General features: G+C 62.6%; 90 protein-coding genes (2 of these 90 running past the window's edge). 45 read left to right on the top strand and 45 right to left on the bottom strand.

Going from position 1 to position 99,459, the window contains the following annotated elements; translation table 11 throughout:
* The 3 genes from hrpB to BHMPCIPO_RS17845 form a co-directional block, all read left to right on the top strand.
* Window positions 1-911 carry the end of an ATP-dependent helicase HrpB gene (gene hrpB / locus BHMPCIPO_RS17855; RefSeq protein ID WP_312033035.1) on the top strand. It extends 1,549 nt beyond the left edge of the window, so the window shows 911 of its 2,460 coding nt (coding positions 1,550-2,460); the start codon falls outside the window, past its left edge; its stop codon occupies window positions 909-911.
* A gap of 34 nt (window positions 912-945) precedes the next feature.
* On the top strand, window positions 946-2,253 hold the full coding sequence (locus BHMPCIPO_RS17850) for an ActS/PrrB/RegB family redox-sensitive histidine kinase (protein ID WP_173518009.1): 1,308 nt from the start codon (window positions 946-948) through the stop codon (window positions 2,251-2,253).
* Between the two features lie 182 nt (window positions 2,254-2,435).
* Complete coding sequence (locus BHMPCIPO_RS17845; RefSeq protein WP_057252080.1) at window positions 2,436-3,020, top strand: ActR/PrrA/RegA family redox response regulator transcription factor; 585 nt, start codon at window positions 2,436-2,438, stop codon at window positions 3,018-3,020.
* Between the two features lie 62 nt (window positions 3,021-3,082).
* Here BHMPCIPO_RS17845 and BHMPCIPO_RS17840 read toward each other — a convergent pair whose 3' ends face one another.
* Complete coding sequence (locus tag BHMPCIPO_RS17840; RefSeq protein ID WP_173518008.1) at window positions 3,083-3,613, bottom strand: MmcB family DNA repair protein; 531 nt, start codon at window positions 3,611-3,613, stop codon at window positions 3,083-3,085.
* 182 nt (window positions 3,614-3,795) lie between these two features.
* Between BHMPCIPO_RS17840 and BHMPCIPO_RS17835 the strand changes: the two genes are divergently transcribed.
* Together BHMPCIPO_RS17835 and BHMPCIPO_RS17830 are read left to right on the top strand one after the other, a co-directional pair.
* Window positions 3,796-4,485, top strand: coding sequence for a L,D-transpeptidase (locus BHMPCIPO_RS17835; RefSeq protein ID WP_173518007.1), 690 nt, complete (start codon window positions 3,796-3,798; stop codon window positions 4,483-4,485).
* A gap of 275 nt (window positions 4,486-4,760) precedes the next feature.
* Window positions 4,761-6,695: a HAMP domain-containing methyl-accepting chemotaxis protein gene (locus BHMPCIPO_RS17830; protein ID WP_173518006.1), complete on the top strand. Its 1,935-nt coding sequence runs from the start codon at window positions 4,761-4,763 to the stop codon at window positions 6,693-6,695.
* A 124-nt stretch (window positions 6,696-6,819) separates the two neighbouring features.
* On the opposite strand, the gene BHMPCIPO_RS17825 is transcribed toward BHMPCIPO_RS17830, so the two are convergent.
* Together BHMPCIPO_RS17825 and BHMPCIPO_RS17820 are read right to left on the bottom strand one after the other, a co-directional pair.
* Window positions 6,820-8,991, bottom strand: a complete 2,172-nt coding sequence (locus BHMPCIPO_RS17825) for a malate synthase G (protein ID WP_173518005.1) — start codon at window positions 8,989-8,991, stop codon at window positions 6,820-6,822.
* 205 nt (window positions 8,992-9,196) lie between these two features.
* Window positions 9,197-11,200, bottom strand: coding sequence for a hydantoinase/oxoprolinase N-terminal domain-containing protein (locus BHMPCIPO_RS17820; protein WP_173518004.1), 2,004 nt, complete (start codon window positions 11,198-11,200; stop codon window positions 9,197-9,199).
* A 146-nt stretch (window positions 11,201-11,346) separates the two neighbouring features.
* On the opposite strand from BHMPCIPO_RS17820, the gene BHMPCIPO_RS17815 reads away from it, so the two are divergent.
* Window positions 11,347-11,976, top strand: coding sequence for a hypothetical protein (locus BHMPCIPO_RS17815; RefSeq protein WP_173518003.1), 630 nt, complete (start codon window positions 11,347-11,349; stop codon window positions 11,974-11,976).
* Here BHMPCIPO_RS17815 and BHMPCIPO_RS17810 read toward each other — a convergent pair.
* The 5 genes from BHMPCIPO_RS17810 to hslV all read right to left on the bottom strand — a co-directional run bounded on the left by BHMPCIPO_RS17810 (window position 11,930) and on the right by hslV (window position 16,907).
* Window positions 11,930-13,324 (bottom strand): cytochrome P450, encoded by a 1,395-nt coding sequence (locus BHMPCIPO_RS17810; protein WP_173518002.1) that lies wholly within the window; start codon window positions 13,322-13,324, stop codon window positions 11,930-11,932. The genes BHMPCIPO_RS17815 and BHMPCIPO_RS17810 overlap by 47 nt on opposite strands.
* 74 nt (window positions 13,325-13,398) lie before the next feature.
* On the bottom strand, window positions 13,399-14,343 hold the full coding sequence (locus BHMPCIPO_RS17805) for a DUF1402 family protein (RefSeq protein ID WP_173518001.1): 945 nt from the start codon (window positions 14,341-14,343) through the stop codon (window positions 13,399-13,401).
* Window positions 14,344-14,537: 194 nt separating this feature from the next.
* Window positions 14,538-15,842 (bottom strand): ATP-dependent protease ATPase subunit HslU, encoded by a 1,305-nt coding sequence (gene hslU / locus BHMPCIPO_RS17800; RefSeq protein ID WP_173518000.1) that lies wholly within the window; start codon window positions 15,840-15,842, stop codon window positions 14,538-14,540.
* Window positions 15,839-16,360, bottom strand: coding sequence for a GNAT family N-acetyltransferase (locus tag BHMPCIPO_RS17795; protein WP_173517999.1), 522 nt, complete (start codon window positions 16,358-16,360; stop codon window positions 15,839-15,841). The genes hslU and BHMPCIPO_RS17795 overlap by 4 nt, the downstream gene beginning before the upstream one ends.
* Window positions 16,350-16,907, bottom strand: coding sequence for an ATP-dependent protease subunit HslV (gene hslV / locus BHMPCIPO_RS17790; RefSeq protein ID WP_173517998.1), 558 nt, complete (start codon window positions 16,905-16,907; stop codon window positions 16,350-16,352). The genes BHMPCIPO_RS17795 and hslV overlap by 11 nt, the downstream gene beginning before the upstream one ends.
* A gap of 293 nt (window positions 16,908-17,200) precedes the next feature.
* Between hslV and hisB the strand changes: the two genes are divergently transcribed.
* Genes hisB through coaA form a run of 7 tightly spaced genes read left to right on the top strand, consistent with a single transcriptional unit; the run spans window position 17,201 to window position 21,832 of the window.
* Entirely contained in the window at window positions 17,201-17,809 is a 609-nt protein-coding gene (gene hisB / locus BHMPCIPO_RS17785) for an imidazoleglycerol-phosphate dehydratase HisB (RefSeq protein WP_173517997.1), read from the top strand.
* Window positions 17,810-17,833: 24 nt separating this feature from the next.
* Window positions 17,834-18,304 carry a DUF2628 domain-containing protein gene (locus BHMPCIPO_RS17780; RefSeq protein WP_173517996.1) on the top strand — a complete coding sequence of 157 codons (471 nt, stop codon included), beginning with the start codon at window positions 17,834-17,836 and terminating at the stop codon, window positions 18,302-18,304.
* Window positions 18,304-18,954, top strand: a complete 651-nt coding sequence (gene hisH, locus BHMPCIPO_RS17775) for an imidazole glycerol phosphate synthase subunit HisH (RefSeq protein WP_173517995.1) — start codon at window positions 18,304-18,306, stop codon at window positions 18,952-18,954. The genes BHMPCIPO_RS17780 and hisH overlap by 1 nt, the downstream gene beginning before the upstream one ends.
* Before the next feature lie 28 nt (window positions 18,955-18,982).
* Window positions 18,983-19,720, top strand: coding sequence for a 1-(5-phosphoribosyl)-5-[(5-phosphoribosylamino)methylideneamino]imidazole-4-carboxamide isomerase (hisA, locus tag BHMPCIPO_RS17770; RefSeq protein WP_173517994.1), 738 nt, complete (start codon window positions 18,983-18,985; stop codon window positions 19,718-19,720).
* A 4-nt stretch (window positions 19,721-19,724) separates the two neighbouring features.
* Window positions 19,725-20,501, top strand: a complete 777-nt coding sequence (hisF, locus tag BHMPCIPO_RS17765) for an imidazole glycerol phosphate synthase subunit HisF (RefSeq protein ID WP_173517993.1) — start codon at window positions 19,725-19,727, stop codon at window positions 20,499-20,501.
* A 15-nt stretch (window positions 20,502-20,516) separates the two neighbouring features.
* Complete coding sequence (locus BHMPCIPO_RS17760; RefSeq protein WP_173517992.1) at window positions 20,517-20,840, top strand: phosphoribosyl-ATP diphosphatase; 324 nt, start codon at window positions 20,517-20,519, stop codon at window positions 20,838-20,840.
* Window positions 20,837-21,832, top strand: coding sequence for a type I pantothenate kinase (coaA, locus tag BHMPCIPO_RS17755; protein ID WP_173517991.1), 996 nt, complete (start codon window positions 20,837-20,839; stop codon window positions 21,830-21,832). The genes BHMPCIPO_RS17760 and coaA overlap by 4 nt, the downstream gene beginning before the upstream one ends.
* 75 nt (window positions 21,833-21,907) lie before the next feature.
* On the opposite strand, the gene BHMPCIPO_RS17750 is transcribed toward coaA, so the two are convergent.
* The 5 genes from BHMPCIPO_RS17750 to BHMPCIPO_RS17730 form a co-directional block, all read right to left on the bottom strand.
* Complete coding sequence (locus tag BHMPCIPO_RS17750; protein WP_173517990.1) at window positions 21,908-22,519, bottom strand: alpha-ketoglutarate-dependent dioxygenase AlkB; 612 nt, start codon at window positions 22,517-22,519, stop codon at window positions 21,908-21,910.
* Between the two features lie 188 nt (window positions 22,520-22,707).
* Window positions 22,708-23,079: a hypothetical protein gene (locus BHMPCIPO_RS17745; RefSeq protein ID WP_312033047.1), complete on the bottom strand. Its 372-nt coding sequence runs from the start codon at window positions 23,077-23,079 to the stop codon at window positions 22,708-22,710.
* Window positions 23,080-23,081: 2 nt separating this feature from the next.
* Window positions 23,082-23,555 carry a peptidoglycan-binding protein LysM gene (lysM, locus tag BHMPCIPO_RS17740; RefSeq protein ID WP_173517988.1) on the bottom strand — a complete coding sequence of 158 codons (474 nt, stop codon included), beginning with the start codon at window positions 23,553-23,555 and terminating at the stop codon, window positions 23,082-23,084.
* A gap of 78 nt (window positions 23,556-23,633) precedes the next feature.
* Window positions 23,634-24,068 carry an alternative ribosome rescue aminoacyl-tRNA hydrolase ArfB gene (gene arfB, locus BHMPCIPO_RS17735; RefSeq protein WP_173517987.1) on the bottom strand — a complete coding sequence of 145 codons (435 nt, stop codon included), beginning with the start codon at window positions 24,066-24,068 and terminating at the stop codon, window positions 23,634-23,636.
* A gap of 115 nt (window positions 24,069-24,183) precedes the next feature.
* The gene (locus BHMPCIPO_RS17730) at window positions 24,184-25,794 is read right to left on the bottom strand and encodes a phosphoenolpyruvate carboxykinase (protein WP_173517986.1); all 1,611 of its coding nucleotides are present in this window, start codon (window positions 25,792-25,794) and stop codon (window positions 24,184-24,186) included.
* 324 nt (window positions 25,795-26,118) lie between these two features.
* Between BHMPCIPO_RS17730 and chvI the strand changes: the two genes are divergently transcribed.
* From chvI to trxA, 12 genes are all read left to right on the top strand, one after another.
* Window positions 26,119-26,844, top strand: coding sequence for a two-component system response regulator ChvI (chvI, locus tag BHMPCIPO_RS17725; protein ID WP_173517985.1), 726 nt, complete (start codon window positions 26,119-26,121; stop codon window positions 26,842-26,844).
* 205 nt (window positions 26,845-27,049) lie between these two features.
* Window positions 27,050-28,837 carry a sensor histidine kinase gene (locus BHMPCIPO_RS17720; RefSeq protein WP_173517984.1) on the top strand — a complete coding sequence of 596 codons (1,788 nt, stop codon included), beginning with the start codon at window positions 27,050-27,052 and terminating at the stop codon, window positions 28,835-28,837.
* The gene (locus BHMPCIPO_RS17715; protein WP_173517983.1) at window positions 28,834-29,292 is read left to right on the top strand and encodes an HPr kinase/phosphorylase; all 459 of its coding nucleotides are present in this window, start codon (window positions 28,834-28,836) and stop codon (window positions 29,290-29,292) included. The genes BHMPCIPO_RS17720 and BHMPCIPO_RS17715 overlap by 4 nt, the downstream gene beginning before the upstream one ends.
* Before the next feature lie 156 nt (window positions 29,293-29,448).
* On the top strand, window positions 29,449-29,850 hold the full coding sequence (locus BHMPCIPO_RS17710; protein WP_173517982.1) for a PTS sugar transporter subunit IIA: 402 nt from the start codon (window positions 29,449-29,451) through the stop codon (window positions 29,848-29,850).
* Window positions 29,850-30,140, top strand: a complete 291-nt coding sequence (locus BHMPCIPO_RS17705; RefSeq protein ID WP_043624332.1) for an HPr family phosphocarrier protein — start codon at window positions 29,850-29,852, stop codon at window positions 30,138-30,140. The genes BHMPCIPO_RS17710 and BHMPCIPO_RS17705 overlap by 1 nt, the downstream gene beginning before the upstream one ends.
* Before the next feature lie 166 nt (window positions 30,141-30,306).
* Window positions 30,307-31,707 carry an adenosylhomocysteinase gene (gene ahcY, locus BHMPCIPO_RS17700; protein WP_173517981.1) on the top strand — a complete coding sequence of 467 codons (1,401 nt, stop codon included), beginning with the start codon at window positions 30,307-30,309 and terminating at the stop codon, window positions 31,705-31,707.
* 305 nt (window positions 31,708-32,012) lie between these two features.
* The gene (locus BHMPCIPO_RS17695) at window positions 32,013-34,493 is read left to right on the top strand and encodes a sensor histidine kinase (RefSeq protein WP_173517980.1); all 2,481 of its coding nucleotides are present in this window, start codon (window positions 32,013-32,015) and stop codon (window positions 34,491-34,493) included.
* On the top strand, window positions 34,493-36,004 hold the full coding sequence (gene tsaE, locus BHMPCIPO_RS17690; protein WP_173518211.1) for a tRNA (adenosine(37)-N6)-threonylcarbamoyltransferase complex ATPase subunit type 1 TsaE: 1,512 nt from the start codon (window positions 34,493-34,495) through the stop codon (window positions 36,002-36,004). Before BHMPCIPO_RS17695 ends, tsaE begins: the two co-directional genes overlap by 1 nt.
* Before the next feature lie 10 nt (window positions 36,005-36,014).
* The gene (locus BHMPCIPO_RS17685; RefSeq protein WP_173517979.1) at window positions 36,015-36,746 is read left to right on the top strand and encodes a nucleotidyltransferase family protein; all 732 of its coding nucleotides are present in this window, start codon (window positions 36,015-36,017) and stop codon (window positions 36,744-36,746) included.
* 2 nt (window positions 36,747-36,748) lie between these two features.
* Window positions 36,749-39,931 (top strand): double-strand break repair protein AddB, encoded by a 3,183-nt coding sequence (gene addB, locus BHMPCIPO_RS17680; protein WP_312033034.1) that lies wholly within the window; start codon window positions 36,749-36,751, stop codon window positions 39,929-39,931.
* Window positions 39,921-43,487 carry a double-strand break repair helicase AddA gene (addA, locus tag BHMPCIPO_RS17675; protein WP_173517977.1) on the top strand — a complete coding sequence of 1,189 codons (3,567 nt, stop codon included), beginning with the start codon at window positions 39,921-39,923 and terminating at the stop codon, window positions 43,485-43,487. Before addB ends, addA begins: the two co-directional genes overlap by 11 nt.
* A gap of 86 nt (window positions 43,488-43,573) precedes the next feature.
* Entirely contained in the window at window positions 43,574-43,897 is a 324-nt protein-coding gene (trxA, locus tag BHMPCIPO_RS17670; protein WP_173517976.1) for a thioredoxin, read from the top strand.
* Between the two features lie 97 nt (window positions 43,898-43,994).
* On the opposite strand, the gene BHMPCIPO_RS17665 is transcribed toward trxA, so the two are convergent.
* From BHMPCIPO_RS17665 to BHMPCIPO_RS17645, 5 genes are all read right to left on the bottom strand, one after another.
* Window positions 43,995-45,338, bottom strand: coding sequence for a bifunctional folylpolyglutamate synthase/dihydrofolate synthase (locus tag BHMPCIPO_RS17665; protein WP_173517975.1), 1,344 nt, complete (start codon window positions 45,336-45,338; stop codon window positions 43,995-43,997).
* 91 nt (window positions 45,339-45,429) lie between these two features.
* Window positions 45,430-46,344 (bottom strand): acetyl-CoA carboxylase, carboxyltransferase subunit beta, encoded by a 915-nt coding sequence (gene accD, locus BHMPCIPO_RS17660; protein ID WP_173517974.1) that lies wholly within the window; start codon window positions 46,342-46,344, stop codon window positions 45,430-45,432.
* Between the two features lie 50 nt (window positions 46,345-46,394).
* Window positions 46,395-47,234: a tryptophan synthase subunit alpha gene (trpA, locus tag BHMPCIPO_RS17655; protein WP_173517973.1), complete on the bottom strand. Its 840-nt coding sequence runs from the start codon at window positions 47,232-47,234 to the stop codon at window positions 46,395-46,397.
* A gap of 4 nt (window positions 47,235-47,238) precedes the next feature.
* Window positions 47,239-48,459, bottom strand: a complete 1,221-nt coding sequence (gene trpB / locus BHMPCIPO_RS17650; RefSeq protein ID WP_173517972.1) for a tryptophan synthase subunit beta — start codon at window positions 48,457-48,459, stop codon at window positions 47,239-47,241.
* Window positions 48,456-49,130 (bottom strand): phosphoribosylanthranilate isomerase, encoded by a 675-nt coding sequence (locus tag BHMPCIPO_RS17645; RefSeq protein WP_173517971.1) that lies wholly within the window; start codon window positions 49,128-49,130, stop codon window positions 48,456-48,458. Before BHMPCIPO_RS17645 ends, trpB begins: the two co-directional genes overlap by 4 nt.
* A gap of 157 nt (window positions 49,131-49,287) precedes the next feature.
* Between BHMPCIPO_RS17645 and BHMPCIPO_RS17640 the strand changes: the two genes are divergently transcribed.
* Window positions 49,288-49,482 (top strand): YqaE/Pmp3 family membrane protein, encoded by a 195-nt coding sequence (locus tag BHMPCIPO_RS17640; RefSeq protein ID WP_034801662.1) that lies wholly within the window; start codon window positions 49,288-49,290, stop codon window positions 49,480-49,482.
* Between the two features lie 16 nt (window positions 49,483-49,498).
* Here BHMPCIPO_RS17640 and BHMPCIPO_RS17635 read toward each other — a convergent pair whose 3' ends face one another.
* The 9 genes from BHMPCIPO_RS17635 to BHMPCIPO_RS17595 form a co-directional block, all read right to left on the bottom strand.
* Window positions 49,499-50,251 (bottom strand): M48 family metallopeptidase, encoded by a 753-nt coding sequence (locus tag BHMPCIPO_RS17635; protein WP_173517970.1) that lies wholly within the window; start codon window positions 50,249-50,251, stop codon window positions 49,499-49,501.
* A gap of 99 nt (window positions 50,252-50,350) precedes the next feature.
* A complete protein-coding gene (locus BHMPCIPO_RS17630; protein ID WP_173517969.1) occupies window positions 50,351-50,770 on the bottom strand; it encodes a DUF2852 domain-containing protein in 420 nt (139 codons plus the stop codon).
* A gap of 145 nt (window positions 50,771-50,915) precedes the next feature.
* Window positions 50,916-52,190 carry a polyhydroxyalkanoate depolymerase gene (gene phaZ / locus BHMPCIPO_RS17625; RefSeq protein WP_173517968.1) on the bottom strand — a complete coding sequence of 425 codons (1,275 nt, stop codon included), beginning with the start codon at window positions 52,188-52,190 and terminating at the stop codon, window positions 50,916-50,918.
* A 320-nt stretch (window positions 52,191-52,510) separates the two neighbouring features.
* Window positions 52,511-53,533: a zinc-binding alcohol dehydrogenase family protein gene (locus tag BHMPCIPO_RS17620; RefSeq protein WP_173517967.1), complete on the bottom strand. Its 1,023-nt coding sequence runs from the start codon at window positions 53,531-53,533 to the stop codon at window positions 52,511-52,513.
* Between the two features lie 32 nt (window positions 53,534-53,565).
* Window positions 53,566-54,543: an ABC transporter permease gene (locus BHMPCIPO_RS17615; RefSeq protein WP_173517966.1), complete on the bottom strand. Its 978-nt coding sequence runs from the start codon at window positions 54,541-54,543 to the stop codon at window positions 53,566-53,568.
* A 136-nt stretch (window positions 54,544-54,679) separates the two neighbouring features.
* The gene (locus BHMPCIPO_RS17610) at window positions 54,680-56,233 is read right to left on the bottom strand and encodes a sugar ABC transporter ATP-binding protein (protein WP_173517965.1); all 1,554 of its coding nucleotides are present in this window, start codon (window positions 56,231-56,233) and stop codon (window positions 54,680-54,682) included.
* A 95-nt stretch (window positions 56,234-56,328) separates the two neighbouring features.
* Complete coding sequence (locus BHMPCIPO_RS17605; protein ID WP_173517964.1) at window positions 56,329-57,318, bottom strand: ABC transporter substrate-binding protein; 990 nt, start codon at window positions 57,316-57,318, stop codon at window positions 56,329-56,331.
* A gap of 166 nt (window positions 57,319-57,484) precedes the next feature.
* Window positions 57,485-58,504, bottom strand: coding sequence for an aldo/keto reductase (locus BHMPCIPO_RS17600; protein WP_173517963.1), 1,020 nt, complete (start codon window positions 58,502-58,504; stop codon window positions 57,485-57,487).
* A 39-nt stretch (window positions 58,505-58,543) separates the two neighbouring features.
* Window positions 58,544-60,049 carry a UxaA family hydrolase gene (locus BHMPCIPO_RS17595; protein WP_173517962.1) on the bottom strand — a complete coding sequence of 502 codons (1,506 nt, stop codon included), beginning with the start codon at window positions 60,047-60,049 and terminating at the stop codon, window positions 58,544-58,546.
* 223 nt (window positions 60,050-60,272) lie between these two features.
* On the opposite strand from BHMPCIPO_RS17595, the gene BHMPCIPO_RS17590 reads away from it, so the two are divergent.
* Both BHMPCIPO_RS17590 and BHMPCIPO_RS17585 read left to right on the top strand, forming a co-directional pair.
* Complete coding sequence (locus tag BHMPCIPO_RS17590; RefSeq protein WP_173517961.1) at window positions 60,273-61,151, top strand: GntR family transcriptional regulator; 879 nt, start codon at window positions 60,273-60,275, stop codon at window positions 61,149-61,151.
* Between the two features lie 20 nt (window positions 61,152-61,171).
* Window positions 61,172-62,257 (top strand): mannitol dehydrogenase family protein, encoded by a 1,086-nt coding sequence (locus BHMPCIPO_RS17585; RefSeq protein ID WP_173517960.1) that lies wholly within the window; start codon window positions 61,172-61,174, stop codon window positions 62,255-62,257.
* On the opposite strand, the gene hpaI is transcribed toward BHMPCIPO_RS17585, so the two are convergent.
* Together hpaI and gabD are read right to left on the bottom strand one after the other, a co-directional pair.
* Window positions 62,251-63,057: a 4-hydroxy-2-oxoheptanedioate aldolase gene (gene hpaI / locus BHMPCIPO_RS17580; protein ID WP_173517959.1), complete on the bottom strand. Its 807-nt coding sequence runs from the start codon at window positions 63,055-63,057 to the stop codon at window positions 62,251-62,253. The two genes, BHMPCIPO_RS17585 and hpaI, sit on opposite strands and share 7 nt — an antisense overlap.
* Window positions 63,058-63,307: 250 nt before the next feature.
* Window positions 63,308-64,762: an NADP-dependent succinate-semialdehyde dehydrogenase gene (gene gabD / locus BHMPCIPO_RS17575; protein ID WP_173517958.1), complete on the bottom strand. Its 1,455-nt coding sequence runs from the start codon at window positions 64,760-64,762 to the stop codon at window positions 63,308-63,310.
* 256 nt (window positions 64,763-65,018) lie between these two features.
* Between gabD and BHMPCIPO_RS17570 the strand changes: the two genes are divergently transcribed.
* Window positions 65,019-65,615, top strand: coding sequence for a nitroreductase family protein (locus BHMPCIPO_RS17570; RefSeq protein ID WP_173517957.1), 597 nt, complete (start codon window positions 65,019-65,021; stop codon window positions 65,613-65,615).
* Between the two features lie 60 nt (window positions 65,616-65,675).
* Here BHMPCIPO_RS17570 and gyrB read toward each other — a convergent pair whose 3' ends face one another.
* The 5 genes from gyrB to BHMPCIPO_RS17545 all read right to left on the bottom strand — a co-directional run bounded on the left by gyrB (window position 65,676) and on the right by BHMPCIPO_RS17545 (window position 71,003).
* Window positions 65,676-68,111 carry a DNA topoisomerase (ATP-hydrolyzing) subunit B gene (gyrB, locus tag BHMPCIPO_RS17565; protein WP_173517956.1) on the bottom strand — a complete coding sequence of 812 codons (2,436 nt, stop codon included), beginning with the start codon at window positions 68,109-68,111 and terminating at the stop codon, window positions 65,676-65,678.
* 135 nt (window positions 68,112-68,246) lie between these two features.
* A complete protein-coding gene (locus tag BHMPCIPO_RS17560; protein ID WP_173517955.1) occupies window positions 68,247-68,624 on the bottom strand; it encodes a helix-turn-helix domain-containing protein in 378 nt (125 codons plus the stop codon).
* Window positions 68,621-69,187: a Smr/MutS family protein gene (locus BHMPCIPO_RS17555; protein WP_173517954.1), complete on the bottom strand. Its 567-nt coding sequence runs from the start codon at window positions 69,185-69,187 to the stop codon at window positions 68,621-68,623. Before BHMPCIPO_RS17555 ends, BHMPCIPO_RS17560 begins: the two co-directional genes overlap by 4 nt.
* A complete protein-coding gene (gene mltA / locus BHMPCIPO_RS17550) occupies window positions 69,180-70,283 on the bottom strand; it encodes a murein transglycosylase A (protein ID WP_173517953.1) in 1,104 nt (367 codons plus the stop codon). The genes BHMPCIPO_RS17555 and mltA overlap by 8 nt, the downstream gene beginning before the upstream one ends.
* A gap of 15 nt (window positions 70,284-70,298) precedes the next feature.
* A complete protein-coding gene (locus BHMPCIPO_RS17545; RefSeq protein ID WP_173518210.1) occupies window positions 70,299-71,003 on the bottom strand; it encodes a Tim44/TimA family putative adaptor protein in 705 nt (234 codons plus the stop codon).
* 236 nt (window positions 71,004-71,239) lie between these two features.
* Between BHMPCIPO_RS17545 and BHMPCIPO_RS17540 the strand changes: the two genes are divergently transcribed.
* A complete protein-coding gene (locus BHMPCIPO_RS17540; RefSeq protein WP_173517952.1) occupies window positions 71,240-71,746 on the top strand; it encodes an FxsA family protein in 507 nt (168 codons plus the stop codon).
* 171 nt (window positions 71,747-71,917) lie between these two features.
* Window positions 71,918-72,421 carry a protein-export chaperone SecB gene (gene secB, locus BHMPCIPO_RS17535; RefSeq protein WP_173517951.1) on the top strand — a complete coding sequence of 168 codons (504 nt, stop codon included), beginning with the start codon at window positions 71,918-71,920 and terminating at the stop codon, window positions 72,419-72,421.
* A 60-nt stretch (window positions 72,422-72,481) separates the two neighbouring features.
* Here the strand turns inward: secB and dnaQ are convergent, their stop codons facing one another.
* Genes dnaQ through BHMPCIPO_RS17510 form a run of 5 tightly spaced genes read right to left on the bottom strand, consistent with a single transcriptional unit; the run spans window position 72,482 to window position 76,077 of the window.
* The gene (gene dnaQ, locus BHMPCIPO_RS17530) at window positions 72,482-73,186 is read right to left on the bottom strand and encodes a DNA polymerase III subunit epsilon (protein WP_173517950.1); all 705 of its coding nucleotides are present in this window, start codon (window positions 73,184-73,186) and stop codon (window positions 72,482-72,484) included.
* Window positions 73,179-73,775 carry a dephospho-CoA kinase gene (coaE, locus tag BHMPCIPO_RS17525; protein ID WP_173517949.1) on the bottom strand — a complete coding sequence of 199 codons (597 nt, stop codon included), beginning with the start codon at window positions 73,773-73,775 and terminating at the stop codon, window positions 73,179-73,181. Before coaE ends, dnaQ begins: the two co-directional genes overlap by 8 nt.
* Window positions 73,775-74,632, bottom strand: coding sequence for a shikimate dehydrogenase (locus BHMPCIPO_RS17520; RefSeq protein WP_173517948.1), 858 nt, complete (start codon window positions 74,630-74,632; stop codon window positions 73,775-73,777). Before BHMPCIPO_RS17520 ends, coaE begins: the two co-directional genes overlap by 1 nt.
* A complete protein-coding gene (locus BHMPCIPO_RS17515; RefSeq protein WP_173517947.1) occupies window positions 74,625-75,224 on the bottom strand; it encodes a Maf-like protein in 600 nt (199 codons plus the stop codon). Before BHMPCIPO_RS17515 ends, BHMPCIPO_RS17520 begins: the two co-directional genes overlap by 8 nt.
* Before the next feature lie 31 nt (window positions 75,225-75,255).
* The gene (locus BHMPCIPO_RS17510) at window positions 75,256-76,077 is read right to left on the bottom strand and encodes a pyruvate, water dikinase regulatory protein (protein WP_173517946.1); all 822 of its coding nucleotides are present in this window, start codon (window positions 76,075-76,077) and stop codon (window positions 75,256-75,258) included.
* Between the two features lie 407 nt (window positions 76,078-76,484).
* Between BHMPCIPO_RS17510 and hemE the strand changes: the two genes are divergently transcribed.
* From hemE to BHMPCIPO_RS17470, 8 genes are all read left to right on the top strand, one after another.
* Window positions 76,485-77,516 (top strand): uroporphyrinogen decarboxylase, encoded by a 1,032-nt coding sequence (hemE, locus tag BHMPCIPO_RS17505; protein ID WP_173517945.1) that lies wholly within the window; start codon window positions 76,485-76,487, stop codon window positions 77,514-77,516.
* Window positions 77,513-78,055 carry a protoporphyrinogen oxidase HemJ gene (gene hemJ / locus BHMPCIPO_RS17500; RefSeq protein ID WP_173518209.1) on the top strand — a complete coding sequence of 181 codons (543 nt, stop codon included), beginning with the start codon at window positions 77,513-77,515 and terminating at the stop codon, window positions 78,053-78,055. The genes hemE and hemJ overlap by 4 nt, the downstream gene beginning before the upstream one ends.
* Before the next feature lie 194 nt (window positions 78,056-78,249).
* A complete protein-coding gene (gene rho, locus BHMPCIPO_RS17495; RefSeq protein WP_089044254.1) occupies window positions 78,250-79,515 on the top strand; it encodes a transcription termination factor Rho in 1,266 nt (421 codons plus the stop codon).
* A 370-nt stretch (window positions 79,516-79,885) separates the two neighbouring features.
* Complete coding sequence (gene mnmE, locus BHMPCIPO_RS17490; RefSeq protein ID WP_173517944.1) at window positions 79,886-81,214, top strand: tRNA uridine-5-carboxymethylaminomethyl(34) synthesis GTPase MnmE; 1,329 nt, start codon at window positions 79,886-79,888, stop codon at window positions 81,212-81,214.
* A 100-nt stretch (window positions 81,215-81,314) separates the two neighbouring features.
* Complete coding sequence (gene mnmG, locus BHMPCIPO_RS17485) at window positions 81,315-83,198, top strand: tRNA uridine-5-carboxymethylaminomethyl(34) synthesis enzyme MnmG (RefSeq protein WP_173517943.1); 1,884 nt, start codon at window positions 81,315-81,317, stop codon at window positions 83,196-83,198.
* Complete coding sequence (gene rsmG, locus BHMPCIPO_RS17480; protein ID WP_173517942.1) at window positions 83,195-83,836, top strand: 16S rRNA (guanine(527)-N(7))-methyltransferase RsmG; 642 nt, start codon at window positions 83,195-83,197, stop codon at window positions 83,834-83,836. The genes mnmG and rsmG overlap by 4 nt, the downstream gene beginning before the upstream one ends.
* Window positions 83,837-83,851: 15 nt before the next feature.
* The gene (locus BHMPCIPO_RS17475) at window positions 83,852-84,646 is read left to right on the top strand and encodes a ParA family protein (RefSeq protein ID WP_173517941.1); all 795 of its coding nucleotides are present in this window, start codon (window positions 83,852-83,854) and stop codon (window positions 84,644-84,646) included.
* Between the two features lie 35 nt (window positions 84,647-84,681).
* Window positions 84,682-85,572, top strand: a complete 891-nt coding sequence (locus tag BHMPCIPO_RS17470) for a ParB/RepB/Spo0J family partition protein (protein ID WP_173517940.1) — start codon at window positions 84,682-84,684, stop codon at window positions 85,570-85,572.
* A 200-nt stretch (window positions 85,573-85,772) separates the two neighbouring features.
* Here the strand turns inward: BHMPCIPO_RS17470 and holA are convergent, their stop codons facing one another.
* The 3 genes from holA to leuS are packed head-to-tail and all read right to left on the bottom strand — an operon-like array spanning window position 85,773 to window position 89,966.
* Window positions 85,773-86,807, bottom strand: a complete 1,035-nt coding sequence (holA, locus tag BHMPCIPO_RS17465; RefSeq protein ID WP_173517939.1) for a DNA polymerase III subunit delta — start codon at window positions 86,805-86,807, stop codon at window positions 85,773-85,775.
* Between the two features lie 11 nt (window positions 86,808-86,818).
* A complete protein-coding gene (gene lptE, locus BHMPCIPO_RS17460) occupies window positions 86,819-87,352 on the bottom strand; it encodes an LPS assembly lipoprotein LptE (protein WP_173517938.1) in 534 nt (177 codons plus the stop codon).
* Window positions 87,339-89,966: a leucine--tRNA ligase gene (gene leuS / locus BHMPCIPO_RS17455; protein ID WP_173517937.1), complete on the bottom strand. Its 2,628-nt coding sequence runs from the start codon at window positions 89,964-89,966 to the stop codon at window positions 87,339-87,341. The genes lptE and leuS overlap by 14 nt, the downstream gene beginning before the upstream one ends.
* 223 nt (window positions 89,967-90,189) lie before the next feature.
* On the opposite strand from leuS, the gene BHMPCIPO_RS17450 reads away from it, so the two are divergent.
* Both BHMPCIPO_RS17450 and BHMPCIPO_RS17445 read left to right on the top strand, forming a co-directional pair.
* Window positions 90,190-90,849: a YggS family pyridoxal phosphate-dependent enzyme gene (locus BHMPCIPO_RS17450; RefSeq protein WP_173517936.1), complete on the top strand. Its 660-nt coding sequence runs from the start codon at window positions 90,190-90,192 to the stop codon at window positions 90,847-90,849.
* A gap of 170 nt (window positions 90,850-91,019) precedes the next feature.
* A complete protein-coding gene (locus BHMPCIPO_RS17445; protein WP_173517935.1) occupies window positions 91,020-92,927 on the top strand; it encodes an AMP-binding protein in 1,908 nt (635 codons plus the stop codon).
* 45 nt (window positions 92,928-92,972) lie between these two features.
* Here BHMPCIPO_RS17445 and BHMPCIPO_RS17440 read toward each other — a convergent pair whose 3' ends face one another.
* Window positions 92,973-93,842 (bottom strand): LysR substrate-binding domain-containing protein, encoded by an 870-nt coding sequence (locus BHMPCIPO_RS17440; RefSeq protein ID WP_173517934.1) that lies wholly within the window; start codon window positions 93,840-93,842, stop codon window positions 92,973-92,975.
* A 137-nt stretch (window positions 93,843-93,979) separates the two neighbouring features.
* Here BHMPCIPO_RS17440 and BHMPCIPO_RS17435 point away from each other — a divergent pair, with 137 nt between their 5' ends.
* On the top strand, window positions 93,980-94,366 hold the full coding sequence (locus tag BHMPCIPO_RS17435) for an ectoine synthase (RefSeq protein ID WP_173517933.1): 387 nt from the start codon (window positions 93,980-93,982) through the stop codon (window positions 94,364-94,366).
* A 72-nt stretch (window positions 94,367-94,438) separates the two neighbouring features.
* On the opposite strand, the gene BHMPCIPO_RS17430 is transcribed toward BHMPCIPO_RS17435, so the two are convergent.
* A complete protein-coding gene (locus BHMPCIPO_RS17430; RefSeq protein ID WP_173517932.1) occupies window positions 94,439-95,140 on the bottom strand; it encodes a DUF1013 domain-containing protein in 702 nt (233 codons plus the stop codon).
* A gap of 225 nt (window positions 95,141-95,365) precedes the next feature.
* Between BHMPCIPO_RS17430 and acs the strand changes: the two genes are divergently transcribed.
* The gene (gene acs, locus BHMPCIPO_RS17425; RefSeq protein WP_173517931.1) at window positions 95,366-97,315 is read left to right on the top strand and encodes an acetate--CoA ligase; all 1,950 of its coding nucleotides are present in this window, start codon (window positions 95,366-95,368) and stop codon (window positions 97,313-97,315) included.
* A gap of 137 nt (window positions 97,316-97,452) precedes the next feature.
* Here the strand turns inward: acs and BHMPCIPO_RS17420 are convergent, their stop codons facing one another.
* The gene (locus BHMPCIPO_RS17420; RefSeq protein ID WP_173517930.1) at window positions 97,453-97,653 is read right to left on the bottom strand and encodes a DUF1674 domain-containing protein; all 201 of its coding nucleotides are present in this window, start codon (window positions 97,651-97,653) and stop codon (window positions 97,453-97,455) included.
* Between the two features lie 123 nt (window positions 97,654-97,776).
* On the opposite strand from BHMPCIPO_RS17420, the gene htpX reads away from it, so the two are divergent.
* Complete coding sequence (htpX, locus tag BHMPCIPO_RS17415; protein WP_173517929.1) at window positions 97,777-98,736, top strand: zinc metalloprotease HtpX; 960 nt, start codon at window positions 97,777-97,779, stop codon at window positions 98,734-98,736.
* On the top strand, window positions 98,736-99,459 hold the 5' portion of the coding sequence (locus BHMPCIPO_RS17410) for an RsmB/NOP family class I SAM-dependent RNA methyltransferase (protein ID WP_173517928.1). It continues 686 nt past the right edge of the window; only the first 724 of its 1,410 coding nucleotides appear in the window; the start codon lies at window positions 98,736-98,738; its stop codon lies off the right edge, out of view. Before htpX ends, BHMPCIPO_RS17410 begins: the two co-directional genes overlap by 1 nt.

Raw genomic sequence — 99,459 nt, 5'->3', positions numbered from 1 at the left:
GCAGCGGACGCGGCCGATACGTGATGGCGAATGGACGCGGTGCGGAGATCCCGGAGACGGAACGGCTGGCGGCCGCGCCGATGCTGGTCATCGCCGACTTGACCGGCCGCGCCGGTGGCCAGCGGGTGCTGGCGGCCGCCGAACTGACACGTGCCGAGGTCGAGGCTCATATGCCCGAGGCGATCACCCGCGAAGACCAGAGCTTCTTTGACCGGCAGAGCCGGCAGGTGCGCGCACGCCGCGTGACGCGGCTCGGCGCGATTATCTTCGAGGAGGCGCCACTCGCCAGGCCGACCGGCGAAGCCGCCGCGCGCGCACTTGCCGATGGCGTGCGCCAGCTCGGCCTTGCGGTTCTGCCCTTCTCAAAGGAGGCGATGCAGATGCGCGACCGCATCGGCTTCCTCAACCGCTCGATCGGCGAGCCCTGGCCGGATGTCTCCGATCAGGCCTTGCTCGACCGCCTCGACGATTGGTTCGTGCCCTTCCAGCATGGCGTCACCGCCATCGCCGACATCAAGGCGTCCAACCTGTCGGACGGCCTGCTCTCCCTCATTCCGCACGAGCGGCAGCGGGAACTCGCCAAGCTTGCGCCGACGCATTTCGAGGCGCCAACCGGGCAAAGGCACCCGATCCACTATGATGGCGACGAGCCGCTTCTGTCGATTCGCGTGCAGGAGCTCTTCGGCCTCAAGACCCACCCGGCGATCGGCGACGGCCGCCTGCCGCTGCTGCTCGAACTGATTTCGCCCGGACATCGCCCAATCCAGACAACGCGCGACCTGCCCGGTTTCTGGGCGGGCTCCTGGCGCGACGTGCGCGCGGACATGCGCGGACGCTATCCGAAACATCCATGGCCCGAAGATCCGGCCAATGCGACGCCGACGACACGGGCAAAGCCGCGTGGTACATGAAACAGCACAATCGACGACCGGGATGCAGGCACGAATGACCACAGTTGCGCTCGAACACAACAACGACCAGACCAGCAACCGAAGCCTGCGCCTGCAGACGCTCGTTCGCTTGCGCTGGCTTGCCGTCGGCGGCCAGTCGATCGCCGTCCTCATCACGGCTTTCTGGCTGCAGTTTCCGCTGCCGCTGATTTCCTGCCTGGTGCTGATCGCGAGCCTCGCACTGGTCAATGCCTATGTGACACTGCGCTATCCGCCGACGCATCGGCTGCAGCCCCCGGCCGCCTTCGCGCTGCTGGGCCTCGACCTCGCGCAGATCACCGGGCTGTTGTTCATAACCGGCGGGCTGACCAATCCCTTCGCGCCGCTTCTCTGCGTTCCCGTCATCATCTCCTCGGCATCGCAGCCGAAATCACACAGCATCATCCTCGCCGGCCTCGCAGTGATCGCGATCACCGCGCTTGCCTTCTCGCCCTTCCCACTGCCCTGGTATCCCGGCACGGTTCTCCTGATGCCGCGGGTTTTGACCGCCGGCATCTGGTTCGCAATCGTCTCGATGACCGCCTTTGCGGCCTTCTATACCTACCGCGTCTCGCTGGAAGCGAGCGAACTTTCGGAAGCCCTGACGGCAACCGAACTGGTGCTGCAGCGGGAAAAGCACCTGTCGCAGCTCGACGGGCTTGCGGCGGCGGCGGCACATGAGCTCGGCACGCCGCTGGCGACGATCAGCGTCGTCGCCAAGGAAATGGAGCGCGAACTCGGCAACGACCCACGTTTCGGCGAGGACGTGCATCTGCTGCGCAGCCAGAGCGAACGCTGCCGCGATATTCTCAAAAGGCTGACGACGCTCTCCTCCGAGAGCGAGGAGCACATGCGGCTGCTGCCTCTGTCCTCGCTGATCGAAGAGGTGATGGCGCCGCATCGCGAGTTCGGCATCCACATCAACCTCATCGAGAAGGGCGACCGCACCACCGAGCCGGTCGGCAATCGCAATGCCGGCATTCTCTACGGGCTCGGCAACCTGCTCGAAAACGCGGTCGACTATGCCAAGAAGGAAGTGACGGTGTCCGTGGAGCATACGGCCGACCGCGTGAAAGTGACGATCGAGGACGATGGCGACGGCTTCGCCCCGGATATCCTGCAACGCATCGGCGAACCCTATGTGACGCGCCGGCAAAAGGACGACAGCGCCGGCGGCCTCGGGCTCGGCCTCTTCATCGCGAAGACGCTGCTCGAACGTTCGGGTGCGCGCCTGCGCTTCGAAAACGGCGGACCGGACAGGCCGGGCGCCCGGGTCAGCGTCGAATGGCCGCGCGCCCTGATGGATACGAAACTGGCGAAATGACATTTCGCAGTTTATTGAACGAGGCTGCCGCATAATTTTGGATCGGAATCGATTTAGAGCCAAGATTATGCAGTAATTCAAAGTGCTACAGTGGCCTTTGCGCGTCTTCTAAGACGCGCGGTGCTGTAGAAGAAACCTATAATCTCGGCGAAAGCGCAGGTTTTCGCTCAAGGATTGCCAGAATGACTGACAAATCGACAGCTTCGCCCAGCACACCCGCACAGGACGCCGAACTGATCGGACCGGACCGCACCCTGCTGCTCGTCGACGACGACGCGCCCTTCCTCAGGCGCCTGGCCCGCGCCATGGAAGCCCGCGGCTTTTCGGTCGACATTGCCGAATCGGTCGCGGAAGGCATCGCCAAGGCCAAGGGCAACCCGCCGAAATACGCCGTCATCGACCTGAGGCTCGGCGATGGCAGCGGCCTCGACGTGATCGAAGCGATCCGCGGGCGACGCGACGACACGCGCATGATCATGCTGACCGGCTACGGCAACATTGCCACCGCCGTAAACGCCGTGAAGCTCGGCGCTGTCGACTATCTCGCCAAACCGGCCGATGCCGACGACATCTTCGCGGCCCTCGTTCAGCGCCAGGGCGAGCGCGTCGAGCCACCGGAGAACCCGATGTCGGCCGACCGGGTGCGTTGGGAGCACATCCAGCGCGTCTACGAGATGTGCGAGCGCAACGTCTCGGAGACGGCACGCCGGCTCAACATGCATCGCCGCACGCTGCAGCGCATTCTCGCCAAGCGCGCGCCGAAATAGGTAAAGCGCCTCAACCGATTCGGGGCGGAGAACCGCTTCGCACTACTGGGATTGCTCGGGGATCAGCCACCGTCGCGGCCGCCGGAGAGAATGTCGCCGATCGAATCACCGAGCTCGCCATTGCGCTCGGCCGCCCATTCGGCCAGCATCAGCCGTTGCGCCGCCGTGCGGGCAAAGAGCTGCAAGACGGATTTGCGCGTGGCCGGCGGCAGCTTGTGCTCGGGCGCCTCGCGAACGAGGTGTCCGTCGTAACCGTCGGAAAGCAATAGGCCACACTCCTCCGGGAAGATGTCCAGCGGCACCCCGGCATGGGTTGCGAAGAACAGCCGGTCGCAATGCTGCCGGTACTCCGGCCATTTGCGGTCGATTCGAAAATCCTCGATCGAGGTCTTGATCTCGACAATCCAGATCTCGCCCTTGGCCGACAGCGAGATCAGATCGGCGCGCCTTCCGCTCGCGAGCGTCAACTCGGGCAGCACCGAATGGCGCAGTTCGGCAAAAAGCCGCTGTACACCGCGGCGCACCATCATCGCGCGATTCGACTGACGACCGTCAATCAGAGGGTTGTCGCCATGGATGGAGAGGATTGTCATCTGTCCGGGCTCCCTTTGAGCCGGCGATTTTGTTGCAAAAAAGCAAGCGTCATGGAATTTGCACTTTCTAGCCAAATTGTGGCCGCGCAATCTCTTGCATAGCACAAACTAATCGAAAATAACCGGTCTCACTGTTGGTCGCGGCGACCCAGTTTTACTTCGCTTCTTTTTAAGAGACCCCCATGCGCTTCCGCAATGCCTTCCTCATGTGCAGCCTCGCGGCGACACTGGCCGTTGCCGGCTGCTCGACGACGTCGTCCAAGCCCGAGACTGCTGCCAACGAACCTGCTCCCGTAGCGGAAAAGATCGCTACGAATCAGATCTTTAACGGCGAATATGGCGCAGTTGAGGATCACGGCTATGCGCTGCCGGCCATTCCGATCAACAAGGTCGACAGCCGTTACCATCGCCAGATCGTCGACTACACCACCAGCGAACGCCCCGGTACGATCGTCGTCAACACGCCGAATCGCTTCCTGTACTACGTACTGCCCGGCGGCAAGGCCGTGCGCTACGGCATCGGCGTCGGCAAGGCCGGCTTTGCATGGGAAGGCGAAGCCTACATCGCCTGGAAGCAGGAATGGCCGATGTGGCATCCGCCGAAGGAAATGGCCGAGCGCAAGCCGGAAGTCGCGAAATATGTCGAGGAAGGCATGGGTCCCGGCCTCAAGAACCCGCTCGGCGCCCGCGCGCTCTACCTCTTCAACGACGAAGGCAAGGATACGCTGTTCCGTCTGCACGGCACGCCGGAATGGTCCTCGATCGGCACCGCCGCATCGTCGGGCTGCATCCGCCTGATCAACCAGGACATCATCGATCTTTATTCGCGCGTTCGCCCCGGCAAGAACGCCCGGGTCGTCGTCCAGCAGTAACCGAATCACACCAGCGCATCCGAAGCCGCCGACACCCGTCGGCGGCTTTTTTGCGTCGACACTCAACCACCATTTGCCGGCGTTACGATACTGCAACGCAGCTTGCCAGCCACGCACAGTTGCTGTTCGAAAACACCCTCAAATCAGGGTCGCGAAAACCGACCAATGTGACGCGAAAAAGTTCTATTTCGACTTAAATTCAGCCGCTTATTAAGTAAGCGTTATCTAAACAAAAGAAACAGTGTGCCCAAGAAATTCCGCTCGGGGGGACTGGCATGCTGATCAAGACCAAGCTTATCGGCGCGATTGCGCTTCTATCATCCATTGCCATCGGCATCGCCACTTACAGCCAGAGCACGCTGTTGAAAACCAGCGACATGATGGATGCGGTCTATGCCGATCGCATCGTGCCGCTAAAGAACCTCAAGGCGACTTCCGACGCCTTTGCAGTCTCGATCGTCGACGCCGCCCATAAGGTTCGCAACGGCAACGAATCGATGGAGAGCGGGCTTGCCTCGGTCAATGCCGCACGGGAGACGATCAAGACCAACTGGGATGCCTATGCGGCGACTTCGATGACCGACGAGGAACGGAGACTCGTCGACAACGCCCGGAACCAGATGGTCGTTGCAATGGATTCGATCACGGCGCTCACCCAAATTCTGTCCAGCAAGGACCAGAAGGCACTCGACACGTTCGTGCGCGACAAGCTCTACGCGACGATCGATCCGTTGACGGCGACGATCTCCGAGATCTCGGACCTGCAGGTCGAACTTTCCGGCACGGCCTTTGAAGCCAAGCATCGCGAGTTCGAGACGGTGCAGACGCTCAACATTGCCATCATCGTTCTCGTCATGGCGCTTGCCGCCGGCACCTTCCTTGTCGTGCTGCGCGGCGTCGTCGGACCGCTCGGCCGCCAGATCGCCGCCATGCGCCGGCTGATCGACGGCCACGTCGAAGATGCCGACGAGCCGGTGAACGGCAAGGACGAAATCGCCGACATGGCCCGCGCCATCCAGTCCTTCCGCGAGGCCGCGCGATCGAATCTGCGGCTACAGGCGGAGGCGGAAGAGACTCGCCGCACCAGCGAAGCCGAGCGCATTCGCGTACAAAGACAGGCGGAACAGGACGCGCAGCAGCGGCTGACGCAAGCGACCGCCGGTCTCGCCGGCGGGCTGCAGCGGCTTGCCAATGGCGATCTCGCCGTCCGGCTGCATGAGCCTTTCGCCGCCGAATTCGAGCAGTTGCGGCATGACCTCAACAAGGCAGCCGAACAGTTGAACGACGCGTTGCTGGCTGTCGCCGACAGCGCCGGGAACATCGGCATGGGTACGCGTGAGATCAGCCAAAGTGCCGACGATCTATCCAAACGGACCGAACAGCAGGCCGCGTCGCTCGAAGAGACGGCTGCGGCACTCGACGAGATCACCGCCAATGTCAGCAACTCCTCCAGACGGACGGAGGAGGCGCGCGATGTCGCCGGCGAAGCGAAGACCAGCGCGGCCCAGTCCGCCGTCGTTGTCGCCAATGCCGTCGAGGCGATGCGGCGGATCGAAGAATCGTCGAGCCAGATCTCCAGCATCATAGGCGTGATCGACGAGATCGCCTTCCAGACGAACCTCTTGGCGCTGAACGCCGGCGTCGAAGCGGCGCGGGCCGGCGAAGCGGGCAAGGGCTTTGCCGTTGTTGCCCAGGAAGTGCGCGAACTCGCCCAACGCTCGGCCAAGGCCGCTAAGGAAATCAAGGATCTCATCCGCACATCGAGCCAGGAGGTCGAAAACGGCGTGCGTCTGGTGCGCGACACCGGCGAGGCGCTCCAGACGATCGAGGCGCATGTGATCACCATCAACGAACATATGGCCGCGATTGCCACGTCCGCCCGGGAACAATCTGTGGGCTTGAGCGAGGTCAACACTGCCGTCAACCAGATGGATCAGGTGACGCAGCGGAACGCGGCGATGGTCGAGGAAGCCAATGCCGCCTCCGCCACCCTGGCGCAGGAGGGCACCAATCTGCGCAACCTGATCGGACGCTTCATCCTCACCGGCGAGACGCAGGCAAAGGCCGGATCGAGGCCCCCTACCCCGGTAGCCGCTCCAGCCGCAATCCGCGATCAGGCTCGGCCCGTTGCCCAGGCAACGCGGCGGCCAGCCGCCTACGCGACACAGGGCAACGCCGCGCTCGCCACAGACGGCTGGGCCGAATTTTAGACCTCGTCGGGCGGAGACGACTAGACGAGGCGTATATCTAAGCCGGGACCGCGCATGAAAAAACAGAGCCGTGCGTCCGGACGAACACACGGCTCTGCATCGATATTGAGACGTCAGCGGCCAATCAGGCGGCGTTGCGCGCCTTCAGCTCCAGCCGGCGGCGATGCAGGACCGGTTCGGTGTAGCCGTTCGGCTGCTCGCGCCCCTTGAGAACGAGGTCGAGCGCCGCCTGGAAGGCGATCGAGCCGTCGAAGTTGCCAGCCATCGCCACATATTGCGGGTCGTCGGCATTCTGACCATCGACGACGGCGGCCATGCGCTTCATCGTATCGACGACCTGGCCCTCGGTGACGACGCCATGATGCAGCCAGTTGGCCATGTGCTGGGCGGAAATACGTAACGTCGCGCGGTCTTCCATCAGGCCGACATTGTTGATGTCGGGAACCTTCGAGCAGCCGACGCCCTGGTCGACCCAGCGCACGACATAACCGAGGATGCCTTGAGCGTTGTTGTCGAGTTCGCGCTGGATTTCCTCCGGCGTCCAGTTCGGCCGGGTCGCGACCGGCACCGACAGGATGTCGGAGAGCTTGGCGCGGCTCCGGTTCTTCAGGCCTGCCTGAACTTCGGCGACATTGACGCGGTGGTAGTGGGTCGCGTGCAGTGTCGCGGCGGTCGGCGACGGAACCCAGGCGGTATTGGCGCCGGCCCTCGGGTGGGCGATCTTCTGCTCGAGCATCGCCGCCATCAGGTCAGGCATGGCCCACATGCCCTTGCCGATCTGGGCATGGCCGGAGAGGCCGCATTCCAGGCCGATATCGACGTTCCAGTTTTCGTAAGCCGCGATCCAGGCGGCCTGCTTCATGTCGCCCTTGCGGATCATCGGGCCTGCTTCCATCGAGGTGTGGATCTCGTCGCCGGTGCGGTCGAGGAAGCCGGTATTGATGAAGACGACGCGCTCACGGGCGGCGCGGATGCATTCCTTGAGGTTGACCGTCGTGCGGCGCTCCTCGTCCATGATGCCCATCTTCATGGTGTTGGCGGGCATGCCGAGCGCTTTTTCGACGCGCGCGAAGATCTCGCAGGCGAAGGCGACTTCTTCCGGCCCATGCATCTTCGGCTTGACGACATACATGGACCCTTCGCGGGAGTTCATGCCCCGGCCGTCCTGACCGATATCATGCAGGGCGATCAGGGCCGTGACCATGGCATCCATGATGCCCTCGGGTACTTCCTTGCCGTCACGATCAAGGATAGCCGGATTCGTCATGAGGTGGCCGACATTGCGGACCAGCATCAGCGAGCGGCCGGGGAGCGACAGCGTACCGCCGCTTGCTGCCTCATAGGTGCGGTCGGCGTTGAGGCGGCGGATGAAGGTCTTGCCGCCCTTGGCAACTTCCTCCTCGAGGTCGCCCTTCATGAGGCCGAGCCAATTGCGGTAGACGACGACCTTGTCTTCGGCGTCAACGGCGGCGATCGAGTCTTCGCAGTCCATGATCGTGGTGATCGCCGATTCGAGAATGACATCGGAGATGCCGGCCGGATCCTCCTTTCCGATCGGCGTGGAGGTGTCGATAACGACGATCGCATGCAGATTGTTGTGCCGGAGAACGATCTCCGACCGCGCGCCTTCCGAACCGGAATGACCCGCGAACTGTGCCGCATTGCGCAGCACCGTGTTCGAGCCGTCCTTGAGCCCGATCGTCAGCGCGCCGCCCGCAACCTTGAGCGAGCTGACGTCGGCCCAGTTTCCCTTTGCCAGCGGTGCGCTGGCATCGAGGAAATCGCGCGCCCAGGCGATGACCTTGGCGCCGCGCTTGGGATTGTAGCCGCGGCCCTTTTCCGCGCCATCGGCGTCCGAAATCGCGTCCGTGCCGTAAAGCGCATCATAGAGCGAGCCCCAGCGCGCATTGGCGGCATTGAGCGCATAGCGCGCGTTCATGACGGGAACGACGAGCTGCGGGCCGGCGATCGTCGCGATCTCCGGATCGACATTGGCGGTCGAAACGCTGAAATCGCCGCCTTCCGGCAGCAGATAGCCGATATCTCGAAGGAAGGCCTGATAGGTTTCGATGTCGCTGGGTGCGCCGTTCTGCTTGTACCAGGCATCGAGCTTGGCCTGGAGATCGTCGCGCTTGGCGAGCAGCGCCCGGTTCGTCGGCGCCAGGTCGTGCACGAGGGCGGAGAACTGCTCGAAGAAGTGCTCGGCATCGATGCCGGTGCCCGGCATCGCCTCTTCCACCAGAAAGCGATGGAGACCCGCATCTATCTTCAACCCAAACTTCTCAATGCGGTCCATCTGCCAGCTCCTTGAAATAGACGAGAGGAGCGCTACCGCTCCCAAGGGATGCGATGAACGCCCCGACATGTGTTGATCTTGCGCCTGAAGCCGATCGCGGACCAGCCCATACGCAATGCGCGCGTGAAACGGCGGCAGTTTCTCACCAATTCATTCCCTGTCAATTCTGCAAGGATGCGAAGAATTGTTTCCGGAATGGAAAAGATCAGCCGTGGGCGATGCGGGGTCGGCCGCTGGCGGACGCAATGAACCGGGCCTCGATCAGCTTGCGGCTGCCCTCGACTTCCGGTGCGTCGATTTCCTCGCGCAGCAGCGATGCGGGATCGTCCGCTCCATTGGTGCGCGCCGTTTCCAGCGCCACCGCCTCGGCCCGCCGACGGGCGACATCGAAGGCCTGTTCCTGATCGATAAAGCGTTCGCTGGTCCCGGCGCCGTTGACGACGAAGATGCCTTCCTCCGGCATCGTCACAAAGACCGTGACCGTAGCGCTGACCTGGCCGACCACGGCACCAACGGCATTGGCGACGCCGGCCTCCTCGGGAATGGCGGCTTCCGTCCCGAGCATCTTAGCGATATCAGGGTAATAGACCGGCGCCGAAGCACCGAGGCCGACGAGCGGACGGTCGAGACCGAGCGAGAAGCGCACGATGCCCGGCGTGCGGGTGAGCGCGCGGTCGACGGCCTGCGAGACGGCGGGATCGATGGCACCGGCGCCATCTTCGCCAAGGCAGGCCTGCAGGATGACTTCGGAGGATTGCCGCGTCAGGCGGTCGACGATCATCTGCGCCATCGCTTCCGGCGAGGACGCGATCGGTTGGCCGGAGCCGTCGCGGGTGCGCGCCGCAAGCTGAATGCCAAGCTCCGCCGCCTCGAGGTTCCATTGCGATTGCCTGCCAAGCACATGCATGGCGTCCGACGGCGTAAGACCACAGATATGGACGAGGCCACGCCCCACCAGGCGATCGAGCGTTGCCTTCTGCGGGGTCGAAACCAGCAGCGTCTCCAGCGCAACGGGTACGGCGCCGATTCGCTCGTAAAGTGCCTGCTCCTGCGGCTGCAGGCCGCTCGCGAGATAGTCCGGCAGACCGGTGCGGACTGCAAATCGGCCATTGTGGCGCCCGCTGTGCTGGGCGCGCATCTGTTTTTCGAGCACCGAGATGACAGCATCGCCATGCAGGGCGGCCGCCAGGCTGAGCGGCATCAGCCGGCGCGGGCCGAGGTCGATCTTCGCCTTCAGGCCGCGGTCGTTGATGCGCACTTCCGAATCGCCGCCGAGGCCATAGGTTCGCATCGCCACCGCCTCGACCATGGTGCGGAAGCCGCCGACGACGGCGCCTTCGGCGTCAAGCCGAGGCCGACCGCCTTCGAGAACCGCGACGTCGGTCGTCGTGCCGCCGATATCGGAAACCACGGCGTTGTCGAGGCCGGTCAGGTGCCTTGCGCCGACGAGGCTCGCCGCCGGGCCGGAAAGGATCGTCTCGATCGGGCGCAGGCGCGCTTCTTCCGCCGAGATCAGGGCGCCGTCACCGCGCACCACCATCATTGGCACGTCGATGCCGCGCGCCTTCAGGAAACCTTCGCAGGAGCCGATTAGCCGGTCGATCATCGACACCAGCCGGGCATTGAGCAGCGTCGTTAAGGCGCGGCGCGGGCCCCCGAGCTTCGAGGACAGTTCATGGCTGCAGGTTACCGGCAGATGCGAGACTTCGCGAATACGGTCGCGGACGCGCTTTTCGTGATCCGGATTCCGGACGGCGAAATAGCCGGCAATGGCGAAGGAAGAAACCTGTCCCGCGAGCACCGGCAGGGCAGCGTCGAGCTCGCTCATGTCGAGCGGGGTTTCGCCGCCGTGCACATTGTGCCCTCCGGGCAGGAAGATCACCGGATCGGAGCCGAGCGCCTCCAGCAAACCGTCGCGCTTCAGATCGTCAGGGCCGAAGCCGATCATCACCAAGCCGGCGCGACCGCCCTGCCCTTCGACGAGCGCATTGGTGGCAAGAGTCGTCGACAGCGAGACCATGCTGATCGCCGAAACCGGCACTTTCGCCTGATCGAGTACCGCCTCGACCGCGCCGGAAATACCGACCGCGAGGTCATGGCGCGTCGTCAATGCCTTGGCCTTGGCGACGACCCCTTGCGTTTCCGAGAAGAGAGCGGCGTCGGTATAGGTGCCGCCGGTGTCGATGCCGAGAAGAAAATGAGAGGTCAATTGGCGCAGTCCGGAATTCGCGCGGGGCGCAAGGCCCCGGGTTCAATGGGGATCGATGCGGTGATATGACATATTTCAAGAGAAAACCATCGTGCCGCGGACATCGATGATCAACTGGGCGACACGGATCAAAAGATCGGGACACCATGTTCGAAAGCCGCCGTCCGTCTGTTCTCGTCCGGCTCCTGTCGGTCGCCTTCATCTGGCTTCCGCTGAACCTCGCCCAGGCGCAAGACGCGGAGGAAGAAGAATACAAGCCGCAACTTCCCGACGTCGCGATCTACAAGGCGATGCTCGACGCCAACAAGCAGACCGGGTGCGTGCAGTTCCGCAACTATGATGACCGGCAGCTTATCTATTTCACCGCATTGCAGACGATGCATTGCCGGCTATCGGAAATCCGCTATTCGATCAATTCGGACGCGCTCGACCGGCGTTTCCCGCTGGCGAAGTGCAATCCGCAGATCCCCTTCAACCTGCCGGCCGACGAGACGGCGGAGTATGTCTATATCTCGTTGCCGGCGGACACCGCAAAGTCGCTGACGATCCAGGCGGTCTGGGATGATGGCGCTGGAAGCGAGATCGTCGTCTACAAGCCGTGCGACAATGTCGGCGACGCCACCTGCGCCCAGATCAAGACGATCAAGAAGCCGTCGAAACAACTGCAGCAACCGAAACCGGCCGATTCGCCGGTGCGCTCGGTCCAGTCGCCGATCCCGGGCAAGACCTTCAGCGAGCCGACACCCTCATCGGCAACCCGCCCCGCGGTTGAGTAGTGAGCCGCTGCACCGGCCAGGGTTTCGTCTCCTCGGTCGGGTCGAAGCGATAGCGGTGCATCAGCACTGCGAGCGCGATCACTGCCTCCTGCAGGGCGAAGGTGGCGCCGATGCAGACGCGCGGGCCGGCGCCGAAGGGCAGATATTGGTAACGATGAAGCTTCTCACGGTTTTCCGGCAGGAAACGCTCGGGCATGAAGGCGCGGGGCTTGTCCCAGTAGAGCACGTGGCGGTGCAAGGTCCAGGGCATGATCAGCACCGCGATGCCCTTGCGTATGCGCACCCGCTCGCCTGTCGGAGAGGTCCACTCGTCTTCCTCGATCGCAGCGCGGTTGATCGACGGCGCCGGCGGATAGAGTCGCATCGCCTCCTCGAAGGCGGCAAGCACATGCGGCATCAGGCCGAGCCATTCGACCGGCTCGGCCCCGCTCGCGATCGCGGCATCGATTTCGGCCTCCATCGTCTCGCGATAGGCGGGCGTGTTGGCGATGCAATAGAGCGTCCAAGCGAGCGCGCGGGCGGTCGTCTCGTGCCCGGCGCCGATGAAGGTCAGGATATTGTCCTCGATCTCGGAGGTCGAAAGGCCCTGGCTGCCCTCGATCTCCAGAAGCAGGGTCAGAAAATCCTTCGGCGTGCCTTCGGGGTCCTCCACCATCTTGCGGCGCCGAAGCGCCATGGTCTCGGATACGATCGAGCGGAAGCGGTTCATCACCCGCTTGCCGCCGATCCGCGTCGGGCGTGGCACCCATTCCGGCGCCAGCAGGATATCCATCGGATCGACGCGCCCCATACGGTGCAGGAGTTCCTCGACGCTCTGGACAAACCCGTCCCGCTCGACGGCGACCTCCCCCGAGAACAGCGTCTCGGCGAGGATGTCGAAAGTGAGCTCCGTCATGTCATTGGCGATGTTGGTCATGAACGGGGCCGCCTTGGCGCCGGCGTAACGCTCAGCGAAATCCTCGGATCTGCGCAACATCTGGCCGGCGAAGCCCTTGGCATGGCGCGGCGTAAACACCGGCGCCATGGCCTTGCGCGAACGCTTCCAGACCTCACCCTCGGCCGTCAACAGGCCATCGCGCAGGATGGGTCTCAGGATCAGCCGGCGAACCTTCGACATCTCGTAGTTGCCGACATTGTCGACGAGGATGTGGCGGATGAGGCCGGGATCGTTGACGATCAGCGTGCGCTGGGTGACGAACTTCGTCTCGATCCAGGGCAAGGTGTAGGACGGCTCGCCCCACAGTTCGAGTGGATTGCGTAGGACTGTCCTGATGATCTTCAGATAGGAAGGGATGCCCACTCGAGGAACGGGAGCCGGCGGTTCGAAGGGCTCCGGACGCATGTCCATGGTGATTGCCTTTCTCGATTGCGCCAATGATTTCAGGTTTTTACGGCGCAATCAAGGAAAGTGCTTCACGTGAATCACAGCAGCTTTTCGAGCTCCGCAAGCTTGTCGTTGACGAGCCAGCCGTAATAGTTTTCCTCTGGCCATTGCGCCTGGCCGCTCTGGATCTTGGCGGCGAGGGCCGCAGCGCGGCCGTCAGGATCACCAACATTGTAGAGCGTCGCGGTGATGCCGGGATTGTCGGAAATATCGAGGCCGGCGATCGACTTGTAGGCGTCGATCGAATGGCGGATCGAGGCCGCCATATAGGCGAGCGAGACGTCCGGATCCATGATCGCCTCATAGACGCCGGCGGCATTGTTCTCGTCGAGACGGTCGTAGCCAGAGGTCTTCGCGACCATGTCGGTCAGCATCAGCGCCGTCAGCGGGTTGATCTGGCCGAGCCCGAAGGTCTGGCCGGCGAAGAACGGCTGGAAGAAAACGGCGCTGAAGCGGTTGTTCGGGAAGGATTTGGCGCCGACCGACTTGCCGCGGAAGTCATTGTCCCAGACGCGCTCGCGGCAGCTCCAGAGCGCATAGGCGCCCTTCTTGGCGCCGCATTCGGCAAATTGCGGGCGGGTTACGAATTCCGCGACCGTTTCGCCGTCATAGCCGAACTGGAAGCTGTTGCCGGCGTAAGCGGCCGCCTTGACGTAATAGGACTGCAGCCGGTCATAGGCATCGACATTATAGGTGTGCTCGCCGACGATGGCGCCAACCATGTGGATCGGCGCGATGCCATAGGCGCGCGAGACGGACTTGATCTTGCTGATCAGCTGCTTGTCGGTCGCCAAGAGATCGCGGACTTTCTCGAACTTGGCGTCGAAGGAGGTGCGGCCGGCCTTGGTGCGGCGCACGGAAGCGCCGGGAATACCGGGCTGCTCGACGTTGCGGTTGCCCGGCGGAACGGCGGTCGCCGCGATTGACTGGCTTGCGGTCAGGCAAAACGTGGCAATAGCGAGCATGCAGGCGGCAAAACGCACGATCTCTTCTTCCTGTGAATGGTGGAGGCGGCCTCGGTCGGCGGCGCGGCTCCTACGCCAAGATCATGTCGGAAAAATGCCCGGACCACGATCAATTCCCGCGTCCGTGTTAGAAAATATGCAGGCGCCTGTCGAGAGACAGGCGCCTGCATATTCAGGGTTGCGGGCGTTTGCCCGCGCCTTCGACCGAAATGTCACAGGATGTAGCGCGACAGATCGGTGTTGGCGGCGAGATCGCCGACATGCTTGCGCACATACTCGGCGTCGATCGTCACTTCCTGGCCGCCGCGATCGGGCGCATTGAACGAAATCTCGTCCAGCACGCGCTCCATCACCGTCTGCAATCGGCGGGCGCCGATGTTCTCGACTGTGGCGTTCAACTGCACGGCCACGTCGGCGAGCGCGTCGATCGCGTCGTCGGTGAAGTCTAGCTTGACCTCTTCCGTGTCCAGGAGCGCCTTGTACTGGCGGATGAGGCTGGCTTCCGTTTCCGTCAGGATGCGGCGGAAGTCTTCCTTGGTCAGTGCACGAAGCTCGACGCGGATCGGCAGGCGGCCCTGCAATTCCGGCAGGAGATCCGAGGGCTTGGCCACGTGGAAGGCGCCGGAGGCGATGAAGAGGATGTGGTCGGTCTTGACCGGCCCGTACTTCGTCGCAACCGTCGTGCCTTCGACGAGCGGCAGCAAGTCCCGTTGCACGCCTTCGCGTGACACGCCCGCCCCCATGCCGCCTTCCCGCGAGGCGATCTTATCGATCTCGTCCAGGAAGACGATGCCATCGTCTTCGACCGCCTTCACTGCCTCGCGCTGGATCTGCTCATTGTCGAGCAACTTGTCGGATTCGTCATTGATCAGCAGGTCATAGGATGCCTTGACCGTCGTCTTGACCTTTTTCGTGCGCCCGCCGAGTGCCTTGCCGAACATTTCCGAGAGATTCAGCACGCCGATATTGGCGCCCGGCATGCCCGGGATTTCGAAACCGCCAGGCGTACCGGTGTCGGCGAGGTCGACCTCGATCTCCTTGTCGTCGAGCTCGTTGGCGCGCAGCTTCTTGCGGAAGGAATCGCGCGTCGCCGGCGACGCGGTTGCGCCGACCAGCGCGTCGAGCACGCGCTCTTCGGCGTTCTGATGGGCCTTGGCCTTGACTTCGGCGCGGCGCTTCTCGCGCACGAGACCGATGCCGACCTCGACGAGGTCACGCACGATCTGCTCGACGTCGCGACCGACATAGCCGACCTCGGTGAACTTGGTCGCCTCGACCTTGACGAAGGGCGCGCCGGCGAGTTTGGCCAGGCGCCTTGAAATCTCGGTCTTGCCGACGCCGGTCGGGCCGATCATCAGGATGTTCTTCGGCATCACCTCGTCGCGCAGTTCGTCGCCGAGCTGCTGGCGGCGCCAGCGGTTGCGAAGCGCGATGGCCACGGCGCGCTTGGCATCCTTCTGGCCGATGATGTAGCGATCGAGCTCGGACACGATCTCTCTGGGTGAAAACGTACTCATCTAGTCCTCTCAAACTCGGTCCGTGTCAGCTCCATCAGGAGCGTGCGACCGGACGCATCTATCCATTCTGCGTAGGGCACGAAGCCGGCCTTGGTGTAGGCACTGACGGCTCTGCGGTTGCCTGCATCGGGGTCGATCACGATTCGCGAAGCGCCAGCGGCAAAGAGCCTTCCGGCGAAGGCTTTCAGGACGAGCGACGCGACGCCCCTGCCCGTCATCTCCGGCGGGCCAATGAAGATGTCGACGCCGGGCACATCAGCCGGCAGATCCCTTGCCCAGGGCTCCTCGTCATATTGCGAGGGGGTCCAGGACTGGATGTAACCGGCCGGCTTGTCGGCCAGGTGGAAGATGAAGCCTTCCACTTCTCCGGTCGCACAGCCTTCGCGGATCAGCTCCACTTCCTTGTCCGGGTCGCCCCACCATTGCCGCACATGCGGTTCGCTCAGCCAGGCATGCAGCATCGAGAGGTGACCATCGGCCACCGGCACGAAGCTGACATGCGGCCGGTCATTCGGCATCCAGCGTCTCCACCACGATATTGTGGTTGGTATAGACGCAGATGTCACCGGCGATCTGCAGCGCCCGCCGGGCGATGTCCTCGGCCGACTTGTCGCTGTCCATCAGGGCGCGCGCCGCAGCCAAGGCGTAGTTGCCGCCGGAACCGATGGCGATCGTGCCATGCTCGGGTTCGAGAACGTCACCGTTGCCGGTGATCGCCAACGTTATCGACCTGTCGGCAACCAGCATCATCGCTTCGAGGTTGCGCAGATACTTGTTGGTGCGCCAGTCCTTGGCAAGCTCGACGGCCGCGCGCATGAGCTGGTCCGGATATTGCTCAAGTTTGGCCTCGAGCCTTTCCAGAAGCGTGAAGGCATCGGCGGTCGCGCCGGCAAAGCCGGCAATGACGTCGCCCTTGGAGAGGCGCCGCACCTTGCGGGCATTGCCCTTCATCACGGTCTGGCCGAGGCTCACCTGGCCGTCACCGGCCATCACCACCTTGCCATCCTTGCGTACCGTGATGATGGTCGTCGCATGCATCGTTCCGTAGGGATTGTGTTCACTCATGAAGATACCTGTCAGCCCCTGATACTTAGGGCGTTTACTTGGGGGCGTTGCGGCTCGTGACACGAGCCTGGTTGCTTGAGGCCTATGTAAGTACGGCAGACACATTTGCAAATGGCAACTGCCCGCAGGCACAATCCTCATTCGGGGCCCGGTGTCGGATGACTCGAATCGAGCGCTCAAGTTCTGGATATTTGGGCATTTGCCTGATAAGGAGCGGCCAGATCGCAAGCGAGCGCGAGACGAGGAGACCGCACGGACTTTCCTCATCGCACTGGCGCATACAGGAGAGCCCGATGGCAGAAGCCACGTCCAGCCGCACCGCACAGGTTTCGCGAAAGACCAACGAAACCGCGGTATCCGTATCGGTCAACGTCGACGGCACCGGAATCGCCAAGATTTCGACCGGCGTCGGCTTCTTCGACCATATGCTGGACCAGCTCGCCCGCCATTCCCTCATCGACATGGAGATCAAGACGGATGGCGACCTGCATGTCGACGACCACCATACGGTCGAAGATACCGGCATCGCCATCGGCCAGGCCATTGCCAAGGCGCTCGGAGACCGGCGCGGCATCACCCGCTACGCCTCGCTCGACCTCGCCATGGACGAGACGATGACGCGCGCGGCGGTCGACGTTTCCGGCCGGCCGTTCCTCGTCTGGAACGTGACCTTTACCTCGCCGAAGATCGGCACCTTCGACACGGAACTCGTGCGCGAATTCTTCCAGGCGCTCGCCCAGCACGCCGGGATTACGCTGCATATTCAGAACATGTACGGCGCCAACAACCATCATATCGCCGAGACCTGCTTCAAGTCCGTCGCCCGCGTGCTTCGCACCGCAACCGAAATCGACCCGCGCCAGGCCGGCCGCGTTCCCTCAACCAAGGGGACCCTTGCCTAAGCGGCCAGTCACTGGCTGAGATCCATGGCTTCTTACATGATCCTGACCCCACCGGGTGCGCACGCAGACGATGAGCGTGCGCGCTTTGTTGCCGATGGCTTCTCCTGGACGGCCTTTCTCTTCCCGGCGCTCTGGCTTCTCGCCAAGCGGCAATGGGTAATCGGAATCGCAGTTGCCATTCTGCAAATTTCGTTAATCTCGCTCTCGAGTGTCGCAGGCGGTTTCCTCGCATCGGTGCTGGTACAGTTCGCTCTGCGGCTGCTCGTCGCGCTCGAAGGACCGGTTCTGGTGGCGCGCAGCCTGACGGCCCGCGACTGGACGCTGCGTTCGATCGTTCCGGCACCCAATCTGGCGGCGGCCGAAGAGATCTACTTCACGAGCGTGGCTTCGAGCGAGACGAAGCCGACCCCACCCTCCCCGGCCGACTGGACCGCGCGCAAGCCCTCGAACGGCGGTCCCGGTCTCGGCCTTTTTGATTCCTACGGAGAACGCTGATGCGCGTCGCCATCATCGATTACGGCTCGGGCAACCTGCGCTCGGCCACCAAAGCCTTCGAACGAGCCGCTCGCGAAGCCGGCATTTCGGCCGAGATCGACCTTACCGACAGGCCGGAACGGGTGGCGAGCGCCGACCGCGTCGTGCTTCCGGGTGTCGGCGCCTATGCCGATTGCCGCCGCGGCCTTGCCGCAGTCGACGGCATGGAGCAGGCGCTGACTGAAGCGGTGGAGCAGGCGGGGCGGCCGTTCCTCGGCATCTGCGTCGGCATGCAGCTGATGTCCTCGCGCGGGCTCGAAAAGACCATCACCCATGGCTTCGGCTGGATCCCGGGCGACGTCGTCGAAATGACGCCTTCCGACGCGTCGCTGAAGATCCCGCAGATCGGCTGGAACACGCTGAAGCTCAAGCGCGAACATCCGCTGTTTGACGGCATCCGGGTTGGCGAAACCGGTCTGCATGCCTATTTCGTGCATTCGTACCACCTGGCGGCCGAGAACGCCGAGGACGTGGTGGCCGAGGCGGATTACGGCGGTCCGGTCACGGCCTTCGTCGCCAACGGCAACAAGGCCGGCTCGCAGTTCCACCCGGAAAAGAGCCAGGCACTCGGCCTTGCCCTCATCTCGAATTTCCTGCGCTGGAAGCCCTGAGCTTTCGCACGACTGATTGGACAGACCCATGATCCTTTTTCCCGCGATCGACCTGAAAGACGGGCAATGCGTGCGCCTGAAGCTCGGCGACATGGACCAGGCGACGGTTTACAACCCCGATCCGGCGGCCCAGGCCCTTGCCTTTGAAGAACAAGGCTTCGAATGGCTGCACGTGGTGGACCTGAACGGCGCCTTTGCCGGCGAGACGGTCAACGGCGCGGCCGTCGACGCCATCCTCAAGGCGACCAAGAACCCTGTGCAGCTCGGCGGCGGCATCCGCACGCTCGAGCATATCGAAAACTGGCTCACGCGCGGGCTCGCCCGCGTCATCCTCGGCACGGTCGCCGTGCGCGATCCGGCGCTCGTCATCGAGGCCTGCCACAAATTCCCCGGCAAGGTCGCCGTCGGCATCGACGCCAAGGGCGGCAAGGTCGCCGTCGAGGGCTGGGCGGAGGCCTCCGAGCTCGGCGTCATCGAGCTTGCGAAGAAATTCGAGGGCGCCGGCGTCTCCGCAATCATCTATACCGACATCGACCGCGACGGCATCCTGACCGGCATCAACTGGGCCTCGACCTTGGAACTCGCGGACGCGGTCTCCATTCCGGTGATCGCTTCCGGCGGCCTCGCCTCGATGGACGACATCCGCCGCATGGTCGCACCGGACGCACGCAAGCTCGAAGGTGCCATTTCCGGCCGCGCGCTCTATGACGGCCGCATCGACCCGCAGGAGGCGCTGGACCTGATCCGCGCCGCGAGAAAGGCGTGAAACCATGACCCTCAAAGCCCGTGTCATTCCCTGCCTCGACGTCAAGGACGGCCGTGTGGTCAAGGGCGTCAACTTCGTCGACCTGATCGACGCCGGCGATCCGGTGGAAGCGGCACGCGCTTATGACGCCGCCGGCGCCGACGAGCTCTGCTTCCTCGACATCACGGCCTCCTCGGACAATCGCGAGACGATCTTCGACGTGGTCGCCCGCACGGCCGAGCAGTGCTTCATGCCGCTGACTGTCGGTGGCGGCGTGCGCCAGGTGGCCGATATCCGCAAGCTGCTGCTCGCCGGCGCCGACAAGGTGTCGATCAACACCGCCGCCGTGAAGAACCCGGAGTTCGTCGCGGAAGCGGCCGACAAGTTCGGCAACCAGTGCATCGTCGTTGCGATCGACGCCAAGAAGGTATCGAAGGACGGCGAAGCGGACCGCTGGGAAATCTTCACCCATGGCGGACGGCAGCCGACCGGCATCGACGCGATCGAGTTTGCCCGCCGCGTCGTCGACCTCGGCGCTGGCGAGATCCTGTTGACCTCGATGGATCGCGACGGCACGAAAAGTGGCTACGACATCGCGCTCACCCGCGCGGTCGCCGACGCCATTCGTGCACCGGTCATCGCGTCCGGCGGCGTCGGGACGCTCGACCACATGGTCGCTGGCATCCGCGACGGCCACGCAACCGCCGTGCTCGCCGCCTCCATCTTCCACTTCGGCACCTATAGCATTGGCGAAACCAAGCGCTATATGGCGGAGCATGGCATCGCCATGCGCCTCGACTGAGCTTCAGGATCCTCCATGGCTGATTTCACACTTTCCGATCTCGAGGCCATCGTCGCGACACGCGCGAAGGCAGCGCCGGACGAATCCTGGACGGCAAAACTGGTGGCGAGCGGCCAGCCGAAGGCGGCCAAGAAACTCGGGGAAGAGGCGGTCGAGACGGTGATCGCGGCCGTCGGCAACGACCGCGCGAATCTCGTCGCCGAGAGCGCCGATCTGCTCTATCATCTGATGGTCGTATTGAACATCGCCGACATTCCGTTACAGGATGTGCTGAACGAACTTGCGCGGCGAACGAAACAATCCGGCCTGCAGGAAAAGGCAAATCGGCAGAATCCATGACGATAGCGGCGAAAGACATCGAAGCGGCCGACTTGCCGGACAATCCGCAGAAGCGAGACTATTCGCCCTATCATTTCTTCACCGCCGAGGAATGGTCGCGCTTTCGCGCCGACACGCCGCTGACGCTGACTGCCGACGAAGTGCAGCGGCTGCGCTCGCTGAACGACCCGGTCGACCTCCGCGAGGTCCGGCAGATCTATCTGTCGCTGTCGCGCCTGCTTTCCACCCATGTGGAATCGTCGCAGATGCTCTTCGAGCAGCGCAAGCGCTTCCTCAGCATGTCGGACGAAACCAAGACGCCCTTCGTCATCGGCATCGCCGGGTCGGTTGCCGTTGGCAAGTCGACCACGGCGCGTATCCTCGCGCAGCTCCTGTCGCGCTGGCCGTCGAGCCCGAAGGTCGATCTGGTGACGACCGACGGCTTCCTCTATCCGAATGCCGTGCTTCAGCGCGAAAACATGATGGATCGCAAAGGCTTTCCGGAGAGCTACGACGTCGGGGCGCTGCTGCGCTTCCTGTCGGCGATCAAGGCGGGACAACCCAACGTCAAGGCGCCCAGCTATTCGCACCTGACCTATGACGTGCTGCCGGATCAGTTCACGGTCATCGACCGTCCGGATATCCTGATCTTCGAAGGCATCAACGTCCTGCAGTCACGCAACCTTCCGGCCGACGGCAAGATCGTGCCGATGGTCTCGGATTTCTTCGACTTCTCGATCTACATCGATGCCGAGGAAAGCCTGATCCATAGCTGGTACGTCAACCGCTTCATGCGGCTGCGCGAAACGGCCTTCAAGAACCCGGAATCCTACTTCCATCGCTACGCCACGATCAGCGAGGATGCCGCCCGCGCGATTGCCGAGGGCCTGTGGCACAACATCAACCTGAAGAACCTGCACCAGAACATCCTGCCGACGCGCCCGCGCGCCGACCTGATCCTGCAGAAGGGTCCGAACCACCTGACGGAAAAGGTGGCTCTCAGGAAGCTGTAGGTCATCATTACGCAATTCCGAATGGAAAACCGCTACGCGCTTTTCCTGGACTTTCTCCGAGCGTTCGACCGGCGGTCAGGGATTGACGCGGCGAAGCGTCAGATTGACCCGGCCGCCATGCTTCAGGAGCGTCGACGTGTTCGGGTAGATCCGGTCGACGCCATGGAAGGCAAGCCGGCCTTCCCCGCCCAGCACGACGACGTCGCCGCTTTCGAGCCGGAAAGACATGGTCTGGCCGCCGCGCGTGTTGCCGCCGACGCGAAAGAGGCAGCTATCGCCGAGCGAGATCGATACGACGGCCGTTTCGAGGTCGCGCTCGTCGCGGTCCTGGTGCAGACCCATGCGGGCCTCCTCGGAATAGAAGTTCACCAGGCAGGCCTCCGGCGTCTTGTTGCTGGCGGAAACCGCATTCCAGATTTCGAGCAGCACATCCGGCATCGCCGGCCAGGGGTGGCCGGTCACCGGATGCTGAGCCTGGTAGCGATAGCCGCGATCGCGATCCGTGACCCAGCCGAGCGAACCGCAATTGGTCATGCGCACCGACATGGGTTTGCCCGTTTTCGGCATTTCCGGCACGAACAATGGCGCTTCGGCCACGACGAGGCGGATCGCCTCGACAAGCTGCTCCTGCCGGGTTCGGTCGAGAAAGCCCGGAATGTGTCTGACCCCTTTCGGGAGCACCTGCATGGGTGACAGTCCTCTTATTCGAGGCCGAGAAGCGCTGCCGGTTCGCCATAGCGAAGCCGCCAGCCGGCATAAGCGACATCCGTCGGCCCGACGACGTGGTCGATCAGGTTCCAACGGCCGTTCTGGAAGCTGACCAGAGCGGGATAAGGAAAAGTGTGCGCGGTTTTCCGCCCGTATCCCGCTCTAACTTAAAAGAACCGATCACGTTTATGATTTGGGTCGCTCCGACCCAAATCATCGTGATCTTGTGCGAACACCGTCCGACCATCCATCATCTCGGCCTCGTCGCGCAACCCGGTTTGCGCAAGATCGATCGCGCCGCCGCCGGGAAGCTGCGACTCCACCTGCATGAAGGCCCAGTTGGGCGAGGCGCGCATCGTCGTGACGACGAATTCGACAGGGCCACGCATCTCCGCCTCGACCGCCGGGCGGATCGCGTCGAGGATCGCGGCACGTTCGGCATTACCCTTGGCGGGCTCACGGAAGGGCTGCGCCAGTGAAGCGCCGGCAAGCCAGAGGCTCGCCAGCGCGGCGATTGACAGAGAGCGCCCGACCGACACGCTCAAGCGGCGTCCAGATCCGGAATGCGCAGAACCTGGCCGGGGTAGATCTTGTCCGGATGCGTCAGCATCGGCTTGTTGGCTTCGAAGATGGCCGTGTGCTTCGCACCCTTGCCCTTGCCGTATTGCGCTTCGGCGATCTTCCAGAGGTTGTCGCCCTTCTTGACGGTATAGAAAACCGGCTCCTTGGCCGGAGCAGGCTCAGCGCCGGCATCAGCGACCTTGAGCTCGGACGCCTCGACCGCCGAGACACCGAGCGTGTTGCCGACGGCAACGACGGCCTTTTCGAAGACGCTCTGGTCCCTCACGACACCTTTCAGCACGACCTTGTCACCGGCCACTTCGACCTGCACGTCCTTGGTGCCGAGATCGTGGGATGCAAGCTCCTTCTGAACGCTTTCGGCATCCGGAGCGTCATCGTCGCCGCCGATGCCGAGCTTCTTGCCCGCGTTCTTGATAAAGCTGAAAAGACCCATGAAATATCTCCTTTTGCCAAAACACTGCCGATAAGAGAGGGCGCCGCCTGCCAAAGGCAAGGAGCGGCAAAAAAGAAATCAGTCTCCGGCCGGCCGCCCCCGAAGCTTCTTGATCTCACCGCGCCCGGACTTCTCCTTGAGGCGCCGCTCGACGGAGCCACGGGTCGGTTTCGTCTTCTTGCGCGGCGGCGGTGGCGGCTCCGCGGCTTTGAGAATCAGTTCCTTCAGCCGCTCGCGCGCATCCTCGCGGTTGCGCTCCTGGCTGCGAAAACGGCTGGCCTCGATCATCAGCACGCCCTCTTTCGAGGCGCGGCGACCGGCGATCTTCAGCGCGTTGGCCTTGATGCGATCGGAGAGAGCCGGCGAGGCCAACACGTTGAAGAAAAGCTGCACGGCCGTCGACACCTTGTTGACGTTCTGTCCGCCCGGCCCGCCGGCCAGCACGAATTGCTCCGTCAGCTCCCAGCCGGCAATCACGATGTTGTCGTTTATGTAGAGCGGGTCGCTGGCCATGGTTCACCTCGCCCCGATCTATGGCACAGAGCGAACCTCTTGAAAATATTCACCGCGAAAACGAAAAACCCGGCCGTGGGCGGCCGGGTTTCACGTGAATCATAGCCGACGATATTTATTCGGCGGCGATTTTCGTGCCGGGAGCTGCGTCGCGAACGCTGCCATCCACATGGCTCTCGAACTTGGCGAAGTTCGCGATGAACATGTCGACGAGACGGCGTGCCTGCGCATCGTAGGCTGCACCGTCGGCCCAGGTCGAGCGCGGATCGAGAATGCCGTCTTCGACACCGGGGACCGAGACGGGAACGGCGAAGCCGAAGTTGGCGTCGGTGCGGAATTCGGCAGCGTTCAGCGAGCCGTCGAGGGCGGCGGCGAGCAGAGCGCGCGTCACCTTGATCGGCATGCGGCTGCCGGTGCCGTAGGCGCCGCCGGTCCAACCGGTATTGACCAGCCAGCAGGTGACGCCGTTCTTGGCGATCAGGTCCTTCAGGAGGTTACCGTATTCCGACGGATGACGCGGCATGAACGGCGCGCCGAAGCAGGTCGAGAACGTGGCTTCCGGCTCGGTGACACCTTTTTCCGTGCCGGCGACCTTGGCGGTGTAGCCGGAGAGGAAGTGATACATCGCCTGTTCCGGCGTCAGCTTGGCGATCGGCGGCATCACGCCGAAGGCGTCGGCCGTCAGCATGATGATCGTGCGCGGCTGCGGCGCGGTGCCGGTGGCGCTGGCGTTCGGGATATAGTCGAGCGGATAGGCGATGCGGGTGTTTTCCGTCAGCGAGCCATCGTCGAAGTCCGGAACGCGGCGCTCATCGAGCACGACGTTTTCCATCACCGTGCCGAAGCGGCGGGTCGTCGCGTAGATTTCCGGCTCGGCAGCTTCCGACAGACGGATCGCCTTGGCGTAGCAGCCGCCTTCGAAGTTGAACACGCCCTGTTCGCCCCAGCCGTGCTCGTCGTCGCCAATCAGCGTGCGGGTCGGGTCGGCCGAAAGCGTCGTCTTGCCGGTGCCGGAGAGGCCGAAAAAGATTGCCGTGTCACCGGCCGAGCCGACATTGGCCGAGCAGTGCATCGGCATGACGCCCTTCTTGGGCAGCAGGTAGTTGAGAACGGTGAAGACCGACTTTTTCATTTCACCGGCATAGGAGGTGCCGCCGATGAGGATCAGGCCGTTGGTGAAGTCGCAGGCAATGACGGTCTCCGTGCGGCAACCGTGGCGCTCCGGATCAGCCTTGAAGCTCGGCAGATCGATGATCGTCAGCTTCGGCAGGAAGGAGGCGAGCGCCTCGCGGGCCGGACGGATCAAGAGATTGCGGATGAACAGCGAGTGCCAGGCATATTCGGTGACGACGCGGGTCGGAAGGGCGTTGGCGGCATCGGCGCCACCGACGAGGTCCTGCACATAGAGCGACATGCCCTTGGCGTGATCGAGCATGTCCTGGCGCAGCAGGGCAAAATGCTCGGGAGACATCGGCTTGTTGTTGTCCCACCAGATCTGATCGTCGGTGTTCGCATCGCGAACGACGAACTTGTCCTTCGGCGAGCGGCCGGTGTGCTGCCCGGTACGGGCGACGAGGGCGCCGTGTGCCGTCAGCTCAGCCTCGCCGCGGCGAAGAGCTTCCTCATAAAGCTCTGCGGCTTCGAGGTTGTACCGAACCTTTCCCAGGTCGATAAAGCCGAGTTTTTCCAAGCCGTTCGCGAGATTGCGAGTGCCGAGTTGCTCCATGGTCAACCTTCCTTCGTGTTTGGCCATTGGCGTTGAATTTCGCCGGACCATACTTGCATGCTCGCTCAAAAACAAGGCGGCGTCAAAAAAAGAATAATGATTTCAGTATATTAATCGATTTAAAGAAAATTATCGTTTTTTTAATCGGTTGAATTCGACCTGCCAAACACCGATCTGACAGGGCCTATCCTATCGTCACGACAGGTGCTTTTTGCGCTTCGCCACAATTTGTTCCACCTTTATACTCACTAACGCACCCGTAACTCGCGAATGCCGGAGTTTTCGGGGACGAGACCGGCACCTCAAAAGACGGAGTTGAACACGATGCAGACCATCGCGCTTGTCGATGATGACCGGAATATTCTGACGTCCGTATCCATCGCCCTCGAGGCAGAGGGCTACAAGGTCGAGACCTATACCGACGGTGCTTCCGCGCTGGAGGGCCTGCTCGCCCGGCCGCCACAACTTGCGATCTTCGACATCAAGATGCCACGCATGGACGGCATGGAGCTGCTGCGCCGCCTGAGGCAGAAGTCCGACCTGCCGGTGATCTTCCTGACCTCGAAGGACGAAGAAATCGATGAACTCTTCGGTCTGAAGATGGGTGCCGACGACTTCATTACCAAGCCGTTCTCGCAGCGCCTGCTGGTTGAACGCGTCAAGGCGATCCTGCGTCGCGCCGCTAACCGCGAGGCCGCGGCCGGCAACTCGACGACCACCGTCAAGGCATCCGACACGCCGTCGCGCTCGCTCGAGCGCGGTCAGTTGGTGATGGACCAGGAGCGCCACACCTGCACATGGAAAAGCGAGCCGGTCACGCTGACGGTGACGGAGTTCCTCATCCTGCATTCGCTTGCCCAGCGCCCGGGCGTGGTGAAGAGCCGCGATGCACTGATGGACGCGGCCTATGACGAGCAGGTCTATGTCGACGACCGCACCATCGACAGCCACATCAAGCGGCTGCGCAAGAAGTTCAAGATGGTCGACAACGACTTTGATATGATCGAGACGCTTTACGGTGTCGGTTACCGTTTTCGGGAGACCGCCTGAGCCACGGGGCTTGCCATCGCTCCCAGAGTGGCGCATTCAAGGCGGCGCTGTGGGAGCATGGCCGACGGCCTCCTTTGAAGCTCGCAGCGATCTCCGCCGTCTTTGGACCGGACCATGGAAGACAGCGACGACGCGACTGGCTCCGGCTGGCAGCGACGTCGTCATCGAACGAACGTGAAGGACAGTCCGCGCGGGAGCGGGACATTTGGTAGAAGTCTTGCAAGGCGACATCGAAGACAGTGACGGGCGTGCGCAGGCACAGAACGGCCAACGCCGCTGGGCACATCCCTTCACGCTGATTCGTCGGCTGTTCGGCAACGCCGTCTTCTCGAGCCTCACCCGCCGCATCGTCTTCTTCAACCTCGTGGCACTCGTCGTCCTCGTCGGCGGCATCATGTATCTCAACCAGTTCCGCGAGGGACTGATCGACGCACGTGTAGAAAGCCTGCTGACCCAGGGTGAAATCATCGCCGGGGCGATCTCGGCCTCGGCCTCGGTCGACACCAACTCGATCACCATCGATCCCGAAAAGCTGCTGGAACTGCAGGCGGGCCAGAGCATTACGCCGCTTCCGAGCGACGAGGATCTCGACTTCCCGATCATCCAGGAACGCGTAGCGCCGGTTCTGCGCCGCCTGATCTCGCCGACGCGCACCCGCGCGCGCCTGTTCGATGCCGATGCCGATCTGCTGCTCGATTCCCGACATCTCTACAGCGGCGGCCAAGTGCTGCGCTTCGACCTGCCGCCGATCGAACCGGAATCGACTGGCATCGGCGAAAAACTCAACAGCTGGCTGAACAAGCTGCTGCAGCCGGGCAATCTGCCGCTCTACAAGGAGCCGCCGGGTGGCAACGGCTCGATCTATCCTGAGGTCACCAACGCGCTGACCGGCGTGCGCGGCTATGTCGAGCGCGTGACCGAGAAGGGCGAACTCATCGTGTCGGTGGCCGTTCCCGTCCAGCGTTTCCGCGCCGTGCTCGGCGTGCTGCTCTTGTCGACGCAGGCCGGCGACATCGACAAGATCGTCCAGGCGGAGCGCCTGGCCATCATCCGCGTCTTCGGCGTCGCTGCCCTCGTCAACATCATCCTGTCGCTGCTTCTGTCCTCGACGATCGCAAACCCGCTCCGGCGCCTGGCGGCGGCGGCCGTGCGCGTGCGCCGCGGCGGGGCCAAGGAGCGCGAGGAAATCCCCGATTTCTCCTCGCGCCAGGACGAGATCGGCAACCTTTCCGTCGCGCTCCGCGAGATGACGACCGCGCTCTACGATCGGATCGCGGCGATCGAGAATTTCGCGGCCGACGTCAGCCACGAGCTGAAGAACCCCCTCACCTCGCTGCGCAGCGCCGTCGAAACCCTGCCGCTGGCGCGCACCGACGAATCGAAAAAGCGCTTGATGGACGTCATCCAGCATGACGTCCGCCGCCTCGATCGCCTGATCAGCGACATTTCGGACGCCTCGCGGCTCGACGCCGAACTCGCCCGCAGCGATGCCAAGATCATCGACCTCGAAAAACTTCTGGGCGACCTCGTGGACATTTCCCGTCAGGTCCGCAGCAAGAAAAAGACGGTGCTGCTCGACTTCGTGATCGACCGCAAGGACAGCCCGAAGGCCCGCTTCGCCGTCAGCGGCTATGAGCTGCGCATCGGCCAGATCATCACCAACCTGATCGAGAACGCCCGGTCCTTCGTTCCCGAAGACGGCGGGCGGATCGTCGTGGGCCTCACACGGTCGCGATCGCGCTGCCTCGTCTATGTCGAGGACAACGGCCCCGGCATCCAGGCGGAAGACATCGATCGCATCTTCGAGCGCTTCTACACCGACCGGCCCGAAGGCGAGGATTTCGGCCAGAACTCCGGCCTCGGCCTGTCGATCTCCAGGCAGATCGCCGAAGCACATGGCGGTACGCTGAAGGCGGAAAACATCGTCGCGCAGGATGGCCACGTCAGTGGCGCGCGCTTCATCCTGTCGCTTCCCGCCGAGCCGCACGCGTGACGGCCGCCCGCGCCAATGTCCACGGCACTGCCATCGTGCTCGGGACGCGCGGCTTCCTGATCACGGGCCCGTCCGGCATCGGCAAATCCAGGCTGGCGCTTGCGTGCATCACGGCCGCCCAACAGGCCGGCCACTTTGCGGCTCTCGTTGCCGACGATCGGGTGGATCTGAGGCTGGAACACGACAGGATCGTCGCACGCTGTCCGCCTTCCATTCACGGCCTGATCGAAATCCGTGGCGCCGGTATCGGCAAGATCGAAACCGTGCCTGCCGCGGTGATGGACTGGGCCCTGCTGCCGGTCAGTGCGCCTTTCGACCCGCGCCTGGCTCCGGAAGACGAGAGGCTGCCCTTGCCATTCGGGCGAGCGCTGCCGATTGTTCGCGTTCCCGTTGAAGAGGGGGCGCAGACTCTCGATATTCTGCGCATGCTGATCGCCGAAAAATTGGGTTTCTAGCTCGATTTACGGTCAGCGCGGCTGGTTTTTCGGCATTTTTGGCTTGCACTTCCCCTTTTCCTTGCCAAGATGGCCGCCCCAACAGGTGGACGAAATTGCTGCATTGCGATATCTGGCCATCAGTGAATTGCGTGTGCAGTTGGAGCGAAGATACCCATGATCGGACTTGTGCTTGTCACCCATGGCAAGCTGGCTGAGGAATTTCGACTTGCGCTCGAGCATGTCGTCGGTCCGCAAAAAGCTATAGAGACCGTCTGCATCGGCCCCGAGGACGACATGGACCAGCGTCGACAGGATATCCTCGATGCGGTTACCACTGTCGACGAAGGCAACGGCGTCATCATCCTGACCGACATGTTCGGCGGAACCCCCTCCAACCTCGCCATCTCGGTGATGCGCAGCGGTACGGTCGAAGTGATTGCCGGCGTCAACCTGCCGATGCTGATCAAGCTCGCCGGCGTACGCGGCGAGAGCGACATGGACAAGGCGCTGGTCGAAGCGTCGGAAGCCGGACGGAAATACATCAACGTCGCCAGCCGCGTCCTGAGTGGTAAGTAATGGATCATCGCCCCGACATGTCGCTGACGCGCGAACTGCTGATCATCAACAAGCGAGGCCTGCATGCGCGGGCATCGGCGAAGTTCGTGCAGACGGTCGAGGCCTATGACGCCGAGATCACCGTGTCGAAGGACGGCATGACGGTCGGCGGAACGTCGATCATGGGATTGATGATGCTGGCTGCCAGTACCGGCTGCAGTGTGTGCGTGACCGCGAGCGGCGCGCAGGCCGAAGAGGCGTTGAACGCGCTCGACGCGCTGGTTGCCGACAAGTTCGGCGAAGAGATCTGACTGACAATATAAAGATATAAAGACTTCTTTATATCGATATTGCCCTCTCCCCTGATTCCTGATAGATCGGTCGCACTCTCACCGCGTCGCGCAGGCGCGGGAGGCATAATCGCGCCGCAGTTCGGTTGAAGCCATGCGGCTTGAAGAGATCAGCCCGGAGAATTCCATGACCACCACTCAGGACTATATCGTCGCCGACATCGGTCTCGCCGATTTCGGGCGCAAGGAAATTGCGATCGCCGAAACGGAAATGCCGGGCCTGATGGCCTGCCGCGAAGAGTTCGGCGCTGCGAAGCCGCTGAAGGGCGCGCGCATCACCGGCTCGCTGCACATGACCATCCAGACCGCCGTCCTGATCGAGACGCTGGTTGCCCTCGGCGCCGACGTGCGCTGGGCGTCCTGCAACATCTTCTCGACCCAGGATCATGCAGCCGCTGCGATCGCCGCAAGCGGCGTTCCGGTCTTTGCCGTCAAGGGTGAAACGCTCGAAGAATACTGGACCTACACGGACAAGATCTTCCAGTGGGCCGACGGCGGCGTCTCGAACATGATCCTCGACGACGGCGGCGACGCCACCATGTACATCCTGCTCGGCGCCCGCGCCGAAGCCGGCGAAAACGTGCTCTCGAACCCCGGTTCCGAGGAAGAGGAAATCCTCTTCGCACAGATCAAGAAGCGCCTTGAGGCTTCGCCGGGCTGGTTCACCAAGCAGCGTGACGCCATCAAGGGCGTGACCGAAGAAACCACCACCGGCGTCAACCGCCTGTACCAGCTCCAGGCCAAGGGCCTGCTGCCGTTCCCGGCAATCAACGTCAACGACTCGGTCACCAAGTCGAAGTTCGACAACAAGTACGGCTGCAAGGAATCGCTGGTCGACGGCATCCGCCGCGGCACCGACGTGATGATGGCCGGCAAGGTCGCCGTCGTCTGCGGTTACGGCGACGTCGGCAAGGGCTCCGCAGCATCGCTCGCCGGCGCCGGCGCCCGTGTCAAGGTCACCGAAGTCGACCCGATCTGCGCGCTGCAGGCCGCCATGGACGGCTATGAAGTCGTTCAGCTCGAAGACGTCGTCTCGACCGCCGACATCTTCATCACGACGACCGGCAACAAGGACGTCATCCGCATGGACCACATGCGCGAGATGAAAGACATGGCGATCGTCGGCAACATCGGCCACTTCGACAACGAGATCCAGGTCTCGGCGCTGCGTAACCTGAAGTGGACGAACATCAAGCCGCAGGTCGACATGATCGAGTTCCCGAAGGGCAACCGCATGATCCTGCTGTCGGAAGGCCGCCTCCTGAACCTCGGCAACGCCACCGGCCACCCGTCCTTCGTCATGTCGGCCTCGTTCTCCAACCAGGTCCTGGCGCAGATCGAGCTCTTCACCAAGGGTGAGAAGTACAAGAACGAAGTCTACGTCCTGCCGAAGCAGCTCGACGAGAAGGTCGCTCGCCTGCATCTGAAGAAGCTCGGCGCCAAGCTCACCGAGCTTTCCGAAGAGCAGGCCAGCTACATCGGCGTGAAGAAGCAGGGCCCGTTCAAGGCCGAGCACTACCGGTACTAATCCTTACCCGGGCAATCCACAACATCTTGTGGCCGCGTTCTTGACAAGAGAGCGCGGCCGCTTTTTTGGGCCTCTCCCTTCCCGACGATTCGACTAGGAAGTATGCTCTAACCCATTGATTCGTGATGCCGGTGCGGACCTTGGGCATCGCGGATGGGATGTCTTGTCGATAAGCGGCAAACAGACGGAGACAGACCGGGGATGCAATCGGAACTGACGCAGGCCCTTGACCAGGGCCTCGGTGGAACTGTGCAAGGCGCAACAAGGCCGGCAGCACCCTTCGGGCAGACGGGGATGGCAGCGCCATGAACAGAGACCAAACAGCTATTCCGGGCAGCCGCCGCAAAGGCCCGAAGTTCCTGCGCCACCTTTTGGCCGGCACCGCTCTTTTTGCAGCAACGGATGCCCTCGCCCAGGTCGCGCCGCAGAAGGCCAACATCTTCGGCTCCTCGGAAGTCGTCACTTTCTCCGTGCTCATCGGCGTCATTTCCGCAGCGATGATCTCGGCCATCTGGCTGATCCGCCAACGCGGCAATATCGAAGCGGAAAACCGCGAATTGCGCACCGATCTGTCGGACGCGAACCAGCGCCTTTCACGCTATCAGGCGCTCGTGGCCGACAAGAACCGCCGGATCGTCGTCTGGGACGGACTGCTCGAGCGGGCCGAACTGCTCGGCCAGCTGCCGCCCGAAACCGGCGCGCCGGCAGACGACCGCGAGTTCATGGCCTTCGGCCGCTGGATCAAGGCGCAATCTGCTGGAGAACTGGAAAAGGCGATCGATGCGCTGCGTACCGAGGCGCGCAGCTTCGACCTGGTGCTCGAAACGCAGCGCAACGAAGTCCTGGAGGCCCAGGGACGGGTTTCGGGCGGGCGGGCTTTCGTGCGCTTCATCGCGCTCAACAACATGCGCGCGGAACTCGCCGAGCTGAAACTTGAGCACGACCGGCTCAATTCAGCGCTTGTCTCTTTCCACACCCTTCTCGACGCCATCGATCTGCCGGTCTGGCAGCGCGGCACGGATGGCGCGCTCACCTGGGTCAACGAAGCCTATGCCGACGCGGTCGAGGCTCCCGACGTCGCGACTGCGGTCGCCGAGGGACGCGAGCTGCTCGCGACCGTCGCGCGCGAAAAGATCCGCGCCGTCTCCACGTTCGACACGCCGTTCCGCGACAAGGTTTCGACCGTCGTCAAGGGCAACCGCACCTTCTTCGACGTCGTCGATGCCCGCAGTCCGGCCGGCTCGGCCGGCGTCGCCATCGACGTCTCCGCCATCGAGGCCGTACGCGAGGAACTCAACCGCACGCTCAAGAGCCATGCCGAAACGCTCGATCATCTTGCGACCCCCGTCGCGATCTTCGATGGCAATCAGCGCCTGCAGTTCTACAATCAAGCTTTCCAGCGTCTGTGGAACCTCGACATCGGCTTCCTGGAGCGCAAGCCTGACAATGGCGAGGTGCTCGACCGGCTGCGGGCCGGCGGCCAGCTGCCGGAACAGCTCAACTGGAAACAATGGAAGGTGAATGCGCTTTCCGTCTATCAGGCGCTCGATACGCAGAGCGACCTCTGGCACCTGCCGAACGGCCAGACGCTGCGTGTCTTCGCCACCGCCCGCCCGCAGGGCGGCGCCACCTGGGTGTTCGAGAACCTGACCGAGAAGGTCGATCTCGAAACGCGCTACAACACGCTGGTTCAGGTCCAGGGCGAGACCATCGACCACCTCGCCGAAGGCGTGGCGGTGTTCGGCCCCGACGGTCGCATTCGCCTTTCGAACCCGGCCTTCCGTGCGATCTGGGGCATCAGCGAGGCGGAAGCCAAACCCGGCACCCATATCCGGGCGATCGAGCAGGCCTGCCTCATCTCCTACGACCAGCCGGACGGGTGGAAGCGTTTCACTCACATCATCACCAGCTTCGACGATGAACGGCCCTCGAGCCGCGGCATTCTCGAGCTTCGGACCGGGTTGATCCTCGACTACGCCGTCATCCCGCTGCCGAACGCGCAGACGATGCTGACCTTCGTCAACATCACCGACAGCGTCCGGGTCGAGCGGGCGCTCACCGAAAAGAACGAGGCGCTGCGCAAGGCGGATGCGCTGAAGAACGATTTCGTGCACCACGTTTCCTACGAGCTGCGCTCGCCGCTCACCAACATCATCGGCTTCGCCGATCTGTTGAAGACGCCGGCCTTCGGCGACCTCAACGAGCGGCAGGCGGAATATGTCGACCACATCGCCACGTCCTCGTCGCTGCTGCTGACGATCGTCAACGACATCCTGGATCTGGCGACCGTCGATGCCGGCATCGTCCAGCTCGACATGTCCGATATCAGTCTCACCGACTTCCTCGATGACATCGCCCATCAGATGGCCGACCGGCTGCTCGAAAGTGGCGTGACGCTCAGGATCACCGCCCCTGACAATCTCGGCCGCATGGTTGCAGACCAGCAGCGGCTGAAGCAGATTTTCGTGAAGCTGCTCACCAATGCCGCAAACTTCGCGCCGGATGGCAGCGCCATCGAGCTGAAGTGCCGTCGCGAGGGCAGCGACTTCATCTTCTCGGTCTCGGACAGCGGCCCCGGAATCCCGCAGGACGTGCTCGACACCGTGTTCAATCGCTTCGAAAGCTACGGCCAGCGCGGCGGCGCAGGTCTCGGGCTTTCGATCGTCGAGAGCTTCGTCAGCCTGCACCACGGCACCGTCTCGATCCGCAGCAAGGAAGGTGAAGGCACGGAAGTGACCTGCCGCATTCCCTCGGCCGAAGTGCCGACGATCGTCGCGGCCGAATGATGTCGACGATCGAGCGCTTCCTGACGGGCGAGGCGGCAACGATCGAGCTCGGCGAAGATCTGGCGCTGGCCCTGAAGCCCGGCGACTGCGTCGCGCTCTCGGGCGATCTCGGGGCGGGCAAGTCGACCTTGGCGCGCGCGCTCCTTCGGGCGCTTGCCGATGACGACGGCCTGGAGGTCCCGAGCCCGACGTTCACCCTGGTCCAGACCTATGACCTTCGCATTCCGGTCGCGCATTTCGATCTCTACCGGCTGGCTGATTCCAGCGAACTGGACGAGCTCGGCTTCGACGAGGCGCTATCGCAAGGCATCTGTCTCGTCGAATGGCCGGAGCGGGCGGACGACGCCCTCCCCGCCAGCCGCATCACGCTGACGATCGCCCATGATGGCGATGGGCGCCGCGTCAAAATCTCCGGTCCGGACGAAAAGCTGCAGCGCATCGCCCGTACGCTCGCAATCCGTGACTTTCTCGATCACAACGGTCACCCGAACGCACGGCGCCGGCACCTGAGCGGTGACGCCTCGATCCGGGCCTATGAGCGCATTTACCCGGCGGATGGCTCCGTTAGCCGGATTCTGATGGACTCGCCGCGGCACAAGCCCGGCCCCATCCTGCAGGACGGCAAATACTACCAGCAGCTCGCGCATATCGCCGAAGACGTCGTTCCCTTCGTCGCCATCGACCAGCTGCTCATTGCACGCGGCTTTGCGGCGCCGGCGATCTACGCCCGCGATTTCGACCAGGGCATTCTGCTGATCGAGGACCTGGGGTCGGAAGGCGTGCTCGATGCGGCGGGGGAACCGATCGCCGAGCGCTATATCGAAAGCGCGCGACTGCTCGCCCGCCTCCATGCCAAACAGACCGACAAGGAGATCGTGGTCGATCCGACGGTCAGCCACCGCATTCCCGATTTCGACCGGACGGCGATGAAGATCGAGACCCGGCTCCTGATCGACTGGTACCTGCCCTGGAAACGCGGCGAACCGGCAAGCGACGACGAGAAGCGCGAATATTCCGACATATGGGACGGCTTGATCGATCTCCTGCAGACGTCCGAGACCAACCTGCTCTTGCGCGACTTCCACTCGCCGAACATCATCTGGCGCGGCGACCGCCAGGGCCTTGACCGAATCGGCCTCATCGATTTCCAGGACGCGATGATCGGTCCGACCGCCTATGACGTGGCATCGCTGGTGCAGGACGCGCGCGTGACCATCGCGCCTCCGCTTGCCAGCCGGATGATGGAAACCTATCTCGCGGAACGGCGCGCAAGCGGCAGCTTCGACGAGGCGACTTTCCTGCGCGACTGGCACCTGATGTCGGCACAGCGCAATTGCAAGCTCGTCGGCATCTGGGTGCGGCTGATGCAGCGAGACGGCAAGCCCGGCTATATGAAACACATGCCGCGCACTTTCGCCTATCTTCAGGCGGCGCTCACACATGAATCGCTGAAACCCTTGTATGACTGGTGTATGAAGACCGGAATCCTCGTTTCCGAATCAGCGAACTGACAGAGAAGCAATGTCGATCAGCAATGCGATGGTGCTCGCCGCGGGCCTCGGCACCCGGCTCCGCCCGATCACCGACACCATGCCGAAGCCCCTCGTGGAAATCGCGGGCAAGCCGATGATCGACTACGTGCTGGACCTGCTGGTGGAGGCCGGCATTACTAGGGCCGCGGTCAACGTTCACCATTTCGCCGACCAGATGGAAGGGCATCTCAGCCGGCGGAGCGCGCCCGAGATCCTGATTTCCGACGAGCGCGACGCGCTGATGAATTCCGGCGGCGGCCTCGTCAAGGGGCTGAAACTGCTGCCGGATGGCCCGGTTCTGGTGATGAATGCCGATCTCTTCTGGGTCGGAGAGGACACCAGCAGACCGAGCAATCTTACGCGGCTTGCTGCGGCCTTCGATCCCGACCGCATGGACATGCTGCTGCTCTGCGTACGCGACGAGAACACGACCGGGCATAACGGCAAAAAGGACTTTTCGCTCGGCGCCGACGGGAAGCTGACGCGTTACAAGGAAGGTCTGCCGAACCCGGTGGTCTATGCCGGCGCGATCGCGCTTCACTCCCGGCTTTTTGCCGATGCGCCGGATGACGCTTTCAACCTCAACATCTACTTCGACCGTGCGGCCGAGAAGGGACGCCTCCACGGCATCCTGCTCGAGGGTCACTGGATGACTGTCGGCACGCCCGAAGCGATCGGCGAAGCGGAAGCGGCGATCCGCCGCCATCAGCCGGGAGGATGAGCGTGAGCGGCCGCCGGTCCAACGTCTTCACGATCCCGCCCGGCCTCCCGTTCCTGAAGACACTCGCCGAAAGGCTTTGCGACGGTAGCCTGACCCCGGACTTCCGCTACGATCCGGCCGATCCCCTGCCGCTTGCGGGCGTGACGATCTTCGTGCCGACACGGCGCTCGGCCCGTGTGCTCAGATCCGAATTCGTCGATCTGCTCGGCGGCCGCTCCACCATCCTGCCTACCATCAAGGCGCTCGGCGAGACCGACGACGACAGCGGCTTCTTCGATGCCGAGGTACCGGCGATCCTCGATCTGGCCCCGCCCCTGCCCGGCACGGCGCGCCTGATCGAGCTTGGGCGGCTGATCCTTGCCTGGCGCAACCGGCTGCCGAAGGTGGTGCTCGACATTCATGCGGAGAGCCCGCTGATCGCGCCGGCAAGCCCGGCGGATGCGATCTGGCTCGCGCGCAATCTCGCCGAACTCATCGATGCGATGGAGACGGAAGAACTGGATTGGGACGAGCTCGACCGGCTCGATGCCGGCGAGCATGCGCTGTGGTGGCAGCTGACGCTCGAATTCCTGAAGATTGCCCGCAGCTACTGGCCGGAGCGGCTGGAGGAGCTCAAGCAATCCTCCCCTGCCCGCCACCGCAACGCCATCCTTCAGGCCGAAACGCAGCGCATCGCCGCCGGCAAGATCGAGGGCCCGATCATCATAGCTGGTTCGACCGGCTCGATTCCTGCGACCGCCGCGCTGATTGCCGCCGTGCAGAAGCTTCCAAACGGCACGATCGTGCTGCCCGGTCTCGACCAGACGATGAGCGATGCCGAATGGGACATGATCGTCGCCGACGCAGCCCTTGACGGCAGGCCGGACCCAGCAAGCCGCAGCCATCCGCAATACGGCTTCTACCGGCTGCTGAAGCGCATGGGCGTCATCCGGTCGGACGTGACCACCCTGGCCGACGCCGAAACGGACCTCGACGTCCGCGCCGAGATTCTCTCGTATGCCCTTCTGCCGACCAAGGCGACCAGTGCCTGGACCGAAAGGCGCAGCGAACTCGATGGCGAATCGCTGCACGCCGCCTTCAGGGATGCAGCCCTCATCGAAACCGCCAACGAACGCGAGGAGGCGGCCGTCATTGCCGTTGCGTTGCGGCTGGCGCTCGAAGGCAGCGAGGATAGCCAGGCGGCACTGATCACGCCGGACCGAAATCTCGCACGACGGGTCGGCGCCGAGCTTGCCCGCTTCGGTATCGAGGCCGACGATTCCGCCGGCACGCCGCTGTCCTCAACGCCTCAGGGCAGCTTCATGCGCCTGCTTCTGGAGGCTAGTCTGCGCCCCGGCGATCTCGTGCCCTTGGTGGCACTGCTCAAGCACCCGCTGGCGCGCTTCGGGCTATCGTGTGAGACGATGCGTCAGGGCGCCGACGCGCTCGAACGCATGGCGCTGCGCGGCAGCACCGCAACCGTCGATATCCTCGCCCTGGAACCCCTGCTCGATGCGGCCATTGCCGGGCACGGGGCCGATCGCCACCCGCCGGAGTGGCGCGTCGGCATCGGCGCCGAGGAGCTTCAGGCAGCCCGCGATCTGGCGATGAAGATCGGCCACGCAGTGGCACCGCTCGCTTCGGCACTGAGCCGCAGCAAGGACGGCAGCCGTGTTTTCTCGGAGGAATTCACCTTCGCCGACTGGGCGACGCGTACCGGCCAGGCGCTGGAAGCGGCCTCGGCCGACGAGCGCGGCGATCTCGGTGGGCTCTGGTCCGGCGAGGCGGCGGATACGCTGGCGACCCTGCTTCGCGGCATCATCGAAACCGATGGCCAGATGACGGCGGATGGACCGCAATGGTGCGATGTCATGGAAGCGCTCGCCGCCGGCGCAGCGGTCAAGCCGCGTTCCATGCGCCATCCGCGGGTCTTCATCTTCGGCGCGCTGGAATCACGCCTGCAGAGCATGGATCTGGTGGTGCTCGGCGCCATGAACGAGGGCAATTGGCCGGGCCAGACTGCCAACGATCCGTTCCTGTCGCGCACGATGAAGACGGGCATCGGTCTCGAACCGCCGGAGCGACGCATCGGCCAGCTGGCGCATGATTTCCAGATGGCCTGCGGCGCACGGCGACTGATCTTCACCCGCTCGATGCGCCAGGGCGCGGCACCCACCGTCGCCTCGCGCTGGCTACAGCGCCTGCTGGCGCTTGGCGGCAACCGGCTAGTTGAGGCCTTGCAGGCCAATGGTGCGGACTATCTGACCTGGGCCCGAATGCTCGACGATGGGGGGCGGCAGCCGCTTGCCGAACGCCCGGCACCCAAGCCGCCGGCGGACCTGCAGCCGCGCAAGTATTCCTTCAGCGAGGTCTCGCGCCTGAGGCGCGACCCCTATGCGGTCTACGCCCGGCGCATCCTACGCCTGCATCCGCTGCTGCCGTTCAACAGCGACCCCGGCCCGGCCGAGCGTGGCACGCTTTATCACCAGATCGTCGAGCGTTTCGTGCGCTCCGGCGTCGATCTGATGTCGCCCGCGGCCGAAGAGGAAATGCATCGGCTGCTGAACGAGGTCTTCGATGAGGCGCGGCTGCCGACGCATATCGACACGATCTGGCGGCCACGCTTCGCCGCCGTCGGCGCGGCTTTCATCAAGTGGGAGCGGGAACGCGCACGCTTCATCCGCCGCTCGCGCACCGAGGTTCCGGCATCGATGGAACTGGGCATCGCCGACATGCGGTTGACCGGCATCGCCGACCGGCTCGATACGATGACCGACGGCAGCGTCGAGATCATCGACTACAAGACCGGTTCCAGCCCATCGGCGACGGAAGCCCGCGTGCTGCTTGATCCCCAGCTCGCCCTGGAGGCGGCGGCGCTCAAGGCCGGCGCCTTCAAGGACGTGCCACCGAGCCATCCGCAGTCGCTGCTCTATGTCCGGCTCAAGCCCGGCTCACGCTTCAAGTCGGATGCGGTCAACAACGAAGGCAGCAGGTCGAAGGAGACCAGATCCGCGGACCAGCTTGCCGACGAGTCCCTGGCCGAGCTCAGAAAACTGCTCAGCGCCCTTCTTTCGGGAAAACACGGTTTTGCTTCCCGGCTGATTGTTCAGAAAGAGCGCGACTACGGTGGCGAATACGACCATTTGGCACGTGTGGCCGAATGGTCGACGGCCGATAGCGAGGAGGAGAACGGCGATGAGGGATGACAGCCCCGGCCCCGAGCAGGCGACGCCGCAAGCCTGGCTCGACTGGACCTCGCGCCGGCAGTCGCTTGCCTCCGACCCCGCGCGTTCCGCCTGGGTTTCGGCCAATGCCGGATCCGGCAAGACGCACGTGCTGACCCAGCGGGTGATCCGGCTGCTGCTCGCCGGCTGCCGGCCGTCGGCCATCCTCTGCCTGACCTATACCAAGGCGGCCGCATCCGAAATGTCGAACCGCGTCTTCGAGCGTCTGGCGGAATGGGTCACGCTCGACGACGCGACGCTCGAAAAGCGGATCGAGGCGATCGAGGGCGAGCGGCCTGGTCTCCTGAAGCTGCAGGAAGCGCGCCGCCTCTTCGCCCGCGCGTTGGAGACGCCGGGCGGCCTGAAGATCCAGACGATTCACGCTTTCTGCGAAGCACTGCTGCATCAGTTTCCACTGGAAGCCAACGTCGCCGGACATTTCTCGGTCCTCGACGACCGCGCTGCCGCCGTACTGCTTGCCGATGCGCGCCGTATGCTACTGACGGCGACGGCAGCCAAGGACGATCCGGAACTGGCGCGCGCCTTTGCCACCGTGCTGAACCTCGCCGACGACACCGGGCTGGAAAGGCTACTCGCGGCGATCGTCGAGAACCGGACCTCGATCCAGATCTTTCTCGAACATGCCGGCGCGTATGGCGGCACCGAGGCCGAGCTGCGCAGGGCCCTGAAGCTGGCGCCGGATGAAAGCGTCGACAGCGCCATGGCCGCGATCTGGCCGTTGGCGGGACTGAACGGCGCGGCCCTGAAACGATATTTCTCGCTTGCCGCGAGTGTCGGCGGAACAAAAGTGCTCGACTTCGCCGGGGGACTCCGAAACGTTTCCAAGCTCACGGACGTGAGTGCGCGCTACGACGGTCTCCGGCACCTGTTCTTCACCGGAACTGGTAAGGCCCGGGCACAATCCACCTTCCTCAACAAGGCGATGCAGCAGGCGGCCCCCGATCTCGTGGACCTCGTGGACGAAGCCTACCGCCATGTGGTCGCCTGCATCGATCACATCAGCATTCTCAAGATGTTCGAGGCGACGCTTGCGGCGCTGACGCTCGCCGAAAGGCTCAACGTCGACTACGAGGAGCTCAAGCGGCGCCGCAGCCAGCTCGATTTCGAGGACCTGATCAACCGCACCGCGGCGCTCTTTGCCCGCGGCGACGTCAGCGCCTGGGTGCATTACAAGCTCGACCAGGGTATCGACCACATCCTCGTCGACGAGGCGCAGGATACCAGCCCGGCGCAATGGACCATCATCCAGGCGCTGGCCGCCGACTTCTTTTCCGGCGAAAGCGCCCGCGGCGCCAACCGCACGATGTTTGCCGTCGGCGACGAGAAACAGTCGATCTATTCCTTCCAGGGTGCGCGGCCAGAGCGGTTTTCGCATGAGAGCCAGGAAACCGAACGGCGCGTGCGCGACGGCGGCAAGGCCTTCGAGCCCATCCGCCTACAACTCTCCTTCCGCTCGACTGTCGACGTGCTTTCCGCCGTCGATACCGTCTTCGCCAATCCGGCGCATGCACGGGGCCTCAGCGCCCGCAGCGAACCGGTCGTTCATGCTTCGAACCGCATCGGCCATCCCGGTGCGGTCGATATCTGGGACGTGGTTGCCGCCGAACCGATGGATACGGACGAGGAATGGACCGCGGCCTTCGATGCGACGCCTGAGAGTGCGCCGGTCAACATCCTCGCACGTCGGATCGCCGGCGTGTTGGAGAGCTGGATCGGCAAGGAGACCATCGTCGAGAAGGGTGTTCGCCGGCCGATGCGTCCGGGCGACGTGATCGTGCTGGTCCGCAAACGCGACGCCTTCGTCAATGCGCTGACCCGGGCGCTCAAGCGCCGCAACAACATTCCGGTCGCCGGCGCCGACCGGCTGGTGCTCACCAAACATATTGCGGTCCAGGATCTGCTTGCTCTCGGGCGGTTCGTCCTCTTGCCGCAGGACGATCTCTCGCTCGCCGCGCTGCTGAAAAGCCCCTTGTTCAATCTCGGGGAAGACGCGCTGTTCGAACTCGCGGCGCGCCGCAAAGTAGGCGAAAGCCTGTGGCAACGTCTGCAGGCGGAGGCGGCCGATGGTATCCTGTTCCACCAGGCAGCAAGGGTACTGAAAGGCTATGTGGCGCTCGCAACCCAGCTTGCACCGCACGATTTCTATGCCCGCATTCTTGGCGTGCATGGCGGCCGGGCGGCCTTCCTGGCGCGGCTCGGCACCGAGGTCAGCGACATTCTCGACGAGTTCCTCACCTTCGCGCTCGACCAGGAAAGAAGCGGCCTCCCCGGACTGCAGGCCTTCGTTTCGACACTGGAAATGGAAGCGCCGACGGTCAAGCGCGAACAGGACAAGGAACGCGACGAAGTCCGGATCATGACCGTGCATGCCGCCAAGGGTCTCGAAGCGCCCGTCGTCTTCCTCGTCGACGGCGGCGGCGCACCCTTCAGCAACCAGCATGTCCCTTCGCTCCGCTTCCTCGAGCTTCCTCGAGCAGATGGCGCGATCCTGTCACTGCCGGTGTGGCGCGCACCGGGCTCGGAGTCGAACTCGCTGATCACCGCCGACAGCGATCGTCTGAAAACGCTCGCCGAGGAAGAATATCGGCGCCTGCTCTATGTCGGCATGACCCGCGCCGCCGACCGTCTGGTCGTCTGCGGCTACCGCGGACAGCGGGCCGTAGCCGAAACATGGCATGCTATGGTTCAGGCGAGCCTGGCCGGGGACGAAAGCGGCCGCGGCCATCCGACAACCTTCCATGCCGGCGGCGAGGAATGGTCCGGCCATGCCTGGCGTGAACGACAGCTTGAGCGCGACCTTCCCTCCAAGGAAGCGCTCTCGCCGGATGCCAGCCGTCCGGCGTCCGGCCTGCCGAAGGCGCTTTCGACACCATTGCCACCGCAGAAGCGGCTGCCACGCCCGCTCAGCCCTTCCGGCGTCGGGATCGCCATCGACGAGGACGACGGCGATGGGCTCGTCGGGTCCGCCCTGTTTTCGGAAAAGGCACCGGCAAATCTCTCGATGTTGCGCGGCGCCATCCTGCACCGCCTGCTGCAGGTCCTGCCCTCCATTCCGGGCGATGATCGCCGCGCCGCAGCCGAGCGCTATCTTCTGCGTTCCGTGCCCCGCTGGTCGCCCGAGCAGCGCGCCGCGCTGATTGCCGGCGTCGAGAATGTGCTCGACCACCCCGATCTCAGGGCGCTCTTCTCGGCCGGCAGCCGCGCCGAAGTCTCGGTCATGGGCACGCTCACGCTCGGCACGCGCGATCACGCGGTTTCCGGCCGCATCGACCGGCTCGCCGTCGGCGACGGGATCGTGACCATTGCGGATTTCAAGACGAACCGACAGGTGCCGGCTTCGCAGGAGGATATTCCCTTCGCCTACAGGGCACAGCTGGCGATCTATCGCGAACTCTTGCGGCCGCTCTATCCCGGGCACAGGTTCCGATGCGTGCTGATCTTCACCGAAGGGCCGGCAATCCACGTCGTTGCGGATCAGGTGCTCGACAGGAGCCTTGAAGACCTCGCGACAAAGTGAGATACCGGATATTGAAAATCCAGCGGCGCCCTCTCACATGAGGCACAACATCTGGATACTGCCATTCCGAACGCAAGGAGCAGCCTATGGCTACTGTAAAGGTCGATACGTCCAATTTTCAGCAGGAAGTGCTGAACGCCGCCGAGCCGGTGGTTGTCGATTTCTGGGCTGAATGGTGCGGCCCGTGCAAGATGATCGCACCGAGCCTCGAGGAAATCTCCAACGAGCTCGCCGGTAAGGTCAAGGTTGTTAAGCTCAACATCGACGAAAATCCGGAACTGGCTGCCCAGTACGGCGTCCGCTCGATCCCGACGCTCGCCATGTTCAAGGCCGGTGAAGTGGCCGACATCAAGGTCGGCGCCGCACCGAAGACGGCCCTTTCCTCGTGGATCTCCACGGCTGTCGCCTGAGACGTTCGCTGACTAACTACTGCAGCAGAAAGCCCGGAACCCCGGGCTTTTTTCTTGTCTTGCATCTGGTACCGAGATGGCGGCGGCGCCTTCGGAATCACTTCGGCGGTGTGCCGTTGTCGGCGAGAACGTCACCCACCAGATAGAGCGAGCCGCCGATCAGGATGCGTGGCGGCGCCGGGTCTTCGTCGACCAGATTGGCAATGATCGTCAGCGCTTCGGCAACGGAAGAGACGGCAGAGGCTTCGAACCCGACGGCAGCCGCATCGCTTGCAAGCGCCACCGGATCAAGGCCTGCGTCGGAACCACGGATCGGAACGGTGAAGACCTGCTCGGCAAGATCGAGAAACGCCCGGAAATAGCCGACCGGATCCTTGGTATTGATCATGCCGATGATCAGGAAGAGGGGCCGCGATTCGCGTTCTTCGAACGTCGCCATCGCCTCGGCGATCACCTGGCCGGCACCCGGATTATGGCCACCGTCGACCCAGATTTCCGCGTCGGCCGGGCCATAATGCGTCAGCTTGCCGCTGGTCAGGCGCTGCAGGCGTCCAGGCCACTCGACGCCGGCAAGACCTCTTTCGATCGCCGCTTCGGAAACGTCGAAGCCTGCGGCCCGCACCGCACGAATGGCCGCCGCGGCATTCGCATATTGATGACGTCCCGGCAGCTTCGGCAGCGGCAGATCGGCAAGTCCGCTCTCGTCCTGATAGACAAGACGGCCGAACTCCTCATGCGCCATGAAGTCCTGGCCGTAGACGAAGATGGGGCAGCCAAGCCGCTCGGCCGTCGAGATCAGCACCTCGCGCGCCGTTTCCTCTTCCTGCTGGCCGATCACCACCGGGCAGCCGCGCTTCATGATTCCGGCCTTCTCCGCGGCGATCAATTCGACCCGGTCGCCGAGATAGGACTGATGGTCGAGCGAGATCGGCATGATGACCGAGGCGGCCGGGCGGACAAGGACATTCGTCGCGTCGAAGCGACCGCCGAGGCCTACCTCGATGATCGCGACATCCGCGGGATGCTCGGCGAAGAGCAGGAAGGTGACAGCGGTCAGGATTTCGAAGACGGTGATCTTCTCGCCGCCATTGGCTTCGGCGACGCGGCGCACGGCCTCGGCCAGAACGGGATCGCTGACGAGCCGTCCCTTGCCGCCCTTGACGCCCAGGCGGTAGCGCTCGTGCCAATTGACGAGATGCGGCGACGTGTGGACGTGAACGCTGAAACCGGCCGCTTCCAGGATCGCCCGCGAGAACGCGGTTGCCGAGCCCTTGCCGTTGGTGCCGGCGACATGGATCACCGGCGGCAGGCGGTCCTGCGGATTGCCGAGCGCAGCGAGAAGCCGGGTGATCCTGTCCAGCGACAGGTCGAAGCCCTTTGGGTGGAGGGCAAGGAGTTTTTCGATCTCATAGCCCGCTTCGCTGGCTTCCACCGCTGTCATCTCTCACCGCCCCGACAAGCTCGACTGCCAAGGCATCTCCACGCGGAGATGCTTCATTTTGTTCTGTGTAGCTCCGGTTACCCGAGCTTTTTCAAGCGCTTGCCGCGACCGGCAAGGCAGCCGGCTGTGTGCCGCCGTTGAGTTTCGAGGCTTCCGCCGGCTTCTTCATCAGGATCTTCAGAACCCGGGCGAGCGTTGCCGGCAGATCATGGCGCTTGACGACCATGTCGACCATGCCGTGCTCCAGCAGATATTCGGAGGTTTGGAAACCTTCCGGCAGCTTCTCGCGCAGCGTCTGCTCGATCACACGCTTGCCGGCAAAGCCGATTTCGGCGCCGGGCTCAGCCATGTGAATGTCGCCGAGCATCGCATAGGACGCGGTGACGCCGCCGGTCGTCGGGTTGGTGAGCACGACGATATAGGGAAGACCGGCTTCCTTCAGCAGGTTGACGGCAACGGTGGTGCGCGGCAGCTGCATCAGCGACAGGATGCCTTCCTGCATGCGGGCGCCGCCCGATGCCGGGAAGATGACCAGCGGGCACTTCTCGGCGATCGCCTTTTCGAAGGCCTTGATGATCGCCTCGCCGGCAGCCATGCCGAGCGAGCCGCCGATGAAGTTGAACTCGTGCACGACGGCAACGAGCTTGACGCCCTGGACGCGGCCGAGGCCGGCGACGATCGTGTCTTCGAGTTCGGTCTTGGTGCGGCTGTCGCGCAGGCGGTCGACATACTTCTTGGAATCGCGGAACTTCAACGGGTCCTGCGCAACCTTCGGCTGCGGCAAGGCTTCATAGATGCCGCCGTCGAACAGGTCCTTCAGCCGGGCCTTGGCCGGCATCTTCATGTGGAAGCCGGACTGCGGAATGACCCACTTGTTTTCTTCGAGATCGCGGTGGAACACCATCTCGCCGGTTTCCGGGCACTTGATCCAGAGATTTTCCGGAACTTCCCGGCGGCCCAGCATCGAGTTGATCTTCGGCCGAACGTAGTTTGTGATCCAGTTCACTTAGTAACTCCTGAAGATTTCCTTCGGGTTGTGCGCGCTAATATAGGCAATTATTCGGCTGCTGCGAGGCGTGCGGACCGCACGCCTGCCGAGAGCCCTCTAACCAGCGCTTCAACACCCGGAACCGTCGCGTCAGTCGCCTTGCCCTCTTCGGTCAGGCTCGACGCGATCTGGTTGACGATCGCCGTACCGACGACCACGCCATCGGCGGATGCTCCGATGGCCCTTGCATGTTCTGCCGTCTTGACGCCGAAACCGACGCAAACCGGCAAGTTGGTGTGCGCCTTGATACGGCCGACGGCACCGGCAATCAACGACGGATCGGGCAGAGCCGAACCGGTGATGCCGTTCATCGACACGTAGTAGACGAAACCGGAGGTGTTTTCGAGCACCTTCGGCAGGCGGCGGTCGTCCGTGGTCGGCGTCGCCAGGCGAATGAAGTTGATGCCCTTCTCAAGCGCCGGAACGCAGAGCTCGTCGTCCATTTCCGGCGGCAGGTCGACGACGATCAGGCCGTCGATGCCGGCGGCAAGCGCATCCGTCAGGAAGCGGTCGACGCCATAGATGTAGATCGGGTTGTAGTATCCCATCAGCACGATCGGCGTGCGCTGGTCTTCCTCGCGGAAGCGGCGCGCGATCTCGAGCGTCTTGGCGAGCGTCTGGCCGCCCTTCAGCGAGCGCTGACCGGCAAGCTGGATCGCCGGGCCATCGGCCATCGGATCCGAAAAGGGCATGCCCAGCTCGATGACGTCGGCCCCAGCCTTCGGCAGCGCCTTCATGATCGAGACCGACGTCTCGAAGTCAGGATCGCCGCCCATGAAATAGGTGACGAGGACCGGACGTCCCTCGGCCGCAACATCGGCAAATCTCTTGTCCATGCGTGCGGTCATGATCTTACTGCCCCATTCCCAAAATCTTGCCGACGGTGAAGATGTCCTTGTCGCCGCGCCCGGAGAGATTCATCAGGATGATCTCGTCCTTGCCCATCTTCGGCGCGCGCTTGATGACTTCGGCAAGCGCATGCGACGGCTCGAGCGCCGGGATAATGCCTTCGAGGCGGGTCAGCGTCTGGAACGCTTCGAGCGCTTCGTGATCCATGATCGGCACGTATTCGACACGGCCGACATCGTTCAGCCAGGCATGTTCCGGGCCGATGCCGGGATAGTCGAGACCGGCCGAAATCGAGTGGCCTTCCTTGATCTGGCCGTCGCCGTCCTGCAGCAGATAGGTGCGGTTGCCGTGCAGCACGCCGGGCGAACCGGCGGTGATCGACGCGCAATGCTCGTCGCCCTCGATGCCCTTGCCGCCGGCTTCGACGCCGACAATCTTGACGCTTTCATCATCGAGGAACGGATGGAAGATGCCGATTGCATTGGAGCCACCGCCGACGGCGGCAACGACGAGATCCGGCAGCCGGCCTTCGGCGGCAAGCATCTGCTCCTTGGCTTCCTGGCCGATGACGGCCTGGAAATCGCGGACCATTTCCGGATAGGGATGCGGGCCGGCAGCCGTGCCGATCAGGTAATAGGTGCTGTCGACATTGGTGACCCAGTCGCGCAGCGCCTCGTTCATCGCGTCCTTGAGCGTGCCGCTACCGGCAGTTACCGGCTTCACCTCGGCACCGAGCAGCTTCATGCGGAAAACATTGGGCGCCTGGCGCTCGACATCGGTCGCGCCCATGTAGACGACGCAGGGAAGGCCGAAGCGGGCCGCGACTGTCGCCGAAGCCACACCGTGCTGGCCGGCACCGGTCTCGGCGATGATGCGTGTCTTGCCCATGCGCTTGGCAAGCAGAATCTGGCCGATGCAATTGTTGATCTTGTGCGAGCCGGTGTGGTTCAGCTCTTCGCGCTTGAAATAGATCTTGGCGCCGCCAAGCTCGGCCGTCAGCCGTTCGGCGAAATAGAGCGGGCTCGGCCGGCCGATATAATGGGCGCCGAGATGTGCCAGCTCCGCCTTGAACGCCGGATCGTCCTTCGCCTTGTTCCACTCGTCCTGCAGGTCGAGGATCAAGGGCATCAGCGTCTCGGCCACGAAGCGGCCGCCAAAAATACCGAAACGACCGTCCTCGTCGGGACCACCCCGGTAAGAATTCAACTTTGGCGCCTGGTTCACGTCCTGCTCCCTGACCGTGGCATGCCCGCCTCCGCCTGGCGAACGGCATTGAAAAACGATTCCATGAGCTTCAAATCCTTGACGCCCGGCGCGCTCTCGACGCCGGAGGAGGTATCGATGGCGCGGGCCTGGGTCTGCGCCAGGGCCTCGCCGATGTTGTTGGCATTGAGACCACCGGAAAGCATGTAATCGACGCTTCCGTCAAGCGCGTCGAGCAGCCGCCAGTCGAAGGAGACGCCGTTGCCACCCGGCAGATCCGAGCCGGCGGGCGGCTTGGCATCAAGCAGGAAACGGTCGGCGATGCCGATATAGGCGTCGATCTTTTCGAGATCCGAGGCTTCGCGCACCGAAAGCGCCTTCATGACCGGAAGGCCGTACATCGCCTTGACCGTCAGCAACTGTTCCGGGCTCTCGCTGCCATGAAGCTGCAGGATATCCGGATTGAGCGCCGAGACGATCTCATCGAGCTCGTCGTTGTCGGCATCGACCGTGACCGCAACGATCTTCGCACGACCACGAATCCGATCTGCCAGGCGGCCGGCATCATCGGGCTCGATGTTCCTGGGGCTCTTCGGGAAAAAGATGAAGCCGGTATGGGATGCGCCGAGCGCCACAGCGCGCTCAACCGCTTCCGCGGTCTTCAGCCCGCATATCTTTACTTCGGTTTTCATGAGAAGCGACCTTGCATGAAATGTCGCCCGAGTCGAGCCAAAAACCGACGCGCGGCCTGCCAGCCAGCGCCCCCGGCACCTATGCCCCAACGGGTGTGCGCCACTTGCGCGACCGGCGAGCTTTCACCATATGCATTTTACCATAATGGAGAGACTGATGCGCCTGTTGCTCGCGCTTATCCTACCCTGGCTGCAGTTTTTCACGATCGGCCGGCCCTTTGCCGGCCTCATCTGTCTGATCCTGCAGCTCACACTGATCGGTTGGGTTCCGGCGGCGATCTGGTCGGTCTATGCGCTCAGCCAATACAAGACCGACGAGAAGATCCGCGAAGCGCTGCGCCACCGCGCATGATCTCCGGCTGGCCGGCTCAGTCGAAGTCGATGGCGTGAAGCATCGTGCCGTTGCGGCGGAGCCAGCGCTTGGCATCGTCCGTATCCGGGCACAATTTCCCACACAGCGCCCAAAAATCAGGCCCGTGATTCATCTCCTGCAAATGCGCGACCTCGTGCGCTGCGAGATAGGCGATGACCTTCGGCGGTGCCATGACGATGCGCCAGGAAAAACTCAGCGCCCCATCTGCAGAACAGGATCCCCAGCGGCTGCGCGTGTCCTTGAGCGACAGCGACTTCGCTCGCCGGCCGATGCGACCGGTATAGATCGCCACCAGACGATCGAGATCCTGGCGGGCCTCTTTCTTGAGAAAATCGACGATGCGCCGGTTCAGATGCTCCTCGCCGCCGCTGACGCGCAACACCGGCTCGTCATCAAGCACGATCGCTTCCGTCAGGCCGCGGATCTTGCCGGTGCGCTCGATGCGATGGGAGATGCCGCGGATGAGGATGGAACCGCCCTCCTCGATCTGGCTTTCGCCGGAGAAGCGGGCAAGCTTCGTCATCAGCCAACCCTGATGGCGGCTGAGAAAGGCATTGACCTCGCGCTCCGACAGACCTTGAGGGATCGTCATCTTCAGTGCCCGGCCGCCGGGCTCGATGCGAAGCGTCATGCGGGTCGCGCGTACGTTCTGCTTGATCGTCAGCGGCAAGGACTTGCCGGCGACCACGATCTGCCGCGTCGTGGCGGGTGGTGCAGGTTGAATGCGCCGCTTGAAGGAAGGGAACATGCAGGCTTTCTAACCGATTCGCGGGGCTTTCGCCTACAGTGCCGCGAGACGCGAACGGATATCCGGCGTTTCATGTGAAACGCCGGAAGCATCATCGGGTCAGTGAGCTTCGACAACCGGGCCGGAGCCGCCGTTCTTGCGGTCGCGCATGAAGCGGTCGAACTCTTCCTGGTCCTTGGCACGGCGAAGCTCGCGCACATAGGTGTCGAATTCTTCACGCATTTCGTCGAGCTTGCGGCGCTCCTCGTCGAGGCGCGCAAGTTCGGCTTCGCGCCAGTCGTCGAAGGCGACGTTGCCGGTGCGGTGCGTCCAGTTGGAGCGGCGACCGCCGCGCTTGAATGCAGAGCACATGCCATCCACCGTATCGTTGGCGTCTTTCTTGAACGTCTTGAGCTTTTCGCCGAACAGAATGTAGGCGAGCATGGCCAGGCCCAGTGGCCAGAAGACCACGAAGCCGAGCACCATCAGGGCGATGGTCGCGGGCGTCCAATCCGGACGGATCATTGCAGATTGGTTCATCTTCAGGATTCCTCGCAATCATCCGGGCCGCCCATGCGACCCGATGAAAACGATGTGGGAAGGCGACCCTGGCTGTGCAAGACGCCCTCCCCCGGAATCGGACAAACCTTTGACTCTGCGCGGTCAAAACGGCCCGGTGACGAGGTCAGGCCGACTTGCCGCCCTTGATGAGCTGCTTCACCGGCTTCACGTGCCGCGAATGTTCGCGGTGGAAGGCGACGATGCGCGGGGCGATTTCGCGGCGGAAGCGCGAACCATTGAAGACGCCGTAGTGGCCGACGTCCGGCTGCATGTAATGCATGCGCATATGATCAGGGATGTTGGTGCAGATCGCCTGCGCCGCCTTCGTCTGACCGACGCCGGAGATATCGTCGTTCTCGCCCTCGACGGTCAGCAGCGCGACCTTCCTGATCGCCGTCGTGTCGACGCGCTTCCCGCGATGCATCATCTCGCCCTTCGGAAGCGCATGCTGCATGAAGACCACCTGCACGGTCTGCAGGTAGAATTCGGCGGTCAGGTCCATGACTGCGAGATACTCGTCGTAGAAGTCGCGATGCTTCTCGGCCGCGTCGCCGTCGTTCTTCACCAGATGCGCGAAGAACTCCTTGTGGGCGATCAGGTGACGGTCGAGGTTCATCGACATGAAGCCGGAAAGCTGCAGGAAGCCCGGATAGACCATGCGCATGAAGCCCGGTTGCGGCCACGGCACCGGCATGATGACATTGTCGCGGAACCATTCGATCGGCCGCTGTTCGGCGAGCTGGTTGACGCCGGTCGGATTGATGCGCGTGTCGATCGGTCCGCCCATCAGCGTCATCGTCGCCGGCGACAGCGGATCGTCGGCCGCTTCCATCAGCGCGACGGCGGCGAGCACCGGCACCGCCGGCTGACAGACGCCGATCACATGGGTGTTCGGGCCCAGGAAGTGCAGCATCTGGATGACGTAGTCGATGTAGTCATCGAGATCGAAAGTACCTTCGCTGAGCGGCACCATGCGGGCGTCGATCCAGTCGGTGATGTAGATGTCGGAATGTGGCAGCAGAGCTTCCACGGTGCCGCGCAGCAGCGTCGCGTAGTGGCCGGACATCGGCGCCACCACCAGGACCTTCGGATCGGCAGCACGCCCCTTGGGCAAGGCGCGCTCGAAATGGATGAGGTTGCAGAAGGGAGCGCGCCAGACGATGCGCTCGTAGACGGAGACGGACGTGCCGTCGACCTCGGTCGCGGGAAGCCCGAACTCCGGCTTGCCATAGCGGCGGGTGGAGCGCTCGAACACTTCGAGCCCGGCAGCGGCCGCACGACCGAAATAGGTGTGCGAGACGGGATTCATCGGGTTGCTGAAGGCAAGCCGCATGGCATCGGCGGCCGTACGCCACGGCGCCATCATTGCATGGTTCAATTCATAGAGCTGGTAGAACATGGGAAGCGTACCCCTTGGTTCAATCAACGACAACGCCGCTCCCGGTCGGACGCAAGCTTGCGATTGTTTGTCTTGGTGTCCGCAATCGCTGCCAGACTACCATTTTTCTTGTGCAGTGCAACATGTATACCCGTGTCACCTCGATACAAGGCCTTAGGCCAGACTGAATCCGGATTCCTGACGATTTGCAAACGAGCTTGTCTGAAACTGGCGGTTTTCCGCTATTTTCGTGCGCTGGGTGCCGGATGCCGGGCAATTTCAGGAAAAAGTGGCAACTCCACGCTCATGGCGACCCTATGGCGATGCAGCAATCAGCGGTCTCACGTGACAGCCACCTTGACGATCGCCTTGACCAGACCCGTCTTTTCTTCCGCCCAACGAGGAAGATCGACGACGGCTCCGTCGAGTGTCGTGCGGTGGGTGATCAGGGCCTCGACCGGCACGAGGCCAGAGGCGATCGACGCGACGACATGGTCAAAGTCCTGGCGGGTCGCGTTGCGGCTTCCGATCAGCGTCATCTCACGCTTGTGGAACTCCGGGTCGGAAAAGCGGATCTCGTCCTTGACGACACTGACGAAGACCAGCGTGCCGCCATGGGCGACATAGGAAAAGGCCGCCTGCATAGAGCCACCGTGACCAGTGGCATCGAAGACGACGTCGAAGCCGTCGCCATCCGTCGCCTCGGCAACGCGCGCCGCCACTTCCATATCGGCGACAATACCGTTGGCAAAGCCGAGTTTGCGGGCGGCAAAGTCCAGCCGTTCGGTGCTGGTGTCGATCAGCGTCACCCGGTGGCCGGCGATGCGCGAGAAGATCGCGGTGCCGAGACCGATCGGTCCCGCGCCGATGACCAATGCCCGTGAACCGGCATCCGCGGAAGCACGGCGCACCGCATGGGCCCCGATCGCCAGGAATTCTACGGTGGCGGCGGCCTCCGGCGACAGATCCTGCGCCGGATAAAGATTGCCGTCTGGTACGATGATCTCTTCACAAAAAGCGCCATCGGTATGCACGCCGAGAACCTTGATGGCGGTGCAGCAGTTGGGTTTACCCTTTCGACAGGCAACGCAGTTGCCGCAGGAAAGATAGGGGTTCACCACGACCGGCGTGCCGGGCGCGATCGCCGTGCCGCGGCCACCGGAGATGACCGTAGCCGATATCTCGTGGCCCATGACGCGCGGGTATTCGAGGAACGGATGTTTGCCGGCGAAGATATGGTAATCGGTGCCGCAGATGCCGACATGGCTGACGGCGACACGCACCCACCCGTCAGGCACATTCTCAGCCGGCGGACGGTCGACGACCTCCAGATGGCCGGGTTCGAGGCAGAGCACGGCTTTCATGACATTTCCCACGGAATGTTCGGTGCCGGCGCCTAGCGGGCGCTGCGACGCCGGAGTTGGTCGAAATAGACGATGACGATGATCAGAACGCCGGTGATGATGCGCTGCCAGAACGAGTTGACGTTCAGGAGATTGGCGCCGTTGTTGATCGTCGCGAGGATGAAGGCGCCCAGCAGCGGCCCGTGCACCGAACCGACCGCACCGAACAAGCTGGTACCGCCGATGACCGACGAGGCGATCGCCTGCAGTTCCCAGCCCTCGGCCTGCGTCGCGTTGCCGATGCCGATGCGCGAGGCGAGCAGCAAGCCGACGAAGGCGGCGCAAGTCGAGGAGAGGATATAAGCGAGATAGATGGTGCGGTGGACGTTGACGCCGGAGAGGCGTGCTGCCTCGCTGTTGGAGCCGACGGCGAAGAGGTAGCGCCCGAAGCGGCTCAGATGCAGGAAGACATAGGCCGGGATCGCCACCACGATCACCATCCAGAACAGGCTGGGCACGCCGAGGAAATCCGCCCGCGAGAAGTTGGTGAAGGCTTCATTTGTGATCGAGATCGTCGAGCCGTTGGTGATCAGCAGGCCGATGCCACGGAGCGAAGTGAGGGTCGCAAGCGTGATGATGAAGGGCGGCAGGCCCATGCGTACGATGCCGAAGGCGTGGAAGGCGCCGATCAGCACTCCGAAGGCAAGCGTGAGCAGGATGGCGGCCCAGAGCGGCACGCCGGCCGCAAGCAGCCAGGCGACGATGACGCTGGTGAAGCCGACCACCGCGCCCACCGAAAGGTCGATGCCGGCGGTGATGATGACGAAGGTCTGGCCGACCGCAAGGATCGCCGTCATCGCGCCCTGGCGCAGCAGGTTGCTGATGTTGTTGGGCGTCCAGAAGCTGTTGGTGGCAAACCCCAGCAGCAGCCAGAGGAACAGAAGCAGCCCCAAAAGGGTGAGGCCGAACAGAATGCTCACGCCCTTGCGTGGCGCCGCACTGGCGCCGCTCTCCACCGTTTCCGCACTCATGATCTTCCTCCCTGCATCCCTCAAGTTTCTTAGATCATGACGATCTTGGATCTATTCGACCAAGATCATCATGATCGTCTTCATAAGCTGAGTGGGATGCGGGCGGAAAACCGCTCACTCATCCCGCTCCAGGCGTTCAAACGCCGATCGCCTGCGTCAGCACTTCCTCATGGCTGGCGGCGCGATAGTCGTGGCTGGCAACCAGCCGGCCGCGCCGGAACACGTGCAGCCGATCCGCGAGCTCGTAGACCTCAGGCAGATAGGACGAAATCAGGATGATGCCCGCCCCGTTCTCCAGAAGCCGTGCGAACAGGCGGTAGATTTCCGCCTTGGTACCAACGTCAACGCCGACGGTCGGCTCGTCGAAAATGAAGAGCTTGGCGCCGTGGCTCAGCCATTTGCCGATGACGATCTTCTGCTGGTTGCCGCCGGACATGGCGGACGCCAGGACCCGGCGCGAAGGCGTCTTGATCTTCAGGTCGCGGATCTGCCGGTCGGCATTCTCCCGCTCCTGCTGGCCGTTGATCGTAAACCCGCGCGTCAGCCGGCTGAACACCGGCAGGTTGATGTTGAGGCCGATCGGCAGATTGAGGCACAGGCCCTGGTCGCGACGGCTTTCCGGCGCCAGCGCGATACCGAGATCCATGGCAACACGCTCGCTGGCGATATCCACCTTGCGCCCCTGCCAATAGACCTCGCCGGCGCTTGGGCGATGGCGCCCATAGAGGCCGAGCGCAAACTCGCTGCGCCCCGCCCCGATCAACCCGTAGAGGCCGACGATCTCGCCGGCGTGAACGGTCAGCGATACGTCCTGGAATCCGGGACCGCTCAAGTCTCGCGTTTCGACGATGACTTCGCCGGGCGGAAAATGCTCCTTGTGATAGATCTGCTCGATCGTGCGGTTGATCATCAACGCGATCAGTTCCGCCTCGTTCGTTTCGCCGATCTTGCGGGTACCGACATGGGTGCCGTCACGCAGCACCGAGACGCGATCGGCAAGCTCGAAGACTTCCTCCATGCGGTGGCTGATATAGACGATGGTGACGCCTTCGGCCTGGAGCCTGCGGATCAGCCGGAAGAGCTGGGCCGATTCCTGCCGCGTCAGATAGGCCGTCGGCTCGTCGAAGATCAGGAACTGCGTGCCGCGCATCGCGGCGCGCGCGGTGGCGACGAGCTGCTGCTGGCCGATCGTGAGACTACCGAGCACGGCGGCGGCGGGCAGGTTGAAGCCGAGATCGTCGAGTACGCGTTGGGCCGCATCGGTCATGGCGCGCTTGCGCATCAGGCCATTGCGGTTGATCTCGTCGCCGAGAAACATGTTGGCCGCCACCGTCAGGTGGGCGCAGAGCACGACCTCCTGGTGCACGGCGTTGATGCCGCGTTCGATCGCCTCGTGCGGCGTGTCGAGCTGGACGGGTTTGCCGCACCAGAAGATCTCACCGGAGGTGCGCTTGATGACGCCGGTCAGAAGCTTGATCAGCGTCGACTTGCCGGCACCGTTCTCGCCGACGATTGCGTGAATCTCACCGGAAAGAAAGGTCAGCGACGCCGGCTTCAAGGCTTCCACGGCGCCGTATTTCTTCTGCAGGGCGCGCAGTTCCAGAATCGGTTCGCCCTTCGGAACCGGATGGCGCGTTGCCACGTGCAGGCCTTCGGTCCTGATATCGCGCGCCTCTTGCAACTCGGTCATCTGCGCATTCCTCCCATCGCGGAGATCGCTTGCGACCGGTCCTCGTTCCGGTCGCAAGCGGGTGCGGCGGGCAAAGCGGCCCGCCGCGGCCGTCGTCACTTCACCTTCGGGTTCAAGAGAGCGTCGATCTTCGGTTCGGCCATATTGGCCTTGGTCACCAGATTGGCACCGGTATCGACGTTCTTTTCGACCTTTTCACCCTTAGAAACGGCCAGCGCCGTCTTCACGCCATCATAGCCCATGCGATAGGGATCCTGAACGACGAGACCGGCCAGAACGCCTTCCTTGAGGAAGCCGACCGTCTTGTCGTCGCTGTCGAAGCCGATCACCTTGATCTTGTCGCCGAGCTTGTTTTCGGCGATCGCCTGGCCGACGCCCTGCGCCATGATCAGGTTGGAGGCGAAGACACCGACAAGATTGGGATTGGCGGTGATCAGGTCGGTCATGATGTTGAGGCCGGTCGTCGCCTGGCCGTCGGCATATTTGTCGGCGACGACCTTGAAGCCCGGATACTTCGTCTTGACCTGATCGAGGAAGCCCTCGCGGCGCTGGTCGAGCGAGCCGACGCCCGGGAGACTGGTGATGATGGCGATTTCGCCCTCTTCCTTCCCGGTCATTTCCTTGACCGCCGCAGCGAGACCGTCGGCAGCGATGCGGCCACCCTGGACGTTGTCGGTGGTGAGGAACGAGGAGAAGGCCTTCGAGTCCGCGCCCGAGTCGATGCCGATGATCGGAACAGACTTCGCCGCCTCATCGATCGGCTTGCCGAGCGCCTTGAATTCCGTTGGCGAGATGACGACGGCAGCCGGAGCGCCGGCAACCGCGTTCTCGAGAATGCTGATCTGGCCGTTGATGTCGGACTCGGATTGGGCCCCGAGCTCGGGTACATTGACGCCCAGGTCCTTGCCGGCGGCGCGCGCGCCGGCCAGCACGATTTGCCAATAGAAGGACGTGGTGTCCTTGACGATGATCGGGATCGTCACGTCCTGTGCGAAGGACGCGACCGGCGACATGCCGGCGATCATCGCAGCACCGGCCAGGGCGGTGAAGGCGCGACGGGTAAGGCTGCTTTTCAAAATGCTCATCCCAGGTTTTCCTCTCAGTGCACCGTGTTCCACTTCTTGGAGGTCGATCGCAGGTGCCGGCTTATCGACCTTTTATCGATAAAAAACATATCTGGATGCTAGTACGACAATTCCGGCTTGGCAAGCTGCCGGAACAGCATTTCAGGCGCGGGGCGGCCGCGATCCGCTAGACCCGAACCGGCTCGTCTCCGAGTTCCGGCGCGACCAGCGTGAACGGTTCGAAAGCCGCGAAATCTGCCGCGGAAAACCGGTGTTCGGTGAGTGCCATGTTGCGCGTCAGGCTCTCCGGCCTGGCGGTCCCGAGCAGCACGGAGGCAACCATGGGATGACCGAGCGGAAACTGCATGGCGGGTGCCGCAAGCGGTATGTTCATGCCGCGAGCAACCACTTCCATGGCGCCGACCTTTTGACGGACATCTTCCGTTGCCGGCATGTAATCGAAATGCGCACCCTCGACTGGGCCCGTTGCCAGGATGCCCGAATTGAAGACCCCGCCGACGACAAGGGAGGTTTGCTTCTTTTCACAGAGCGGCAAGAGTTCGGCGACGGCCGAGCGATCGAGCAAGGTATAGCGGCCGGCCAGAAGGATGCAGTCGATATCGGCCTGGCGCATGACCTCGAGGCAAACCGGCACCTCGTTCACGCCGAGACCATAGGCGGCGATGGTTCCTGAGGATCTCAGTTCCTCCAGCGCCTTCAGTCCGCCCTCCAGCAACTGCCTCATATAGACGGCGCTTCGGGCAGCGCCATGGGTGTAGACGCCGATATCGTGCACATACAGAATGTCGATGCGGTTGAGCCCCAGCCGGGCGTAACTGAACTCGACGGAGCGCATGATGCCGTCGTAGCTGTAGTCGTAGCTGACGTCGAAATTGAGCGGCTTCACATAGGAATAGTCAGGCACCTTGTCGTCCGGCACCGGATGAAGAAGCCGGCCAACCTTGGTGGAGAGGACGAACTCACCGCGCGGCTTGTCACGCAGGAAATCGCCGACCCGGCGCTCGGCAAGCCCGAGGCCGTAAAAGGGAGCCACGTCGAAATAGCGCAGTCCCGCAGCCCAGGCAGCGTCCAGCGTCGCGATTGCCGCGTCACGGGTACACTCCCGGTAGAGCCCGCCGAGACCGGCGGCGCCGAAGCTATATTCGGTCACCGATAGTTCGGTCCGACCGATCCGTCTCGTCTGCATTCCCCGTCTCCTCCTCCAAGGATGCCAGTCGTTCCGTATTTAGAGCGTCGCCCCCAGATGCCAGGGTACGAACTCATTGTCGCCATAGCCGAAGAGCTCGCTCTTGGTCTTGCGGCCCGAGGCGGTCTCGACGATCAGATCGAAGATCTCGCGGCCGAGCCCTGCGATACTCGCCTCCCCCGAAGCGATCACGCCGCAATCGATGTCCATGTCCTCTTCCATCGCCCTAAACAGCGCCGTGTTGCTGGTGAGCTTGATCGACGGTGCCGGCCGACAGCCGAAGCAACTGCCGCGACCGGTGGTAAAGGCGATGACATTGGCGCCGCCAGCGACCTGGCCGGTCGCCGACACCGGATCGTAGCCGGGCGTATCCATGAAGACGAGCCCATGCTCGGTCACCCGTTCGGCGTAGCGATAGACCGCGTTCAGCGGTGACCGGCCGCCTTTGGCCACGGCACCGAGCGATTTTTCGAGAATGGTGGTCAAGCCGCCGCGTTTGTTGCCCGGCGACGGATTGTTGTCGAGCGAGGCGCCGTGCATCGCCACATAGTTCTCCCACCAGGCGATCAGTCCGTCGAGCTTCATCGCCACGGCTTCGTTGACGGCCCGGCTGCGGAGCAGATGTTCAGCGCCGTAGATCTCCGAGGTCTCGGAGAGGATTGCCGTACCACCAGCCGCTGCAAGGATATCGACCGCGGCGCCGAGCGCCGGGTTGGCGGTAATACCTGAAAGCCCGTCGGATCCGCCGCATTGCAGGCCGACGACGATCTCGCTCACCGGAATGGCCACGCGACGCGCTTTGCCGACTTCGGCAGCAATTTCCTCGAGAATGCCAAGCGCTTTTTCCACCGAACGCCGCGACCCGCCGGCTTCCTGAATGTTGAAGTGACGCTTTTCGCCGCCGGCACCGCTCTGCCCATAGAGTGTCAACTGGTTGACCTCGCAGCCGAGACCGACCATCAGCACGCCGCCGAAATTGGCGTGGCGGGCATAGCCGGCGAGCGTGCGATGCAGATTGGCCATGCCGTCGCCCGTCGACGACATGCCACAACCCTGGTCATGCACGATCGGCACGAACCCGTCGATGCCTTCGTATTTCGGCAGGATGCGCCTGTTCGCCTCCTCGGCGATCGCACGACAGACGGTGGTGGAACAGTTCACGCTGGCGACGACACCGATATAGTTTCGCGTCGCCGCCCGCCCGTCGCCACGGCGATAGCCCATGAACGTGCGCGCCTTGTCGGCATCGCTTGCTGCTTCCGGCGCTCCCTGCGGGCCGATCGCCAAACGATCCCGGTCGAAGGCAAGGTTGTGGGAGTGCACATGGTCGCCCGGTGCGATATCGGCGGTCGCCCGTCCGATCGCCTGAGCATATTTGACGACCGGTTCGCCGGTGCGGATGGTGCGGATCGCGATCTTGTGGCCGGCATCGACCTTTGCTGCCGCGCGCGCGCCATTTGGCAGGGCGTCACCGGCGGCAATCGCCAAGGTCGCCACGACGACGTTGTCCTCCGGTGCGAGCAGGATGGTGGACGGCGCAGACACCGATTTCTCCGTGATTGTTGAGGTCTGTTCTTCTGTCTTTTATCTACAATAGACAGATCGTCGTCAATGGGTATTATAGCGGAACGTCGCTGACGCCGTCGGGCCAACGACCGGGGTAAACGGGAGGAAAGATGCTGACGACAGACGGAGACAAAACCGGATCGCCGCGATAGAGGAGCGTCGCTGATAAACGCAGACAAGTTCAAACCGGCCGGATCTTGCCATGGCAAAACAGAATACCGTCTTCAAGGATGCCTATAACCGCTGCCTGAAGCTTCTGGCGGAAACATCCTCGCTGCCCTCCGAGCCGGAGCTTGGGCAGGTGCTCGGCGTCAGCCGGACGACGGTGCGCGCAATCCTCAGCCGCTTCGAGGAACTGCAGCTGATCGCCTGGGACAAGCGCAAGAAGAACGTGCTGCGGCAGCCCCGCCCCGACGACTATTTTCCGACGGAAGAAACCGATTCGCTCTCCGAGATCATCGAGCGCAGTTTCATGCGCCGGATTCTCGCCGGCGGCGCCGAGCCCGGCATGCAGATCAACGAACTCGAACTGGCGCGCGAAATCGGCACCGGGACGACCAGCGTACGCGAGTTCCTGATTCGCTTCAGTCGCTTCGGCCTGATCGAGAAACGGCCGAACAGCCACTGGATCCTCAAGGGCTTCACGCGGGAGTTTGCGCTGGAGCTGACGGAAGTGCGCGAGATGTTCGAATTGCGTTCGGCCGCGCGCTTCGTCTCCTTGCCGCACGATCACCCCGCGTGGGAGGAGCTCAAGAAAATCGAGACCCTGCACCGGGAAATCCTGGCCGATATCGACAACCGCTACCGGGAATTCTCCGAACTGGACGAGCAGTTCCACTTGCTGGTGCACAAGGCGTCCAGCAACCGCTTCATCGTCGATTTCTACGACATCATCGCCATCGTCTTCCACTATCACTACCAGTGGAACAAGTCGAATGCCCGCCAGCGCAACGCCCGCGCCCTGGAAGAGCACCTTGCCTATATCGAGGCGTTGCGCTCGCATGACCCCGCAAAGGCCGAACAGGCCTGCCGGCGCCATCTCCAGTCCGCGCGCGAGACCTTGCTTCAATCCATTCCATAGCCAGCTACCGGAGCCACAAGATGACGACGCCGATCGTGCAATTCGGGACCAGCCGCTTCCTTCAGGCCCATGCCGATCTCTTCGTCAGCGAGGCACTGAAAACAGGTCAGGCGCCCGGGCCGATCACGATCGTCCAGACGACCGGATCCAAGGAACGCGCCGGACGACTTGCGGCGCTTGCCCGCCCCGAGGGTTTTCCGGTCGTCATCCGCGGCATCCAAGGCGGCGAGCGGATCGACCGGACAGTACAGGTCACCAGTGTGGCGCGCGCGCTTTCGACGGCTGAAAATTGGAATGAGGTCCGGGAGATCGTTGCCGAGGAGGCGGAGATCCTGATCTCCAATACCGGCGATACGGGTTACCAAGTCAGCAACGACCTGGTGACGGACATTCCCCGTTCCTTTCCCGGTAAGCTGCTTCTGCTCTTGAAGGCGCGCTTCGATGCAGGCGGGCGCCCCCTGACGATCCTTCCCTGCGAGCTCGTGTCGCGCAACGGCGATGCGTTGAAGGCGCTGATGCTGGGGCTTGCGGCGGAGCGGTTCGAAGAGAGCGCCTTTATCGACTGGCTAAACAAAAATGTCGTCTGGGCAAACGCGCTGGTCGACCGCATCGTCTCCGAACCGCTGGAGCCCGCCGGTGCGATTGCCGAGCCCTATGCGCTGTGGGCAATCGAAAACCAGCCCGGCCTACGCTCGCCCTGCACCCATCCGTCCGTGAAACTCGTGGACGACCTGACATCCTATGGGAAGCTGAAGCTCCACATTCTCAACCTCGGCCACACGGTGCTTGCGGATCTTTGGCTCAAGGAAGGCCGCGACCCGAACGAGACCGTCCGGGAGATCCTCGCCGACGCATCCGTGGCAGCCCGGCTGGACCACATCTATCAATCCGAAGTCATTCCCGCCTTCGCCGCCAAGGGTCTGGAGAACGAGGCGACCACCTATGCTGCAGCGACGCTGGAGCGCTTCAGAAACCCGTTCCTCAACCACCGCCTGGGCGATATCGCCAACCATCACCGCGAAAAGATCGAGCGCCGGATCGTCGACCTCCAGCGCTGGAGCCCGAGCGTTTCGATGCCCGAGCTCGCCGCAATCTCGAATCAGTAGCCGGATTCCTGCTTCTTTGGCGCCGAAGCGACCTCGCCGATAAACTCCTGGCGCAGCGCCGTCGTTGCGCGAACGAGCGATGTGACGTCCGTGCCGATCGCCATGAAATCGGCGCCGAGCTCGCGGTAGTCGCGTGCCTGCTCGAGGTCGAGCGTCATGATGCCCCTCGCCTTGCCAGCCTTCTTGATACGCTCGAAGGCGTCGGCAATCGCCGCACGCACCTCCGGATGGCCGGGCTTGCCGAGATAACCCATGTCCGCCGCCAGGTCGGACGGACCGATGAAGAGGCCGTCGACGCCGTCGAGTGCGGCAATCTCGTCGATCGCGGCAAGGCCTGCGCGGCTTTCGATCTGCAGGATCAGGCAGATCTCGTCGCCGGCGGTTTGGAGATAGTCGCCGATGCGGCCGAAGTGAGACGCACGGCCGAGGGCGGCACCAACGCCACGAACGCCATGCGGCGGATAGCGTGTGGCACGCACCAGTTGCTGCGCCTGCGCCAGGCTCTCGACCATTGGGATCAGCAAGGTCTGCACGCCGGTGTCGAGAATCTGCTTGATCAACACGGTATCGCCGACCGGCAGACGGACCATCGGATGGCTGGCGGATGCCGAGACCGCGCGAAACTGTGCCGACAGCAGCGGGATATCGTTCGGCGCATGCTCGCCATCGATTAGCAGCCAGTCATAGCCGCTGCCAGCCACCACTTCCGCCGCATAGGGGCTGGCAAGCGCCACCCACAGTCCAAGCTGGAAGCGGTTTTCGCGCAGGGCTGCCTTAAAGGGGTTCTTCGGGGCCGGCATGCTCATTCTCCTTAAACGTAGCCGTGAGGATCAACCTTCGCCCCTCACCCGCCTGCCGGTACCTCTTCCCGTATACGGAGACGATACCGCGCCGCGTTGAAATCCCTTTTCTCCGCTCGCACGGAGAGGGCTGGAGTGAAGGGTAACCTCACGCCATCGATAATTTCGATTTTGACACTAACGCCTTGCTGGCAAAAGAAAACCGGCCAAAACACTGGCCGGTTTGTTGCAAGTTGGATTTTCGCCTGTTTCAGGCAACGCCGCCGAGGCAGACATACTTGATCTCGGTGAACTCCTCGATACCGTAGCGCGAGCCCTCGCGGCCGAGGCCGGAGAGTTTCACGCCGCCGAACGGCGCTTCCGCCGTCGAGATCAGCCCGGTGTTGACTCCGACCATGCCGTATTCCAGCGCTTCCGCCACCCGGAACACCCGCGCCAGATCCTTGGCGTAGAAATAGGAGGCAAGACCGAACTCGGTATCGTTTGCCTGCTCGATCACATCGGCCTCGTCCTTGAAGCGGAAGAGCGGCGCGACCGGGCCGAAGGTTTCCTCCCGCGCGACGGCCATCGCCTGGGTGACGTCGGCCAGAACCGTCGCCTCGTAGAAGGTGCCGCCAAGCGTGTGGCGCTTGCCGCCCTGGACCACGCGTGCCCCCTTGGAGGTGGCGTCGGCAATGTGCTCCTCGACCTTTTCCAGCGCCGCCTTGTCGATCAGCGGCCCGAGGATGACGCCTTCATCAAGGCCGTTGCCGATCTTCAGCTTGGCGACCGCCTTGGCGAGCTTGTCGGAAAAGGCGTCATAAACTTTGTCCTGCACATAGATGCGGTTGGCGCAGACGCAGGTCTGGCCGTTGTTGCGGAACTTGGCAATCAGCGCGCCTTCGACCGCGGCATCGAGATCGGCATCATCGAAGACGATGAACGGCGCATTGCCGCCGAGTTCGAGGCCGAGCTTCTTGATGGTGGCCGCACTCTGACGATAGAGCTCGGCACCCACCTCGGTCGAGCCGGTGAAGGTCAGCTTGCGCACGACAGGGTTGGAGGTCATCTCGGCGCCGATCTCGCGGGCCGAGCCGGTGATGACGCTGAAAAGGCCCTTCGGCAGCCCGGCGCGTTCGGCAAGGATCGCGATCGCAATCGCCGAGAACGGCGTCTGAGCTGCGGGCTTCAGCACCATGGCGCAGCCGGCGGCGAAGGCCGGGCCGGCCTTGCGGGTGATCATCGCATTGGGGAAGTTCCACGGCGTGATTGCGGCCACGACGCCGATCGGCTGCTTCATCACCAGGATGCGCTTGTCGGGCTGATGGCCGGGGATCAGGTCGCCATAGATGCGGCGCGCCTCTTCGGCAAACCACTCGACGAAGCTTGCGCCATAGACGATTTCGCCGGTCGCTTCCGCAAGCGGCTTGCCCTGTTCCAGCGTCAGGATGCGGCCGAGATCCTCCTTGTTCTCGATCATCAGCTCGAACCATTTGCGCAGGATGCCGGCGCGCTCCTTGGCCGTGCGCGCCGCCCAGCCCTTCTGGGCCACGCGCGCCGCCTCGATCGCTGCCTTGGTTTCCTTGGCGCCAAGCTTCGGCACGCGGCCGATGATCTCGCCGGTCGCGGGGTTGTTCACCTCGATCGCGTTCGCCGCGTCCGCCTCGATCCACTCGCCGCCGACGAGGGCTGCCTGGCGAAACAATGATGGGTCTTTAAACGACATGATCCGTCCTCTCTCAAAAATCTACAGAACTTATACAACTTTTTTCCTGGAAACGGCAATGACCCACGCGACCGTTTCTGCACTTTCCTGACGCGTACAGCTTACCGATCGCACGCACGTTTCCATGCTTCCGACCCGGTTTCATCCGCACCCGTCCTCATGTAGCGTCCGAAACGAATCGAGCCATAGGCGCCAGGACAGATCAGGCGCTGAAAAGCTGCTGAGGATTTAGAGAATACAGAGAAGAGGCATGTCCATGACGGCGACCGATAACAGAAAAGCCGACTATCCCATTGACGCCATGTTCCTTGAGCGCTGGTCGCCCCGCGCCTTCACCCACGAAGAGATCGAGGAACGCGAACTGCTTTCCTTCTTCGAAGCAGCTCGCTGGGCGCCCTCGGCAAGCAACCGACAGCCCTGGCGCTTCGTCTACGCCCGTCGCGGGACGGAACACTTCCCGGTGCTGCTCGACTGTCTCGACGAAGGCAACCAGCGCTGGGCGAAGAACGCGGCAGCGCTTCTGATCGTCATTTCGAGAACCCATAACCAGGCACAGAACGGCGAGATGCGCCCGGCCTATACCCATGCCTTCGACACGGGCTCGGCCTGGTACAGCCTTGCTTTGCAGGTTTCGCTTTCCGGCTGGCACGCCCATGGCATGGCGGGCATCGACCGCGACAAGGCCATGCACGTACTGAACGTTCCCGAACATTACCGGGTCGAGGCCGCCGTTGCGATCGGCCGGCTGGCCGATCCCTCGACGCTCCCCGACGATCTGCGCGCGCGGGAAATCCCAAGCCAGCGCAAGCCGGTCAGCGAGTTCGCCTTCGAAGGCCAGTTCAAGGGCGAATAACGAAAAAATCCCGGTGTCGCGCGGCACCGGGATCCCGATCGGTAATGATCTCCGGAAAGATCAGATGTCGAGGTTGGCGACGCTCAGCGCGTTCTCCTGGATGAAATCGCGGCGCGGCTCGACCTCGTCGCCCATCAGACGCGAGAACAGGCCGTCGGCATCGGTCGCATCGGCCACCCGGACCTGCAGCAGCGAGCGGACGTTCGGATCGAGCGTCGTTTCCCAGAGCTGCTCGGCGTTCATCTCACCGAGGCCCTTGTAGCGCTGCATCGACAGGCCCTTGCGGCCAGCCGCGAAAATGGCGTCGAGGAGCGCACGCGGTCCGCTGATCTCCTGCGTCCCGTCGCGGCGGCGCAGGACCGGCGGGGCGGCATAGACTTCCTTGAGCTTGGCGGTGAGCTGGTCGATGTAGCGGGCATCGGACGAGCCGATGAGCGCCATGTCGAGCACGGCGACTTCCTTGACGCCGCGAACCATGCGCTCGAGGCGGAGACCGCCTTCGGCCGTGACCGCACCGGCCCAACCGCGTTCGGTTTCCTCGGCGATGACGTCGAGGCGACGGGCAACTTCCGTGGCGACCGCCTCATAGGCGTCGCGCTGGCCGTTGAGCTCGACATTCAGCGCGCCGGCAATCGCCGCCTGCTCGACGATGGAGCGATTGTAGCGCGAGTGCAGCCCGTTCATCAGATTGCGCAGGCGGAGCGCGTCGTTGATGACTTCGCGCAGATCCTGGCCGGCGCGCACTTCGCCCGATTCCAGCTCCAGCGTCGCTTCTTCAAGGCCCATCGTGATCAGATAGTCTTCCAGTGCCTGCTCGTTCTTGAGGTACTGGGCCGACTTGCCGCGCATCACCTTATAGAGCGGCGGCTGGGCGATATAGAGATGGCCGCGCTCGATCAGTTCCGGCATCTGGCGGAAGAAGAAGGTGAGCAGCAGGGTGCGGATATGGGCGCCGTCGACGTCGGCGTCCGTCATGATGATGATCTTGTGGTAGCGCAGCTTGTCGGCATTGAACTCGTCCTTGCCGATCGAGGTGCCGAGCGCGGTGATCAGCGTGCCGATTTCCTGGCTCGACAGCATCTTGTCGAAGCGGGCGCGTTCGACATTGAGGATCTTGCCGCGAAGCGGCAGGATCGCCTGGTTTTCGCGCGAACGGCCCTGCTTGGCGGAGCCGCCTGCCGAGTCCCCTTCCACCAGGAAGAGCTCGGACTTGGCCGGATCGCGCTCGGAGCAGTCGGCAAGCTTTCCGGGCAGCGACGAGATGTCGAGCGCACCCTTGCGGCGCGTCAGTTCGCGGGCCTTGCGGGCGGCCTCGCGGGCAGCAGCCGCTTCGACCACCTTGCCGACGAGGATCTTGGCTTCGCTCGGATGTTCCTCGAACCAGGTGCTGAGCGCTTCGTTGACGAGGCTTTCGACCACCGGGCGCACTTCCGACGATACCAGCTTGTCCTTCGTCTGCGACGAGAACTTCGGATCCGGAACCTTGACCGAAAGAACGGCCGTCAGGCCCTCGCGGCAGTCCTCGCCCTGGAGCGTGACCTTTTCCTTTTTCGTAATGCCCGAGGAATCCGCGTAGGAGGTGACCTGTCGGGTCAGCGCCGCGCGGAAACCGGCCATATGGGTGCCGCCGTCGCGCTGCGGGATGTTGTTGGTGAAGCAGAGCACGTTTTCGTGGTAGCTGTCGTTCCACCACATGGCGACTTCAACGGTGATGCCGTCCTTCTCGCCACGAATGGCGACCGGCTTGTGCACCAGCGGCTTCTTCGCCCGGTCGAGATAGGCGACGAAGGCTTCAAGGCCGCCGTCATACATCATCTCGTCCTGGCGAATGTCGGAATGGCGCTTGTCCGTCAACATGATGCGGACGCCGGAGTTCAGGAAGGCGAGTTCGCGCAGACGGTGTTCCAGGGTCGAGTAGTCGAACTCGGTCTTGGAGAAGGTCTCGGCGCTCGGTAGGAACGTCACTTCGGTGCCGGTTGCGTCGCCTGCATCGCCTGTCACCGCAAGCGGGCCATCGGCGACCCCGTGGGTAAAGCTCATCTCGTGGATCCTGCCGGAGCGGCGGATCTTCAGTTTCAGCGAGACCGAAAGCGCGTTGACCACCGAGACGCCAACGCCATGCAGACCGCCGGAAACCTTGTAGGAGTTCTGATCGAACTTACCGCCGGCGTGGAGCTGAGTCATGATGACCTCGGCCGCCGAGACGCCTTCTTCCTTGTGGATGTCGGTCGGGATACCGCGGCCGTTGTCGGTTACCGTCACCGATCCATCCGGATTGAGCGACACCGTGACGATGTCGGCATGACCGGCGAGCGCCTCGTCGATCGCGTTGTCGACGACCTCGTAGACCATGTGGTGTAGACCGGAGCCGTCGTCCGTGTCGCCGATATACATGCCAGGCCGCTTGCGCACGGCATCCAGGCCCTTCAGCACCTTGATGGAATCGGCACCATATTCGGCGCTGGCGCCGGTTTCGGTCTCAGGAATATCGGTCATTCAGCTACGGGTCTTTCCAGGTTCTTCGGACATGGTGATTCGTTGCGAATCACGTCTCGGACGCCTCGTGGACTATAGAAAATTTGTCCACGGTTCCAAATCCCGGACCGCCAGGCAGCGGCCGGAAACAGGCATTCATCCCCTGTCATTATCAGGAAATGTGGCTTTTTCCAAAACATCTTCCAGGGCGCGGATCGTCTCTGGCGACAAAGCGCGGATTTGCTCGCTGAGCCGGTTGGCAAATGCGGTGTGCTCCGGCGTCAGGCCCGACGTGTCCAGCACGACCCTCGGGGCGGAGACATTGGCGATACGGAACAATTCCTCCGCCTCATCCCAGATGACGTTGAAGTAGCCTGCCACCCGCTGGAGAAAATCGAAGCTCGGCGCACCGCGCTTTCCGTGTTCGAGCGCTGAGAGATAGGCGGCAGAAACGTTGAGCGCCGCCGCCATCTGCTTCTGCGACACACCCTTCCTGCGCCTGAGTTCGCGCAGCGCCTCGCCAAAGGGCGTCATATCGCGCTCCCGCGGGTACGCGCCAACCGAACGTAGAGAGCGCCCTCTCCGCCATGGTTGCGGGCAGCCTGCTCGTAGGACGAGATCAGCGGCCGGAACTCAGGCAGGGAGAACCAAAGCGGCACAGCCCGTTTCAAAGCGCCGTCGCTACCGAACGAGGTGCCCTTGCCGGTGATGACGAGCACATGGCGCAGCCCCCGCTCATGCGCCCTCAGAAGAAACTGCAGCAGCAATCCATGCGCTTCGCTCTGGATCATGCCGTGCAGGTCGATGCGCGCTTCGAGTGTCAGGCGCCCCTTGGCAAGCTTACGCTTGACCGGCTGCTCAAGCGGATGATGCACTTTCTCGCCCGGCTTTTTCGTCAGTGTGATGCCCGGCGGCTCGACGGTACCGGTCGGTTTCTGTTGCTGCTTGGCTTTCGGTTCTTCCTGCGGCTTTGGCTGTTCGTCCTCGGCCAACATCTCCATCAGGTCGTCGAGCCGGCCCGGCATCGGTCTCGTCGAGCGGGCAACCTTGCCCCAGAGAATGCGATCTTCGGATGTGAGCTTCTTTTCCTTAGGCATGGCCGTATCGTGCCGCGGCGGCCCTCGGAACAAACACATAAAAATCCGCCGCGTTGCGGACCGCACCGGCCCGTTCGCCAGCCTCGAAGCCGGAACCGGTGAAGATGTCACCGCGCGCCGGTCCAACGATCGCCGAACCCGTGTCGAGCGCCAGCATCAGGCGCTGGAAGGGCTTTCCGTCGTCGAGGCGCGTCAGGCTCTCGCTCGCGATGTAGAAGGGCACGCCGAAAGTGTGGATGAGGCGATCCACCGCCAAGGAACGTCCCGGCTCGAGCGAGACCTTGGCGGCGGCGATCGGACCCAGGTGCTCGTCCTCGACCGCAGCCTCGCGGAAGAAGATGAACGACCGGTTGTGCCAGAGCACTTCATCGACATCGTCCGGGTGCCCCTCCAGCCAGGCACGGATGCTCATCATCGAGACGGTCGCGGCATCGATCTTGCCGCGTTCGATCAGCAACTTGCCGACCGGCGAGAAATAGTGGCCGGTCTTGGCGGCATAGGTCACGCGACGGCGCGAACCGTCCGGGAAAACGAGTCGCGCCGCACCCTGCACATGCACGAAGAAGACATCGATCTTGGATTTTGCATAGGCAATCTCCAGGCTGCGGCCGGCCAAATAACCCTGTTCGATGGCCCGCCTGTCCGGATACTCGCTGATCCGGTCACCGTCAGAAAGGCCAAAGGCGAAATAGGGATCCATGCCATCGGGTCGGTTGCTGTCGTCGATATCGACTAGGTCGGCCGGCCGCCGATAAAGCGGATAACGATAGGTTTCGTTCGCTTCAGCACGAACTTCGATTTCTGGTTCGTAGAACGCGGTCACGAATCCGGAACCGGCGTCCGGGCCGATTAGGAACGGCACGAAGTGCTTCTCGAAAAATGCCCGCGCGCCTTCAGCCGTATCGATGTCTGCCGACGAAGCCGAGAGCGCCGGCATCAGATCATCGACCGAGATCCCGAGCGAACCGGTGCGATAGGGCTTGACCGTCGAGACGTGCTTCTGACAGCGCCGCATCGCCTCGATCACCTTGGTCGGGTCGTCGTCCCGCCAGCCGGGAAGATCGTCGAAACTGACGGGTTCAAGTCGAAAGGACATGGCAGCCCCGTCCGCTCAGTTTTCGGATTCGGTGGCGATCAGTTTCCAGTTTGGATCCCGCGAACGGATGTCGCGTGCAAAAGTCCAGAGATCGTTGACCTCGGCGACCGACTCGGCATCGCCGTCGATCAGGCCACCTTGCTTGTCATAGGTCGCCGAAATCAGCTGGCTGACGATGCGCACCGTGATGTTTTCCTCGCTGTCCTTCACTTCGGCGTGAATGATGTCCGCCTTGTCGATGCCGACAAAGGTGGACTTGACAACTTCGCCCTTGCGCTCGCGATCGGTGATCGCCGCGTCGAAGCCTTCATAGACCTCGCGGGACAGCAGGTTCTTCAACGTCTTGCGGTCACCGTCAGCAAAAGCCATGACGATCATCTCGTAGGCCATCTTGGCGCCGTGGACGAATTCCTTCGGATCGAAGCTCGGATCAGCGTCGCTCAGCGACCGAAGCTGGGTATTCAGTGTCGTGCCCGCCTTGGCGAAGGTATCGATCGATTCGTAGCGCCCCGCTTGTTCGTCCGCATTCTCGCGCCGCGGCAACTGCACGACTTTGCCCTTGTCGCCGTTTTCCGGCCCCTGGCTCATATCACGCGGCGAGTAAGGATCGAACGGCGGCCGCTCGCTCCCTGTCCGACGGCCCAAGACGCTGCGCAGTTGCAGGAAGATGACCACCGCGGCGATCAGGAAAAAAAACGTGATGAAGTCGAAGGAGCCCATTTCCACCCGGAACCGCTGTTAGATTTTCTCGTGGCTATTTCCATATAGTCCGCAAGAATAGATCATTCAAATGGCGATGTCCGCACTCTTACGGCGTCGCGCGTCTTTTAAGATGCGCAAAGATCGCTGTGATCCTTCAGAGTTGCTGCATGCTTTTGCCCTGAAATCGGAGACGCTTTGAGGAAACATGCGGTAGAAGGGGTTCTGACACCAGGTTTCATTTTCGGGCAGCATCGATGCGTTCAATTCTTATCCCCCTCGTCATCCTCGGGCTCCCGCTCGCCGAAATCGCCGGTTTCGTCGTCGTCGGCCGAGAGATCGGGCTTTTGATGACGCTGCTTCTGGTGCTTGCAAGCGCATTTGTGGGTGTGATCCTGCTCAGGGTCCAGGGATTTGCCGTCATCCGCCGGATGCAGGATGCCACCCGCACCGGCAGTGACCCGGGCCGAGAGGTGATCGGCGGCGCCTTGTTGTTCGTCGCGGCGATCCTGCTCATCGTGCCGGGCTTCGTCAGCGACGTGATCGGGCTCCTCCTGTTTCTGCCCTTGGTCCGGAATGGCGTGGCCGCCTACCTGCGCAAGCGGATGACGATCGTGACCGCGGCATCCGGGGCGAACTGGTACCAACAAAACGACCCGCGAGAACCACGGCCCTCGCCGCGCGTCATCGACCTCGACGAAGGCGAATTCTCGCGGACGGACGACGAGGATCCGCCGCAAAACGGCGATCGCCATCGCCCCTGACCAAAAGAATGCGCAAACGGCACTCCGTCGCCCACATTCTGGAGCATTTTCCCGGCTTCGCGGTTTGGAGCAAAGGTACCCGCATCCGGCCGAACGGGCCGGGTCCGCAGGGTTGTAAGCCCCAGGCCGAAATGCTAGATGGCCTCACCGAATTGATGTCGAGGAACCCTTATGACGACTGATACCGCATCCAACGGCAACGGCAGCGCGCAGCAGAGCCCGTCGCTGAACATCCTCGCCCAGTATATCAAGGACCTTTCCTTCGAAAACCCGGGCGCTCCGCGTTCGCTGCAGGCTCGTGACAAGGCGCCGTCGATCAACATCAACGTCAATGTCAACGCCAACCCGCTCGCAGAGAACGATTTCGACGTCGTCCTGTCGCTGAATGCCGAAGCCAAGGACGGCGAACGGGTTCTCTTCAACGTCGAGCTGGCCTATGGCGGCGTCTTCCGCGTTGCAGGTTTCCCGCAGGAGCACATGCTGCCGCTGCTCTTCATCGAGTGCCCGCGCCTGTTGTTCCCGTTCGCGCGGCAGATCGTTGCCGACGCGACCCGCAACGGTGGCTTCCCGCCGCTGATGATCGACCCGATCGACTTCGCGCAGATGTTCGCGCAGCGCATGGCCGAAGAAAAGGTCCGTGCCCAGGTTTCGAGCGCGAACGAAACCGCGAACTGATCAAAATCCAGAACGCTGGAGCAAAGAAGCCCGGTTCGCGCCGGGCTTTTTTGATGCCTATTATTCCTGGGGTTCGTATTTTGCCCAGATCGCCTTGGCGCCGATCTTCGCGATCAGCGCAGCGTGCGCCGCAAGATCGTCCTGCGACAGCCGGCTCGGCAGCGGACGCGGACGCTGGCCGATGACGATCGGCGCATCATCGAGTTCGATCGACTGCCCGGCCGATTTCGTCGAGACAAGGCCGAGCGCAGCCTGCCGACCGCCGATCATCTCGATATAGACTTCGGCCAAGAGTTCGGAGTCGAGAAGAGCGCCGTGTTTCGCGCGATGCGAATTGTCGATGCCGTAACGACGGCAAAGCGCATCGAGCGAGTTCGGCCCCATCGGGTGCTTGCGGCGCGCAAGCGCCAATGTGTCCGTCACCCGGTCGACAGCAATCGGCGGCAGTCCCAGGCGGGCGAACTCGGCGTTGACGAAGCCCATGTCGAAGGTGGCGTTGTGCGCGACCCAACGCGCATCACCGAAGAAATCGAGGATCTCGTCGACGACATCGGCGAAGGGCGGTTTGTCCTTCAGGAATTCGTCGGTGATGCCGTGGATGGCGAGCGCGTCCGGGTGAACCTTGCGGCTGCCGGGATTGATGAAGATGTGCAGCGTGCGGCCGGTCGGAAACTGATTTTCGAGCTCGACACCGCCGATTTCGATCACGCGGTCCTCGCGATTGTCGAGGCCTGTCGTTTCCGTATCGAAGATGATCTCACGCATCCGTGTCTCCGTTGCTGGCTGCGAGCTCGTCGACGACCGCCTTCACCTGGCCGCGGGTGACGTCGAAACTGTCGCTGGTATCGATGATGTAGTCGGCGCGTTTACGCTTTTCGCTGTCGGGCACCTGCCGTGCAAGGATCATCGCGAGTTTTTCCTCGGTCATTCCCGGGCGCTTCAACGCTCTTTCGCGCTGGAGTTCGGCCGAGCAGGTGACTACCACGACGCGGTCGACCCGCTTTTCCGCACCCGTTTCAAACAGCAGCGGGATGTCCAGGACGACAAAGGGCGCGCCCGCGTTCTTCGTTAGGAATTCCTGTTCCTTCTTGCGCACGAGCGGATGAACGATCGCCTCGAGTTCAGGCAGCCGTCCCGGCGCCTCCATGAGCTGGCGCGACAGTTCGGCGCGATCGACCTCGCCGTCTTTCGTCGTTCCGGGAAAGGCCGCCTCGACCGGCGTAACCGCCTCGCCGCGATAAAGTTCGTGCACGACCTCGTCGGCATCGTTCACCGGAACGCCGAAATCACGGAACATCTGGGCCGTCGTCGACTTGCCCATGGCGATCGATCCTGTCAGGCCGAGGATCATCATCAGTGCCTGTCCATATCATCGATGATGCGCTGTCGAAGCGCGGCATCGACCGTTGGCCGACAGCCAAACCAGAGCTCGAAGCCGGGCACGGCCTGATGCAGAAGCATGCCCAGGCCGTCGACGATCGCAAGACCTTGCGCCTCCGCCTGGGCCAGGATCGGCGTCTTCAGCGGAACATAGACGATGTCCGTCACGACCGCGCCGGAAGCCATGATGCCGAAATCGATCGCCAGCGCTTCGCTGCCGTCCATGCCAAGGGAAGTGGTGTTGATGAACAGGCCTGCACCCGCCATCACCTCCTTGAGCGCGCCCATGGGATGCGCTTCGACCGACGGTCCGAAACGATCGGCGAGCTCCTTCGCCCGCTCGACCGTCCGATTGACAACATGGATCGTCTTGATGCCGCGATCACGGACCGCCTGGATGACCGCGCGGCTGGCGCCGCCGGCGCCGAGGACAACGGCGGTCGACGTCTTGTCCCAGCCGACGGCCCGCTCATCGAGATTGGCAACGAAGCCGCGGCCATCGGTGTTGGTGGCGCGAACCTCTCCATCTTCAACCCAAAGCGTATTGGCGGCGCCGAGCTCCTGGCTCAGTTCATCGGGTCGATCCGCCAGGCGACAGGCGAGTTCCTTGTGCGGGATGGTGACATTGCCGCCGCAGAAGCCGGACGTTCCGTCCTTGAGGCTTGCAATGAAGCCGCCGAAATCTTCCGGACGTACCTCATGGGCGCGATAGCTGCCGGGCAGACCGAGCTGTTTCAGCCAATAGCCGTGGATCAGAGGCGACCGGGAATGCTTGATCGGATAGCCGGTGACGAAGGCGTGGTTAACAAATGTTTCACGTGAATCACGCATCGATCGTTCCCAGTTCACGAAGTTTGGCGAGCAGCGGCAGCATCGGAAGACCGAGGATGGTGAAATAGTCGCCCTCGATCTTTTCGAAGAGCTGGATCCCCTCGCCTTCCAGTTGGTAGGCGCCGACGCTCGAAAGTGCCTTTTCGCCGACACGCTCCAGGTGGCGCCTGACGAAGTCTGCCGTCAGCGGCCGCACGGTCATGTGCGCGGAAGAGACGTGCCGCCAGACAACCTCTTCGCCGCGCAACAGCACGATGGCGCTGTTCAGGCGATGGGTCTTGCCCGACAGCGAAAGCAGATGCTGTGCCGCTTCCGCCATGTCCTTTGGCTTGTGATAGACCCGCGCTCCTAAGGACATGGTCTGGTCCGAGCCGATCACCAGCGCGTCGTCAAAATGCCTGATGACGTCGCGCGCCTTTGCCTCCGCCAGCGCGAGCGCTACGGTTTCGGGCGCAACACCGGCTTCTTCGAGCGGCTTTTCCAGCGCCCGTTCATCGATCTTGGCAGCCTTCGCCTCGAAAACGAGGCCGGCATTTTCCAGGAGCGCACGGCGAAACCGGCTTGCCGAGGCCAGGACGAGCAAAGGATTCATCAAGCAGGTTCCCGTATTGTTCGATTCGGGTCTAGCGCAGACGCGGACGCAGGGCAACGATGGCCGCCGCGGTTTCCTCGATCGAACGGCGGGTAACATCGATGACCGGCCAGTTGTTGCGGGCGCAAAGTGACCGGGCATATTTCAGTTCCTCGGTAATCGAGGCCTTGTCCGTATATTGATCACCATGGAACCCTTGCGTCGTTCCGAGTACCCGGTGCTGGCGCACTTGTGAGATGCGGTCGGCGGTGGCGATCAGACCGACGACGAGCGGCTTCGTCGCCTCCATCAATCTGTCCGGCAACGGCACGCCGGGGACGATCGGAATGTTGGCGGTCTTGATGCCGCGGTTGGCGAGATAGATGCTGGTCGGCGTCTTCGACGTCCGGCTGATGCCGACGAGAACGACATCGGCCTCGTCGAAATCGGCAGGCAACTGACCATCGTCGTGGTCCATCGTAAAGTTGAGCGCATCGATACGGGCGAAGTATTCCGCATCCATCACATGCTGGGCGCCGGAGCGACGGCGCGAGGGCGATCCCAGATAGGACTGGAAGAGGTCGATGATCGGGTCGAGCACCGAGACACAAGGGACACCCATGTCGCGGCAACGCCGGTCGATGATATCGGCGAGTTCCCGGTCGACAATCGTGTAGAGCACGATGCCGGGCGCGCCATCGATCGCATCGAGAACCTGCAGCAATTGTTTGCGGTTGCGGATCAGCGGATAGACATGTTCCAGCGCATGGGAACTCTGGAATTGAGCCGCTGCCGCGCGCCCTGCGGCGATCAGAGTCTCACCGGTCGAGTCCGAAATCAGGTGAAGGTGGAAGTAGTTTTTCTTGTTCTCCACGCAATTCTCCTGGTGCTGTTGATAAGCCGGGATGAAGAACAGCTAACGACGCGGTGCCGATCCAGGCAAGTGGAAAACAGCCGACTTATTCACAATTGGCGCAGCCGCGGAAAATGCTCCGCGGCAAATGTGGAAAAGACTCGCGGCGATGACAAAGTGTCACGCGTATCAACCGTTTGTCCACAAGCCCGGTCGAAATCTCTGTGTCGCTAATCGACTGAATCAAAAGGCCTTTATTCGCCTATCTGCACTGTTTTTCCAGATGGCGCAGTTGTTGTCCCGGCGCGCTTCATCCCGATCTGCAACCGTGGACAAGTTGGTGGGTTGTTTTAATCCTTGATACCCACCGACTCTAAGAAATAGAAACCTTCTAAATATCTTTGATTTTAGATTGGGAGAGATGATCCGTGACCGAAACGCGCAGAAAGGTTCTGGAGGTTTTGGCAGGGAAGACGGTGTCTCCTCCTCCGATCTGGCTCATGCGCCAGGCCGGTCGATACCTGCCGGAGTACAGGGCAACGCGGGCTAAGGCCGGAAGCTTCCTCGATCTCTGTTACACGCCGGATCTCGCAGTCGAGGTGACGCTGCAGCCGATCCGTCGATATGCTTTCGATGCCGCCATTCTCTTTTCCGATATCCTGGTCATCCCGGATGCTCTGAAACGCAATGTGCGCTTCGAGGAAGGTCATGGGCCGCGAATGGATCCGATCGATGTCGACGGCATCCTTAGCCTGAAGCCTGAGGGCATCGCCGAGCACCTCCAGCCGGTATTCGAGACGGTGTCGCGGTTGCGCGCCGAACTCCCCGGAGAAACGACGCTGCTCGGCTTCTGTGGCGCTCCCTGGACGGTTGCGACCTATATGATCGCCGGACACGGAACGCCGGACCAGGCCCCTGCCCGTCTCTTCGCTTACCGCAATCCGGAAGCCTTCGATCACCTGCTGTCTTTCCTTGCTGATGTCTCGGCCGATTATCTCGTGCGGCAGATCGATGCCGGCGCCGATGCGGTGCAGATCTTCGATTCCTGGGCGGGGGTTCTCGGCGAGGAGGAATTCGCCCGTTATGCCGTCAAGCCGGTTCGCCGGATGATCGCTTCGGTCCGGGCGCAGCGGCCGAACGCGAAGATCATCGCCTTTGCGAAAGGCGCCGGTCAGCTACTGAAGACCTATCGCCAGGCGACGGGCGCCGATGCCATCGGTCTTGACTGGACCGTGCCGCTTTCCTTTGCGCAGGATCTGCAGAAGGAAGGGCCCGTCCAGGGCAACCTCGATCCGATGCGGGTCGTTGCGGGCGGCACGGCGCTCGCGGAAGGCATCGACCGTATTCTCGATGCGCTTGGCCATGGACCGCTGATCTTCAATCTCGGCCATGGCATCACGCCGCAGGCCGATCCGGATCACGTGTCGGCCCTGGTTGCCCGGGTCCGCGGAGCAAGCTGATGGCGGAGAAACAGACCGATCAGGCGCCCGGCAACAGGGCGCGGCTCAGGGCAGCGATTGCGCTCGGCGCTTTCGTCGCGCTTCTTGTCGGTCTGTTCCTTTGGCAGCCGGATGATCTCTATCTCTGGATCAAGGCGCTGCATGTCATCGCGGTCATGTCCTGGATGGCGGCCCTTCTCTACATGCCGCGCCTCTTCATCTATCACACCGACGCCGAGCCGGGCTCGGCGCAGTCGGAAACCTTCAAGATGATGGAGATGCGGCTTTTGAAGGTCATCATGAACCCGGCGATGATGATCTCCTGGGTGCTCGGGCTTTACCTCGCCTGGAGCGTCTATGGCTTCCAGGGCGGCTGGCTGCACGCCAAGCTCCTGTTCGTGGTGCTGCTGACGGGTGTCCACATGCGCTTCAGCCGAGCCGTTCGCGAATTTCAGCGTGACGAAAACAAGCACGACGCGCGCTATTGGCGGCTGATGAACGAGGCCCCGACGCTGCTGATGATTCTCATCGTGATCATGGTCGTGGTGAAGCCATTCTGAATTTAATCGATTTGTGGTTTGCAATAGTCGTTTCTAATTTGCGACAGCCCCTTGCGGGGTTTCACGTGAATCGCTATTTTCTGCCATCTCCTCTTCATGGCTTGTGACAAAGACAAGAGCCTGCCTCTTCCAGCCGCAGCTCCCCAACGAATACTCGCCATCTCTCCATTACCCATACCAAACATGGATCCTTCATGGCTGAAATGAAGCTACAAGAACTCAAGAACAAGACGCCGACCGATCTGCTCGCCTTTGCCGAGGAGCTCGAGGTCGAAAACGCCAGCACGATGCGCAAGCAGGAGCTGATGTTCGCGATCCTCAAGATGCTTGCCGCACAGGATATCGAAATCATCGGCGAAGGCGTCGTTGAAGTCCTGCAGGATGGGTTCGGCTTTCTCCGTTCCGCGAATGCAAACTACCTTCCCGGTCCCGACGACATTTACATCTCGCCTTCCCAGATCCGCCGCTTCTCCTTGAAGACCGGCGACACGGTCGAGGGCCCGATCCGCGGACCGAAGGAAGGCGAGCGCTACTTCGCCCTGCTCAAAGTCAACACCATCAATTTCGACGATCCGGAAAAGATCCGTCACAAGGTTCACTTCGACAACCTGACGCCGCTCTATCCGAACGAGCGCTTCAAGATGGAACTCGACGTTCCGACGTCGAAAGATCTCTCCGCCCGCGTCATCGACCTCGTGGCGCCGCTCGGCAAGGGCCAGCGTGGCCTGATCGTCGCGCCGCCGCGCACCGGTAAGACCGTTCTCCTGCAGAACATTGCGCATTCGATCACCGCCAACCATCCGGAATGCTACCTAATCGTTCTCCTGATCGACGAGCGTCCGGAAGAAGTGACGGACATGCAGCGCTCGGTGAAGGGCGAAGTCGTTTCGTCGACCTTCGACGAGCCGGCAACCCGCCACGTGCAGGTGGCCGAAATGGTCATCGAAAAGGCGAAGCGCCTTGTCGAACACGGCCGCGACGTCGTCATCCTGCTCGACTCGATCACCCGCCTCGGCCGCGCCTACAACACGGTCGTTCCGTCATCGGGCAAGGTCCTGACCGGTGGTGTCGACGCCAATGCCCTGCAGCGTCCGAAGCGCTTCTTCGGTGCTGCCCGTAACATCGAAGAAGGCGGCTCGCTGACGATCATCGCGACCGCGCTGATCGATACCGGCAGCCGCATGGACGAAGTCATCTTCGAAGAATTCAAGGGTACCGGTAACTCGGAAATCGTGCTCGACCGCAAGGTCGCCGACAAGCGCATCTTCCCGGCTATGGACATCCTCAAGTCCGGTACGCGTAAGGAAGACCTGCTGGTGCCGCGCCAGGATCTGCAGAAGATCTTCGTGCTCCGCCGCATTCTGGCGCCGATGGGCACGACCGATGCGATCGAGTTCCTCATCGACAAGCTCAAGCAGACGAAGAACAATGGCGACTTCTTCGACTCGATGAACACGTAAGACGCAGTCGATATCCGAAATCAGAGACCGGCCGACCTTACTCGGCCGGTTTTGCTTTCCAAAAAACTTAGCCGGATTCACAGCAGGTATTGATTCGGCTTCGCAACAATCGGGATCATCTGGATCTCGATTTCGCGATCGTTTCCGGCTGATTCACGTGAAACATGCCGATGCCGTGAAACACGCGCGTGGCAGTACCTTGATATTTCAACGCCGTTTCGGCATAAGCTCCCCGACCCGTTGAGATACAGTTTTCATTCTGCGTGAGCCTGCTCCGCGAAGTGAAACGATCCGGTCCCGAACTTCGATGATCCCCATTGTTTCGACCAGCGAACTGCATAACGGCTTTCGCGGTCTTTCAGGTGAGCCAATGACAGCGATGCACACGATATATGCGCTTTCCAGCGGGGCCCTGCCCTCTGGCGTCGCGGTCGTGCGTGTCAGCGGCCAGCACACCGCGGCGGTCTTACAGGCATTGTGCGGCGACGTGCCGTTGCCGCGAACAGCGACGCTCAAATCGATTCGGACCCGCAACGGTCTCGTGATCGATAGCGGCCTTGTACTCTATTTTCGCGCGCCTGCCTCCTTCACCGGCGAGGATTGCGCCGAGTTTCAGATCCATGGCGGCCGCGCTGCGGTAAACGCCCTGCTCGAGGAGCTCTCCCAGTTCGAGGGCTTGCGGCACGCCGAAGCGGGCGAGTTTTCACGGCGCGCCTTCCAGAACGGCAAGCTGGATCTGGTGGAAGTCGAGGGGCTCGCCGACCTGATCGTTGCCGAGACCGAAATGCAGCGCCGCCTGGCGATCGAGCATTCGGGCGGCGGGCAATCGAAGGTCTATGCGGCCTGGGCGAAACGTCTCACCCATGCACGGGCGATGATCGAGGCTGAGCTCGATTTTGCCGACGAGGACGATGTGCCGGGTTCGGTGAGCGAGCGTATCTGGCAGGACATGGCGACGCTGGCACAGGAGATCGCCGCCCACATCGCTGATGCGCCGCTCGCCGAGATCATCCGGGACGGGTTGAAGATCGTCATCGCGGGCGAGCCGAACGCCGGCAAGTCGAGTTTGCTCAATGCACTGGCGCAGAGGGATATCGCCATCGTCACGGAAATCGCCGGAACGACGCGCGACGTACTCTCAGTCGACCTTTCATTAGCCGGATTCTCTGTCAAACTTTACGACACTGCGGGATTGCGTGAAACCGACGAACGTGTCGAGCAAGAGGGTATCCGTCGCGCGCGAGAAGTTATCGAGCGGGCAGATCTGATCCTCCTTCTGTCGGAGTCGATGGGCGGCTTCGACTCTTTGTCCGAGATCGCCGCTGACGGCACGCCCGTTTTGCGGGTGGCAACAAAGATCGATCAACCGGACCGGCGGTGGTCTCCCGATGCGGCCGACGTCTTTATTTCGGTCAGGACCGGTGAAGGCATGGATCGCCTGTTGGATGCGATCGCCAGTCACCTGCCCGACCTTAGTGGCCGCACCGCACTCGCTTTGCCGTCGCGTCGCCGCCATGTCGATAGCCTGCGGCAAGCACTTCGAGCAATCGAAGCAAGCTTGGCGGGGGAAAGTTATGGTCTCGACATCCGAGCTGAACAGCTTCGTCTCGCTGGCGATGCCATCGGGCGGATTACCGGCCGGGTGGATGTCGAGAACCTCTTGGATGTGATATTTTCCGAATTCTGTATTGGAAAATAGTCTGTGGAAACAACGATACAACGTTTGCGAGTCCTTCGTTGTGTTTCACGTGAAACGAATCGTGCCGGCGCGAAGCGGTGCGGGTTTGGAGATATGAACAATGATCCAGTATGACGTCATCGTCATTGGCGGCGGCCATGCGGGCTGCGAGGCGGCAGCCGCGGCTGCGCGTCTCGGTGCTAATACGGCACTGATTACCCACAAGGCGTCGACCATCGGCGTGATGTCCTGCAACCCGGCGATTGGTGGATTGGGCAAGGGTCACCTGGTGCGCGAGATCGACGCGATGGACGGCCTGATGGGCCGCGTCGCCGATGCCGGCGGTATTCAGTTTCGCCTCCTCAACCGGCGCAAGGGCCCTGCTGTCCGCGGTCCGCGCACACAGGCTGACCGGCGCCTCTATCGCGAAGCCATGCAACGCGAGATCGCCGCCATCGCCAACCTGACGGTCATCGAGGGCGATGCTTTCGACCTTGTCGAGGCGGACGGAAAAGTCAGCGGCGTCGTGATGAAGGACGCGCGGTCGTTTGTATCAAAGGCCGTGGTCCTGACGACTGGCACCTTCCTGAAGGGCTTGATCCACATTGGCGATCAGAAGATCCCTGCCGGCCGCGTTGGCGAAGAACCATCGGTTGGTCTTTCCGGGACGCTGTTGCGCTACGGTCTGAAGCTTGGCCGCTTGAAGACCGGTACGCCGGCACGCCTCGATGGACGCACGATCGACTGGGATCGTGTCGGGAGGCAAGGCCCGGACGAGGATCCTGTGCCCTTCTCCTTCATGACCGACCGTATTTTGAACCGGCAGATTGATTGCGGTGTGACGCGCACGACGGAGGCAACGCACAAGATCATTACCGACAACATCGGCAAGTCGGCCATGTATTCGGGCCAGATCGAAGGTGTCGGCCCGCGCTATTGCCCGTCGATCGAAGACAAGATCGTCCGCTTTGGCGAGCGCGACGGCCATCAGATCTTCCTGGAGCCGGAAGGCCTCGACGATGACACCATCTATCCGAACGGGATCTCGACGTCGCTGCCCGCCGATATCCAAGACGCGTTCATTCGAACGATCCCCGGCTTGGAGAATGTGACGATCCTGCAGCCCGGCTATGCCATCGAATATGACCATGTGGATCCGCGCGAGTTGAATGCGACACTGGCGGTGCGCAAGATGCCCGGCCTGTTCCTGGCGGGACAGATCAACGGGACGACCGGTTACGAGGAAGCTGGCGCGCAAGGATTGGTCGCGGGTTTGAACGCGGCTTTGCTTGCGACCGGACGACCGGAGGTGATCTTCAGCCGCACCAATTCCTATATCGGCGTCATGATCGATGATCTGACGTCGCGCGGCATCACTGAACCCTACCGCATGTTCACATCTCGCGCGGAGTATCGTTTGTCGCTGCGAGCCGACAATGCCGATGCCCGTCTCACACCATTGGCGATGGAGCTCGGCTGCGTCTCCGATGCGCGCCGTGATCGTTTTGTCGATTGGCGGGCTCAGTTCGACGACGGTCGGCAACTGTTGAAGAGCCTTTCGGTGACACCGGCGGAAGGCAATCGCCATGGCCTGAAGTTGAACCAGGACGGGCAGCGGCGCACTGCCTTTGAGATCCTCTCCTATCCGGAGCAATCGATCGCTTCGCTGCTGCCGATCTGGCCGGAGCTGTCGTCGATTGGCCCGCGGGTCGTCGAGGCGCTAGAGATTGATGCTGCCTATGCGGTCTATATGGACCGCCAGGCGGCGGACATAGCCGGCATTCGTCGTGAGGAAAATCTGGTCATTCCCGATGGCTTTGACTTTGACAAACTGTCGGGCTTGTCCAATGAGCTGAAGCAGAAGCTGAAGCAGCAGGCACCGCGAAACCTGGCGCAGGTGATGAAGGTCGACGGCATGACCCCGGCCGCGGCGTCGCTGATTCTTGCCTGGTTGAAGCGCCAGAACGGAACCGTAGAACGCGAAGAGAAGGCGAATGCACAATGAAAACGAGTCCAGTCGACGTGTTGAACGGACTGCGTGTTTCACGTGAAACGAATGAACGACTGGAGCATTTTGCCCGCCTCTTTCAGAAATGGGCGAAGTCGATCAACCTCGTGGCGCCCTCGACGATCGAGGATTTATGGCGCCGTCATATCGTCGACAGTCTGCAGCTTGCGCAACTGTCTCCCGAGCCGAAGACCTGGGTTGATCTCGGCAGCGGCGGCGGCTTCCCGGGTGTCATTACGGCGATCTATCTCTCGGAGTTCGCCGACGGCTGGGTGCATCTCGTCGAAAGCAACAACAAGAAGGCCGCATTCTTGCGAGTCGCTTTGGCCGAAACGGGTGCACGTGGCTCCGTTCATCCGATTCGGATCGAAGAAGCTGGAAAGGTGATTCCGCAGGCAGACGCAGTTTCCGCGCGCGCATTGGCCGACTTGACGCTGTTGCTCGACTATTCGGCGCCGTGGTTGCTGGCCGAAGAGCGCAAAACGGTCGCCTACTTCCACAAAGGGCGGGATTACCAGCGCGAAATCGACAAAGCCATTGGCCGCTATCAATTCGATCTGGTAAAACATCCAAGCGTCGTCGAGCCGGATTCTGTTGTGCTCGAGATCGCAAATCTGTCACGCAAGGTTCAGTGATCGGCGAGCGGAAATATGTTTGGCGCAAGAAATCGGATCATCACAATCGCAAATCAGAAGGGTGGAGTCGGTAAAACGACGACCGCCATTAATCTGGCTACCGCTTTGGCGGCGATCGGCGAGCGCGTCCTCATCCTCGATCTTGATCCGCAGGGCAATGCCAGCACCGGTTTGGGTATTCAGCGGCGCGATCGAAACCTCTCGTCCTACGAGCTGATGATGGGATCCCATGGGATCGGCGAGATCGCGCAGCAAACCGCCGTTCCGAACCTCTCGATCGTCCCTTCGACGATGGATCTTCTTGGCGTCGAGATGGAGATCTCGCGGGAAGCAGACAGGGTTTTCCGGTTGCGCAAGGCATTGGTTAGCCCGGCGGCGATGGAATATTCCTACGTACTCGTCGATTGCCCACCGTCGTTCAATCTGCTGACGATGAATGCCATGGCGGCCGCACATTCCGTGCTGGTGCCGCTGCAGTGCGAGTTCTTCGCCTTGGAAGGCCTCAGCCAATTGCTGGAAACCGTGGACCAAGTTCGCCGATCGGTAAACCCGTCATTGGATATCCAGGGCATCGTGCTGACGATGTTCGACTCGCGCAACAATCTCGCCCAGCAGGTCGTCAGCGATGTCAGGACCCATCTTGGCGACAAGGTCTATCACACGCTCATCCCGCGCAACGTTCGCGTCTCGGAGGCGCCGTCCTACGGCAAGCCTGCGATCCTCTACGATCTGAAATGTGCCGGAAGCCAGGCCTATCTGCAGTTGGCATCGGAAGTGATTCAGCGTGAGCGCCAGCGCAAGGCGGCATAATCATTTCGGCAGCGTAATTTAAATCGGGTGACAAAATGAACGACGATAGCTCGAAGAGACGGCTTGGTCGCGGACTGGCGGCGTTGATCGGTGAGATGGATCAACCGCTGCAGACCGGCGCCGCAGCCCCTGTCCCGGTCAATCCGGACCGACGGGTGCCGATTGAGTTTGTGTCGCGCAGCCCGCGCAACCCGCGCCGACAGTTCGACGAAACCGAACTCCAGGATCTCGCCAATTCGATTCGCCAGCATGGTATCGTTCAGCCCGTTGTCGCCCGCACCATTGGTGTCGATCGATACGAAATCATCGCCGGCGAACGCCGCTGGCGGGCCGCACAGTTAGCCGGATTCACCGAGATTCCGGTGATCATTCGCGACGTCGATGATCGGACGGCGCTGGAGATCGCCATCGTCGAAAACGTTCAGCGCTCGGACCTCAACCCGCTTGATGAGGCGCTTGGGTATGAACAATTGATTGCCGAGCACGGCTATACGCAGAACGATCTCGGTGAAATCATCGGCAAGAGCCGCAGTCACGTCGCCAACAGCCTGCGGCTGCTGAAACTGCCGGAACCGGTGCGCGACATGCTGTCGGAGGGCACGCTTTCCGCGGGTCATGCACGGGCGCTCATTCCCACGTCGGATCCGGCGACGCTGGCCCGGACGATCGTCGCCAAGGGGCTTTCGGTGCGTGATGCCGAGCGCATGGCCCAGAACGATATCCGCGCGCAGAACGATCCGAATTTCGGCAAGACAGCGCGCCGCGACGAGAAGGATGCGGATACGCTGGCGTTGGAACGCACCCTGTCGGATAGCCTTGGCCTCGAGGTGACCGTCAACCACAAGGCGTCTGGTGGCCATCTCCGCATCGCCTATAAGACGCTCGATCAGCTCGAGGAAATTTGCCGCCTGCTTGAGCGCCGGTGAGAGCTTCAAGCGGCATTTTCAGAGCTCCCGAAGGGCGCGCCTTGTACGCAAAGCGCGTCCTAATCTATTGATTCACTTAATCTTTCTGTCTCACTGGGCTTAGCAGAAGCCTCCGTATCCGTGCCGGGCGTAATTACCGGCGAGGAAAGTGACGGAAGCAATCGATTGCTACAGGCTGGGTTCCCTTTGCGTCAACCGCATCAGCGCCGTGCGGATTGCACGGCGATCGCCATGAGATTCTGCAAGACCAGGCTTTCTTCCAGGCTGGCACGGCTGCGGCTTTGAAAGATCGTCGTCTGAAGACGATTGAGTTCACGGCGTATCGCCGGCGCCGTCCATTGCTTCAAGGCGGCTTCGACGATCGGCTTGCGCCGGAAATGTAGACCGCGGCCGAGCGTGGCAATGACCTGCCCTGCCTGCTGGCGACTGGCATCCATTTCGGCGCGCATCACGTCGAGCTGCTGGAACTGTCTTAGGCAGGCCTGCAGCACCAGAAACGCCGGTGTCTTCGACGTGGTGATCTTCTGCATCGCATGCAGCAGACCGTCGAGATCGCCCTTCAGCACGGCGTCGACTGCGTCGTCAACGGAAATGGCGCTGGCGTCGCCGACGATGTCTAGGACATCCTCCTCGTCGACAGCCGTCTTGCCGCGGCAATAAAGGGCGAGCTTGCGCAGTTCGTTGCGTGACGCCAGGCGATCGCCACCAAGCGCCTCCAGCAGGCGCGCACGGGCGGCCGGCGTGATTCCCAGCTTCTCGTCGCCAAGTTCCTTGTCGATCAAGGCCTGCAGGCCGCGAATGTCGTCGCTGTAACAGGCGATGCAGGCCACAGAACGGGCCGTTTCGGCGATCTTGCGAAGCGCGGCACCCTTCTTCAGGTCACCGGCCTCGACGATCACATAGCTTCCGGACGGCGGTTCGGCGGCCAGAAGCTGCATCGCGTCGACGAGCGACTTCTCGTTGGCCGCACCCCGCACCCAGATGAGCTTGTCACCTCCGAAGAGGCCGATCGAATTGACCTCATCGAGCAACCGGCCCGGCGATTGCGTCAGCTCGCTGACATCGAGTTTCAGGACGGAAAAGGGATCATCCAGCGGCACGCCGCAGCGCGCGGCGAGCGCGGACGCACGCTCGGAGACGAGCCCGCGGTCGGGCCCGTAGAGAATGAACAGCCGATAGACCCCGGCGGACTTCTGGAGGAAGGAGTCGAATTCGTGCGACTTGACTTCGCTCATCCCGACACCGACTAGCGGCTGAGGGCCGCGGCGATATCAGCCCGGATCAGCTCGGCCAGTTCCTTTGCGGCGCGGTTTTCGCCGTCGCGGATGGCGCGCAACTTGGCAAATTCCTGGACCGGGAAGTCGACGAGCGCGACCGCCGTACGGTTGCCGGACTTGATCGTCTCGCCCGTGCCGATCTTCGTCAGGTTGTAGTCCGCCTTGACGACAATGCGTCCGGCGCTGGCGCGGTCCACTCGGTCCTTGTCTTGGTCATAGAGCACGCCCATGGCACGGGTCGTGACCTCCAGTGCCAGGTGATACTGCGGGTTTACCGGTTCGCCCTGCCCGCCCGCCACAAGGAAGATCAAGTCGTTGCGGACTTCCTGTTCGACGCGGTCGTCGGCATCGGAGATCTCGATGGCCGCCAATGCCGTCGACGTGCCGACAGGATCGGAATAGAGCGGCCTGACCTGGCAGCCGGCGAGCGCGGTCAGCAAAAGAACACCTGCCAGCACCGGGATCGACCGGATGCGGGCGCCAGCTCTATCAGACAACGACATTGACGATCCTCTGGGGCACGACGATGATTTTCTTGGGGCTGCTGCCGTTGAGCGCAGTCTTGACGGCATCAAGCGCCAGGACGGCGCTTTCGATCGCACTCTGATCCGCATCGCGGGCGATTGTCAAATCGGCGCGCTTCTTGCCGTTGATCTGTACCGGAAGCGTGATTTCGTTCTCGACGACCAGCGCCGGGTTGAAGGCCGGCCAGCCGCGTTCCGCGATCAGCCCCTCGCCACCGATTTCACGCCAGCATTCCTCGGCAAGGTGCGGCGTCATCGGCGCGATCAGGTTGATCAGGATCGTCGTGGCGTCCTTTACGGCGCCAGCGAGTGCCGCATCCGCCTTGCCGGCGGCAACCTGGGTCAACGGCGCGGCAAGCGTGTTCACCAGTTCATAAATGCGCGCCACGGCCTTGTTGAAGGCGAGCTTGTCATAATCCGCCTCGACGGCGCGCAGCGTCTTGTGAGCGGCCTGCGAAACGGCAAGGGCTTCGCCTTCAGACGCCGGTGCAGCCTCGGTCGCGCGCAGATTTTCGGCGGCCTCGCTCACCAAACGCCACACGCGCTGGACGAAGCGATGCGATCCTTCGACACCGGCTTCGGACCAGATAACGTCACGATCCGGGGGCGAATCGGAAAGAACGAAGAAGCGCGCCGTATCGGCGCCGTAGGAAGCGATGATGTCGTCGGGATCGACGACATTCTTCTTCGACTTCGACATCTTCTCGATCGAGCCGATGGCAATTTCCTCGCCGGTCTCAAGCAGTACGGCGCGGCGTCGTCCGTCGATCTCTTCGATGCGGATCTCAGCCGGCGTAACCCATTCGCGCTGGGCGCCCTCGCCGCGGCTATAGGTTTCGTGCACGACCATGCCCTGGGTGAACAGACCCTTGAACGGCTCGTCGATCGCGACATGGCCGGTTGCCTTCATCGCGCGGGTGAAGAAGCGCGAGTAGAGCAGGTGAAGGATCGCGTGTTCAATGCCGCCGATATATTGATCGACCGGCAGCCAGTGGTTGGCGACCTTGGGGTCGGTCGGATTGTCTTCCCAGGGTGCGGTGAAGCGCGTGAAATACCAGGACGAGTCGACGAAGGTGTCCATCGTGTCCGTCTCGCGCCGGGCATCCTTGCCGCAATGCGGGCAGGCGACGTGGCGCCAGGTCGGGTGACGGTCGAGCGGATTGCCTGGCTTGTCAAAGGTGACGTCCGGCGGCAGCACGACAGGCAGATCGGCTTTCGGAACCGGCACGACGCCACAGTCGTCGCAATGGATGACCGGGATCGGGCAGCCCCAATAGCGCTGGCGCGAAATGCCCCAGTCGCGCAGGCGGAAGTTCACCTTGCGCTCGGCGCGCGGCGTGCCGTTGAACGTTTCCTTTTCCAGCTTCGAAGCGACCGTCTCGAAGGCGTCTTCCGTCGACAGGCCGTCGAGGAAGCGCGAGTTGATCATCACGCCGTCGCCGATATAGGCCTCGTCGCCGATTGCAAAGGTCGCGGCATCACCGTCCTTCGGCATGACGACGGGGACGACCGGCAGGCCGTATTTGCGGGCGAAATCGAGGTCGCGCTGGTCGCCGGAGGGGCAGCCGAAAATGGCGCCCGTGCCGTAGTCCATCAGCACGAAGTTGGCGACATAGACCGGCAGCTCCCAGCTCGGATCGAGCGGGTGCTTGGCGCGAATGCCGGTATCGATGCCCTTCTTTTCTGCCGTTTCCAGTGCAGCGAGCGACGTGCCGGCGCGGCGGCATTCCTCGCAGAATGCCTCGACCTCCGGATTGGTGGCTGCCACCTGCCTGGCCAGCGGATGGTCGGCGGCGATCGCCAGGAAGGAGGCGCCGAAGAGCGTATCCGGACGGGTCGTGTAGACGGTGAGCTCGGCCGCGTCACCAGCGGTACCGTTCACGAGTTCCCAACGCAGCGACAGGCCTTCCGAGCGGCCGATCCAGTTCTTCTGCATCAGGCGCACCTTCTCGGGCCACTGATCCAGCGTGTCGAGCGCGTCGAGCAGTTCCTGGCTGAAGTCGGTGATGCGGAAGAACCATTGCGTCAGCTCGCGCTGTTCGACCAGAGCGCCCGACCGCCAGCCGCGGCCGTCGATCACCTGCTCGTTGGCGAGCACGGTGTTGTCGACCGGGTCCCAGTTGACCTTCGACTGCTTGCGATAGACGAGACCCTTCTCCAGGAAGTCCAGGAACAGGTGCTGCTGGCGCTGGTAGTAGGCGGGGTCGCAGGTCGCAAATTCGCGGTTCCAGTCGAGCGACAGGCCCATGACCTTGAGCTGCGCCTTCATCGAGGCGATGTTCTGGTAGGTCCAGCTGGCCGGATGCACGCCACGTTCCATGGCGGCGTTTTCGGCCGGCATGCCGAAGGCGTCCCAGCCCATCGGATGCAGCACGTTGAAGCCGCGGGCACGCTTGTAGCGCGCTACCACGTCGCCCATGGTGTAGTTGCGCACGTGGCCCATATGGATGCGGCCCGACGGATAGGGGAACATCTCGAGCACGTAGTACTTTTCGCGCGGATCGTCGTTCTCGGTCTGGAAGACCTCGTGCTTTTCCCATTCCTGTTGCCAACGGGGCTCGGCATCACGCGGATTGTATCGTTCGCTAGACATGTCTTTTCGATGTTCCGGAAGTTCTGCGGCGCATCGGCGCGCCTCATGATAGTTGGGGTGACCTTCACCACGAAACCGCCTGACGGTCAAGTTTTTGAAGGGTTTGCCGCGACACTTTGGCGGATTTGAGCCTGCCGGTGTGGCCATGGCCTTGGCAAGTCGGTCAAGTTTGCCTAAGCCGCTCGGTCAGTGGTTTGATAGTTCCTTGTCGGAGAACGGGTCGATGGAAGTCCAAGAGCGGTTGCAGGATGTCGTGAGCCGGATTCAGGCGGCGGAGAAGTCTGCCGATCGCGCCGAGGGCGCCGTTACGCTGGTCGCGGTTTCCAAGACCTTCGACGCCGATACCATCCGGCCGGTGATCGCGGCGGGCCAGCGGGTCTTTGGCGAAAACCGGGTGCAGGAAGCGCAGGGCAAGTGGCCGGAGCTGAAGGCGGAGACATCCGACCTCGAACTTCACCTGATCGGCCCGCTGCAATCGAACAAGGCGGCCGAGGCCGTGGCCCTGTTCGACGTCATCGAGACCGTCGATCGCGAGAAGATTGCCCGCGCGCTCGCGGCAGAGATGCAGAAGCAGGGCCGGAACCTCAGGTTCTACGTTCAGGTCAACACGGGGCTCGAGCCGCAGAAGGCCGGCATCGCACCGGAGGAGACGGTCGCCTTCGTCGATCTCTGCCGCCGGGAGCTGGGCCTTCAGATCGAGGGGCTGATGTGCATTCCGCCGGTCGAGGAAAATCCCGGCCCGCATTTTGCCCTGCTTGCGAAGCTCGCCGCCGCCTGCAGGCTCGACAAGCTGTCGATGGGCATGTCCGGCGATTTCGAGACGGCCATCCAGTTCGGCGCCACCAGCGTTCGCGTCGGTTCGGCCATTTTCGGCGCGCGCTGACGACAGAGTGTAGGAACTTGCAATTCCAGCGAACCCTTTCACGCTTTCGCTGGAATTGCTCGAGCTCGACGCATACCGCTTTCGTCGGGGTTCCCCTGCCCACTCATTAGCCTATCCTTGCGCATGAGGAGGCCGGACATGTCCGGCAACATGCACAGGGAGGAACGGAAATGGCGAGTCGCTATTCCGAAGTGTACGCCGCCTGGAAGGCGGATCCGCAGGGTTTCTGGTCTGGTGCCGCCGACGCCATCGATTGGTTCGAACGTCCGCAGCGGGCCTTTGACGCCGAGCGTGGCACCTATGGGCACTGGTATGCCGATGGCCTGACGAATACCTGCTACAACTGTCTCGACCGTCATGTCGAAGCGGGGCGCGGAGAGCAGATCGCCTTCATCTATGACAGTCCGGTCACCGGTCGGGTCGAGCGCATTTCCTATGCGGCCCTGCTCGCCGACGTGAAGGCGCTGGCCGCCGTCTATCGGAAGCTCGGCATCGGCAAGGGTGACCGCATTATCATCTACATGCCGATGATCCCGCAGGCGGCGGTTGCCATGCTTGCTGCCGCCCGGATCGGCGCCGTCCATTCCGTGGTCTTCGGCGGTTTTGCCGCCAACGAATTGGCGGTGCGCATCGACGATTGCCAGGCGAAGCTCGTGGTTTCCGCAAGCTGCGGCATCGAACCCGGCCGGACCGTCGCCTACAAGCCGTTGCTCGATGCGGCGCTGGAGATCGCTACCCACAAGCCGGCGCATTGCCTCGTCTTCCAGCGCGAAATGGCGGAAGCCGCCATGACGGAGGGACGCGACATCGATTTTGCTGCGGCGCTGGCCGCGGCGAAGCAGGCGGGCGAAGAGGTCGGATGCACGCCCGTTGCCTCCACCGATCCGCTCTATGTGCTCTACACCTCAGGCACGACCGGCCAGCCCAAGGGCGTGGTGCGCGACAATGGCGGTCACATGGTCGCGCTCAAGTGGTCGATGGAGAATTTCTTCGGCGTCCAGCCGGGCGAGGTGTTCTGGGCCGCCTCCGATATCGGCTGGGTCGTCGGCCACTCCTATATCGTCTATGGGCCGCTCCTGAACGGCAGCACCTCGATCCTCTTCGAAGGCAAGCCGGTCGGAACGCCTGATCCCGGAACCTATTGGCGGATCATTGCCGAGCACGGCGTCGTGGTGATGTTCACGGCGCCGACGGCGTTGCGGGCGATCCGCAAGGAGGACCCTGACGCTTCCCATGTCGGCCGCTACGACCTGTCGCGCTTCCGTGCGCTGTTCCTTGGCGGTGAGCGGGCGGACCCTGACACGATCCGCTGGGCAGAAAAGGCGCTTGGCGTGCCGGTCATCGATCACTGGTGGCAAACGGAGACCGGGTGGCCGGTGGCCGGCAACCCCATGGGCCTCGGCCTGTTGCCGGTCAAATATGGGTCGCCGTCCGTTCCGTTGCCGGGATATGATGTTCAGATCCTCGACGATGCCGGGCATCTGGTCGGCCCGGGGACGCTCGGCAATGTCGTCGTAAAACTGCCGCTGCCGCCCGGCTGCCTGCCGACGCTCTGGAACGCCGACCATCGCTTCCGCGCGGCCTATCTCGACGAGTTCCCCGGCTACTATAAGACCGCTGACGCCGGTTATCTCGACGAGGACGGCTATATCTTCATTATGGCGCGCACCGACGACATCATCAATGTTGCCGGTCATCGCCTCTCGACCGGGGCGATGGAAGAAGTCTGCGCCAGCCACCCCGATGTCGCCGAATGCGCCGTCATCGGCATCGCCGACGATCTGAAAGGCCAGGTGCCGGCGGGCTTCCTGGTGATCAATTCCAATGTTTCCCGTGAAACGTCGGAGATCGAACGCGAAGTGATCAGCCTCGTTCGCGAGCGCATCGGGCCGGTGGCGGCGTTCCGGATGGCGATCTGCGTCAAGCGGCTGCCGAAGACGCGCTCAGGCAAGATCCTGCGGGCAACGATCCAGAAAATCGCCGATCGGCAACCCTGGAAAATGCCGGCGACGATCGACGATCCGCTTATCCTCGACGAGATCACCGTGGCCTTGCATGGCCGGGGAATCGGAATCTAGAGGCTTTCTGAGCCGGCTTATGATGTGAGCGCCGTGGCGCTCGCATCAAGATCTGGCAACCATTGCGAACCAGTCGCTGAAAGCCGACACCGCCTTTGAGCGTGCGGTCTTGGTGATGAGAAAATAGCTTTCGTTTTCGAGAGTGGCGATATCGGAGAGTATCACGAGATCGCCGCTCTCGATTTCGCGCCGGAAGACTTCGACGGGGCACAGTGCCACGCCATGGCCGGCGATGACGGCCGTGGCGAGAAGGTTGAAGTCCTGGAAGATCGGACCTCGCAAGGCTTGCCCCGCTGCCACCCCTGCCTTGGCGGACCAATCGCGCCAGCGCGAAGTTGTCTCGTCATGCAGCAGATCGGCGGAAGCGATCGCCTGCGCCGTCCTCAGGTCCCCTTTCCGTTCGATGTAGCGTGGGTTGGCAACCGGCCGGTTGATTCGTGAAAACAGCCGGTCTGAGCGCGTCCCTTCGCTTGTATCGGCGCCGAGGGTGATGAGGATATCGCAGCCGGTTTCGCGCAATTGCTGCTCGGCCATGGCGTAGACGACCCTGACGTCGACGTCCGGGTGATCGCGGAGAAACTCTCCGAGTGCCGGTATCAGCCAGCGCGTGGCGATCGAAGGAATACAGGCGACGCTCACTTGCGCCTTGGCATTCAGTCGCAGCAACTCCGTTTCCGCGGCGATGCGCTCGAAGGCCGATGTCAGTGTTGCTGCCAAGCTCTCGGCTTCCGCCGCCAGCCGCACACCACGTTTCTCCCGCACGAAGAGCGGCCGGCCGAACCACTCCTCCAGCAGGCGGATCTGGTGGCTGACGGCGGCATGCGTCACGTGCAGTTCGTCCCCGGCGCGGGAGAAACTTGCCAAACGCGCCGCAGCTTCGAAGGCGCGCAGCATGCCAAGTGGCGGCAGTGTCATCTGTAAGATTTCCTCAGCTATTCCGTGAGGAATCGTCGTTTGATCGGCTGCCGATGTCAACGGATACTGGTTTCATCACGGGAATGAGCGGGAAGCTCGCCCGGAAACATTAGAAATCTTTACAGATGGAGAGACCCATGTTCGTGCGCAGCCTGCAGCAAGTCGAGGCAACCGATCATTTCGTCGAATGGGGCAGCGGTACCAGCCACCGCCTGCTTACCGAGAAGGATGGCATGGGTTTCACCGTATGCCACACGGTCGTGCGCGCTGGCACCGTGTCGCTGCTCGAATACCGCAACCATCTGGAGGCGTGCTACTGCATCGCCGGCCACGGTGAGGTCGAGGACATGCAGGGCAAGATCTTCCCGATCACCAAGGGCGACATTTACGTGCTGGACCAGCACGACAAGCACTATCTGCGCGGCGGCAAGGATGAAGATCTGATCCTCGTCAGCATCTTCAATCCGCCGCTTAAGGGAACCGAGCGTCACAACCTCAACGATCCATCCGGTTCGGCTTACTGAACACTTTCTTGAGCACAGGCCAACAAAAAAGCCCGGATCGTCGATCCGGGCTTTGATCGAACTGGACGGTGATCAGTATTGATCGTCGTCGTCCTCGTCCTTGCGGTCCGACTTCAGCGACTTGAGCTTGGCGAAGACGGCATCGGCGTCGATTTCCTTCTCTTCTTCGCGCTCGTAGCTGAAGCCGAGCTTTTCGGTTTCCTGAGCCGACTCCAGCGTCTGGCCGAGTTCGGCAGCCGTCGGCAGCGGACGGCCCTTGGAGGCGCGTTCGACTTCGAGGTCGAGGTCGATCTGCGAACACAGGCCGAGGGTCACCGGATCCATCGGCGTCAGGTTAGCGGAGTTCCAGTGGGTGCGCTCGCGGATCTGTTCGATCGTCGACTTGGTCGTGCCGACGAGGCGCGAAATCTGCGCGTCCTTCAACTCGGGATGGTTGCGTACGAGCCAGAGAATGGCGTTGGGGCGATCCTGGCGCTTGGAGACCGGCGTGTAGCGCGGACCCTTGCGCTTGGAATCGGGAACGCGGACCTTCGGCTCCGAAAGCTTCAGCTTGTGGTTGGGGTTTGCTTCTGCGCGCGCGATCTCGTCACGCGAAAGCTGGCCGGTGGCAATCGGGTCGAGGCCCTTGATGCCCTGCGCGGATTCACCGTCGGCGATCGCCTTCACTTCAAGCGGGTGCAGCTTGCAAAACTGCGCGATCTGGTCGAAGGACAGCGCGGTATTGTCAACGAGCCAGACGGCTGTTGCCTTGGGCATAAGCAGTTGCTGAGCCATGGATATAGTCCTTTTGTCCGTCCGCGCCGGTGTCGCGGGCCGTGGAGTCTACCACTGATTTCCGGGAAATGTGGGCCTCTATACCGTCCTTGTCTCAAAATTGCAATTCTTCAGTTCCAAATGTCCTTTTGTCTAATTGCGGCGGGGATTTGACCTGCTATGAATGTGCGCGAGCGAGCGCCCCGGGGAGGGGTCGCCGGCATCGAAATGCGCAGGGAGGAAAAAATGTCCGCCAAGATCTATCCGGTGTTGAAGTCTGCCAAGAGCCGGACGTTGCTCGACAACGCCACTTACCTGAAGTGGTACGAGGAGAGTGTTTCGGACCCGGCAAAGTTCTGGGGCAAACACGGCAAACGGATCGATTGGTTCAAGCCCTATACCAAGGTCAAGAACACCTCTTTCAAGGGTAAGGTTTCGATCAAGTGGTACGAAGACGGCCTGACCAACGTCTCCTACAACTGTATCGACCGCCACCTGAAGACGCATGGTGAGAAGACCGCGATCATCTGGGAAGGCGACAATCCCTATATCGACAAGAAGATCACCTACAACCAGCTCTACGAACAGGTTTGTCGCCTCGCCAACGTGCTGAAGAAGCACGGCGTAAAGAAGGGCGACCGCGTCACCATCTACATGCCGATGATCCCGGAAGCGGCCTATGCGATGCTCGCCTGCGCCCGCATCGGGGCGATCCATTCCGTCGTCTTTGGCGGCTTCTCGCCGGACGCGCTGGCCGGCCGTATCGTCGACTGCGAGAGCACTTTCGTCATCACCTGCGACGAGGGTGTGCGCGGCGGCAAGCCGGTACCGCTCAAGGAAAACACCGACACGGCGATCGATATCGCGGCCAAGCAGCATGTCATCGTCAACAAGGTGCTGGTGGTCCGCCGCACCGGCGGCAAGACCGCCTGGGCGCCTGGCCGCGACCTCTGGTATCACCAGGAAATCGCGACCGTGAAGCCGCATTGCGAGCCGGCGAAGATGAAGGCGGAAGATCCGCTGTTCATCCTCTATACGTCGGGCTCGACCGGCAAGCCGAAGGGCGTGCTGCACACGACCGGCGGTTACCTCGTCTATGCGTCGATGACGCATGAATATGTCTTCGACTACCGCGATGGTGAAGTCTATTGGTGCACGGCGGACGTCGGCTGGGTCACCGGCCACTCCTATATCGTCTATGGTCCGCTCGCGAATGCGGCGACGACCGTGATGTTCGAAGGTGTTCCGAATTTCCCGGATGCCGGGCGCTTCTGGGAAGTGGTCGACAAGCACAAGGTCAACGTCTTCTATACGGCGCCGACGGCGATCCGCTCGCTGATGGGGGCTGGCGACGAGTTCGTCCAGCGTTCGTCGCGCTCGTCGCTGCGCCTGCTCGGCTCGGTCGGGGAGCCGATCAACCCGGAAGCCTGGGAGTGGTATTACAACGTTGTCGGCGAGCAGAAGTCGCCGATCGTCGATACCTGGTGGCAGACGGAGACGGGCGGCATTCTGATCACGCCGCTGCCGGGCGCGACCGATCTCAAGCCCGGTTCCGCGACCCGGCCGTTCTTCGGCGTGCAGCCGCAGCTCGTCGACAATGAGGGCAACGTGCTCGAGGGCCCTGCCGACGGCAACCTTTGCATCATTGATAGCTGGCCGGGCCAGATGCGTACGATCTATGGCGATCACGCGCGCTTCGCCCAGACCTACTTCGCCACCTACAAGGGCAAGTATTTCACTGGTGACGGCTGCCGTCGCGATGAGGACGGCTATTACTGGATCACCGGTCGCGTCGACGACGTCTTGAACGTCTCCGGCCATCGTCTCGGCACGGCTGAAGTCGAATCCGCGCTGGTGTCGCATCACCTGGTCTCGGAAGCCGCCGTCGTCGGCTATCCGCATCCGATCAAGGGCCAGGGCATCTACTGCTATGTCTCGCTGATGGCCGGCGAGATCGGCAATGATGATCTTCGCGCAGCTCTGGTGAAGCACGTTCGTTCGGAAATCGGACCGATCGCCACGCCTGACAAGATCCAGTTCGCGCCCGGCCTGCCGAAGACCCGCTCGGGCAAGATCATGCGGCGCATCCTGCGCAAGATCGCCGAAGACGATTTCGGAACGCTCGGCGATACGTCAACGCTCGCCGATCCGGCTGTCGTCGACGATCTGATCGCCAACCGTCAGAACAGGGCCTGACGCTCTCGGCCGCTGTCCATCCCGTTGGGGTGGGCAGCGGCCGTTTCGATCGAAACAAACAAGCTTCGCAAGTGAAGTGCGGTGTCGTGAGCCGGATTCAGATCGCGACCAACGACTGACAGCTTGCAGTCTCAAATTCAGAAATCGATCGCCCGCCCCTTGATCTCCCAGTCGCCGTAGCGGGCAGGATCTTCACCGCCGCGCCCGCCGATTTCCGGCGGCAATTCCTTCGTGACCTCCGCCCGACGTCGCTCTTCGGCTTCCTTCAGTGCGCGTATGGCTGCAGGCGGCAGTGGTCGCTTCGGACGATCGGGAGCATTGTCATTGTCGTTCTGCATCTGAACGTATCCGGATTCGAGCATCAATATTGAAGAACGGGGCATTTGCACCCATCATATAGGATGCCATTCCCAGAACGGGAACCCTGATTCACGTGAAACATCGACGATCCGGAGACTTTGATGAACCTTGTCCGCACCGCCATGCTGCTTGCAGTCATGACCGCCCTGTTTATGGCGGTGGGCCTCGCCATCGGTGGACGTGGCGGCATGATGATCGCCTTCGTCATCGCTGCGGGCATGAACTTCTTCTCCTACTGGAACTCCGACAAGATGGTGCTGCGCATGTATCGCGCCCAGGAAGTCGATGAACGCAGCGCACCGGAATATTACGGCATCGTCCGTGATCTCGCGCGAAATGCCGGGCTGCCGATGCCGCGCGTCTATGTCATCGACAACCCGCAGCCGAATGCGTTCGCCACCGGTCGCAACCCGGAAAATGCCGCGGTTGCCGCCTCGACCGGCCTGCTGCATGCGCTGAGCTATGATGAAGTCGCGGGCGTGATGGCGCATGAACTGGCGCACGTCCAAAATCGCGACACCCTCACGATGACGCTGACGGCGACGCTTGCGGGTGCGATCTCGATGCTCGGCAACTTTGCCTTCTTCTTCAGTGGCAACCGCGAAAACAACAACCCGCTGGGTTTCATCGGCACGCTGGTCGCCATCATCGTGGCACCGCTGGCGGCGATGCTGGTGCAGATGGCGATCAGCCGCACCCGTGAATACTCCGCAGACCGGCGCGGCGCCGAGATCTGCGGCAAGCCCATGGCGCTGGCCTCCGCCCTGGAGAAGATCGCCGGCGCTGCCCATCGGATTCACAATGACGAGGCCGAGCGCAATCCGGCCACGGCGCATATGTTCATCATCAACCCGCTCTCCGGCGAGCGCATGGACAATCTGTTCTCGACCCATCCGAACACGGAAAACCGGATTGCGGCTCTGCAGCAGATGGCCCAGGAAATGTCTTCGGGCTCGACGCCGCCGGTTCGTGCTGATAATCCCGTGCGCAAATCGCGCTCTGTGCCTCCTACCGGTTGGGGTCGCGGTGGTTCCGAACCGCCCAAAGGTCCCTGGTCCTGATGTCCGCAGAAAACAAAAACGATTCACGTCCGAAACGATCACACGGAAACGGCGCCGCGGCAAAATCGAAGAAGCCCGCCGCTCCGCGCGGCCCGGAAAAACCGGGTCTCAGGGCACGGCAGGCCGCCGCAAAAATTCTGGCCGCGGTCATCGACCGCAAGACCTCGCTTGACGGGATGCTCGACAGCGAGCACGGCAATCCGGCCTACCGCGAGCTCAACGAGGCCGATCGCGCGCTCGTTCGGGCAATCCTGAACTCCGCACTTCGCCATCTGCCACGCATCCAGGCCGCCATCGATTCGCTGCTGCAGACGCCTTTGCCGGAGGGCGCACGCGCGCTCGAGCACGTGCTTGCCGTGGCGGCAGCGCAGATCCTCTATCTCGATGTACCCGATCATTCCGCCGTCGACCTCGCCGTCGAGCAGGCGCAGGCGGATCCGCGCAATCGGCGTTTCGCCAATCTCGTGAATGCGGTTCTTCGGCGGCTGTCGCGTGAGAAGGATGCCATTCTCGAAAGCATGCGGGATGTGCCGGCGATGCCGGACTGGTTCTTTGAGCGCCTAGTTGCCCGCTATGGGGCTGGACCAGCCCAACAGATCGCCGAAGCACAGCTCACACCGGCGGCAATCGATCTGTCGGTCAAATCGGAACCGGCAAGCTGGGCCGAGCGCCTCGGCGGCACTGTGTTGCCGACGGGCTCGGTTCGTCTCGGCGCATTCTCCG

Source organism: Ensifer sesbaniae (assembly GCF_013283665.1).
Lineage (GTDB): Bacteria > Pseudomonadota > Alphaproteobacteria > Rhizobiales > Rhizobiaceae > Ensifer > Ensifer sesbaniae.
Note: the sequence above shows the minus strand (reverse complement) of the source record. Positions and strands in the feature narration are given on the sequence as shown.

Bases quoted from the DNA above. Each gene is read 5' to 3' on its own strand.
- BHMPCIPO_RS17850 (WP_173518009.1), top strand. From the start codon at position 946: ATGACCACAGTTGCGCTCGAACACAACAACGACCAGACCAGCAACCGA.
- BHMPCIPO_RS17845 (WP_057252080.1), top strand. From the start codon at position 2,436: ATGACTGACAAATCGACAGCTTCGCCCAGCACACCCGCACAGGACGCC.
- BHMPCIPO_RS17840 (WP_173518008.1), bottom strand. From the start codon at position 3,613: ATGACAATCCTCTCCATCCATGGCGACAACCCTCTGATTGACGGTCGT.
- BHMPCIPO_RS17835 (WP_173518007.1), top strand. From the start codon at position 3,796: ATGCGCTTCCGCAATGCCTTCCTCATGTGCAGCCTCGCGGCGACACTG.
- BHMPCIPO_RS17830 (WP_173518006.1), top strand. From the start codon at position 4,761: ATGCTGATCAAGACCAAGCTTATCGGCGCGATTGCGCTTCTATCATCC.
- BHMPCIPO_RS17825 (WP_173518005.1), bottom strand. From the start codon at position 8,991: ATGGACCGCATTGAGAAGTTTGGGTTGAAGATAGATGCGGGTCTCCAT.
- BHMPCIPO_RS17815 (WP_173518003.1), top strand. From the start codon at position 11,347: ATGTTCGAAAGCCGCCGTCCGTCTGTTCTCGTCCGGCTCCTGTCGGTC.
- BHMPCIPO_RS17810 (WP_173518002.1), bottom strand. From the start codon at position 13,324: ATGGACATGCGTCCGGAGCCCTTCGAACCGCCGGCTCCCGTTCCTCGA.
- hslU (WP_173518000.1), bottom strand. From the start codon at position 15,842: ATGAGTACGTTTTCACCCAGAGAGATCGTGTCCGAGCTCGATCGCTAC.
- BHMPCIPO_RS17795 (WP_173517999.1), bottom strand. From the start codon at position 16,360: ATGCCGAATGACCGGCCGCATGTCAGCTTCGTGCCGGTGGCCGATGGT.
- hslV (WP_173517998.1), bottom strand. From the start codon at position 16,907: ATGAGTGAACACAATCCCTACGGAACGATGCATGCGACGACCATCATC.
- hisB (WP_173517997.1), top strand. From the start codon at position 17,201: ATGGCAGAAGCCACGTCCAGCCGCACCGCACAGGTTTCGCGAAAGACC.
- BHMPCIPO_RS17780 (WP_173517996.1), top strand. From the start codon at position 17,834: ATGGCTTCTTACATGATCCTGACCCCACCGGGTGCGCACGCAGACGAT.
- hisH (WP_173517995.1), top strand. From the start codon at position 18,304: ATGCGCGTCGCCATCATCGATTACGGCTCGGGCAACCTGCGCTCGGCC.
- hisA (WP_173517994.1), top strand. From the start codon at position 18,983: ATGATCCTTTTTCCCGCGATCGACCTGAAAGACGGGCAATGCGTGCGC.
- hisF (WP_173517993.1), top strand. From the start codon at position 19,725: ATGACCCTCAAAGCCCGTGTCATTCCCTGCCTCGACGTCAAGGACGGC.
- BHMPCIPO_RS17760 (WP_173517992.1), top strand. From the start codon at position 20,517: ATGGCTGATTTCACACTTTCCGATCTCGAGGCCATCGTCGCGACACGC.
- coaA (WP_173517991.1), top strand. From the start codon at position 20,837: ATGACGATAGCGGCGAAAGACATCGAAGCGGCCGACTTGCCGGACAAT.
- BHMPCIPO_RS17750 (WP_173517990.1), bottom strand. From the start codon at position 22,519: ATGCAGGTGCTCCCGAAAGGGGTCAGACACATTCCGGGCTTTCTCGAC.
- lysM (WP_173517988.1), bottom strand. From the start codon at position 23,555: ATGGGTCTTTTCAGCTTTATCAAGAACGCGGGCAAGAAGCTCGGCATC.
- arfB (WP_173517987.1), bottom strand. From the start codon at position 24,068: ATGGCCAGCGACCCGCTCTACATAAACGACAACATCGTGATTGCCGGC.
- BHMPCIPO_RS17730 (WP_173517986.1), bottom strand. From the start codon at position 25,794: ATGGAGCAACTCGGCACTCGCAATCTCGCGAACGGCTTGGAAAAACTC.
- chvI (WP_173517985.1), top strand. From the start codon at position 26,119: ATGCAGACCATCGCGCTTGTCGATGATGACCGGAATATTCTGACGTCC.
- BHMPCIPO_RS17710 (WP_173517982.1), top strand. From the start codon at position 29,449: ATGATCGGACTTGTGCTTGTCACCCATGGCAAGCTGGCTGAGGAATTT.
- BHMPCIPO_RS17705 (WP_043624332.1), top strand. From the start codon at position 29,850: ATGGATCATCGCCCCGACATGTCGCTGACGCGCGAACTGCTGATCATC.
- ahcY (WP_173517981.1), top strand. From the start codon at position 30,307: ATGACCACCACTCAGGACTATATCGTCGCCGACATCGGTCTCGCCGAT.
- BHMPCIPO_RS17695 (WP_173517980.1), top strand. From the start codon at position 32,013: ATGAACAGAGACCAAACAGCTATTCCGGGCAGCCGCCGCAAAGGCCCG.
- tsaE (WP_173518211.1), top strand. From the start codon at position 34,493: ATGTCGACGATCGAGCGCTTCCTGACGGGCGAGGCGGCAACGATCGAG.
- BHMPCIPO_RS17685 (WP_173517979.1), top strand. From the start codon at position 36,015: ATGTCGATCAGCAATGCGATGGTGCTCGCCGCGGGCCTCGGCACCCGG.
- addA (WP_173517977.1), top strand. From the start codon at position 39,921: ATGAGGGATGACAGCCCCGGCCCCGAGCAGGCGACGCCGCAAGCCTGG.
- trxA (WP_173517976.1), top strand. From the start codon at position 43,574: ATGGCTACTGTAAAGGTCGATACGTCCAATTTTCAGCAGGAAGTGCTG.
- BHMPCIPO_RS17665 (WP_173517975.1), bottom strand. From the start codon at position 45,338: ATGACAGCGGTGGAAGCCAGCGAAGCGGGCTATGAGATCGAAAAACTC.
- trpA (WP_173517973.1), bottom strand. From the start codon at position 47,234: ATGACCGCACGCATGGACAAGAGATTTGCCGATGTTGCGGCCGAGGGA.
- BHMPCIPO_RS17645 (WP_173517971.1), bottom strand. From the start codon at position 49,130: ATGAAAACCGAAGTAAAGATATGCGGGCTGAAGACCGCGGAAGCGGTT.
- BHMPCIPO_RS17640 (WP_034801662.1), top strand. From the start codon at position 49,288: ATGCGCCTGTTGCTCGCGCTTATCCTACCCTGGCTGCAGTTTTTCACG.
- BHMPCIPO_RS17635 (WP_173517970.1), bottom strand. From the start codon at position 50,251: ATGTTCCCTTCCTTCAAGCGGCGCATTCAACCTGCACCACCCGCCACG.
- BHMPCIPO_RS17630 (WP_173517969.1), bottom strand. From the start codon at position 50,770: ATGAACCAATCTGCAATGATCCGTCCGGATTGGACGCCCGCGACCATC.
- phaZ (WP_173517968.1), bottom strand. From the start codon at position 52,190: ATGTTCTACCAGCTCTATGAATTGAACCATGCAATGATGGCGCCGTGG.
- BHMPCIPO_RS17620 (WP_173517967.1), bottom strand. From the start codon at position 53,533: ATGAAAGCCGTGCTCTGCCTCGAACCCGGCCATCTGGAGGTCGTCGAC.
- BHMPCIPO_RS17615 (WP_173517966.1), bottom strand. From the start codon at position 54,543: ATGAGTGCGGAAACGGTGGAGAGCGGCGCCAGTGCGGCGCCACGCAAG.
- BHMPCIPO_RS17610 (WP_173517965.1), bottom strand. From the start codon at position 56,233: ATGACCGAGTTGCAAGAGGCGCGCGATATCAGGACCGAAGGCCTGCAC.
- BHMPCIPO_RS17605 (WP_173517964.1), bottom strand. From the start codon at position 57,318: ATGAGCATTTTGAAAAGCAGCCTTACCCGTCGCGCCTTCACCGCCCTG.
- BHMPCIPO_RS17600 (WP_173517963.1), bottom strand. From the start codon at position 58,504: ATGCAGACGAGACGGATCGGTCGGACCGAACTATCGGTGACCGAATAT.
- BHMPCIPO_RS17590 (WP_173517961.1), top strand. From the start codon at position 60,273: ATGGCAAAACAGAATACCGTCTTCAAGGATGCCTATAACCGCTGCCTG.
- BHMPCIPO_RS17585 (WP_173517960.1), top strand. From the start codon at position 61,172: ATGACGACGCCGATCGTGCAATTCGGGACCAGCCGCTTCCTTCAGGCC.
- hpaI (WP_173517959.1), bottom strand. From the start codon at position 63,057: ATGCCGGCCCCGAAGAACCCCTTTAAGGCAGCCCTGCGCGAAAACCGC.
- gabD (WP_173517958.1), bottom strand. From the start codon at position 64,762: ATGTCGTTTAAAGACCCATCATTGTTTCGCCAGGCAGCCCTCGTCGGC.
- BHMPCIPO_RS17570 (WP_173517957.1), top strand. From the start codon at position 65,019: ATGACGGCGACCGATAACAGAAAAGCCGACTATCCCATTGACGCCATG.
- gyrB (WP_173517956.1), bottom strand. From the start codon at position 68,111: ATGACCGATATTCCTGAGACCGAAACCGGCGCCAGCGCCGAATATGGT.
- BHMPCIPO_RS17560 (WP_173517955.1), bottom strand. From the start codon at position 68,624: ATGACGCCCTTTGGCGAGGCGCTGCGCGAACTCAGGCGCAGGAAGGGT.
- BHMPCIPO_RS17555 (WP_173517954.1), bottom strand. From the start codon at position 69,187: ATGCCTAAGGAAAAGAAGCTCACATCCGAAGATCGCATTCTCTGGGGC.
- mltA (WP_173517953.1), bottom strand. From the start codon at position 70,283: ATGTCCTTTCGACTTGAACCCGTCAGTTTCGACGATCTTCCCGGCTGG.
- BHMPCIPO_RS17545 (WP_173518210.1), bottom strand. From the start codon at position 71,003: ATGGGCTCCTTCGACTTCATCACGTTTTTTTTCCTGATCGCCGCGGTG.
- BHMPCIPO_RS17540 (WP_173517952.1), top strand. From the start codon at position 71,240: ATGCGTTCAATTCTTATCCCCCTCGTCATCCTCGGGCTCCCGCTCGCC.
- secB (WP_173517951.1), top strand. From the start codon at position 71,918: ATGACGACTGATACCGCATCCAACGGCAACGGCAGCGCGCAGCAGAGC.
- dnaQ (WP_173517950.1), bottom strand. From the start codon at position 73,186: ATGCGTGAGATCATCTTCGATACGGAAACGACAGGCCTCGACAATCGC.
- coaE (WP_173517949.1), bottom strand. From the start codon at position 73,775: ATGATGATCCTCGGCCTGACAGGATCGATCGCCATGGGCAAGTCGACG.
- BHMPCIPO_RS17520 (WP_173517948.1), bottom strand. From the start codon at position 74,632: ATGCGTGATTCACGTGAAACATTTGTTAACCACGCCTTCGTCACCGGC.
- BHMPCIPO_RS17515 (WP_173517947.1), bottom strand. From the start codon at position 75,224: ATGAATCCTTTGCTCGTCCTGGCCTCGGCAAGCCGGTTTCGCCGTGCG.
- rho (WP_089044254.1), top strand. From the start codon at position 78,250: ATGGCTGAAATGAAGCTACAAGAACTCAAGAACAAGACGCCGACCGAT.
- mnmE (WP_173517944.1), top strand. From the start codon at position 79,886: ATGACAGCGATGCACACGATATATGCGCTTTCCAGCGGGGCCCTGCCC.
- mnmG (WP_173517943.1), top strand. From the start codon at position 81,315: ATGATCCAGTATGACGTCATCGTCATTGGCGGCGGCCATGCGGGCTGC.
- rsmG (WP_173517942.1), top strand. From the start codon at position 83,195: ATGAAAACGAGTCCAGTCGACGTGTTGAACGGACTGCGTGTTTCACGT.
- BHMPCIPO_RS17475 (WP_173517941.1), top strand. From the start codon at position 83,852: ATGTTTGGCGCAAGAAATCGGATCATCACAATCGCAAATCAGAAGGGT.
- BHMPCIPO_RS17470 (WP_173517940.1), top strand. From the start codon at position 84,682: ATGAACGACGATAGCTCGAAGAGACGGCTTGGTCGCGGACTGGCGGCG.
- holA (WP_173517939.1), bottom strand. From the start codon at position 86,807: ATGAGCGAAGTCAAGTCGCACGAATTCGACTCCTTCCTCCAGAAGTCC.
- lptE (WP_173517938.1), bottom strand. From the start codon at position 87,352: ATGTCGTTGTCTGATAGAGCTGGCGCCCGCATCCGGTCGATCCCGGTG.
- leuS (WP_173517937.1), bottom strand. From the start codon at position 89,966: ATGTCTAGCGAACGATACAATCCGCGTGATGCCGAGCCCCGTTGGCAA.
- BHMPCIPO_RS17450 (WP_173517936.1), top strand. From the start codon at position 90,190: ATGGAAGTCCAAGAGCGGTTGCAGGATGTCGTGAGCCGGATTCAGGCG.
- BHMPCIPO_RS17445 (WP_173517935.1), top strand. From the start codon at position 91,020: ATGGCGAGTCGCTATTCCGAAGTGTACGCCGCCTGGAAGGCGGATCCG.
- BHMPCIPO_RS17440 (WP_173517934.1), bottom strand. From the start codon at position 93,842: ATGACACTGCCGCCACTTGGCATGCTGCGCGCCTTCGAAGCTGCGGCG.
- BHMPCIPO_RS17435 (WP_173517933.1), top strand. From the start codon at position 93,980: ATGTTCGTGCGCAGCCTGCAGCAAGTCGAGGCAACCGATCATTTCGTC.
- BHMPCIPO_RS17430 (WP_173517932.1), bottom strand. From the start codon at position 95,140: ATGGCTCAGCAACTGCTTATGCCCAAGGCAACAGCCGTCTGGCTCGTT.
- acs (WP_173517931.1), top strand. From the start codon at position 95,366: ATGTCCGCCAAGATCTATCCGGTGTTGAAGTCTGCCAAGAGCCGGACG.
- BHMPCIPO_RS17420 (WP_173517930.1), bottom strand. From the start codon at position 97,653: ATGCAGAACGACAATGACAATGCTCCCGATCGTCCGAAGCGACCACTG.
- htpX (WP_173517929.1), top strand. From the start codon at position 97,777: ATGAACCTTGTCCGCACCGCCATGCTGCTTGCAGTCATGACCGCCCTG.